This is a genomic window from Lentzea nigeriaca (assembly GCF_016907955.1).
GTDB lineage: Bacteria > Actinomycetota > Actinomycetes > Mycobacteriales > Pseudonocardiaceae > Lentzea > Lentzea nigeriaca.
Genome location: NZ_JAFBCX010000007.1, coordinates 1 through 112,861, shown reverse-complemented (window position 1 = coordinate 112,861; position 112,861 = coordinate 1). Strand labels below are relative to the sequence as shown.

121 protein-coding genes and 1 pseudogene (1 of these 122 cut by a window edge) are annotated in these 112,861 nt (G+C 68.4%); 84 read left to right on the top strand and 38 right to left on the bottom strand.

The window, feature by feature from the left end:
- On the bottom strand, positions 1-109 hold the 5' end (the start) of the coding sequence (locus JOD27_RS25020) for an SDR family oxidoreductase (RefSeq protein ID WP_204764718.1). Its footprint begins 626 nt before the window's first position; 109 of the gene's 735 nt are visible here — the first part of the coding sequence; the start codon lies at positions 107-109; its stop codon lies beyond the left edge, outside the window.
- A gap of 93 nt (positions 110-202) precedes the next feature.
- Between JOD27_RS25020 and JOD27_RS25015 the strand changes: the two genes are divergently transcribed.
- From JOD27_RS25015 to JOD27_RS24990, 6 genes are all read left to right on the top strand, one after another.
- Positions 203-1,342, top strand: a complete 1,140-nt coding sequence (locus JOD27_RS25015) for a L,D-transpeptidase (protein WP_204764717.1) — start codon at positions 203-205, stop codon at positions 1,340-1,342.
- A 58-nt stretch (positions 1,343-1,400) separates the two neighbouring features.
- Complete coding sequence (locus tag JOD27_RS25010) at positions 1,401-2,150, top strand: alpha/beta fold hydrolase (RefSeq protein ID WP_307830309.1); 750 nt, start codon at positions 1,401-1,403, stop codon at positions 2,148-2,150.
- On the top strand, positions 2,147-3,394 hold the full coding sequence (gene mshA, locus JOD27_RS25005) for a D-inositol-3-phosphate glycosyltransferase (protein ID WP_204764715.1): 1,248 nt from the start codon (positions 2,147-2,149) through the stop codon (positions 3,392-3,394). The genes JOD27_RS25010 and mshA overlap by 4 nt, the downstream gene beginning before the upstream one ends.
- Entirely contained in the window at positions 3,391-3,870 is a 480-nt protein-coding gene (locus tag JOD27_RS25000; protein WP_204764714.1) for a type III secretion system chaperone family protein, read from the top strand. Before mshA ends, JOD27_RS25000 begins: the two co-directional genes overlap by 4 nt.
- 38 nt (positions 3,871-3,908) lie before the next feature.
- Positions 3,909-4,775, top strand: coding sequence for a DUF4349 domain-containing protein (locus JOD27_RS24995; protein WP_204764713.1), 867 nt, complete (start codon positions 3,909-3,911; stop codon positions 4,773-4,775).
- Positions 4,776-5,174: 399 nt separating this feature from the next.
- Positions 5,175-6,740: an AMP-binding protein gene (locus JOD27_RS24990; RefSeq protein ID WP_204764712.1), complete on the top strand. Its 1,566-nt coding sequence runs from the start codon at positions 5,175-5,177 to the stop codon at positions 6,738-6,740.
- A 56-nt stretch (positions 6,741-6,796) separates the two neighbouring features.
- Here JOD27_RS24990 and JOD27_RS24985 read toward each other — a convergent pair whose 3' ends face one another.
- Positions 6,797-7,327 carry a dihydrofolate reductase family protein gene (locus tag JOD27_RS24985; RefSeq protein ID WP_204764711.1) on the bottom strand — a complete coding sequence of 177 codons (531 nt, stop codon included), beginning with the start codon at positions 7,325-7,327 and terminating at the stop codon, positions 6,797-6,799.
- 109 nt (positions 7,328-7,436) lie between these two features.
- Between JOD27_RS24985 and JOD27_RS24980 the strand changes: the two genes are divergently transcribed.
- The 13 genes from JOD27_RS24980 (at position 7,437) to JOD27_RS24920 (ending at position 18,627) form a co-directional block, all read left to right on the top strand.
- Positions 7,437-8,183, top strand: a complete 747-nt coding sequence (locus JOD27_RS24980) for a phosphoglyceromutase (RefSeq protein WP_204764710.1) — start codon at positions 7,437-7,439, stop codon at positions 8,181-8,183.
- Positions 8,184-8,371: 188 nt separating this feature from the next.
- The gene (locus JOD27_RS24975; protein WP_204764709.1) at positions 8,372-9,544 is read left to right on the top strand and encodes a sensor histidine kinase; all 1,173 of its coding nucleotides are present in this window, start codon (positions 8,372-8,374) and stop codon (positions 9,542-9,544) included.
- Positions 9,541-10,221 carry a response regulator gene (locus tag JOD27_RS24970; protein ID WP_053737067.1) on the top strand — a complete coding sequence of 227 codons (681 nt, stop codon included), beginning with the start codon at positions 9,541-9,543 and terminating at the stop codon, positions 10,219-10,221. Before JOD27_RS24975 ends, JOD27_RS24970 begins: the two co-directional genes overlap by 4 nt.
- A 27-nt stretch (positions 10,222-10,248) precedes the next feature.
- The gene (locus JOD27_RS24965; RefSeq protein WP_204764708.1) at positions 10,249-11,229 is read left to right on the top strand and encodes a Ppx/GppA family phosphatase; all 981 of its coding nucleotides are present in this window, start codon (positions 10,249-10,251) and stop codon (positions 11,227-11,229) included.
- Entirely contained in the window at positions 11,229-12,476 is a 1,248-nt protein-coding gene (locus JOD27_RS24960) for an Rv0497 family membrane protein (protein WP_204764707.1), read from the top strand. Before JOD27_RS24965 ends, JOD27_RS24960 begins: the two co-directional genes overlap by 1 nt.
- Complete coding sequence (locus JOD27_RS24955) at positions 12,473-13,285, top strand: sugar phosphate isomerase/epimerase family protein (protein ID WP_204764706.1); 813 nt, start codon at positions 12,473-12,475, stop codon at positions 13,283-13,285. Before JOD27_RS24960 ends, JOD27_RS24955 begins: the two co-directional genes overlap by 4 nt.
- 10 nt (positions 13,286-13,295) lie before the next feature.
- Positions 13,296-14,192, top strand: a complete 897-nt coding sequence (locus tag JOD27_RS24950; RefSeq protein WP_204764705.1) for a proline dehydrogenase family protein — start codon at positions 13,296-13,298, stop codon at positions 14,190-14,192.
- Positions 14,189-14,971 (top strand): thioesterase family protein, encoded by a 783-nt coding sequence (locus JOD27_RS24945; RefSeq protein WP_204764704.1) that lies wholly within the window; start codon positions 14,189-14,191, stop codon positions 14,969-14,971. Before JOD27_RS24950 ends, JOD27_RS24945 begins: the two co-directional genes overlap by 4 nt.
- Before the next feature lie 10 nt (positions 14,972-14,981).
- Positions 14,982-15,791, top strand: coding sequence for a pyrroline-5-carboxylate reductase (proC, locus tag JOD27_RS24940; protein WP_204764703.1), 810 nt, complete (start codon positions 14,982-14,984; stop codon positions 15,789-15,791).
- A 127-nt stretch (positions 15,792-15,918) separates the two neighbouring features.
- A complete protein-coding gene (locus tag JOD27_RS24935) occupies positions 15,919-16,131 on the top strand; it encodes a helix-turn-helix domain-containing protein (RefSeq protein ID WP_089948842.1) in 213 nt (70 codons plus the stop codon).
- Between the two features lie 130 nt (positions 16,132-16,261).
- The gene (locus JOD27_RS24930) at positions 16,262-16,363 is read left to right on the top strand and encodes a 30S ribosomal protein bS22 (RefSeq protein WP_015105422.1); all 102 of its coding nucleotides are present in this window, start codon (positions 16,262-16,264) and stop codon (positions 16,361-16,363) included.
- A gap of 251 nt (positions 16,364-16,614) precedes the next feature.
- Positions 16,615-17,652: an NAD-dependent epimerase/dehydratase family protein gene (locus tag JOD27_RS24925; protein WP_204764702.1), complete on the top strand. Its 1,038-nt coding sequence runs from the start codon at positions 16,615-16,617 to the stop codon at positions 17,650-17,652.
- 15 nt (positions 17,653-17,667) lie between these two features.
- A complete protein-coding gene (locus JOD27_RS24920) occupies positions 17,668-18,627 on the top strand; it encodes a lysophospholipid acyltransferase family protein (RefSeq protein WP_204764701.1) in 960 nt (319 codons plus the stop codon).
- Here JOD27_RS24920 and JOD27_RS24915 read toward each other — a convergent pair.
- Positions 18,596-19,861 (bottom strand): isocitrate lyase/PEP mutase family protein, encoded by a 1,266-nt coding sequence (locus tag JOD27_RS24915; protein ID WP_204764700.1) that lies wholly within the window; start codon positions 19,859-19,861, stop codon positions 18,596-18,598. The two genes, JOD27_RS24920 and JOD27_RS24915, sit on opposite strands and share 32 nt — an antisense overlap.
- Positions 19,862-19,917: 56 nt before the next feature.
- On the opposite strand from JOD27_RS24915, the gene JOD27_RS24910 reads away from it, so the two are divergent.
- The gene (locus JOD27_RS24910) at positions 19,918-20,580 is read left to right on the top strand and encodes an ArsR/SmtB family transcription factor (RefSeq protein WP_204764699.1); all 663 of its coding nucleotides are present in this window, start codon (positions 19,918-19,920) and stop codon (positions 20,578-20,580) included.
- Here JOD27_RS24910 and JOD27_RS24905 read toward each other — a convergent pair whose 3' ends face one another.
- Positions 20,581-20,817, bottom strand: a complete 237-nt coding sequence (locus JOD27_RS24905) for a glutaredoxin family protein (protein WP_204764698.1) — start codon at positions 20,815-20,817, stop codon at positions 20,581-20,583.
- Positions 20,818-20,820: 3 nt separating this feature from the next.
- On the bottom strand, positions 20,821-22,296 hold the full coding sequence (locus JOD27_RS24900; protein WP_204764697.1) for an AMP-binding protein: 1,476 nt from the start codon (positions 22,294-22,296) through the stop codon (positions 20,821-20,823).
- A 190-nt stretch (positions 22,297-22,486) separates the two neighbouring features.
- Between JOD27_RS24900 and JOD27_RS24895 the strand changes: the two genes are divergently transcribed.
- Genes JOD27_RS24895 through JOD27_RS24885 form a run of 3 tightly spaced genes read left to right on the top strand, consistent with a single transcriptional unit; the run spans position 22,487 to position 25,143 of the window.
- The gene (locus JOD27_RS24895; protein WP_372441729.1) at positions 22,487-23,080 is read left to right on the top strand and encodes a sigma-70 family RNA polymerase sigma factor; all 594 of its coding nucleotides are present in this window, start codon (positions 22,487-22,489) and stop codon (positions 23,078-23,080) included.
- Positions 23,081-23,134: 54 nt separating this feature from the next.
- The gene (locus JOD27_RS24890; protein WP_204764695.1) at positions 23,135-24,205 is read left to right on the top strand and encodes a DUF5667 domain-containing protein; all 1,071 of its coding nucleotides are present in this window, start codon (positions 23,135-23,137) and stop codon (positions 24,203-24,205) included.
- A 41-nt stretch (positions 24,206-24,246) separates the two neighbouring features.
- On the top strand, positions 24,247-25,143 hold the full coding sequence (locus JOD27_RS24885; RefSeq protein WP_204764694.1) for an HAD family hydrolase: 897 nt from the start codon (positions 24,247-24,249) through the stop codon (positions 25,141-25,143).
- A 227-nt stretch (positions 25,144-25,370) separates the two neighbouring features.
- On the opposite strand, the gene JOD27_RS24880 is transcribed toward JOD27_RS24885, so the two are convergent.
- Positions 25,371-25,733, bottom strand: coding sequence for a hypothetical protein (locus tag JOD27_RS24880; RefSeq protein WP_204764693.1), 363 nt, complete (start codon positions 25,731-25,733; stop codon positions 25,371-25,373).
- A 67-nt stretch (positions 25,734-25,800) separates the two neighbouring features.
- Here JOD27_RS24880 and JOD27_RS24875 point away from each other — a divergent pair, with 67 nt between their 5' ends.
- The 16 genes from JOD27_RS24875 to JOD27_RS24800 all read left to right on the top strand — a co-directional run bounded on the left by JOD27_RS24875 (position 25,801) and on the right by JOD27_RS24800 (position 39,005).
- A complete protein-coding gene (locus JOD27_RS24875) occupies positions 25,801-27,270 on the top strand; it encodes a molybdopterin-dependent oxidoreductase (RefSeq protein WP_204764692.1) in 1,470 nt (489 codons plus the stop codon).
- Positions 27,271-27,337: 67 nt separating this feature from the next.
- Positions 27,338-27,958, top strand: coding sequence for a fasciclin domain-containing protein (locus JOD27_RS24870; protein WP_372441728.1), 621 nt, complete (start codon positions 27,338-27,340; stop codon positions 27,956-27,958).
- Positions 27,959-28,030: 72 nt separating this feature from the next.
- Entirely contained in the window at positions 28,031-28,882 is an 852-nt protein-coding gene (locus JOD27_RS24865; protein WP_204764691.1) for a redox-sensing transcriptional repressor Rex, read from the top strand.
- 37 nt (positions 28,883-28,919) lie between these two features.
- On the top strand, positions 28,920-30,236 hold the full coding sequence (locus JOD27_RS24860) for a glutamyl-tRNA reductase (RefSeq protein ID WP_204764690.1): 1,317 nt from the start codon (positions 28,920-28,922) through the stop codon (positions 30,234-30,236).
- Positions 30,233-31,168, top strand: a complete 936-nt coding sequence (hemC, locus tag JOD27_RS24855) for a hydroxymethylbilane synthase (protein ID WP_204764689.1) — start codon at positions 30,233-30,235, stop codon at positions 31,166-31,168. The genes JOD27_RS24860 and hemC overlap by 4 nt, the downstream gene beginning before the upstream one ends.
- An 18-nt stretch (positions 31,169-31,186) precedes the next feature.
- Positions 31,187-32,719: a bifunctional uroporphyrinogen-III C-methyltransferase/uroporphyrinogen-III synthase gene (locus JOD27_RS24850; protein ID WP_204764688.1), complete on the top strand. Its 1,533-nt coding sequence runs from the start codon at positions 31,187-31,189 to the stop codon at positions 32,717-32,719.
- A gap of 72 nt (positions 32,720-32,791) precedes the next feature.
- Positions 32,792-33,766, top strand: coding sequence for a porphobilinogen synthase (gene hemB, locus JOD27_RS24845; protein WP_204764687.1), 975 nt, complete (start codon positions 32,792-32,794; stop codon positions 33,764-33,766).
- Entirely contained in the window at positions 33,751-34,263 is a 513-nt protein-coding gene (locus JOD27_RS24840; protein ID WP_204764686.1) for a hypothetical protein, read from the top strand. Before hemB ends, JOD27_RS24840 begins: the two co-directional genes overlap by 16 nt.
- Positions 34,264-34,272: 9 nt before the next feature.
- On the top strand, positions 34,273-34,716 hold the full coding sequence (locus JOD27_RS24835) for a hypothetical protein (RefSeq protein WP_204764685.1): 444 nt from the start codon (positions 34,273-34,275) through the stop codon (positions 34,714-34,716).
- Positions 34,713-35,111: a hypothetical protein gene (locus JOD27_RS24830; RefSeq protein WP_204764684.1), complete on the top strand. Its 399-nt coding sequence runs from the start codon at positions 34,713-34,715 to the stop codon at positions 35,109-35,111. Before JOD27_RS24835 ends, JOD27_RS24830 begins: the two co-directional genes overlap by 4 nt.
- Positions 35,108-35,722, top strand: coding sequence for a hypothetical protein (locus JOD27_RS24825; RefSeq protein WP_204764683.1), 615 nt, complete (start codon positions 35,108-35,110; stop codon positions 35,720-35,722). The genes JOD27_RS24830 and JOD27_RS24825 overlap by 4 nt, the downstream gene beginning before the upstream one ends.
- Positions 35,722-36,141: a transport-regulating membrane protein Mce1N gene (mce1N, locus tag JOD27_RS24820; protein ID WP_204764682.1), complete on the top strand. Its 420-nt coding sequence runs from the start codon at positions 35,722-35,724 to the stop codon at positions 36,139-36,141. The genes JOD27_RS24825 and mce1N overlap by 1 nt, the downstream gene beginning before the upstream one ends.
- Positions 36,142-36,146: 5 nt before the next feature.
- Entirely contained in the window at positions 36,147-36,506 is a 360-nt protein-coding gene (locus JOD27_RS24815; RefSeq protein WP_204764681.1) for a hypothetical protein, read from the top strand.
- A gap of 11 nt (positions 36,507-36,517) precedes the next feature.
- Positions 36,518-37,813 carry a glutamate-1-semialdehyde 2,1-aminomutase gene (gene hemL, locus JOD27_RS24810; RefSeq protein WP_204764680.1) on the top strand — a complete coding sequence of 432 codons (1,296 nt, stop codon included), beginning with the start codon at positions 36,518-36,520 and terminating at the stop codon, positions 37,811-37,813.
- Entirely contained in the window at positions 37,810-38,439 is a 630-nt protein-coding gene (locus tag JOD27_RS24805) for a histidine phosphatase family protein (RefSeq protein WP_204764679.1), read from the top strand. The genes hemL and JOD27_RS24805 overlap by 4 nt, the downstream gene beginning before the upstream one ends.
- Positions 38,436-39,005 (top strand): TlpA family protein disulfide reductase, encoded by a 570-nt coding sequence (locus JOD27_RS24800; RefSeq protein WP_204764678.1) that lies wholly within the window; start codon positions 38,436-38,438, stop codon positions 39,003-39,005. The genes JOD27_RS24805 and JOD27_RS24800 overlap by 4 nt, the downstream gene beginning before the upstream one ends.
- Before the next feature lie 123 nt (positions 39,006-39,128).
- Here the strand turns inward: JOD27_RS24800 and JOD27_RS24795 are convergent, their stop codons facing one another.
- Positions 39,129-40,121: a M64 family metallopeptidase gene (locus JOD27_RS24795; RefSeq protein ID WP_204764677.1), complete on the bottom strand. Its 993-nt coding sequence runs from the start codon at positions 40,119-40,121 to the stop codon at positions 39,129-39,131.
- A gap of 116 nt (positions 40,122-40,237) precedes the next feature.
- Here JOD27_RS24795 and JOD27_RS24790 point away from each other — a divergent pair, with 116 nt between their 5' ends.
- The 4 genes from JOD27_RS24790 to JOD27_RS24775 all read left to right on the top strand — a co-directional run bounded on the left by JOD27_RS24790 (position 40,238) and on the right by JOD27_RS24775 (position 44,876).
- On the top strand, positions 40,238-41,014 hold the full coding sequence (locus tag JOD27_RS24790) for a cytochrome c biogenesis CcdA family protein (RefSeq protein WP_204764676.1): 777 nt from the start codon (positions 40,238-40,240) through the stop codon (positions 41,012-41,014).
- A gap of 41 nt (positions 41,015-41,055) precedes the next feature.
- Positions 41,056-42,531: a cytochrome c biogenesis protein ResB gene (resB, locus tag JOD27_RS24785; RefSeq protein WP_204764969.1), complete on the top strand. Its 1,476-nt coding sequence runs from the start codon at positions 41,056-41,058 to the stop codon at positions 42,529-42,531.
- A complete protein-coding gene (gene ccsB / locus JOD27_RS24780) occupies positions 42,531-43,454 on the top strand; it encodes a c-type cytochrome biogenesis protein CcsB (RefSeq protein WP_204764675.1) in 924 nt (307 codons plus the stop codon). Before resB ends, ccsB begins: the two co-directional genes overlap by 1 nt.
- Before the next feature lie 102 nt (positions 43,455-43,556).
- Positions 43,557-44,876 (top strand): MinD/ParA family ATP-binding protein, encoded by a 1,320-nt coding sequence (locus tag JOD27_RS24775; protein WP_372441727.1) that lies wholly within the window; start codon positions 43,557-43,559, stop codon positions 44,874-44,876.
- A gap of 54 nt (positions 44,877-44,930) precedes the next feature.
- On the opposite strand, the gene JOD27_RS24770 is transcribed toward JOD27_RS24775, so the two are convergent.
- Both JOD27_RS24770 and JOD27_RS24765 read right to left on the bottom strand, forming a co-directional pair.
- A complete protein-coding gene (locus JOD27_RS24770; protein WP_086667950.1) occupies positions 44,931-45,098 on the bottom strand; it encodes a hypothetical protein in 168 nt (55 codons plus the stop codon).
- A 57-nt stretch (positions 45,099-45,155) separates the two neighbouring features.
- Positions 45,156-45,362 carry a BldC family transcriptional regulator gene (locus tag JOD27_RS24765; protein WP_030473853.1) on the bottom strand — a complete coding sequence of 69 codons (207 nt, stop codon included), beginning with the start codon at positions 45,360-45,362 and terminating at the stop codon, positions 45,156-45,158.
- Positions 45,363-45,559: 197 nt separating this feature from the next.
- Here JOD27_RS24765 and JOD27_RS24760 point away from each other — a divergent pair, with 197 nt between their 5' ends.
- The 9 genes from JOD27_RS24760 (at position 45,560) to JOD27_RS24720 (ending at position 52,929) form a co-directional block, all read left to right on the top strand.
- A complete protein-coding gene (locus tag JOD27_RS24760; RefSeq protein ID WP_204764674.1) occupies positions 45,560-46,024 on the top strand; it encodes an Lrp/AsnC family transcriptional regulator in 465 nt (154 codons plus the stop codon).
- 4 nt (positions 46,025-46,028) lie between these two features.
- Positions 46,029-46,298 carry a DUF4229 domain-containing protein gene (locus tag JOD27_RS24755; protein ID WP_307830308.1) on the top strand — a complete coding sequence of 90 codons (270 nt, stop codon included), beginning with the start codon at positions 46,029-46,031 and terminating at the stop codon, positions 46,296-46,298.
- 71 nt (positions 46,299-46,369) lie between these two features.
- Positions 46,370-47,413, top strand: a complete 1,044-nt coding sequence (gene cds1, locus JOD27_RS24750; protein WP_204764673.1) for an L-cysteine desulfhydrase Cds1 — start codon at positions 46,370-46,372, stop codon at positions 47,411-47,413.
- Between the two features lie 55 nt (positions 47,414-47,468).
- Positions 47,469-47,774, top strand: coding sequence for a hypothetical protein (locus tag JOD27_RS24745; RefSeq protein WP_204764672.1), 306 nt, complete (start codon positions 47,469-47,471; stop codon positions 47,772-47,774).
- On the top strand, positions 47,771-50,716 hold the full coding sequence (locus tag JOD27_RS24740; RefSeq protein WP_204764671.1) for a methyl-accepting chemotaxis protein: 2,946 nt from the start codon (positions 47,771-47,773) through the stop codon (positions 50,714-50,716). The genes JOD27_RS24745 and JOD27_RS24740 overlap by 4 nt, the downstream gene beginning before the upstream one ends.
- Positions 50,692-51,111, top strand: a complete 420-nt coding sequence (locus JOD27_RS24735) for a hypothetical protein (RefSeq protein ID WP_204764670.1) — start codon at positions 50,692-50,694, stop codon at positions 51,109-51,111. The genes JOD27_RS24740 and JOD27_RS24735 overlap by 25 nt, the downstream gene beginning before the upstream one ends.
- On the top strand, positions 51,108-52,079 hold the full coding sequence (locus tag JOD27_RS24730; protein ID WP_204764669.1) for a hypothetical protein: 972 nt from the start codon (positions 51,108-51,110) through the stop codon (positions 52,077-52,079). The genes JOD27_RS24735 and JOD27_RS24730 overlap by 4 nt, the downstream gene beginning before the upstream one ends.
- A complete protein-coding gene (locus JOD27_RS24725; protein ID WP_204764668.1) occupies positions 52,079-52,528 on the top strand; it encodes a hypothetical protein in 450 nt (149 codons plus the stop codon). Before JOD27_RS24730 ends, JOD27_RS24725 begins: the two co-directional genes overlap by 1 nt.
- Positions 52,528-52,929 (top strand): hypothetical protein, encoded by a 402-nt coding sequence (locus JOD27_RS24720; protein WP_204764667.1) that lies wholly within the window; start codon positions 52,528-52,530, stop codon positions 52,927-52,929. Before JOD27_RS24725 ends, JOD27_RS24720 begins: the two co-directional genes overlap by 1 nt.
- 6 nt (positions 52,930-52,935) lie before the next feature.
- Here the strand turns inward: JOD27_RS24720 and JOD27_RS24715 are convergent, their stop codons facing one another.
- The 4 genes from JOD27_RS24715 to JOD27_RS24700 all read right to left on the bottom strand — a co-directional run bounded on the left by JOD27_RS24715 (position 52,936) and on the right by JOD27_RS24700 (position 56,983).
- Positions 52,936-53,808, bottom strand: a complete 873-nt coding sequence (locus JOD27_RS24715; protein WP_204764666.1) for a 1,4-dihydroxy-2-naphthoate polyprenyltransferase — start codon at positions 53,806-53,808, stop codon at positions 52,936-52,938.
- Positions 53,809-53,854: 46 nt separating this feature from the next.
- The gene (locus JOD27_RS24710) at positions 53,855-54,943 is read right to left on the bottom strand and encodes a DUF8814 domain-containing protein (protein WP_204764665.1); all 1,089 of its coding nucleotides are present in this window, start codon (positions 54,941-54,943) and stop codon (positions 53,855-53,857) included.
- A 75-nt stretch (positions 54,944-55,018) separates the two neighbouring features.
- Positions 55,019-56,050 carry an o-succinylbenzoate--CoA ligase gene (menE, locus tag JOD27_RS24705; RefSeq protein WP_204764664.1) on the bottom strand — a complete coding sequence of 344 codons (1,032 nt, stop codon included), beginning with the start codon at positions 56,048-56,050 and terminating at the stop codon, positions 55,019-55,021.
- A gap of 9 nt (positions 56,051-56,059) precedes the next feature.
- Positions 56,060-56,983, bottom strand: coding sequence for a 1,4-dihydroxy-2-naphthoyl-CoA synthase (locus tag JOD27_RS24700; RefSeq protein WP_204764663.1), 924 nt, complete (start codon positions 56,981-56,983; stop codon positions 56,060-56,062).
- Here JOD27_RS24700 and menD point away from each other — a divergent pair.
- Both menD and JOD27_RS24690 read left to right on the top strand, forming a co-directional pair.
- Positions 56,982-58,553: a 2-succinyl-5-enolpyruvyl-6-hydroxy-3-cyclohexene-1-carboxylic-acid synthase gene (gene menD / locus JOD27_RS24695; RefSeq protein WP_204764662.1), complete on the top strand. Its 1,572-nt coding sequence runs from the start codon at positions 56,982-56,984 to the stop codon at positions 58,551-58,553. The two genes, JOD27_RS24700 and menD, sit on opposite strands and share 2 nt — an antisense overlap.
- Positions 58,554-58,608: 55 nt before the next feature.
- Positions 58,609-60,129, top strand: coding sequence for a M1 family metallopeptidase (locus tag JOD27_RS24690; RefSeq protein WP_204764661.1), 1,521 nt, complete (start codon positions 58,609-58,611; stop codon positions 60,127-60,129).
- A gap of 536 nt (positions 60,130-60,665) precedes the next feature.
- Here JOD27_RS24690 and JOD27_RS24685 read toward each other — a convergent pair.
- Both JOD27_RS24685 and JOD27_RS24680 read right to left on the bottom strand, forming a co-directional pair.
- The gene (locus JOD27_RS24685) at positions 60,666-60,989 is read right to left on the bottom strand and encodes a hypothetical protein (RefSeq protein WP_204764660.1); all 324 of its coding nucleotides are present in this window, start codon (positions 60,987-60,989) and stop codon (positions 60,666-60,668) included.
- A 54-nt stretch (positions 60,990-61,043) separates the two neighbouring features.
- Entirely contained in the window at positions 61,044-62,276 is a 1,233-nt protein-coding gene (locus JOD27_RS24680; RefSeq protein WP_204764659.1) for an isochorismate synthase, read from the bottom strand.
- Between the two features lie 78 nt (positions 62,277-62,354).
- On the opposite strand from JOD27_RS24680, the gene JOD27_RS24675 reads away from it, so the two are divergent.
- The 7 genes from JOD27_RS24675 to JOD27_RS24645 all read left to right on the top strand — a co-directional run bounded on the left by JOD27_RS24675 (position 62,355) and on the right by JOD27_RS24645 (position 67,164).
- Positions 62,355-62,786, top strand: a complete 432-nt coding sequence (locus JOD27_RS24675) for a DUF3592 domain-containing protein (protein ID WP_307830307.1) — start codon at positions 62,355-62,357, stop codon at positions 62,784-62,786.
- 9 nt (positions 62,787-62,795) lie between these two features.
- On the top strand, positions 62,796-63,734 hold the full coding sequence (gene paaA / locus JOD27_RS24670) for a 1,2-phenylacetyl-CoA epoxidase subunit PaaA (protein ID WP_204764658.1): 939 nt from the start codon (positions 62,796-62,798) through the stop codon (positions 63,732-63,734).
- Entirely contained in the window at positions 63,731-64,015 is a 285-nt protein-coding gene (gene paaB / locus JOD27_RS24665) for a 1,2-phenylacetyl-CoA epoxidase subunit PaaB (protein WP_204764657.1), read from the top strand. The genes paaA and paaB overlap by 4 nt, the downstream gene beginning before the upstream one ends.
- A gap of 64 nt (positions 64,016-64,079) precedes the next feature.
- Positions 64,080-64,982 (top strand): 1,2-phenylacetyl-CoA epoxidase subunit PaaC, encoded by a 903-nt coding sequence (gene paaC, locus JOD27_RS24660; RefSeq protein WP_204764656.1) that lies wholly within the window; start codon positions 64,080-64,082, stop codon positions 64,980-64,982.
- Positions 64,979-65,470, top strand: a complete 492-nt coding sequence (gene paaD, locus JOD27_RS24655; RefSeq protein WP_204764655.1) for a 1,2-phenylacetyl-CoA epoxidase subunit PaaD — start codon at positions 64,979-64,981, stop codon at positions 65,468-65,470. Before paaC ends, paaD begins: the two co-directional genes overlap by 4 nt.
- Position 65,471: 1 nt before the next feature.
- Complete coding sequence (gene paaE, locus JOD27_RS24650) at positions 65,472-66,512, top strand: 1,2-phenylacetyl-CoA epoxidase subunit PaaE (protein WP_204764654.1); 1,041 nt, start codon at positions 65,472-65,474, stop codon at positions 66,510-66,512.
- A 103-nt stretch (positions 66,513-66,615) separates the two neighbouring features.
- The gene (locus JOD27_RS24645) at positions 66,616-67,164 is read left to right on the top strand and encodes a hypothetical protein (protein WP_204764653.1); all 549 of its coding nucleotides are present in this window, start codon (positions 66,616-66,618) and stop codon (positions 67,162-67,164) included.
- Here JOD27_RS24645 and JOD27_RS24640 read toward each other — a convergent pair.
- The gene (locus JOD27_RS24640) at positions 67,149-67,982 is read right to left on the bottom strand and encodes an inositol monophosphatase family protein (protein WP_204764652.1); all 834 of its coding nucleotides are present in this window, start codon (positions 67,980-67,982) and stop codon (positions 67,149-67,151) included. The genes JOD27_RS24645 and JOD27_RS24640 overlap by 16 nt on opposite strands.
- Positions 67,983-68,127: 145 nt before the next feature.
- On the opposite strand from JOD27_RS24640, the gene JOD27_RS24635 reads away from it, so the two are divergent.
- From JOD27_RS24635 to JOD27_RS24625, 3 genes are read left to right on the top strand one after another with little or no spacing between them, the layout of a single operon-like run.
- Positions 68,128-69,201, top strand: coding sequence for a glycosyltransferase family 4 protein (locus JOD27_RS24635; protein ID WP_204764651.1), 1,074 nt, complete (start codon positions 68,128-68,130; stop codon positions 69,199-69,201).
- Positions 69,198-70,295 carry a glycosyltransferase gene (locus JOD27_RS24630; protein ID WP_204764650.1) on the top strand — a complete coding sequence of 366 codons (1,098 nt, stop codon included), beginning with the start codon at positions 69,198-69,200 and terminating at the stop codon, positions 70,293-70,295. The genes JOD27_RS24635 and JOD27_RS24630 overlap by 4 nt, the downstream gene beginning before the upstream one ends.
- A 35-nt stretch (positions 70,296-70,330) precedes the next feature.
- Positions 70,331-71,056 (top strand): demethylmenaquinone methyltransferase, encoded by a 726-nt coding sequence (locus tag JOD27_RS24625; RefSeq protein WP_204764649.1) that lies wholly within the window; start codon positions 70,331-70,333, stop codon positions 71,054-71,056.
- A gap of 74 nt (positions 71,057-71,130) precedes the next feature.
- Here the strand turns inward: JOD27_RS24625 and JOD27_RS24620 are convergent, their stop codons facing one another.
- On the bottom strand, positions 71,131-72,111 hold the full coding sequence (locus JOD27_RS24620) for a hypothetical protein (protein WP_204764648.1): 981 nt from the start codon (positions 72,109-72,111) through the stop codon (positions 71,131-71,133).
- A 196-nt stretch (positions 72,112-72,307) separates the two neighbouring features.
- Here JOD27_RS24620 and JOD27_RS24615 point away from each other — a divergent pair, with 196 nt between their 5' ends.
- The 16 genes from JOD27_RS24615 (at position 72,308) to JOD27_RS24540 (ending at position 90,444) form a co-directional block, all read left to right on the top strand.
- Positions 72,308-73,573 carry a geranylgeranyl reductase family protein gene (locus tag JOD27_RS24615; protein ID WP_204764647.1) on the top strand — a complete coding sequence of 422 codons (1,266 nt, stop codon included), beginning with the start codon at positions 72,308-72,310 and terminating at the stop codon, positions 73,571-73,573.
- 267 nt (positions 73,574-73,840) lie between these two features.
- The gene (locus JOD27_RS24610) at positions 73,841-74,206 is read left to right on the top strand and encodes an NADH-quinone oxidoreductase subunit A (RefSeq protein ID WP_204764646.1); all 366 of its coding nucleotides are present in this window, start codon (positions 73,841-73,843) and stop codon (positions 74,204-74,206) included.
- Between the two features lie 7 nt (positions 74,207-74,213).
- Complete coding sequence (locus JOD27_RS24605; RefSeq protein ID WP_053733219.1) at positions 74,214-74,765, top strand: NuoB/complex I 20 kDa subunit family protein; 552 nt, start codon at positions 74,214-74,216, stop codon at positions 74,763-74,765.
- Positions 74,762-75,505, top strand: a complete 744-nt coding sequence (locus JOD27_RS24600; protein WP_204764645.1) for an NADH-quinone oxidoreductase subunit C — start codon at positions 74,762-74,764, stop codon at positions 75,503-75,505. Before JOD27_RS24605 ends, JOD27_RS24600 begins: the two co-directional genes overlap by 4 nt.
- Entirely contained in the window at positions 75,502-76,884 is a 1,383-nt protein-coding gene (locus JOD27_RS24595; protein WP_204764644.1) for an NADH-quinone oxidoreductase subunit D, read from the top strand. The genes JOD27_RS24600 and JOD27_RS24595 overlap by 4 nt, the downstream gene beginning before the upstream one ends.
- Positions 76,881-77,600, top strand: coding sequence for an NADH-quinone oxidoreductase subunit NuoE (gene nuoE / locus JOD27_RS24590; RefSeq protein ID WP_204764643.1), 720 nt, complete (start codon positions 76,881-76,883; stop codon positions 77,598-77,600). Before JOD27_RS24595 ends, nuoE begins: the two co-directional genes overlap by 4 nt.
- A 7-nt stretch (positions 77,601-77,607) precedes the next feature.
- Positions 77,608-78,906, top strand: coding sequence for an NADH-quinone oxidoreductase subunit NuoF (gene nuoF, locus JOD27_RS24585; protein ID WP_204764642.1), 1,299 nt, complete (start codon positions 77,608-77,610; stop codon positions 78,904-78,906).
- Positions 78,903-81,350, top strand: coding sequence for an NADH-quinone oxidoreductase subunit G (locus JOD27_RS24580; protein ID WP_204764641.1), 2,448 nt, complete (start codon positions 78,903-78,905; stop codon positions 81,348-81,350). The genes nuoF and JOD27_RS24580 overlap by 4 nt, the downstream gene beginning before the upstream one ends.
- A 20-nt stretch (positions 81,351-81,370) precedes the next feature.
- A complete protein-coding gene (gene nuoH / locus JOD27_RS24575) occupies positions 81,371-82,672 on the top strand; it encodes an NADH-quinone oxidoreductase subunit NuoH (protein ID WP_204764965.1) in 1,302 nt (433 codons plus the stop codon).
- A gap of 2 nt (positions 82,673-82,674) precedes the next feature.
- Positions 82,675-83,190, top strand: coding sequence for an NADH-quinone oxidoreductase subunit NuoI (gene nuoI / locus JOD27_RS24570; protein ID WP_204764640.1), 516 nt, complete (start codon positions 82,675-82,677; stop codon positions 83,188-83,190).
- Positions 83,187-84,038, top strand: a complete 852-nt coding sequence (locus tag JOD27_RS24565) for an NADH-quinone oxidoreductase subunit J (RefSeq protein ID WP_372441726.1) — start codon at positions 83,187-83,189, stop codon at positions 84,036-84,038. The genes nuoI and JOD27_RS24565 overlap by 4 nt, the downstream gene beginning before the upstream one ends.
- Entirely contained in the window at positions 84,035-84,334 is a 300-nt protein-coding gene (gene nuoK / locus JOD27_RS24560) for an NADH-quinone oxidoreductase subunit NuoK (protein WP_030473209.1), read from the top strand. Before JOD27_RS24565 ends, nuoK begins: the two co-directional genes overlap by 4 nt.
- 10 nt (positions 84,335-84,344) lie before the next feature.
- Positions 84,345-86,282: an NADH-quinone oxidoreductase subunit L gene (gene nuoL, locus JOD27_RS24555; protein WP_307830306.1), complete on the top strand. Its 1,938-nt coding sequence runs from the start codon at positions 84,345-84,347 to the stop codon at positions 86,280-86,282.
- A complete protein-coding gene (locus JOD27_RS24550) occupies positions 86,279-87,847 on the top strand; it encodes an NADH-quinone oxidoreductase subunit M (RefSeq protein WP_204764639.1) in 1,569 nt (522 codons plus the stop codon). Before nuoL ends, JOD27_RS24550 begins: the two co-directional genes overlap by 4 nt.
- A 1-nt stretch (position 87,848) precedes the next feature.
- The gene (gene nuoN, locus JOD27_RS24545) at positions 87,849-89,423 is read left to right on the top strand and encodes an NADH-quinone oxidoreductase subunit NuoN (protein WP_204764638.1); all 1,575 of its coding nucleotides are present in this window, start codon (positions 87,849-87,851) and stop codon (positions 89,421-89,423) included.
- A 55-nt stretch (positions 89,424-89,478) separates the two neighbouring features.
- Positions 89,479-90,444, top strand: coding sequence for a polyprenyl synthetase family protein (locus JOD27_RS24540; protein WP_239568781.1), 966 nt, complete (start codon positions 89,479-89,481; stop codon positions 90,442-90,444).
- A 177-nt stretch (positions 90,445-90,621) separates the two neighbouring features.
- Here JOD27_RS24540 and rarD read toward each other — a convergent pair whose 3' ends face one another.
- Positions 90,622-91,545, bottom strand: a complete 924-nt coding sequence (rarD, locus tag JOD27_RS24535) for an EamA family transporter RarD (RefSeq protein ID WP_204764636.1) — start codon at positions 91,543-91,545, stop codon at positions 90,622-90,624.
- Positions 91,546-91,690: 145 nt separating this feature from the next.
- Between rarD and JOD27_RS24530 the strand changes: the two genes are divergently transcribed.
- Positions 91,691-93,805, top strand: a complete 2,115-nt coding sequence (locus tag JOD27_RS24530) for a sunset domain-containing protein (RefSeq protein WP_204764635.1) — start codon at positions 91,691-91,693, stop codon at positions 93,803-93,805.
- Positions 93,806-93,863: 58 nt separating this feature from the next.
- On the opposite strand, the gene JOD27_RS24525 is transcribed toward JOD27_RS24530, so the two are convergent.
- The 4 genes from JOD27_RS24525 to JOD27_RS24510 all read right to left on the bottom strand — a co-directional run bounded on the left by JOD27_RS24525 (position 93,864) and on the right by JOD27_RS24510 (position 98,150).
- On the bottom strand, positions 93,864-94,913 hold the full coding sequence (locus tag JOD27_RS24525) for a 2-oxoacid:ferredoxin oxidoreductase subunit beta (RefSeq protein ID WP_204764634.1): 1,050 nt from the start codon (positions 94,911-94,913) through the stop codon (positions 93,864-93,866).
- Positions 94,910-96,748: a 2-oxoacid:acceptor oxidoreductase subunit alpha gene (locus JOD27_RS24520; RefSeq protein ID WP_204764633.1), complete on the bottom strand. Its 1,839-nt coding sequence runs from the start codon at positions 96,746-96,748 to the stop codon at positions 94,910-94,912. The genes JOD27_RS24525 and JOD27_RS24520 overlap by 4 nt, the downstream gene beginning before the upstream one ends.
- 211 nt (positions 96,749-96,959) lie before the next feature.
- The gene (locus JOD27_RS24515) at positions 96,960-97,700 is read right to left on the bottom strand and encodes an enoyl-CoA hydratase (RefSeq protein ID WP_204764632.1); all 741 of its coding nucleotides are present in this window, start codon (positions 97,698-97,700) and stop codon (positions 96,960-96,962) included.
- A 9-nt stretch (positions 97,701-97,709) separates the two neighbouring features.
- Positions 97,710-98,150: an Lrp/AsnC family transcriptional regulator gene (locus tag JOD27_RS24510; RefSeq protein ID WP_089948968.1), complete on the bottom strand. Its 441-nt coding sequence runs from the start codon at positions 98,148-98,150 to the stop codon at positions 97,710-97,712.
- Between the two features lie 147 nt (positions 98,151-98,297).
- Between JOD27_RS24510 and ddaH the strand changes: the two genes are divergently transcribed.
- Complete coding sequence (gene ddaH, locus JOD27_RS24505; protein ID WP_204764962.1) at positions 98,298-99,110, top strand: dimethylargininase; 813 nt, start codon at positions 98,298-98,300, stop codon at positions 99,108-99,110.
- Positions 99,111-99,695: 585 nt separating this feature from the next.
- On the opposite strand, the gene JOD27_RS24500 is transcribed toward ddaH, so the two are convergent.
- From JOD27_RS24500 to JOD27_RS24445, 12 genes are all read right to left on the bottom strand, one after another.
- On the bottom strand, positions 99,696-101,123 hold the full coding sequence (locus JOD27_RS24500; RefSeq protein ID WP_204764631.1) for a tyrosine-type recombinase/integrase: 1,428 nt from the start codon (positions 101,121-101,123) through the stop codon (positions 99,696-99,698).
- A complete protein-coding gene (locus JOD27_RS24495; RefSeq protein WP_204764630.1) occupies positions 101,120-101,326 on the bottom strand; it encodes a helix-turn-helix transcriptional regulator in 207 nt (68 codons plus the stop codon). The genes JOD27_RS24500 and JOD27_RS24495 overlap by 4 nt, the downstream gene beginning before the upstream one ends.
- The gene (locus JOD27_RS24490; protein ID WP_204764629.1) at positions 101,307-102,656 is read right to left on the bottom strand and encodes a replication initiator; all 1,350 of its coding nucleotides are present in this window, start codon (positions 102,654-102,656) and stop codon (positions 101,307-101,309) included. The genes JOD27_RS24495 and JOD27_RS24490 overlap by 20 nt, the downstream gene beginning before the upstream one ends.
- Positions 102,657-102,740: 84 nt before the next feature.
- The gene (locus tag JOD27_RS24485) at positions 102,741-103,523 is read right to left on the bottom strand and encodes a hypothetical protein (RefSeq protein WP_204764628.1); all 783 of its coding nucleotides are present in this window, start codon (positions 103,521-103,523) and stop codon (positions 102,741-102,743) included.
- A gap of 8 nt (positions 103,524-103,531) precedes the next feature.
- Complete coding sequence (locus JOD27_RS24480) at positions 103,532-103,717, bottom strand: hypothetical protein (protein WP_204764627.1); 186 nt, start codon at positions 103,715-103,717, stop codon at positions 103,532-103,534.
- Positions 103,717-103,998 carry a WhiB family transcriptional regulator gene (locus JOD27_RS24475; RefSeq protein WP_204764626.1) on the bottom strand — a complete coding sequence of 94 codons (282 nt, stop codon included), beginning with the start codon at positions 103,996-103,998 and terminating at the stop codon, positions 103,717-103,719. Before JOD27_RS24475 ends, JOD27_RS24480 begins: the two co-directional genes overlap by 1 nt.
- 41 nt (positions 103,999-104,039) lie before the next feature.
- Entirely contained in the window at positions 104,040-104,501 is a 462-nt protein-coding gene (locus JOD27_RS24470) for a hypothetical protein (RefSeq protein WP_204764625.1), read from the bottom strand.
- Between the two features lie 47 nt (positions 104,502-104,548).
- Positions 104,549-105,907, bottom strand: coding sequence for an FtsK/SpoIIIE domain-containing protein (locus tag JOD27_RS24465; RefSeq protein ID WP_204764624.1), 1,359 nt, complete (start codon positions 105,905-105,907; stop codon positions 104,549-104,551).
- A gap of 86 nt (positions 105,908-105,993) precedes the next feature.
- Positions 105,994-106,179 (bottom strand): hypothetical protein, encoded by a 186-nt coding sequence (locus tag JOD27_RS24460; protein WP_204764623.1) that lies wholly within the window; start codon positions 106,177-106,179, stop codon positions 105,994-105,996.
- 3 nt (positions 106,180-106,182) lie between these two features.
- Positions 106,183-106,449: a hypothetical protein gene (locus JOD27_RS24455; RefSeq protein WP_204764622.1), complete on the bottom strand. Its 267-nt coding sequence runs from the start codon at positions 106,447-106,449 to the stop codon at positions 106,183-106,185.
- A 7-nt stretch (positions 106,450-106,456) separates the two neighbouring features.
- Positions 106,457-106,687, bottom strand: a complete 231-nt coding sequence (locus tag JOD27_RS24450; RefSeq protein ID WP_204764621.1) for a hypothetical protein — start codon at positions 106,685-106,687, stop codon at positions 106,457-106,459.
- A gap of 199 nt (positions 106,688-106,886) precedes the next feature.
- Entirely contained in the window at positions 106,887-107,276 is a 390-nt protein-coding gene (locus tag JOD27_RS24445) for a hypothetical protein (protein ID WP_204764620.1), read from the bottom strand.
- 135 nt (positions 107,277-107,411) lie between these two features.
- On the opposite strand from JOD27_RS24445, the gene JOD27_RS24440 reads away from it, so the two are divergent.
- Entirely contained in the window at positions 107,412-107,813 is a 402-nt protein-coding gene (locus tag JOD27_RS24440) for a GntR family transcriptional regulator (RefSeq protein WP_204764619.1), read from the top strand.
- A gap of 218 nt (positions 107,814-108,031) precedes the next feature.
- Here the strand turns inward: JOD27_RS24440 and JOD27_RS24435 are convergent, their stop codons facing one another.
- Positions 108,032-108,406 (bottom strand): hypothetical protein, encoded by a 375-nt coding sequence (locus JOD27_RS24435; protein ID WP_204764618.1) that lies wholly within the window; start codon positions 108,404-108,406, stop codon positions 108,032-108,034.
- Between the two features lie 287 nt (positions 108,407-108,693).
- Here JOD27_RS24435 and JOD27_RS24430 point away from each other — a divergent pair, with 287 nt between their 5' ends.
- Entirely contained in the window at positions 108,694-110,115 is a 1,422-nt protein-coding gene (locus JOD27_RS24430; protein ID WP_204764617.1) for a helix-turn-helix domain-containing protein, read from the top strand.
- Positions 110,116-110,126: 11 nt separating this feature from the next.
- Here the strand turns inward: JOD27_RS24430 and JOD27_RS24425 are convergent, their stop codons facing one another.
- The 3 genes and pseudogenes from JOD27_RS24425 to JOD27_RS24415 form a co-directional block, all read right to left on the bottom strand.
- The gene (locus tag JOD27_RS24425) at positions 110,127-111,125 is read right to left on the bottom strand and encodes a hypothetical protein (RefSeq protein ID WP_204764616.1); all 999 of its coding nucleotides are present in this window, start codon (positions 111,123-111,125) and stop codon (positions 110,127-110,129) included.
- Between the two features lie 484 nt (positions 111,126-111,609).
- On the bottom strand, positions 111,610-111,780 hold the full coding sequence (locus JOD27_RS24420; protein WP_204764615.1) for a YegP family protein: 171 nt from the start codon (positions 111,778-111,780) through the stop codon (positions 111,610-111,612).
- Positions 111,781-112,486: 706 nt separating this feature from the next.
- A pseudogene (locus JOD27_RS24415) lies at positions 112,487-112,861 on the bottom strand (IS4 family transposase); the annotation flags it as partial.

Genomic DNA, 112,861 nt, shown 5'->3' with positions numbered 1-112,861 from the left:
GGCGACGTGCGCCGAGCACCACGTGGAAACCCTCGGCGGCGAGCCGCCGGGCGGTGGCCTCACCGATGCCCGCGCTTGCTCCGGTCACTACTGCGACAGGTCGATTCACGATCTCGATCGTAGGCTGCCAGGAACGGTGTGACCGACGTCACTCGCACCGTCACATGGTCCTGCACGTCCACCATGGTGGGAGGTCGAAACCGTGAAGAGAACACTTGCTGCGCTGGTCGCTGGGCTGACGCTGCTGACCGGGTGCTCGAGTGTGGAGACGGGGTCGCCGAAGGCGGACAGCTCGCTGCCGTCCGCGAAGGTGACCCTGTCCCCGGTGGACGGCACCAAGGACGTGCAGGTCACAACGCCGGTCCAGGTCACCGTGGTGGACGGCAAGATCGAGTCCGTCGCGCTGAAGTCGCCCGAGGGCAAGGACGTCAAGGGCACCCTCACCGAGGACAAGTCCGGCTGGACCACGGCCGAGCCGCTGGGCTACGGCAAGACGTACAACTACACCGGCAAGGTCGTCGGCACCGACGGCAAGCCGGTCGAGCTCAAGGGCTCGTTCACGACCGTCGCGCCCGGTTCGCAGACCCGCGCGACGCTCTGGCCCGGTGACAACCAGACCGTGGGCGTCGCGGCGCCGATCATGGTCAAGTTCGAGGCGCCGGTCCAGGACAAGGCGACCGTAGAGAAGGCCCTCAAGGTCACCAACTCGGCGAACATCACCGGCACCTGGGCCTGGCTCAACGCCCAGGAAGTGCACTACCGGCCGGAGAAGTACTGGCCGGCGAACACCCACATCAAGGTCGAGGCCAAGCTCTACGGCGTCAACTACGGCGGCGGCGCGTTCGGCAAGGCCGACGTGAGCTCCGAGTTCGACATCGGCCGCAACCAGGTCGTGCAGATCAACAACCCGACGCACCAGCTCGTTGTCCTGCGCGACGGCCAGCAGGTCGCCTCGTACCCCGCGTCGTTCGGCAAGGACGCCGACCCCGAGCTGACCACGCCGAACGGCACGTTCGTGGTCATGTCGAAGCACGACACGTTCTCGTTCGACAACCCGCGCTACGGCTACACCAACGTCGTGAAGAAGTGGGCCGTCCGGTTCTCCAACCACGGCGAGTTCATCCACGAGAACAACGACAACGCGGGCAACATCGGCAAGAACAACACCTCGCACGGCTGCGCGAACCTGCTGGAAGCCGACGCCAAGGCGTACTACGACACGGCGATGATCGGCGACCCGGTCGAGGTGACCGGCTCCATCACCACGCTGCCGCCGCAGTTCGACTGGTACGACTGGCAGATCCCGTGGGACCAGTGGAAGAGCAAGTCCGCGGCGAAGTAGGACCAGCGGGAATGCGTCCCCCGACCAGGTCGTTTGCACGTGTGTGCAGTTGACACACGTGACGGCGGCCGGCGGGGGACGACTGGCCGTCCGTGAGGCAGGGCCGCCGGACGCGCCGCCGGTGGTGCTCGTCCACGGCTGGGCGCAGTCCGGGGCGGTCTGGGACCTTCCCGATTTCCGGACTTATGCCGTTGACCTGCGCGGACACGGCGAGTCCGACGACTTCGGCGACTACCGCGACTCCGCTCAGTGGGCCGCGGACCTCGACGCCGTGCTCGATCACACCGGGCCCGCGACCGTCGTCGGGTGGTCCTACGGCGGGCTCGTGATCGCCGACCACCTCCGCTTCCACGGCACCGCGAAGATCAACGCGCTGGTGTTCGTGAGCGCCATCACCGAGATCGGGCGCGACCGCCCTGGAGGCGCCGTCGGCCCGGTGATGCGTGCCGCGTTGCCCGCCGCCATCACCGACGACGCGGCGATGGCGCGGTTCTGCCGGGCCATGGCACCCGGCCTACCAGCTGAGACGGTCGGCGAACTCACAGCCGCGGCGACGTCGGTGAGCCATAAAGTGCGAGGTGAGCTGTTCCGCAGGGATGTGGGCAGCGCTGACGTGTTGACCGCGGTCGACGTGCCGACCCTGGTGGTGCACGGAACTCAAGACGAGGTGGTGGCCCCTGCCGCCGCCGAGTACTCCGCCGCCCTGATCCCCGGAGCCGAGTTGAGCCTGTATCCCGACACCGCGCACGCACCGTTCCTCGAACGGCCGGAGCAGTTCGCCGCCGACCTCGAGCGGGTGGCCCGATGAAGCGCGTCGCCGTGCTCTCGGTCCACACGTCGCCGCTGGAGCAGCCGGGGACGGGCGACGCGGGCGGGATGAACGTCTACATCGTGCAGACGGCCACGCGGATGGCGCAGCGCGGTGTCGAGGTGGAGATCTTCACCCGTGCCACGTCGTCGGAGCTGCCGCCGGTCGTCGAGCTGGCGCCGGGCGTCCACGTCCGGCACATCGCCGCCGGGCCGTTCGAGGGGCTGGGCAAGGAGGAGCTGCCCGGCCAGCTCTGCGCGTTCACGGCCGGTGTCCTGCGCGCCGAGGCACGGCACGAGCCCGGCTACTACGACGCGATCCACTCGCACTACTGGCTGTCCGGCCAGGTCGGCTGGCTCGCGCGGGAACGGTGGGGCGTACCGCTCGTGCACACGGCCCACACGCTGGCCAAGGTCAAGAACCTGGCGCTGGCCGAGGGCGACGCGCCGGAACCGCGGATGCGCGTGATCGGCGAGGAGCAGGTGGTCAACGAGTCGGACCGGCTCGTCGCCAACACCGACATCGAGGCCAGCGAGCTGATCAAGCTGTACGACGCGGACGCGGCCAAGGTCGCCGTGGTGCCACCCGGCGTGGACCTGGACAGGTTCACCCCTGGCGACCAGGCCGCGGCCCGGCACCTGTTCGGGATCCCGCAGGACGCGGTCGTGCTGGCGTTCGTCGGCAGGATCCAGCCGTTGAAGGCGCCGGACGTGTTGCTGCGCGCGGCCGCCGAGATGCTGGTCCGCGACCCCGGCCTGCGGTCGCGGCTGGTCGTGCTGATCGTCGGCGGACCGTCGGGCAGTGGTACCGAGCGGCCCAGGGCGCTGGAGGAGCTGGCAGGACAGCTGGGGATCACGGACGTGGTGCGGTTCCTGCCGCCGCAGCCGGGGCCCGCGCTGGCGGAGGTCTACCGGGCCGCGGACCTGGTGGCCGTGCCGAGCTACAACGAGTCGTTCGGGCTGGTGGCGCTGGAGGCCCAGGCGTGCGGGACGCCGGTGGTCGCGGCGGCGGTCGGCGGGCTGCCGGTCGCGGTCAACGACGGCATGTCCGGGGTGCTCGTCGACGGGCACGAGCCCGGCGCGTGGGCCGCTGCGATCGGATCGGTCGCATTGCCGCAGAGGGAGCACCTGGCGAGCAACGCCGTCGGGCATGCGCGACGCTTCTCGTGGGACCGCACGACTGAAGCCCTGCTGGCGGGGTACCAGGAGGCGGCAGATGCGTTCCGCCGGGAGGTTTTCATTTGAGCGTGGACAGCGTGATCAAGTCCTTTTTGGATGAACGCGAGCTGAAGTACGACCGCCGTGACGAGGGCAAGTTCTTCGTGACGCTGCCGGGGACCAAGAAGCTGCAGACCAACGTGTGGCTGGTCGAGACGACGCACGCGCTGCTGGTCGAGGCGTTCGTGTGCCGGCGTCCGGACCAGTCGTTCGAGGACGTCTACCGGTTCCTGCTGCGGCGCAACGCCCGGCTCTACGGCGTGCACTACACGATCGACGCCGAGGGTGACATCTACCTGGTCGGGCGGGTCGGCAAGCACGCTGTGACGGCGGACGAGCTCGACCGCGTGCTGGGGCAGGTGCTGGAGGCGGCCGACGGCGACTTCAACCCGCTGCTCGAGATCGGGTTCGCCGACGCGATCCGCCGGGAATGGGCGTGGCGGGTGTCGCGCGGCGAATCGCTCGCGAACCTGCAGGCCTTCCAACATCTCGTTTCGGACTAGGCGGCAACCCCAGGTCTGCCCGCCACCGTCAGACGGGCATGGGCAGACCAGTGCTGTGGGTGGGAGTCGCGTTGCTGGCCCTGGTTTCGGTGGGGTGCAGCAACAACGCGAGCAACTCGAGCGGATCGGCGGCGTACGACGCCGCCACGCCGCAGGTGGCGCAGCAGAAGGCGCCGCAGGACACGCCGGGCAAGGAGAACGCGCCGGCGCCGGCCGCCGTGCAGCCGGTGCAGCAGCAGGAACGGCAGTTGGTGCGCACGGCCACCGTTGACCTGGTCAGCAGCAACGTGTTCAAGGCCATCGGTGAGGTCAAGGACAGGGCTCAGCGCGCCGGCGGGTTCGCGGGCCAGGAGAACTCGACCGAGGAACGCGGGTCCGTGACGGTGCGCGTGCCGTCGGCCGAGCTGGATCGGATCGTGGGGGACCTCGGGGGCGTCGGGAAGGTGACTCGCAGCGAGGTGCGCAGCGAGGACGTCACCGACCAGCTGGTCGACGTCGAGGCGCGGATCGCGACGCAGAAGGCCAGCGTGGAACGGCTGCGGGTGCTGTTCGAGCGCGCCGGGACCACGGCGGAGATCGCGCAGGTCGAGAGTGAGCTGACCAAGCGGCAGAGCGAGCTCGAGTCGATGCAACGGCGCAGCGAGTCGCTGAAGGGCAAGGTCGCTCTCGCGACGCTGACGGTGCAGATCAGCACCGTTCCGATCGCGCCGCCCGCACCCGAGGAAACCGGATTCTTTTCCGCGTTCCTCTCCGGATGGCACGCGGTGGTCACGATCTTCAAGGCGATCACCGTCGGAGTAGGCGCGCTGCTGCCGTTCGTACTGGTCCTCGGGGTGCCCGCAGCGGCGGTGATCTACGTTCTGCGTCGCCGGAGGCGTGTCACTCGAACGAACGAAGCAGCGTGATCAAGTCCTACTGAGAGTGGTCCTTTGTGACACGCGGAACGGCTCGGGAGAGAGGGGGAGTCGCATCGAGCCGTCCCGCGTCAAAGGTCCCCGCTGCGTGGGTCCGTGGACGGGGGGAGCCTCCGGATCCCAAGCGGGACACGCGATCCGACGGGGGATGACGAACCGCGCGAAGTGCCTCTCGCTCGTCGAGTAAGCGTGGGAGCCGACTCGCGGAGGCGCTATCAACTTCCCAGATGCATCATTGCGTTCACAAGTGCTTGGATTGCTCCATTCGAGTGTATTTAGACGCGCTAAGTAACGTATCTGTAGCGATTGAGCGGTCCTTGACCTGTTCAGTGGGCTGGATCACGATGAGCCGCACAGGCTGGGTGTTCAGCGAGTGAATGAGGTTGCCGCATGGTCTTTCGCAGTCCGTTCCCCGACGTCGAGATCCCCGACGTGTCGCTGCACCAGCTCTTGTTCGGCGACATCGCCGACCGGGTGGACAGGGTTGCGCTGATCGACGGCATGTCCGGCGCCTCGCTCACGTACGGCCAGCTCGCCGGAGCCGTCGACCGCCTCGCCGCCGCACTCGCCGCGCGTGGCATCGGCAAGGGCGACGTGGTCGGCATCCTCAGTCCGAACACGCCTTACTACGCCGTCGTCTTCCACGGCATCCTGCGTGCGGGCGCCACCGCGACCACGATCAACGCCCTCTACACGCCCGACGAGGTCGCGCACCAGCTGCACGACGCGGGCGCGAAGATGCTGTTCACCGTCTCGGTCCTGCTGCCGAACGCCGCTCCGGGCGCCGCGAAGGCAGGCGTCACGGACGTCGTGGTGCTGGACAAGGCCGAGGGCTACCCGTCACTGGGCGAGCTGCTCGCCAACGACCACCCGGTGCCAGAGGTGGAGATCGACCCGGCCGAGGACGTCGCGGTGCTGCCGTACTCCTCCGGCACGACCGCGCTGCCCAAGGGCGTGATGCTGACGCACCGCAACCTGGTCGCGAACCTCGTGCAATGCGGCCCGATCCTGTCCGACGTCGGCCCGCACACCCGCATCCTCGCCGTGCTGCCGTTCTTCCACATCTACGGCATGCAGGTCCTCATGAACAACGGCCTCTACATCGGCGGCGTCGTCGTGACGATGCCGAAGTTCGAGCTGCCCGAGTTCCTGCGTGTGATCGCCGAGCACAAGACCGACCGCGTCTACATCGCGCCGCCGGTCGCCGTCGCCCTGGCGAAGCACCCGATCGTCGACCAGTACGACCTGTCGCCGATGAAGATGCTCTTCTCCGGCGCCGCGCCGCTGGACGAGGACCTCGCCGACGCGGTCAAGAAGCGCATCGGCTGCCGGGTCGCGCAGGGCTACGGCATGACCGAGATGTCGCCGGTCAGCCACGCGATCCCGGACAGCCGCGACGACATCTCGATCGGCACGGTCGGCGTGATCATCCCGAACCTGGAGTGCCGCCTGGTCGACCCCGCCACCGGTCAGGACGTGGGTGTGGGCGAACGCGGCGAGCTCTGGTGCAAGGGCCCGAACATCATGAAGGGCTACCTGAACAACCCGGACGCCACCGCGGCCACCATCGACGACGACGGCTGGCTGCACACCGGCGACGTCGCGATCATCGACGCCGACGGCATCGTCTCGATCGTCGACCGCGTCAAGGAACTGATCAAGTACAAGGGCTACCAGGTCCCGCCGGCCGAGCTCGAAGCCGTGCTGCTGACCCACGACGAGATCGCCGACGCGGCGGTCATCGGCGTGAAGGACGCGGACGGCGAGGAGGTCCCGAAGGCGTTCGTGGTGCGCCAGCCGGACTCCACGATCACCGAGGAAGCCGTGATGGCGTTCGTGGCCGAGCACGTGGCGCCGCACAAGAAGGTCCGCGTGGTCGAGTTCATCGAGGCGATCCCGAAGTCGGCGTCCGGCAAGATCCTGCGCAAGGACCTCCGGGCACGCGAGCAGGCCTGAGTCCGGCGGAACGCGCGAGTGCCCCGGCACACCCGAGCGGTGTGCCGGGGCACTCGTCATTTCCGCACCCGGAAGCGGAGCATCGTGACGGCACCCGACTGCGTGTTGCCGAGCGGTTCCAGGTCGACTCTGCCGAGGTCCGAGGTCGAGAAGCGCACGCCGTCGCCGAGCAGCACCGGCAGGACGTACACCAGAACCTCGTCGACCAGCCCTTGCCGCAGGCACTGCGTGGCCAGGTCGGCACCGAGGATCTCCAGGGCCTTCCCACCCGCGGCGGCGCGTGCCGTGGCGACGGCTTCGGCGAGCTCGCAGGTGAGGAAGGTGACGCCGGGCTCGGGCTCGTCCGGCGGCCGGTGCGTCAGGACGAACACCGGTCCGCCGTCGTACTCGGTGTCCGCCGCGGCCATCCGTTTGGCGACCTCGTGGGTGCCACGGCCGACGAGCATGGCGCCGGTGGCCTCCATGATCTCGGGAAACGGGTTGTCCCTCAGGTGCTCGAGGATGCAGTCCATCGCGTGGCCGGGGCCTGCGATGAAACCGTCCAGCGACATCGCCCTGTTCACCACGACCTTGCCCATATCGCTCATGCCCGTGCTGACCCGGCGCGAGCCGGGAACTCATCGGAGCCGCCCATGGCGTGAATCACGGTGACCTGGCCGGGTACGGCGGGAGGGTCGGCATGGCAGGCTAGCTGCCATGTCTGTCGGAACCTTGGTGCTGCTCCGCCACGGCGAGAGCACGTGGAACGCGGAGAACCTGTTCACCGGCTGGGTGGACGTTCCCTTGTCGGAGAAGGGCGAGCAGGAAGCCCGCCGCGGCGGAAAGCTGCTGCGCGAGGCCGGTCTCCTGCCGGAGATCCTGCACACCAGCCTCCTGCGCCGGGCGATCATGACCGCCAACCTGGCGCTCGACGCCGCCGACCGGCACTGGATCCCGGTCCGTCGCGACTGGCGTCTCAACGAGCGCCACTACGGCGCGCTGCAGGGCAAGAACAAGAAGCAGACGCTCGACACCTACGGCGAGGAGCAGTTCATGCTCTGGCGCCGGTCGTACGACACCCCGCCGCCGCCCATCGAGCCGGGCACCGAGTTCAGCCAGGACACCGACCCGCGCTACGCGGACCTCGGCCCGAACCTGCCGCTGACCGAGTGCCTGAAGGACGTCGTCGCCCGCATGCTCCCGTACTGGGACGAGGCGATCGTGCCGGACCTGCGCACCGGCAAGACCGTGCTCGTGGCCGCGCACGGCAACTCGCTGCGCGCGCTGGTGAAGCACCTCGACGGCATCTCCGACGAGGCCATCGCGGGCCTGAACATCCCGACGGGCATCCCGCTGCGCTACGACCTGGACGAGGACCTCAAGCCGCTCAAGCCGGGTGGCGAATACCTCGACCCCGAGGCCGCGAAGGACGCCATCGCGGCCGTCGCAAATCAGGGCCGCTGATTTCCCACGCGGGGAGCTTTCGTACGGCTGAAGCGTACGAAAGCTCCCCGCGTGCATTTGAAGCATCACGACTGGGTGAACGAGGGCTGACCAGCGACGGAACAACCGTCCACTGAGGTGTCGCGGGTATCACGGTTCACGCTGTCGTACTAGGCCAAGACACCTCTGAGCTGCTTACCATTCGCTTCGTGACCACAACGGGTTACCTCGCTGTGTCGATCGGCCTCGCGCTCATCGGCGTGATCGCCGCATTCTTCGTCGGCAGGTTCACCGCTCCGAGGCACCCTCGGAAGCCGGACGGACTCACGGTCGGTGATCTGATTCAGCGGATCGTCCAGGACTCCCACGACGGCATCGTCGTGCTCAACACCTTCGGCGACGTGGTGCTGCACAACCCGCGGGCCGAGGAGCTCGGCGTCGTGCGCAACAACCGCATCGACGACCGTGCGCGCAAGGCCGCGGAAGCCGTCCGCAGCAGCAACGAGGTCGTCTACGTCGACCTCTCGCCTCTCGAAACTCAGCGCGGCGGGCGTCAGCCGGAGGCCGTGCACGCCGAGGTCAGGCAGCTCATCGAGGACTTCATCGTCGTCGACGCGACCGACGAGTCCGAGGCCGTGCGGCTGGAGAAGACGCGGCGCGACTTCGTGGCCAACGTGAGCCACGAGCTCAAGACCCCGGTCGGGGCGCTGGCGCTGCTCGCGGAGGCCGTGCTGGACGCGAGCGACGACCAGGAGGAGGTCCGCCGGTTCAGCGCGAAGATCATGCAGGAGGCCACCCGCCTCGGCACGCTCGTCACCGAGCTGATCGCGCTGTCCCGCCTGCAGGGCGCGGAGAAGCTGCCGGAGCTGTCCGACACCGAGATCGACGTCGTGATCAACGAGGCGCTGTCGCGGTCCAAGCTCGCCGCCGAGTCGGTCAACATCTCGATCACCACCGACGAGCCGAGCGGCTTCGTCGTGCCGGGCGACCGGTCGTTGCTCGTCACGGCGCTGACGAACCTGCTGGACAACGCCGTCGCGTACTCGCCGCCCGGCAGTCCAGTGAGCGTGAGCCGGCGGCTCGTGGACGGGCACGTCGAGATCGCCGTGACCGACCGCGGCATCGGCATCGCGGAGGACCAGCAGCAACGCGTCTTCGAGCGGTTCTACCGCGTCGACAAGGCCCGATCGCGCGCGACCGGCGGCACCGGTCTCGGGCTCGCGATCGTCAAGCACGTCGCCGCCAACCACGGCGGCGAGGTGAAGCTGTGGAGCCTGCCAGGAACGGGTTCCACCTTCACGCTGCGGATTCCCGCCGCGGCGACCGAACCCAACCCGACCCTCGTCCCCACTGGCGCGGGTGACCACGGAGGAGAGCTGTGACCAGGGTGCTCATCGTGGAGGACGAGGAGTCCTTCGCCGATCCGCTCGCCTTCCTGCTGCGCAAGGAAGGGTTCACCGCGGCGCTCGCGGCCACCGGCCAGGAGGCGCTGGAGGAGTTCGACCGCAACGGTGCCGACATCGTGCTGCTCGACCTCATGCTGCCCGGCATGAGCGGCACCGACGTCTGCAAGCAGCTGCGGCAGCGCTCCGCCGTGCCGGTGATCATGGTGACCGCGCGGGACAGCGAGATCGACAAGGTCGTCGGCCTCGAGCTCGGCGCGGACGACTACGTCACCAAGCCGTACTCGGCGCGCGAGCTCATCGCCCGCATCCGCGCGGTGCTGCGCCGCGGCGGCGAGTCGGAGGACCTGCTCCCGCAGATCCTCGAGGCCGGTCCGGTGCGGATGGACGTGGAACGCCACGTCGTCACCGTCGGCGGCCAGGACATCAGCCTGCCGCTCAAGGAGTTCGACCTCCTCGAGTACCTGCTGCGCAACGTCGGCCGCGTCCTCACCAGGGGACAGCTGATCGACCGCGTGTGGGGCGCCGACTACGTGGGCGACACGAAAACGCTGGACGTGCACGTCAAACGACTGCGATCGAAGATCGAACCGGACCCGTCTGCACCGCGGCACCTGGTCACCGTGAGGGGTCTCGGTTACAAGTTCGAGTCCTGACGGACACGACCAGGTACCGTTTCCGGCGTGCGCCTGGGCGTTCTCGACGTGGGTTCCAACACCGTCCACCTCCTCGTGGTGGACGCGCATCGTGGTGCCCACCCGATTCCGATGACGTCCGAGAAGACGATCCTGCGCCTGGCCGAGCAGCTCGACTCCAAGGGGCTGCTCACCAAGGCGGGCGCTGACCAGCTCGTTCGCGCGGTGGCCGGCGCGAAGGCGTCGGCCAAGAAGTCCGGTTGTGAAGACCTGATGGCGTTCGCCACCTCGGCGGTGCGCGAGGCGGGCAACTCCGCCGAGGTGCTCGACCGGGTGCGCGGCGAGACCGGTGTCGATCTCCAGGTCCTGTCCGGCGAGGACGAGGCCCGCTACACCTTCCTCGCGGTCCGCCGCTGGTACGGCTGGTCCGCGGGCAGGCTGCTGTGCCTCGACATCGGCGGCGGCTCGCTGGAGCTTGCTGTCGGTCGCGACGAGAACCCCGACATGGCCTTCTCCGTGCCGCTGGGCGCGGGCCGGTTGACGAGAACCCGGTTCAGGAAGGACCCGCCCCGGCGCTCGGAGGTCCGCGAGACCACCGAGTGGCTGGCGGACCAGCTCGCGCCCGTGGCGCGGAAGCTGAAACGCGCGGGTGAACCCGATCGGGTGGTAGCGACCTCAAAAACCTTCCGAACGCTGGCGCGGCTCACCGGGGCCGCGCCATCGTCTGCCGGTCCCAGGGCGCGTCGCGTGCTCACCGACGCAGGCCTGCGGCAGCTGATCGCGTTCATTTCCCGGATGTCGGCCAGTGACCTCGCCGAGCTGGAAGGTGTGAGCACGTCGCGTGCGCACCAGCTCGTTGCGGGTGCCCTGGTCGCGGAGGCAACGATGCGAGCCCTGTCACTCACGCAGCTGGAGATTTGCCCGTGGGCCCTCCGGGAGGGTGTCATCCTCCGACGGCTGGATCACACTGATGGGACGGACCAGAGCGATACTGGACGGACTGGCCAGACCGGGGCACGGTGGAGTTGATGAGTCGAGAGAGCGGATCGGACCAGACGCAGCGCACGGTCGCTGAGCTGCTCGCCCAGTACGGCGGCAGCTCAGAGGGTGCGCCACGTCGGCGACGCCGCCGGGCGGCTGATGACGACGACGACGTCCAGCAGCCGGAGACCGCGCCCCAGACGATCATCGAGCGGGTCCTGTCCGACAGCGGCCGGCTGATGGCGATCCGCGACGACGACGCCCCGTCCGGTCGTCGCGCGGCTCCCGAACCGCCTGCCCCACCCGTCGCCAAGCCGCCCGCACCGCAGCCCTCTCCCGCCGAGCGCACGGCCTACCAGCCGAAACCGCCGGTGGCACCGCCACCTGCCGGGCCGCCGCAGGTGCGCAGACCGGGACCACCCGCGACACCGCCGCCGGCAGCCGCCGAGCAGACCCGCCAGGTGCCGCAGGTCCGTGATCAGCCGTCGCGCGCCGACCTGCCGAGGCCGGACGCCGTCAGCTCGCGCCTGGACTCCGGTGCCCCGCCGGCGCCGCCCACCCCGTCGCGCACGAACATCACCCGGCCGCCCAAGCCCGTGCCGCCGTCGGTGCAGATGCCGACGCCGGCCCAGAAGCCGGGCATGCCGCCGCGCGAGGCGATGACCGAGCAGCTCCCGCGCATCCCGGCCAAGGCGCCGGTGGACCAGATCGCCGCGCTCGAGACCGAGTCCGTGCTGATCGTGCCGCCCGCACCGCCGAAGCTGCCGGAACCGCTGCCGAACAACCAGCCGGACGCCTGGTTCGGCGACGACGAGATGGCGGCACAGACCGACCTGGCCATGCCGCCGATGGAGTCGACGGCTGCCCACCCCGGCCCGTACGTGGACGACGACGACTCGCAGGAGTACGCCGTCTACCGCCCGGAGGACGACTACCTCACGGACGGCGAGGGGAGCGACGAGGACGAGGGGCCCGCCGGCCTCGACGACTCCGACGAGGTGGAGGAGGAGCCGGAGGAGGAAGCTCAGCGCTCGCCTGCCAAGGAATGGCTGATCATGATCGGCCAGCTCGCCGTCGGCGTGCTCGGCGGCGCCGCGCTGTGGCTCGCCTTCAACTTCCTGTGGCGCACCCAGGCGGTGGCCGCACTCGTGGTGGCGCTGGCCGTTACCGTGGGTCTGGTGTTGCTGGTACGCAAGATCCGCCGGGCGGACGACCTCCAAACGACCCTGCTCGCCATCCTCGTGGGCCTCATCGTCACCGTCTCACCAGCGGCGATGCTGCTGGTGAAGAATTGACGGGCCGCATCCCGGTCGGGCTTTCCACGGCGTCCGTCTACCCGCAGCCCGCCGGAGCGGCGTTCGAGATCGCCTCCGAACTGGGCTACGACGGCGTCGAGCTGATGGTGTGGGCCGACCCGGTGTCGCAGGACATCCGGGCCGTCGACCGCCTGTCGACCCGATCGGGCATGCCCGTCCTCGCCGTGCACGCGCCGTGCCTGCTGATCTCGCAGCGGGTGTGGTCGCCGGATCCGGCGGAACGGCTGCGCAAGGCGGTACGAGCCGCCCAGGACCTGGACGCCCCGACCGTGGTGCTGCACCCGCCGTTCCGGTGGCAGCGCAAGTACGCGGACGGGTTCGCCGAGCTCGTCTCGTCGCTGGAGGACGAGAGCGGCATCGCGATCGCGGTCGAGAACATGTTCCCCGTGCGTCGCCCGTTGGGCCGTGGCCGCTCGGTGCAGATGACGGCGTTCAAGCCGTCCATCGACCCGACCGACGTGGGCCACCGCAACTACACGCTGGACCTGTCGCACTCGGCCGCCGCGCACATGGACGCGCTGGAGCTGGCCAAGCGGATGGGCGACGGACTGCGGCACATCCACCTCGCCGACGGGTCGGGGGCGCCGAAGGACGAGCACATGGTGCCGGGACGCGGCACCCAGCCGTGCGCGGAGCTGTGCGAGATGCTGGCGCGCGGCGGGTTCGACGGTCAGGTCGTGCTGGAGGTCAACACCCGGAGGGCCGGTTCGCCGACGGCTCGGCGGGAGATGCTGGCCGAAGCGCTGCTGTTCGCGCGGCTGCACTTGGACTGGCCGCAGTCGGGTTAGGGTTCGTGGTGTGAACCCGCTGCGAGCGTTGATCATGGCTGCGTCTCGCAACGAGACCGTCCGCCACCTCGTCGCCAACGCGCCCGTCAGCCGAGATGTGGTCAAGAGATTCGTCGCGGGCGAGACGACGGCCGACGCCGTCGAGGTCGTGCGGACCCTCGGCCTGCCGGTGACCCTCGACTACCTGGGCGAGGACACCACGGACAAGGCCCAGGCCGAGAAGATCGTGCAGGCATACCTGGAGCTGCTCGACGCGCTGCACGCGGCAGGGCTGGCGCAGAACGCCGAAGTGAGCGTCAAGTTGTCCGCAGTCGGCCAGGCGCTCGACGAGTCGCTCGCCCTGACGAATGCCAGCCGGATCTGCGCCGCGGCCGAGCAGTGCGGGACGACCGTGACGCTCGACATGGAGGACCACACCACCACCGACTCGACCCTGCGGATCCTGCACGAGCTGCGGCGCACCTGGCCGTGGGTGGGCGCGGTGCTGCAGACCTACCTGCACCGCACGCTCGACGACTGCAAGCAGCTCGCGGGGCCCGGCAGCAGGGTTCGGCTGGTCAAGGGGGCCTACGCGGAGCCGCCGGAGGTGGCGATCCAGGACCCCCACGAAGTGGATCTGAACTACGTGCGGTGCCTCAACGTTCTCCTCGCAGGAGAGGGGTACCCGATGTTCGCCACGCACGACCCGCGGTTGATCGAGATCATCGGCGAGCGTGCTCGCTGGTATGACAAAACCGACTTCGAGTACCAGATGCTCTACGGCGTCAGGCCGGAGGAGCAGCGGCGCCTCGGCGCTCGCGTTTATGTCCCCTACGGCGAGCAGTGGTACGGATATCTCATGCGGCGACTCGCGGAACGGCCAGCCAACGTGACTTTCTTCCTGCGGTCGCTGGCCAGCCGCTCATGACCTTCACCAAGTCCAGTGCGGTGCGTTCGCTCGGTGACGGAACGTTCACCGCGTCCCTGCCGGCCGAGTGGACCGTCGGCCCCAAGCCCCACGGCGGGTTCCTGCTCGCGGTGATGACGCGCGCGGCGGCCCAGGCCGCCGACGGTGATCCGCTCGCGGTGTCCGCGCAGTTCCTCAGGGCTCCCGAGGTCGGGCCGGTGCTGATCAGGACGGACATCCGCAAGGCAGGCCGCACGGCCACGGTCGTCGCGGTGTCGCTGGAGCAGCGCGGGCAGGTGTGCGTCGAGGCGTCGGTGACGACCGGGCGGATCCCCGAGCACCGCGCCGACTACGCGAACCTGCCGTCGATCGGTGCCGCGCCGCCGCCCGGTTCGGTGGAGCTGGCGACGTTCCCGACCGGTGGTGCCTACAAGGTCGGTGGCCTCTGCGACCTGCGGGTGGACCGGGAGAGCGCGGCGTTCCTCGACCGGCGCACGGACGGGCCGTTGGAGTTCAAGCTGTGGGCGCGGCCGATCGACGAGCAGCCCGACCTGTACTTCGCGTTGCTCGCGGGCGACCTGTCGATGCCGGTGACGTTCAACCTCGGCCGCTTCGGGTGGTCGCCGACGGTGCAGCTGACGGCGTTGCTGCGGGCCAGGCCGGCGCCTGGGTGGCTGCGCATCCACGTCACCTGCCAGGCGGTGCACGGGCAGTGGTTCGACGAGGACGCGACGGTGATCGACGCGGCCGGGCGGCTGGTGTGTCAGGCACGGCAGCTGGCGTTGACGCCTGCTGTGTGAGACTTGACCGATGACGAAGATCGCGGTGCTCGGCGCGGGCAAGATCGGTGAGGCGCTGCTGTCCGGGCTTCTGCAGGGCGGCCGTTCCGCCGCCGATCTGATGTTCACCGAGAAGCACGAGGCCCGCGCGGCCTCGCTGACGTCGCAGTACGGCATCGAGGGCACCACGATCGCCGGTGCTGCGGCGAAGGCGGACGTGCTGGTCGTGGCGGTCAAGCCGCAGGACATCGAGCCGTTGCTGGCCGAACTCAGGCCCGTGCTGCGGGCCGGCACGCTGATCGTGTCGCTGTGTGCGGGCCTGCCGACCTCCCTGTACGAGCGCAGGCTGCCCGAGGGCACGCCGGTCGTGCGGGTCATGCCGAACACGCCGATGGTCGTCGGTGAGGCCATGAGCGCGGTCTCCGGCGGTTCCAACGCCACGCCCGAGCACCTCAAGGTCGTCGAGGAACTTCTCTCGACCGTGGGCAAGGTCGCGATCGTGCCGGAGTCGCAGCAGGACGCGGTGACCGCGCTGTCCGGTTCCGGGCCCGCCTACTTCTTCTTCCTGGTCGAGGCGATGATCGACGCGGGCATCCTGCTCGGAATCCCCCGTGACCTGGCGTCGACGTTGATCATCCAGTCGGCGGTGGGCGCGGCGACGATGCTGGCCGAGGGCTCATCGCACCCGGTCATCCTGCGCGAGGCGGTCACGTCACCGGCGGGTACGACGATCATGGCGATCCGGGAGCTGGAGAAGCATGGCGTCCGTGCGGCCCTGCTGGCTGCCATCGAGTCGGCGCGTGATCGTTCCGTCGAACTGGGCAAGCAACACGAGGACTGACCAGGACTGACCAGTTGGTCGTCGCAGGAGTCACACCAGTCCCGCTACTCTCAGGACAGCACGTGCGTGTCGAACCGTCGGTGGGGAAGACCGACGGCACGACACGTGTCGAAGGATGCGGTGATACATGCCTGCGAAGGAGAACGAACGATCAGGTCTCGCTCAGGTCCAGTTCCTGACCGTGGCCGAAGTGGCCTCGATGATGCGGGTCTCGAAGATGACCGTGTACCGCCTGGTGCACTCCGGTGAGCTGCCCGCAGTGCGGGTCGGCAAGTCGTTCCGGGTGCCCGAGAAAGCGGTGCACGCCTACCTCGAGAACGCGTACTTCGACGCCGGCTGAAGGCTGCTGAAGACTGGCGAACCCCTCCGGGTAGACTGGTAGGCCGATCGTGCTTACCGGCGCGCCGTGCTTGACACGGCCAAGGCTGGGGCGCGCCAGTCAAAGCAACGTCTAGAGCTAAGGAACCCGCATGGGCTCGGTCATCAAGAAGCGCCGCAAGCGCATGTCGAAGAAGAAGCACCGCAAGCTGCTGCGCAAGACCCGTGTCCAGCGCAGGAAGCGCGGCAAGTAAGCCCGTGTGCGCTCTCACCGCCGCTGGTTCCCCCAAGGGGACCAGCGGCGGTTGCGTTTCCGGTGGTTGCGTCGGCACGGAATATCACCCTGTGAGATCAGCCGACGGAAACGCGGGAACGGTCGCCGCCGATCGGGTGATTAGCCGGTAAAGCCTGCGTGACCTGCGTCAAGACACGGTTCCGGCCCCCTCCGGTTTCCGATTGGGCTTGTAGCATCGACCAATCGCAACGCCCTTCAGCTTGGAGTCGCATGACGCCCAAGGTCATCCTCGTCACCGGAGTCAGCCGCTTCCTCGGCGGTCACCTCGCCGCGCGGTTCGCCGCCAACCCGGACGTCGAGCGCGTGCTCGGGGTGGACACCGAGCCGCCGCCGCGTGACCTCCTGCGGCGGATGGGCAGGGCGGAGTTCGTCCGGGCCGACATCCGCAACCCGCTGATCGCGAAGGTCATCTCCACCGCGAACGTGGACACGGTCGTCCACGCCTCCGTCACCGCCAACCCGGCCGGCCCCACCGGTCGCACGGCGATGAAGGAGATGAACGTCATCGGCACCATGCAGCTGCTGGCCGCCTGCCAGAAGTCGCCGAAGGTGCGCAAGCTCGTCGTGAAGTCCACCAGCGCCGTGTACGGGTCCAGCTCGCGCGACCCGGCGGTGTTCACCGAGGACATGGGCCCGAAGGACCTGCCGTCGTCCGGTTACGCCAAGGACGCCGTCGAGGTCGAGGGGTACGTGCGCGGGTTCGGCCGCCGCAGACCGGACGTGAACGTCACCACGCTGCGCTTCACGAACTTCATCGGCCCGCGCATCGACACGGTGCTGACGCGTTACTTCGCGCTCCCGGTCGTGCCCACCGTCCTGGGCTACGACGCCCGCGTGCAGCTGCTGCACTCCGAGGACGCCCTCGCTGTCCTCGAACGCGCGACGCTGCACGACCTGCCAGGTGTGTTCAACGTGGGAGGCGACGGCGTGCTGCTGCTGTCGCAGGCCATCCGGCGGGCGGGCAGGCTGAACCTGCCGGTGCCCAGCATGGCCGTGCCCACGGTCGGTGGCTTCTTCAGGAGCGCCCGGCTCGTCGACTTCTCGCCGGACCAGATGAGGTTCCTCAACTGGGGGCGTGTGGTCGACACCACCCTGCTGAAGAAGGAGTTCGGGTTCACGCCGCGGTGGACCACCCAGCAGGCGTTCGACGACTACGTGAACGGCCGAGGTCTGAAGCCGCTCATCGACCCGGAGACGATTGAGGCCGCGGAACGGGGAATCCTCGCCGTGGCCGCTCGTTTCCGCTGATCTTTGTCTGAGGAGATGAACGCAGTGGCAGGAGCACGCGTTATCCCGCTGCACGACCCGGAGCGCGACGCCGCGCGCAGATCGCGCCACGTCGAGGTCGTTCCCGAGCCGGCGCAGCAGCAGTCCGAGACACCGGACTGGGAGCGCAGGCTGGCCGACCTGCTGTCGTTCGCGCGCAGGCGGATCGCGGGCGACTACCAGATCGACGAGTTCGGGTTCGACCGCGACCTCACCGAGAACGTGCTGATGCCGCCGCTGAAGCCGTTGTACGAGAAGTGGTTCCGGGTCGAGACGATCGGGCTGTCGAACATCCCGATGGCCGGCGGCGCGCTGATCGTGGCGAACCACTCCGGCACGTTGCCGCTCGACGCGCTGATGACGTCGTACGGCATCGCGTCCGAGCACCCGGCCCAGCGCCACATGCGCATGCTCGGCGCCGACCTGGTCTTCCGCACGCCGCTGCTGGGCGCGCTGGCCCGCAAGTCCGGCCAGACGCTCGCGTGCAACCCGGACGCCGAGCGGCTGCTGTCGTCGGGCGAGCTCGTCGGCGTGTGGCCGGAGGGCTTCAAGGGCATCGGCAAGCCGTTCAAGGACCGCTACAAGCTGCAGCGCTTCGGCCGCGGCGGTTTCGTGTCGGCGGCGTTGAAGACCGGCGTGCCGATCATCCCGTGCTCGATCGTCGGGGCGGAGGAGATCTACCCGATGATCGGCGACATCAAGGCGCTGGCGCGGCTGTTCGGCTTCCCGTACTTCCCGGTGACGCCGTTCTTCCCGCTGTTCGGGCCGCTGGGCGCGATCCCGCTGCCGTCGAAGTGGTACATCGAGTTCGGCGAGCCGATCCGCACCGACGTGTTCGGCGAGAACGCGGCCGACGACCCGATGCTGGTCTTCAACCTCACCGACCAGGTCCGCGAGACGATCCAGCAGACGCTGTACCGGCTGCTCACCCAGCGGCGGAACGTGTTCCTCGGCTGATCAGCTCCTGCACGGCGGCGTAGCCGAGCGCCTGCGGCGTTTTGCCGTCGCGCACTGCTTCGGCGGTCGCGACGGTGTGCTGCAGCGCGGCCCGGAACAGCAGTGACCCGGTGCTGATCCGGCGGACGCCGAGGTTGCCGAGCTCCTGCGGGGTGCGCTGCTGGGCGAGCACGTTCAACGGCGCGAGGCTCGCGAGCTTCTCGATGTCACGCGGCTCGGTCAGGCCGGGGACGAAGATCCCGTCGGCGCCCGCGTCCACGTACCTCTTCGCGCGCTCCCCGGTCTCCTCGATCGCGATGCCGTGCCAGTGGGTGTCGATGCGGGCGTTCAGGAAGACGCCGGGCGCACGTTCCCTGACCCTGCTGATGATCAGCGCCTGTTCCTCCGGCGTCGCCAGGCCGTGCGGGCGGCCGTCCTCCAGGTTCACGCCCGCCGCGTCCAGCCCCGCGACCAGTTCGGCGGGGTCCTGGCCGAATCCCGATTCCAGGTCGACCGTGACCGGGCAGGGCAGGTCTCGCAGGAGGGCGGCGAGCGCGGTCGCCTGCTCGCCGGCCAGCCCCATGCCGTCGGGGATGCCGTGTGCGGCGGCGACACCGAGGCTCGTCGTGCCGATCGCTTTGAAACCCGCCGCGTGCAGCGCGGCCGCCGACGTGTAGTCCCAGGCGTTCGGCAGCACCAGCGGTTCGTCCTGGTGGTGCATGGCTCGGAACGCCATGTTCTTGGCGATCTTCGTGGCGAGCGTCCGGCCGGGGCACGCGTGCGAGCCGTGTCCGAACGGGTGTCCTTCGAGGCTGACCTCGATCACGCCGCCTTCAGCGGCCCTGCGCGTGATCGGAACGGGCGGGGTGGGGTCTCCGGTGCGGAAACGCGCCGCGAGGGCGTGGGTGGCCGCCCAGGCCTGCACGAGCAGCCCGATCCTGGCCGCTGTTTCCTCGCCGCGGTCGCGGGCGAGACGTTCCACGGCGGCATCCGCTTCGGCCGTGATCGGCTCGTGCGGCTGGTAGCAGGGCGCGATCACGGCGATGTCGTCGAGCGAACCGGACAGGTTCAGGGCGTTGGCGAGTTCGTCGAGCGTCGTGGCGTGGACGTTCTCGATGAGCTTGGTCGTGAGCGCGCGCCTGCGTTGGTGCTCGGCGCCGTTGCTGAAACGGACGACATTGGCTCGTAGCCACGCCACGCCGTGATCTCCGGCGGGCACCTGCGGGACGGGAAGGCTCAGCAGCTCTTCGGTCATGGCACGACGCTATGGCGGCGACGTTTCGGCGCGGGCCGAAGTGTCGTGGTCGCAGAATGGCTGACATGGAGGCACTGGCCCAGGTAGCCGCGTTGCTGGCGGACAGGACGCGAGCGGCGATCTGCGGGGCCCTGCTCGACGGCAGGGCGTGGACCGCCACCGAACTGGCCGCACATGCCCGCGTGGCCCCTTCGACGGCCAGTGAGCACCTCACCCGCCTGATCGACGGCGGTCTGCTCGTGGAGCACCGTCAGGGCCGTCACCGCTACGTCGCGCTGGCCGGCCCGCACGTCGCCGAGCTGCTGGAGGCCATGACGTCGTTCGCGGGACCGGGGCCGAAGCCGCGCGGCCTGCGGGCTGCGTCCGCCTCGGAGGCGATGGCGCGGGGGCGCACCTGCTACGACCACCTGGCTGGGAAGCTGGGCATCGCGCTGAAGTCCGGCCTGCTGGACCTCGGCGTGGTCACCGCCGATCTGACGATCACCCCGTCCGGCCTGGTCTGGCTGAAGGAACTGGGGTTCGAGCCGTCGAAACGCCAGGTCAGCAGGGCCTGCCTGGACTGGACGGAACGCGTCCCACACCTCGCTGGGGCCGCGGGTGCGCACCTGTGCGAGGTGTTCTTCGAGCGCGGCTGGATCAAGCGCATCGGCACCACCCGCGCGGTGGTGCTCACGCCCGCTGGGGAACAGGGCTGGCGTGAGCTGGGCCTGACCACCTGACTACTCGGCGAGGGCCGCGCGCAGGCGGTCCTCCTCCACCTTCCAGTAGCCGTGCTCGGCCCCGTCGACCAGGAACACCGGCACCCGGTCCCCGTACTCGGCCCGCAGCTCGGGATCGGCGTCCACGTCCTCGACGGACCAGGTCGCGCCCATCTCGCCGCAGATCCGCTCGATCTCTGCCGCGGCGACGTGGCACGAGTGGCACGTCTCGCGGCTCATCACGGTCACGTGGTGCATCGGTCAGGCTCCCAACGGCTTGCGCAGGATGCGGCGGGCCAGCTTGCCGGTCGGCGAGTGCGGCAGGGCCGGGGCGAACTCCACCGCCGTGGGCACCTTGAACTTCGCCAGCCTGCCGGAGCAGTGCGCGACGACGTCCTCCGGCGAAACCGAGGCGCCGTCGCGCAGCACCACGACCACCTTCACGGACTCGCCGGTCTTCTCGTCCGGCACGCCGACGGCGGCGGCTTCCAGGACGTCCGGCATCTCGCCGATGACCTGCTCGACCTCGTGCGGGTAGACGTTGAAGCCGTTCACGATGATCAGGTCGCCCGCGCGGTCGACCAGGTGCAGGTCGCCGTCGGCGTCGATGAAGCCGACGTCGCCGGTGCGGAACCAGCCGGAGGCGTCCGGGCCGTGGGCCCCGTCTGGCCAGTAGCCGCTGAAGAGGTTCTCGCCGCGAGCGGAGACCAGGCCAGTGCCGGGTTCGTCCTCGTCGATGTCGAGCACCGAGCCGTCGGTGTCGACCAGGCGGATCTCCACGCCCGGCAGCGCCTTGCCCACCGAGCCCGGCTTCGGCACGCCGCCGACCAGCGTGGACGTCAGGACCGGGCCGGTCTCTGTCAGGCCGTAGCCCTCGTAGACCGGGATGCCGATGGCGGTGCGCATCTCGTCGATGACGCCAGCCGGGAGCGGGGCGGCGCCGGAGGTGAAGAGTCGCACCGTGGCCAGCTTCTCGCGCAGCACCTCGACCGGGTTCGCCAGCAGCGCCCGGTACATGGGCGGCACGCCGACCATCGTCGTGACGCGGTGCTCCTCGATGACGTCCAGCGCGGAGGCCGCGTCGAAGCGCTCCAGCAGGACCGCCGTGGCGCCGGCGCCCGCCACCTGCAGCAGGCCGGGACCGAGGCCGTAGACGTGGAACAACGGCAGCGCGAGCAGCACCCTGTCGCCCGCGGTCACGGGTGCCGGGCGCAGCGAGGCGCACTGGGAGACGTTCGCGAGCAGCGCGCGGTGGGAGAGCATCACGCCGCGTGGCACGCCGGACGTGCCGGAGGTGTAGCCCAGCACCGCGATGTCCTCGCCGCCGCGTACGGCTTCGAAGGGCTCGCCAACAGCCGAAACGTCCGGAACGTCGAGAACCTGGGCGTCGGAGCCCTCGCCGTCGCCCACGAGGAACGTGGCGCCGGAGTCGGCCAGGATGCGCTGGAGCTCGCGCGTCGGGTTGCCGGGGCCGGTGGGCACCACGATGCCGCCCGCGCGCAGGATTCCGAACACGGTGACCACGAACTCGGGCGAAGTGGGCAGCCGTACCGCCACTCGGTCGCCAGGTTCGAGACCGGAATCGGCCAAACGGCGGGCGAAAGCGTCGACAGCGCCGTCGATGGTTTCCCAGGTGAGGCTCACACCGCTCGCGACGTCGACCAGGGCGACGTGGCTCGGCCCCCGCTGTGCCGAAGCACGGACCAGATCTGCGACATTGCGAGCGGAAGTCAACATGGCCTCCTCATGAACAATTGAACGCTCCGAGCAGTCTTCCACGCGTGGCGCGCGTCACGAAGCCGTGGTTGGTGCGTCTCCACTTCGCAACCCCACCTATTACCTACTACGGAGTAACAACACGTATGCTCCCGCCACGGCGACTCTGTGGAGGTGCCGCCAGCCGATGACTGCAAGGGCACGACCGACCATGAGGACCACCCGGACCATGACGGGAGGTCAGCACGACGACGCAGGCGACGAGCCGTGGGAGCTCGTCAAGGCCGCCCAAGAGGGTGACACCGAGGCGTTCGGCGTGCTCTACGACAAGTATGTCGACATGGTGTTCCGCTATGTCCTCTTCCGGGTGGGCGGAGACCGCGCGTTCGCCGAGGACGTGACCAGTGAGACGTTCCTGCGCGCGCTGCGCAGCATCGGTTCGGTCAGCTACCAGGGCCGCGACGTGGGCGCGTGGTTCGTCACGATCGCCCGCAACATCGTGTTCGACCACGTGAAGTCGAGTCGCTACCGGCTCGAGGTCACCACGGCCGAGCTGCAGGACAACCGCGAGGAGACCAGCGGCCCCGAGCAGGAGGTGATGACCGAGGCGACCAACGCGGAGCTGCTCCGGTGCGTTTCCCAGTTGGGTGACGACCAGCGCGAGTGCATCGTGCTGAGGTTCATCGAAGGCAAGTCGGTGTCCGAGGTCGCGCAGCTCATGGACCGCAACGAGGGCGCCGTGAAGGCATTGCAACACCGGGCCGTCCGACGGCTCGCGCAGATCCTCCCGTCGTGGTTGCGGTGATCACGACCGCAGGCGCGTAACCCAAAGCAGATCAACTTCGTTACTCGGGCTGAGATGGACGGTAAGGGAAGCACACCGCGGTGGCGGCACACGGAGCACGAGCGATTCGCCCGTGCGGTGGAAGGCGGTCCGCAGCCGGTCGGCCGGGACTCCGATCTCGCTGACGACCTGGCGATCGTCGCCCTGCTCAGGGGCATGGACGTCGGCCCCGACGCCGAGACGCGTGCGCGCATGAAACAGCGCATCCTCACCGCGCCGCCGCCCGAGAAGCCGCTGGTCGGCTCGTCGGTAAGACGCGTGGGAGCGCGCGCACGCTTAGCAGTCGCAGCGGCCGCCGTGCTCTGCCTGCTGATGTCGCTCGGCGGCATGAGTGTGCTGCTCAGCCGTGACGCGCTCCCGGGAGACCCGCTCTACGGCGTCAAGCGCACCACCGAGAGCGCCTCGATCGGCCTGACCTTCGGTGACGAGTCGCGCGCTCTGAAGCACCTGGAGTTCGCCGCGTCCCGAGTCACCGAGATGGAGACGCTGGCCGACCGCTCGGCCGATCAGTCCGCGCAGCTCACGGCCCTGGCCGACCTCAACTCCGACGCGGTGGAGGGCGCCCGCCAGTTCACGACCTACGCGACCTCGTCCGACGAGAAGGCGCTGCCCGCTCTGCGCGAGTGGGCGCTGGCCCAGTACGTGAAGCTCGGCACGCTGCGCCCACGCCTGCCGGGGGACGCCGGCGCCCACGCCGACACCACGATGTGGCTGCTCGCGAGCATCGCCCAGCGCGCGCACGACCTGGCCGCGCGCGCCGGCTGCGCCGCGGTGGTCAGCGGTTCGTCCGACAAGCTGGGCCCGCTGCCGTCCAAGGACGAGTGCGCCTCGGTGGTGACGGACCCGAACTCGTCGTCCGGCCGCAACCCGTCCTCGGTGGGGCCGACGCCCTCCAGCAAGCCGTCTTCGTCCGCGCCGTCCACGCAGCCGACCCAGTCGGTGCAGCAGGGAAGCGGAGTTCCGCCGGTGTCGCAACCGGGCACGTCCACGCCGCAGGCAACGGACAAGCCGGGAATCACGATCCCGCTGCCCCTGCCGCTGCCCAGCATCTCGCTGCCACTGCTGCCCGGAATCAGCTTCGGCTGAGTCGACGGCTTCGCGTCAGACCTGATCGCTAGGCTTGCGACATGGCAGGCAAGCGTGAGATGGAGAGCGACCGGCTGGCCGTGCTGGCCGGCGAGGCATCGGCCGAGGCGGCGGTGCAGGCTGCCGCGGCGGCGCCAGAGCTCGAAGCCTCCCTCGCCGTGCCCACAGACCTCACCGCGGCCGCGTTCTTCGACGTCGACAACACGATGATGATGGGCGCGTCGATCTTCCACTTCGCCCGCGGCCTGGCCGCGCGCAAGTACTTCTCCTCGTCCGACCTCGCGGGCTTCGTCTGGCAGCAGCTGAAGTTCCGCGTGGGCGGCCGCGAGGACCCTGCGTCGGTCAAGGCCTCCCGCGAGCAGGCCCTGTCCTTCGTGGCGGGCCGCAGCGTCGCCGAGCTCGTCTCCCTGGGCGAGGAGATCTACGACGAGCTGATGGCCGACCGCATCTGGAAGGGCACCCAGGCCCTGGCCCAGATGCACCTCGACGCAGGTCAGCGCGTGTGGCTGGTGACGGCCACCCCGGTCGAACTGGCCCAGATCATCGCGCGCCGCCTGGGCCTCACCGGCGCGCTGGGCACGGTCTCTGAGTCGCAGGACGGCGTCTACACCGGCCGGCTCGTGGGCGACCTGCTGCACGGCAAGGCCAAGGCGCAGGCGGTGCGGGCGCTGGCCGCCAAGGAGGGCCTCGACCTGCGGCGTTGCACGGCGTACTCGGACTCGTCCAACGACGTCCCGATGCTCTCGGTCGTGGGCACCGCGGTGGCCGTGAACCCGGATTCGCAGCTGCGGGAGATCTCGCGGCGCAAAGGCTGGGAGATCCGCGACTTCAGGACCGGGCGGAAGGCCGCCAAGATCGGCGTGCCGTCGGTGCTGGGCGCGGGTGCGCTGGCGGGGGCGGTGGCGGCGACGCTCGCGTACCGCCGACGGGTGAAGTAGGGCCCCTGCGACACGGCGGATGGCTGCCTGTACCGGGCGTGCCGTCGGCGCTCGCCGCGAGGACGGTGGTGGCCGAGATCGGCGTGCGGTCGGCGCGCGTTCACCGGCGAATCGCCGCGAGGCCGAGCAGCGCGGATGTCAGGCGCCGCCCGGTTCGCGTCGCAGCGCGTCCAGCTCGGCAGCTGTCGGCTGTGGTGCGTTTCGGGTTGGACGTGGCCGTGCGCAGGTCAGGCGCCGTCCAGCTTGCGTCGCAACGCGTCCATCTCGTCCGACGTCGGCCGCGGCACGCCCTCGGGTGCGATGTAGCCGGGGTAGTCAGGCGGCGGTTCCGGCACCGGGTGCGTGTGCCAGTACGGGTAGTCGCACCGGGCCATGATCCGTTCCATCGCCCAGTCCCAGGCGAGGTCGTGGAACACGAGGCCCCGGTACGGCGCGTCCGGCGGCTCGTACTCGTAGAACTCGACCGCCGCCTGCCGGGCGTCGTCGGCGGACAGGCCGCCGTAGTGCTGCATGGCCCAGGCGAAGTCCGTGCGCTCGCTCTCCAGGTACGCCAGGTACTCGCTCTCGTCCCAGGGAGTCCAGTCGCTCACCCCCAACTGATTACCAGGGGCTTACAGCTCGGGTGAACCAAGGCCTCATCGGTGTCGAATTAGAAGCATGAAGCCCGTCAAGGCAGCGCTCGTCGGACTGCTCGCGATCATCGCCGCGCTGGCGGCCGGGCACCTGGTGGCCGCCTTCGTGGGGCTGTCGGCCTCGCCGTACCTGGCCGTGGGCAACGCCGCGATCGACCTCACCCCGTCCTGGCTGAAGGAGTTCGCGGTCTCCACGTTCGGCACCGCCGACAAGCTCGTCCTGCTCACCGGCATGGCGGTCGTTCTCGCGGGCGTCGGTGTCGCGGCCGGGCTGGCCAGCAGGAAGAGTCCCACGCCGGGCACCGTGGTCGCGGTCGTGCTCGGCCTGGTGGGCGTCGTGGCCGTGCTGAACAGGCCGGACGTCGGCCAGCTCAGCGTCCTCGCGCCGCTCGCCAGCCTCGGTGCGGGCGTCTTCGTGTTCCGCTACCTGCGCCAGGAGGCCGAGGAGAGCCAGACCAGACGCGACTTCCTCGTCACGGCGGGGCTCGCGGCCGTGGCGGGTGTCGCCGGCCAGGTCTTCGGCAGCCGCACGGACGTCGAAGGATCGCGCCAGGCCATCGGCGAGCTGAAGCCCAAGACCCCGGCGCCGGAGGTGCCGATCAACGCCGACTTCGTCAAGGACGGCACTCCGAGCTTCATCACCAGCGCCGACGACTTCTACCGGATCGACACCGCGCTGAGCGTCCCGCGGATCCGCGCGGAGGAGTGGGCGCTGCGGATCCACGGCATGGTCGAACGGCCGGCGGTCCTCACGTTCGACGAGATCCGCAGGCGCGACCTGATCGAGGAGACCGTCACGCTGACCTGCGTCTCCAACGAGGTGGGCGGCCCGTACATCTCCACCGGGAGGTTCATCGGCATCAAGATCGGTGACGTGCTCCGGGAAGCAGGCGTGCAGGCGGGCGCCGACCAGCTGTTCAGCACCAGCGACGACGGTTTCACCGCGGGCAGCCCGCTCGACTACGTCCTCGAACGCGGCCTCATCGCGATCGGCATGAACGGCGAACCGCTGCCCGCCGAGCACGGATTTCCCGCGCGGCTCGTGGTGCCGGGACTGTACGGCTACGTTTCGGCGACCAAATGGGTGACGGACCTGAACGTCACCACGTTCGCGAAAGAGCAGGGTTACTGGATTCCACGCGGGTGGGCCGCCAGGGCGCCGATCAAAACGATGTCACGAATCGACCGGCCCAGGGGACTGAGCAAAATCAAGGGCAGGACGGTCGTCGCGGGCACGGCCTGGGCGCAGCCGAAGGGCGTCGCCAAGGTGGAGGTCCGTGCGGACGGCGGGCCGTGGCAGCAGGCCGAGCTGGGTGTGGACGTCAGTGACAGCACGTGGCGGATGTGGCGGATCGAGCTGGACTTGAAGCCCGGCAGTCACACGGTCGAGTGCCGGGCGACCGACAAAAGCGGTTACACGCAGGACCAGGCGCGGCTGGACCCCATTCCGGACGGCGCGACCGGGTGGCATTCGATTTCTTTCACCGTCGAGTAGAACCAAAAACGGATCCGCTCCGAATGTTCGACCAGACAGGTTCAGAACATTCAGGGAGTGATCGAAAGTGCGCAAGACCCTCGCAGGTGTATTTGCGATCGCAATCGCGGGTCTCACCGCCTGCAGCGGCATGGACCAGGCCGGCACGAGCACGAACACCCCGACGAGTGCGCCCACCACCACGAGCGAGTCCATGGGCAACGGCATGACCAGGACGGGCGACGTCTTCGGGCCGGGCTGTGCCGGTGTTCCGCAGGACGGCAAGGGTTCGCTCCAGGGCATGGCGGAGGACCCGGTGGCCACGGCCGCGAGCAACAACCCGCTGCTGACCAAGCTGGTCGCGGCGGTCAAGGCGGCGAACCTCGTGGACACGCTCAACTCGCAGCAGGCGATCACCGTGTTCGCGCCGGCCGACCCCGCCTTCGCCGAGCTCGGCGACGCCAAGTTCCAGGAGCTCGCGGGCAACCCCGCCGCCCTCACGCCGATCCTGCAGTACCACGTCCTGCCGACGCGCTACGACGCGAAGGGCCTACAAGCCGCGAAGACCCTCAAGACCCTCGCAGGTCAGGACGTCACCATCGCGGGATCCGGTGACAGCCTGACGGTGAACGGCGCGCCGGTCCTGTGCGGCAACATCCCGACGAAGAACGCCACCGTGTTCGTGATCGGCAAGGTGCTCACCCCGTAGTGATCAACATCCGCTCCAGCGCTGGTCACACCCTGTGACCAGCGCTGTGGCGCGTACGAGCCGACTTTGTGCATGCGTTCACAAGCGGTACGGTGTGTGCATCACCAACGCCGCGGGGTCTCTGCGGTGAAGCACACCCGGAGGTCGGAGAGCGTGGCATCACAGCGGGGCGAAGGTGAGACGACCGCCACCCCTCTGGAGCCTGCCGACAGGGAGCGCGCCCGCGCGATCCCCGAGGCGGCGGTGGCCAGGCTCGCCGTGTACCTCCGCGTGCTGTCCGGCATGGCCGACCAGGGCGTCACGGCCGTCTCCAGCGAGGAGCTCAGCCAGGCCGCCGGCGTCAACGCGGCCAAGCTCCGCAAGGACCTGAGCTACATCGGGTCGTACGGCACGAGGGGCGTCGGGTACGACGTCGAGGTGCTCGTGAGCCACATAGAGCGCATCCTCGGGCTCACCCGCAACCACTCCGTCGCGGTCGTCGGCATCGGTAACCTTGGTCACGCTCTGGCCAACTACGGCGGCTTCCCCGGCCGCGGTTTCCCGGTCACCGCTCTCTTCGACGTCGACGCCGATCTCATCGGAGTGCCTGTTGGGGGCATTCCCGTCAGTCACATCGACGACATCACCGCCGTCTGCCTGGAGCGCGAGGTCTCGATCGGAGTGATCGCGACGCCGCCGCCGGCCGCTCAGTCGGTTTGCGACCGTTTGGTATCTGCGGGCGTCCAGTGCATTCTGAACTTTGCACCAGTTGTCCTTCAGGTTCCAGACAACGTCGAGGTGCGCAAGGTTGACTTGGCGGTTGAGATGCAGATCCTGTCGTTCCACGTCGCTCGACGTGCGGACGAGGCTGCCAGCGTCTCGGCAGGGATCGTCTCGGCAGGCAACAACGGACTCGGTGTGGACGGGATGGTGATTCGCCCGTGAGCGTGAGCCAGACGGCTCCGGCAGACGTGGTGAGTACATGAGCGTGCTCGTAGTCGGTCTGTCGCACCGCACCGCCCCCGTTCCGGTCCTGGAACGCGTCACCGTGGCCGAGCCTGACCTGCCCAAGGTCCTCGGCCAGCTGCTCGCCGCCCCCAGCGTCTCCGAGGCGATGGTCCTGTCGACCTGCAACCGGGTCGAGGTCTACGCCGTCGTCGAGTCGTTCCACGGCGGCATGTCCGAGGTCGTCGACGTGCTCGCGCAGCACGCCCAGGTCGACCCGCAGTCGCTCTACGAGCACTTTTACGTGCATTACGCCGCCGCTGCCGTCGAGCACCTGTTCTCCGTCGCGGCGGGCCTCGACTCGATGGTCGTCGGCGAGTCCCAGATCCTCGGCCAGCTGCGCGGTGCGTACGCGGCGGCGGACGAGGCGGGCACCGTCGGCAAGACCGTCCACGAGCTCACCCAGAACGCGTTGCGCGTCGGCAAGCGCGTGCACGCCGAGACGGGCATCGACCACGCGGGCGCGTCGGTCGTGTCCGAGGCGCTCGGCGACGCGGAGACCGCGCTGGGCACCCTCGTCGGCAGGCGGGCGCTGCTCGTCGGCGCCGGCGCCATGGGCGGCCTGGCCGCCGCGCACCTGCGCAGGGCGGGCATCGGCGAGGTCGTCATCGCCAACCGGACGCAGGCCAACGGTGTGCGGTTGGCCACGTCGCTGAAGGCCGAGGGCGTCCCCTCGACGGCCGTCGACCTCACCGCGCTGCCCGGCGAACTCGATCTCGCGGACATCGTCTTCGCGTGCACCGGATCGGTCGACACGGTCGTGCGCGCCGACATGATCAGCGCGCGCACCCGGCCGCTCGTGGTGTGCGACCTGGGCCTGCCCAAGGACGTCGACCCGGCCGCCGCCGAGCTGCCGAACGTTCGTGTGGTGGACCTGGAAACGCTGCAGCGGCGTCTCTCGGACGCTCCGGCGGGCCAGGACGCGCGGATGGCGGCCCAACTGGTCGCCGACGAGGTCAAGGCCTACCTCGCGAGCCAGCGCTCCGCCGAGGTCACCCCGACCGTCACGGCGCTGCGCAAGCGGGCGGCCGAGGTGGTCGACGCCGAGCTGCTCCGTCTCGATTCGCGACTTCCCGAACTGGACGCCGCGACACGCGGTGAATTGGCCAAGACGGTGCGCCGCGTTGTAGACAAGCTCCTGCACACGCCGACCGTCAGGGTGAAGGAGCTCGCCTCCTCGCCGGGTGGTACCGGCTATGCGGAGGCTCTCCGCGAACTGTTCGGGCTCGACCCCCAGACGCCTGGGGCCGTGAGCCAGACCAAGAAGTCTTCAGTGGATGGTGAAACGCGGTGACCCGCACCCTACGGATCGGTACCCGTGGCAGCGCACTGGCGCTCGCGCAGACGGGGACCGTCGCCGAGGCGTTGAAGGCTGCCGGAGCGCAGGTCGAGATCGTCGTCATCAAGACGCCGGGCGACCTCTCCGACGCGCCCATCGCCCAGATCGGCATCGGCGTCTTCACGTCCGCCCTGCGCGACGCGCTGGCGAACGGTGAGATCGACGTCGCCGTCCACTCCTACAAGGACCTGCCGACCGCGCCGGACCCGCGTCTGGTGCTCGCGGCGGTGCCGCAGCGCGAGGACCCGCGCGACGCTCTCGTGGCGCGCGACGGCCTCACGCTCGGCGAGCTGCTGCCGGGGTCCACTGTGGGCACCGGGTCGCCGCGCCGTGCCGCCCAGCTGGAGGCGCTCGGGCTCGGCCTGAACATCGTTCCGTTGCGCGGCAACGTGGACACCCGCATCGGCAAGGTCCGCAGCGGAGAGCTCGACGCCGTCGTGTTGGCTCGCGCCGGCATCGCGCGCCTCGGCCGCGCTGACGAGATCACCGAGACGCTGGAGCCCATCCAGATGCTTCCCGCGCCCGCGCAGGGCGCGTTGGCAGTCGAGTGCCGGATCGACGACGTCGATGCCGAGCACCTGATCCAGTCCACTTTGGACGATTCGGCCAGCCGGGCCGCTGTGACCGCGGAGCGCGCCATGCTGGCCGCGCTCGAGGCGGGCTGCAGCGCGCCGGTCGGCGCGCTGGCCGATGTGGTGGAAGACCTCGACGACGAGGGCAAGGTCGTGTACCGACTTTCCCTGCGCGGGGTCGCCGCGACGCCGGAGAACGATCTCCTCCGTGCGTCCGCCACCGGTGACTTGACCGAAGCTGAGGGACTCGGCCGTGCGCTGGCCGCCGAGTTGCTCGACCTCGGGGCCGCCGTGCTCAGCGGCCCAGAGGCGTAATCGATGGGGAGTGCCCTGATGACCCGCGCACGCAAGACCCCCGGACGCATCGCCTTCGTGGGCTCCGGCCCAGGCGACACCGGGCTGCTCACGGTCCGGGCCCACGACCTGCTCACGCGTGCGGAGCTCGTGGTCACCGACCCGGACGTCCCGTCGGACGTCCTCGCGACCGTGGCCGAGGGAGTCGAGGTCCGCCCCGCCGTCGGTGAGTCCGCCGACGTGGCCAAGGACCTGGTGAACGAGGCCCGCAACGGCGCCACCGTCGTCCGTCTCGTCGCGGGTGACCCGCTGACGCTCGACTCGGTCGTGAAGGAAGCGCAGGCCGTCGCGAAGTCGACGATCCCGTTCGACGTCGTCCCCGGCGTGCCTTCCGGCACCGCGGTTCCGGCGTACGCGGGTGTCGCGCTCGGTGGCGTGCACACCGAGGTCGACGTGCGCGCTGTTTCGGACTGGGCGGGTCTCGCCGCCTCGCCGGGCACGCTCGTGCTGCACGCGACCGGCTCGCACCTGGCCGAGGCCGCGTCGAACCTCGTCGAGAACGGTCTCGCGTCGCAGACGCCGGTCGCCGTGACCGCCGAGGGCACGGGCTTCCAGCAGCGCACCATCGACACCACGCTGGCGTCCCTCGCCGCGGACGCCGGTGAGCTGAACGGCCCATTGGTCGTCACGGTCGGTGCCGCTGCCGCCGCGCGGTCGAAGCTCTCCTGGTGGGAGTCGCGCGCGCTGTACGGCTGGCGCGTGCTGGTCCCGCGGACCAAGGAGCAGGCCGGCGCGATGAGCGAGCGACTGCACTCGCACGGCGCCATCGCCGTCGAGGTGCCGACCATCTCGGTCGAGCCGCCGCGCAGCCCCGCGCAGATGGAGCGCTCGGTCAAGGGCCTGGTCGACGGCCGCTACCAGTGGGTCGTCTTCACCTCGACCAACGCCGTCCGCGCGGTGTGGGAGAAGTTCCGCGAGTTCGGCCTGGACGCCCGAGCGTTCTCCGGCGTGAAGATCGCCTGCGTCGGCGAGGCCACGGCCGCGAAGGTGCGCTCGTTCGGCATCATCCCCGAGCTCGTGCCGTCCGGTGAGCAGTCGTCCGAGGGTCTCCTCAACGACTTCCCGCCCTACGACGACATCCTGGACCCGGTCGACCGCGTGCTGCTGCCGCGGGCCGACATCGCCACCGAGACGCTGGCCGCTGGCCTGCGCGAGCGTGGCTGGGAGATCGACGACGTGACGGCGTACCGCACCGTGCGTGCGGCCCCGCCGCCCGCCGAGACCCGCGAGATGATCAAGTCCGGTGGCTTCGACGCGGTGTGCTTCACCTCGTCGTCGACCGTGCGGAACCTGGTCGGCATCGCGGGCAAGCCGCACGCCCGCACGCTCGTCGCGTGCATCGGCCCGCAGACCGCCGAGACGGCGCGGGAGTTCGGCCTCCGGGTCGACGTGCAGCCCGAGGAGGCGAACGTGCCCGCGCTGGTCGACGCGCTGGCCGCTCACGCCGCCCGGTTGCGCGCCGAGGGAGCGCTGCCTCCTCCGCGCAAGACCAAGCGTCTGCGCCGCAGCTAGTTCATGAAGCCGTTGGGGCCACTCGAGAATTCTTGGGTGGCCCCTTCGACTCTCTCCACAGGGAGTCCCGCCGTGTTTCCACTTCACCGGCCGAGGCGTCTGCGCACGACGCCCGCCATGCGCCGCCTGGTCTCCGAGACCGAGGTGCGCCCGAGGCAGCTCATCCTGCCGATGTTCGTCAAGGAAGGCCTGAGCGCGCCCGCCGAGATCGGCAGCATGCCCGGCGTCCTGCAGCACACCCGTGACTCGTTGCGGAAGGCCGCGGTCGAGGCCGTGCAGGCAGGCGTCGGCGGCATCATGCTGTTCGGCGTCCCTGCCGAGCGCGACGCCGTCGGTTCCGCCGGCACCGACCCGAACGGCATCCTCAACGTCGCGCTGGCCGACCTCCGCGCCGAGCTCGGCGACAGCACCGTGCTGATGTCGGACTGCTGCCTCGACGAGTTCACCGACCACGGTCACTGCGGCGTGCTCGCCGCCGACGGCACCGTGGACAACGACGCGACTTTGGAGCTCTACGGCGAGATGGCCGTCGCGCAGGCGCGCGCCGGTGCTCACGTCGTCGGCCCCAGCGGCATGATGGACGGCCAGATCGGCTTCATCCGCAACGCGCTGGACGAGGCGGGCCTGCAGGACACCGGCATCCTCGCCTACTCGGTCAAGTACGCCTCGGCGTTCTACGGCCCGTTCCGCGACGCCGTGGAGTCGCAGCTCGCCGGCGACCGCAAGACGTACCAGCAGGACCCCGGGAACGGCCGTGAGGCGATCCGCGAGGTGCAGCTGGACCTCGCCGAGGGCGCGGACATGGTCATGGTCAAGCCGGCGCTGCTGTACCTCGACGTGCTGCGGTCCGTCGCCGAGGTCTCGGACGTTCCCGTTGCGGCGTACCAGATCTCCGGCGAGTACTCGATGATCGAGGCCGCCGCCGCGAACGGCTGGATCGACCGCGAGCGCTCGATCCTCGAGTCGCTCACGGCCATCCGGCGCGCGGGCGCGGACATGGTGCTGACCTACTGGGCCGTGGAAGCCGCCCGGTGGCTCGACAGGTAACCAGCACCCCGGTCCCGAAGCTGGTCGACGTCGCGCGCTGGTTGTGGATCGCCAGCGCGTGCGTCGGCGTCGTGCGGTTCGTCGCGCAGCTCTTCGACCGCGAGATGCTCATCGCCGAAGCGCGTCGGCAGAACCCGTCGCTCGGCCAGGACCAGGTCGACGGGACCGTCGACAGCGGGATCATGTTCGGCCTGCTGATCGCCGTGACGATCCTCGTGGCGTACACGCGGCTGGCGAACACGATGGCGCGCGGGCGCAACTGGGCTCGGATCGTGCTGACGGTCCTTGGCGCCGCGTCCGTCGCGTTCGGACTCTTCCGGCTGGTGGCGTGGGCCGGCGGGATCACGGCCGACCTCGGGGTGGCGATGTCACCGGTCGACCTCGCCGTCACGTTCGTCACGACGGTGCTCGACGCGACCGCGATCGTGCTGATGTACCGGGTGTCGGCGCACTTCAGGACGCGCGTCACGGTGGACAGCGCTTCCCGGCGGTCCTAAGTTCCGACCGTGACGTCTCCGAAGGAATCGGGCACTCCCGGCACGATCACCGCGGGCTACTGGCTCGTGGTGACAGGTACGGCCCTCAGCGTGGTGGCCGCGTTGTACGCGCTGCTGACCAAACAGCAGCTGATCGACGCCGCCGTCCAGGGGAACAAGGACCCCAAGGCCACGCCGGACATGATCGCCAACACGGTCAACGTCGTGCTGACCGTCTCGCTGGTGGTGACGGTCGTGCTCACGGCTCTCGCGGTGTGGTTCGCGGGGAAGGTCCGAGGCGGACTGAAGAAGAGCCGCACCGGCCTGACGATCACGCTGCTGATCGGTCTCTTCTTCCAGATGATCTCGAGCACCACCGGCGTGGTGATGGCGCTGATCGCGATCACCGGTCTCGTGCTCCTCTACTTCCGGCAGTCGTCCGACTACCTGACCGAGCGCGAGCAGACGTCGTGAACGACGCTCCCCGGCCGGTGCGGATCGCGGTCGGCCTGTGGCTGGCCACAGCCGTGTTCATGCTGTTCACCGCCGCCGGGTTGTGGTTCCAGCGCGGTGAGATCGAGCGGATCAGCGGCAAGCCGCCGGGTGAGGTGACGAACTTCCTGGTGGCGCTGACCGTCGTGACGGTGATCTTCGCGGCGGTCTACGCCTTGCTCACGTGGCAGTTCCTCAAGCGGAAGAGCTGGCCGCGCGTGCTGCTGTCGGTCGTCTCGATCGTGCACATGATCTGGTTGCTCCTGGTGGGCGTCAGTCCCGCCAACCTGGTCACTCTGCTGCTCATCTGTGTCGCAATCGTCTTCACGTGGCAGGCGCGTACGGCACAGTGGCTGGCGGAGGTGCGTGAGCAGTGACCGATCCCCAGAACCCCAGTCCCTGGGCGAATCCCGAGACCGCGCAGTGGCAGAACCCGGCTGGCTCGTACCCGGTGACGCCGCAGCCGCAGCCGCAGGGCCAGTACCACGTGAGCCACGTCGGCCAGGCGAGCTTCTCGATGACGCCGCTCGCGCCCGTGCTGCCGCAGGAGCTCGCGCCGCCGCGTCCCGCGACGATCACCGCGGCGATGTGGATCTGGATCGCGGGTGCGGTGCTCTCCGTCGCCGTGTTCCCGGTGCTGTTCCTCACCAACACCGACTTCTTCCTCGCAGGCGACCCCTCGGTGAACCGCGAGATGGGCAGCGCCGGTGTGCGGGCCATGGCGTTGCTCTTCGGCTTCGCGATGCTCGTGGCGGCGGCGCCGTACGTTGCGTTCGCGGTCGTGCTGCGCAACGGTCAGAACTGGGCGCGCATCCTGCTCACGATCCTCGGTGTGCTCGGGTTCATGTCGATGGTCGCGATCATGTTCATCGCGCTGGCGGCACGGGTGTGGCAGCCGGGCACGGCGATCAGCATCGTCGTGATCGGGCTGACCGTCGCCGCCGTGGTGCTGCAGTTCCTCCCCGCGTCGAACAGGTACGTGCGGTAGTGCTGTACCGCGAGTCCGGCAGCAGCTGGTGGCCGCTCCTGTGGGGACCCGCGTTCGCGGTGGCCGGCTACCTGGTCGAGCTCATCACCGGACCCGCGTCCGCAGGGCTGTGGACGATCGTGGGGCTCGGGCTGACCCTCGGCGCGGTGCTGTGGGTGTACGGCAGGGTCAGGACCGGCAGCGTCGTGCTCACGGCCGAGGAGGCCCAGTTCGGGCGGGAGAAGGTGCCGGTCTCGATGATCGAGGCCTGCCGGGACGTCGGCGCGCCGACCGGTGCGCGGGTGCTCGGTGGTGGCTGGTCGGTGCCGAAGGGGACGACGGCGGTGCCGTTGCGGCTGCTCGACGGCACGGTGGTGCTCGGGTGGGCGCGTGATCCGGAAGCCTTGCTCGCGGCGTTGCGCCGGGTCGTGAGAGGGTGAGCGACGTGACAGAGGCCGTGACGGATCAGGAGTCGGAGACCGCGGTGGAGGAGCCTGACCCGGCACCGCCCGCCGGTCCGAGCCTGCACCAGCCCAAGCGGTGGATCATCGCCGCGGGCGAGGCCGTCGCGATCGCTCTGCTGACGTGGCTCGCCGTGTGGGCCTGGAACCGCGGTGTGGTCAAGCTCGCCTACCCGATTCTCGAGGGCCACGAGCCGTTCGTCTCCACGCGCTACCACGGCAACTGGCTCGGCACGGCCGTCGGCGCTCTCACGCTGGCCGTGATCCTCGCTCTCGACGTCGTGCGCCAGGTCGTGCTGGCCGTGCGCACCCGGCCCCAGAAAGCCGCCGAAGCCGACGTGTGAGACTGGGAGACGTGACTGCGAGTCGATCCCAGGCCCTGTTCGAGCGCGCGTCGACGCTGACCCCCGGCGGGGTCAACTCTCCGGTGCGGGCGTTCCACTCCGTCGGCGGCACCCCGCGCTTCATGGTTCGCGGCGAGGGGCCGCACCTGTGGGACGCGGACGGCAACCGGTACGTCGATCTGGTGGCCTCATGGGGCCCGATGATCCTCGGGCACGCCCACCCGTCCGTGGTGTCCGCGGTGCAGAAGGCCGCGTCGTCGGGGCTGTCGTTCGGCACGCCGACCGAAGGTGAGATCGAGCTCGCGGCCGAGATCATCGACCGCGTCGAGCCGGTCCGCCAGGTGCGCCTGGTCAACTCGGGCACCGAGGCCACGATGAGTGCCATCCGGCTGGCCCGCGGCTTCACCGAGCGGCGCAAGGTCATCAAGTTCGCCGGCTGCTACCACGGCCACGTCGACGCTCTGCTGGCCCAGGCGGGCTCCGGCGTCGCGACGCTCGGCCTGCCCACCTCGCCCGGCGTCACGGGCGCGCAGGCCGCTGACACCATCGTGCTGCCGTACAACGACATCGAGGCCGTGCGGGCGGCGTTCGAGGAGAACCCCGGCGAGATCGCCTGCATCATCACCGAGGCCGCGGCGGGCAACATGGGCGCGGTCGCCCCGTTGCCCTCGTTCAACGCCGCGCTGCGCGAGATCTGCGACGCCGACGGCGCGTTGCTGATCATGGACGAGGTCATGACCGGCTTCCGCGTCTCCCGCGCAGGCTGGTTCGGCCTGGAGCGCGTCCGCGGCGACCTCTACACGTTCGGCAAGGTCATGTCCGGCGGCCTGCCCGCGGCGGCGTTCGGCGGCCGCGCGGACGTGATGGCCCGCCTGGCGCCCTCCGGACCCGTCTACCAGGCCGGCACGCTGTCAGGTAACCCCGTCGCCGTGGCGGCCGGTCTCGCCACCCTGCGCGCAGCCGACGACGAGGTGTACGCCGCGCTGAACCGCAACGCGACGCGGCTGGGCGCGCTGTTCACGGCGGCCCTGACCGACGCCGGCGTCGAGCACCGCGTGCAGTTCGCCGGGAACCTGGTGAGCGTCTTCTTCGGTTCTTCCGAGGTGAAGGACTACGCGGGCGCCCAGGCGTCCGAGACGTGGCGCTTCCCGCCGTTCTTCCACGCCCTGCTGGAACGAGGCGTCTACGCGCCGCCGTCGGCGTACGAGGCCTGGTTCGTCAACGCCGCCATGGGTGAAGAGGAGTTCGCCGTGATCGCCGACGCGCTGCCTGCCGCGGCTCGCGCTGCCAAGGAGGCTCGCCAGTGACCCGCACCGTCGTTCATCTGCTCCGCCACGGTGAGGTGCACAACCCCACCGGGATCCTCTACGGGCGGATTCCCGGGTTTCGGTTGTCCGAGCGAGGGTTGAAGCAGGCGTTGACCGTGGCTGAGCACCTTGCCGACCACGACATCGCACATGTTGTCGCCTCGCCGTTGGAGCGGGCTCAGCAGACTGCCGCACCCATCGCTGACTCGCATCGGCTGGAGTTGGCCACGGATGAGCGGTTGATCGAGGCCGACAACCAGTTCGAGGGGTTGAAGGTCGCGGTTGGGGATGGGGCGTTGCGGTCGCCGCAGCACTGGCCGAAGTTGATCAACCCGTTCAAGCCGTCCTGGGGTGAGCCCTACATCGAGATCGCTCATCGGATGCTCGCCGCTGTGCAGAAGGCTCGGGCTGCCGCTGAGGGGCATGAAGCCGTTTGCGTGTCGCATCAGTTGCCTATTTGGACCGTGCGGCGGTTCCTGGAGGGGAAGCGGATGTGGCATGACCCTCGGCGGCGGGAATGTTCGCTTGCTTCGCTGACGTCCCTGATCTTCGAAGGGGAGCAGCTCGTGCGGATCGCCTACTCGGAGCCTGTGGGGGCTACGAACCCTCGGGTGACCGGGGCATGAAGCGGGCGGCTGCCGCGGTGCTCGGCCTGGTGCTGCTCGGGTCTGGGTGCAGCGTCGGGAAGGACGCCGCTCAGATCGGGGGTGGGGAGTTCTACCTCGTGGCGCCTGGTGGGCAGGTCAAGATTCGGTATGCGGCAGCTGATCGGAAGCCGTTGACCGGGCTCGAAGGGGAGTCCCTCATGGAGGAAGGGAAGACCGTTCGGCTGGCCGACTACACCGGGAAGCCTGTCGTCATCAACATTTGGGGGGCCTGGTGTGGGCCCTGCCGGACTGAGGCGCCTGAGATGCAGAAGCTGTTCGAGGCTGGGACTCAGGTTGTCGGGGTCGACGTCAAGGAGACTGCGAAGAGTCACCCGCAGGACTTCATGAAGGATCGGGCGCTGACGTATCCGTCCATTTACGACGCTTCCAGTCGTAGCTTTGTCAACGTTTTCAAGGGGCTTCCGGCCAACACCGTGCCGTCTACGTTTGTGGTGGACAAGGAGCACAAGGTGGCTGCGGTGTTTTTGGTGCCGGTGTTGGCTTCTGATGTTCAGCCTGTGTTGGATGAGCTTGCTCGGGAGTGAGGGCTGCGCGCCGGTTGGGTGGGCGTCTTCAGGTGCGTGGGTGGTTGCGGTTCCGGGTGGGGCGGGACCCACCCCACCATGTGTTGGAGGCCCGGCGTTTGTCCGCGCAGGGGCCTGGCGTGCCTAGTTAGCTGGTGTCGGCGGGGAGGCTGGGTCGGTCAGCGACGGGATTTTGGCCTTGAAGGCCTTGATCATGGCGTCGCGGCCGATCAGGTTGAACTCCTTGCCCAGGGTTCGCATGATCGAGTTGGCGGTGGGGCGGTACAGGCCGTTCTTGTAGTAGCGGGCGCCCTCTATCGGGGCGATCACGCCGCCGTCGGGGGAAGGCTGGTTGAGGTACTCGCCCCACTTCGCGCCGGTCGGGTCCTTGGTCACGTTGACTTCTCGTGGTTCTGAGCCCGTGTAGGTGAGGTACGGGTAGTCGTACTCGTCGGCCAGGTCGCCGATGGAGTGGCCCAGTTCGTGGATCGCGATTTGGCCAGCCTGGGCGTTGGAGCCTGCGGCTGTGGCTACGGAGCCGCCTGCGCCGCCGTATTTCGTGGTGTTGCCCAGGGCGATGACCTGGTCGGCCTGTGGGGCGAGGGCCGCGTATTCCTTTGCCTTGGTTTCGTCCACGCAGAGGAGGCGTTCGGTGTTGGCGTCTCGGCCCTGGCACCAGAAGCCCATGTCCAGGGCGGTGTCCTTGAGGATGCCCTTGGTCGGGTCGTGGTCCACTCCGGACTCCGGGGAGATGACGTCGACCTGCCAGACGTTGAAGTACTTCTTGTAGGACGCGAAGGGCTCCACGGCCGAGAGTTCGTCCCACTTGCTCTTCACGTTGGCGGTGTAGGTGGCCATGTCGTCGGACGTGTAGCCGTCGCCTACGAAGACCAGGTCGAAGGCGTCGGACGGGTCGCGGTCGCCGTAGATCCTGGTTACCTCGGCCGCGGCCAGGGTGCGGAAGCCTGTCGTGGTTTTGGTCGCGGGCTTCGGGGTGAGGGTTTGGGTGATGGTGCCGTCTTCGTTGAAGACTTCACGCCATTCCATCGCTGGGGCGGCGTCCCCGGCCGGTACCTGCGCGAACAGAGCAAGCGCGGTCACGGTGAGCGCAGGGAGGATCAGCCGGGCACGTTGCATGCGCTGACGCTAGGCAACCGTGATGTCACCCACAAGGCAGCGATCGTCGGTACTTACGGGGCGTGAAACGGACACCGGTCGTCACGTGATCCGGGCAACTACCTACTCTGAGGTGTGTGAACCCCACCGATCTGGCGATCTCCGGGCCCTTGTTGCTGGCTACCGGGGTTGCTCTGCTCGCTGGTTTCATCTCGTTCGCTTCGCCGTGTGTGGTGCCGCTGGTTCCCGGCTATCTGGCTTATCTCGCCGGGCTGGTGGGGGCCGAGGCGCCTCGGGTTGAGGCGAACGAACCCGCCAGGCAAGGGCGGTGGCGGGTGGCTGGGGCCTCGTTGCTGTTCGTGCTCGGGTTCACCGTGGTGTTCGCGTTGGCCTCGATGGCGATTCTTGGGGCGTCGGACGCGTTGTTCTTGAACGCCGATCTGTTTCAGCGGATCGGTGGTGTGGTCACGATCCTGATGGGGCTCGTGTTCATCGGGCTCGTGCCCGCGCTGCAGAAGGACCTGCGGTTCCACGCCAAGCCCAGGGCCGGGTTGTTCGGGGCGCCGTTGCTCGGGGCCGTGTTCGCGCTCGGGTGGACGCCCTGTCTCGGGCCCACGCTCGCCGGGGTGCTCGCGGTGGCGCGGAGCACGGAGATCGGGTCGTCGACCGTGCGCGGGGCTGTGCTGGTGCTGGCCTACTGCCTGGGGCTCGGGTTGCCGTTCGTGGTGCTCGCGCTCGGGGCGCGGTGGGCGTTGGGCGTCACGAAGTGGCTGCGGGCGCACGCGCGGCAGGTGCAGGTCTTCGGTGGCGTGTTGTTGATCCTGGTCGGGGTTGCGCTGGTCACCGGGCTCTGGGGTGAGTTCGTCGGGTGGCTGCGCTACTCGTTCGTCGACGTCGTGAGGCTGCCGCTCTAGTGATCGCCTTCCTCCGCAACACGTGGCGCGGGCTCACCTCGATGAGGACCGCGCTGACCCTGCTGTTCCTGCTCGCGCTCGCGGCGATGCCGGGGGCGTTGCTGCCGCAGCTGTCGTTGAACGCGGCCAAGGTCGACGAGTACGTCGCCCAGCACGGGTGGTGGGGCGATCTGCTGCTCAAGCTCGGGTTCTTCGAGGTGTACGCCACGCCCTGGTTCGCCGCGATCTACCTGCTGCTGTTCACGTCCCTCGTCGGGTGCCTGCTGCCCCGCACGTGGGAGTACTTCAAGCAGATGCGCGCGAAGCCGGTGCTGACGCCGCGCAACCTCTCGCGCATGCCGCACCACGCGCAGGCCGTGCTCGACGTGACGCCGGAAGAGGCCGTCGGGCGGGCGAAGAAGGCCATGCGCGGGTGGCGGATGGATGCCGGTGAGGGCACGGTCAGCGCCGAGCGCGGGTACCTGCGGGAGACCGGCAACCTGATCTTCCACTTCGCGTTGCTCGGGCTGCTGGTGTCGTTCGCGCTGGGCAAGATGTTCAGCTACGAGGGCCAGGTCATCGTCCAGGCCAATGGCGGGCAGTTCTGCAACGGCGGCGTCTTCAACTACGACTCGTTCCGGCCCGGCCTGCGGGTCGACGGGACCGACCTCACGCCGTTCTGCGTCGAGATCGGCAAGTTCTCCGCCGAGTACCTCGAGAACGGCCAGCCCGTCGGATACCAGGCGGACATCCGCTACCAGTCGGGTGACGACCTCGCCGCGAACACGTGGCGGCCGTACACCCTGCAGGTCAACCACCCGCTGCGCACCGGCGGTGATCGCCTTTACCTGCTCGGGCACGGGTACACGCCGACGTTCACGGTGACGTTCCCCAACGGCGAGAAGCGCACGCAGGGTATTCAGTGGCTGCCCAGCGACCAGCGCACGCTGGCGTCGGAGGGCGCGACGAAGTTCGACCCGCCCGGCGTGACGGACTCCGAGCAGCGGCGCAAGAACCAGATCGCGGTAACCGGGTTGCTCGCGCCGACGCCGTTCCTGCACGGCAACATCCTGAACTCGAAGTTCCCCGCGCTGAACAACCCGATGGTCGCGGTCGACGTGTACCGCGGTGACCTCGGCGTCGACGACGGCCGCGGCCAGTCGATCTTCTCGATCGACATGAAGATGGTCGAGCAGGGCCGGCTGCAGAAGGTCGCGCGCAAGAACCTCGCGCTGGGTGAGGAGATCGCTCTCGACGACGGCACCAAGGTGCGGTTCGACTCCGTGAGCGACTGGGTGTCGTTGCAGGTCTCGCACGACCCGACGCAGGGGTACGTGCTGGCGTTCGCCATCCTGATCATCCTGGGCCTCGGGGTCTCGCTGACCGTGAAGCGCCGCAGGGTGTGGGTGCGTGCGACCCCTCAGGAAGACGGGCGTACGTTGGTCGAGGTCGGTGGGCTTGCCCGCACTGACCAGGCGGGATACGGCGAGGAGTTCACGCGGCTCGCCCGCGCGGTTCTGAACGAGGAGAAGTCCTGATGCCGGTTGACGAGACACTCGCGACCTACAGCGACTGGCTGTACCGCAGCGCTCTGGGCGTCTACCTCTTCGCGATCCTGCTCTACGCGGTCGAGCAGGCGTTCGCTCGTGCCCCGCGCAAGGCGGAGGCGCTGGTCGGAGCCGGTGCGCCGATCCCGGGCCTCGTCGAGGACCAGCCGAAGCGCGATGTGAGCAAGCCGGAGCGCATCGGCCGCATGGGCGCCGCACTGACGGTGCTCGGTGCGCTGCTGCACCTGGCCTCGCTGGTGATGCGCGGTCTTTCCGCAGGTCGCGCGCCCTGGGGCAACATGTACGAGTACATGTCGCTGCTGTGCCTCGCCGCGGTCGTGACGTGGATCGTGCTGATGGCGAAGTTCCCGATCCGCCGCCTCGGCGCGTTCGTGCTGACGCCGATCCTGGTCCTGCTGTTCCTCGGCGGCACCGTCCTCTACGCCTCGTCAGCGCCCGTCCAGCCGGCCCTGCGGTCGTACTGGCTGGTCATTCACGTCTCGGTGATCTCGATCTCGTCGGGCGTGCTGCTGATCCCCGGCGTGACGTCGATCCTCTACCTGCTCAAGGACAGCAAGTCCGACCGCTTCCCGAAGTTGCCGTCCGCCGACGTGCTCGACCGGATGTCGTACCGCACCACGGTGCTGGCGTTCCCGCTGTTCACCGCGGGCATCATCTGCGGCGCGATCTGGGCGGAGGCCGCGTGGGGCCGGTTCTGGGGCTGGGACCCCAAGGAGACGGTGGCGTTCGTCTCGTGGGTGGTCTACGCGGCGTATCTGCACGCGCGCGCGACGGCCGGTTGGCGCGGTCGTGGGGCCGCTTGGATCAACGTGGTGGGCTTCGCGCTGAACGTGTTCAACCTGTTCTTCATCAACTTGGTCACCACAGGGTTGCATTCCTACGCGGGTCTCTAACGAGTTAGCCCCCAGGTCGATGGAACCGGTGTCGGTTGCGTACCGTCGCAACCTGGGGGTCGGGGAGGTCTCGATCCTCCTTGCTCAGGGAGGGCCACAGCGGTGAACTGGCAACCACCGGGTGAGGAACAGGGCTCCGGCCCGCAGTACGTCGACTCGCAGACGGCCTACCTCGACCCGCAGCAGTCCGGTCCGCAGCACGTCAGCGGCGGTCAATCAGGTCCGTACAGCGTGGGCGGCCCCCAGGGGGACCCGTATCAGGTGCCTGGCAACGCCTCCGGCCCGTACCAGGTGCCCGGCAACGCCTCCGGCCCCTACCCGGTGCCCGGCTCGCAGTCCGGCGCGTACCCGGTGGACGGCTCCGGTCCGTACCAGGTGGGTGGCGGCCAATCGGGTGCTCATGCGGTCGGCGGCGGGCAGTCCGGACCCCAGAACACGGCCCAGTACGGCCAGTTCGCCGGGGCGCAGTACCCGAACAACTTCCCGCAGCAGCCGTACCGCTCCCAGGCCCAGGAAGTCTCGTCGCAGCAGCTGATCAAGAAGGAGAAGCGCCCGCCGGCGTCCGGCTGGCGCAAGTCGCTGCACGCGGTGACCGGTGGCGTCGTCAACCTCGGTGAGAGCCCTGCCGACGTCCGCCGCCGTGAGCTGATCGCGCGGATCAACCAGCCGCTGCGCGGGTGCTACAAGATCGCGATGCTGTCGCTCAAGGGCGGCGTCGGCAAGACCACGACGACGACCACGCTGGGCTCGACGTTCTCGTCGCTGCGCGGCGACAGGGTGATCGCGGTCGACGCGAACCCCGACCGCGGCACGCTGGCGTTGAAGATCCCGCGGGAGACCACGGCGACCGTGCGGCACCTGCTGCGCGACGCCCCGCGGATCACCCGCTACAGCGACGTGCGCGCGTACACCTCGCAGTCGCCCGCGCGGCTCGAGGTGCTGGCGTCCGAGCAGGACCCGGCCGTGTCGGAGGCGTTCAGCGAGGACGACTACCGCCGCACGGTGCAGTTGCTGGAGCACTTCTACAACATCGTGCTCACGGACTGCGGCACCGGACTGATGCACTCGGCGATGAAGGGCGTGCTGGACCAGGCAGACCAGCTGGTGCTGGTGTCGTCCGGATCGGTCGACGGCGCGCAGACCTCGGCGGCGACGCTCGACTGGCTGGAGGCGCACGGCTACCGCGACCTGGTCGCGAAGTCCGTCTGCGTGATCAACTCGGTGCGCCCGAAGTCGGGCAAGGTCGACCTCGACAAGCTCGCCGCGCACTTCCAGCAGCGGTGCCGCGCCGTGGTCCGCCTGCCGTTCGACGAGCACCTCGAAGAAGGCGCGGAGATCGCGCTGGACCGGCTCGCACCGGAGACCCGGCTCGCGTTGCTGGAACTCGGCGCGGTGGTCGCGGACGACTTCCCCAACGCGTGACCGGGTGGTCTTGACGCGGCGAAAGGGGCCCTGAGGACAGGGCCCCTTTTCCGTTCACTCGTCGCGTTTGCGCTGCTCGTCGAGCTTGCGCAGGAACTCCGGGTCGTCGTCAGGTGCGATCACCTTGCGGCCCGGGGTGTACTCCGAATGCTGCGGAGCGAAGGCTCGCCACACCAGCACAGCCACGGTGAGCGCACCGATCACCGCCAGCAGGTAGATCATCTGGTCGCCACCTCCCTTTGCCACGAGATTACCCGCGGCCCAGGGATAACTACGGTTTCAGTGGCGGACGGGTTCAGTCGCCTCGGTGGTGAGCTCCGACAGCAGAGCCTTCACCTCGGTCTCACGGAACCTGCGATGTCCTCCAGGGGTGCGAATCGAACCGATGCGACCGGCGGTGGCCCATCGGGTCACGGTCTTCGGGTCGACCCGGAACAGATTGGCGACTTCCCCAGGCGTCAAGAGCCGCTCGGTGGCTGCAGTCACTCGTCCTCCTCAGATCAGACGTTCCGGTCTGATCGTGGCACTTGACCCATCAGGTACTCGAACGCTTGTTTTTTGGTAAAGAGGTAGTAAGGGACGCAGGGGGCGAACCGGACATGTTTTGCCGCACGCGGGGCCCTCGCGTCCTCTCCTGGAGTACGAAAGCTCCCCGCGTACTGTCAGGGCATAGGGTGTCGCGGGTGGATGCTCTTGATCGCCAGATCATCGCCGCACTGCGCGCCAACGGCCGGGCCACGTACGCCGAACTCGGCAGGCAGGTCGGCCTGTCCGCCTCCGCCGTGCACGAACGGGTCGGCAAGCTCGAGTCCAGCGGTGTGATCGTCGGGTACCACGCGGTCGTCGACCCGAGTGCGGTCGGCCTGGGCGTCACCGCGTTGATCGGCATCCACCCCACCGACATCGCGGACGACAACGAGGTCGCGGACGCGTTGAGCGAGCTCATCGAGGTCGAGTCCTGCTACCGGGTGGCGGGCGACGAGTCGTTCATCGTGAAGGTCCGCGTCGCCACGGTGGACGACCTGGAGCGCTCGCTCGGGCGGCTGCGGCGCATCCCCGGTGTGGCCCGCACGCGCACGACCGTGGTGCTGTCCACGCGCTTCGAGGGGCGGCCGAACACCGGCGACGAGGACGGCGACGTAACCTGAACGGGTGCTCGCTCGAGATGTGACGCTTTACGTTCTCGCCCGCCTCGGCCTCGTCGTGGTGGTGATGGGCGCGCTCATGCTGTTCAAGGTTCCGCTGCTCCCCGCGCTGGCCGTCGGGGTGGTCGTGGCGCTGCCCGCATCGCTGTTCATCTTCAAGGGACTGCGCCAGCGCGTGGCGGTCGGTCTGAACGAGCGTCAGGCGGCGCGGCAGGCTGAGCGGGACAAGCTGCGCGCCGAGCTGCGTGGTGACGAAGGTCCTCTCACTCAGGCGTAGGACGTCTGCGCGGTTATCGTGCCGCTGTGAGTACCTCCGTTGACCGTTGTTGCAGCAGGACCAGGCACTGGGTGTGCGAAGCCGTCGGGATCATCGAGGCGGACGCGAACCGCAGCGCGGACACCCATCTGCTGCGTTATCCGCTGCCGCTCGACTGGGGCATCGACCTCTACCTGAAGGACGAGTCGACGCACCCCACGGGCTCGTTGAAGCACCGGCTGGCGCGGTCGCTGTTCCTCTACGCGATCTGCAACGGCTGGATCACCGGCGGCACGCCCGTGATCGAGGCGTCCTCCGGGTCGACGGCGGTCTCCGAGGCGTACTTCGCCCGGTTGCTGGGCCTGCCGTTCATCGCCGTGATGCCCCGCTCGACCTCGGCCGAGAAGGTCGCGTTGATCGAGCGGCAGGGCGGGAAGTGCCACTTCGTCGACGAGCCGTCGGCGATCTACGACGAGTCGCGGCGGCTGGCGTCCGAGCTGGGCGGCCACTTCATGGACCAGTTCACCCACGCCGAGCGCGCGACGGACTGGCGCGGCAACAACAACATCGCCGAGTCGATCTTCGACCAGATGAAGCTGGAGCCGTCGCCGGAGCCCGACTGGGTGGTCGTGGGAGCGGGCACGGGCGGCACGTCCGCCACGATCGGCCGGTACATCCACTACCAGAAGCTGGGCACGCGCCTCGCCGTGGTGGACCCCGAGTTCTCGGTGTTCTTCGACGCGTGGCGCGACAGCACGCCGGAGCTGGTGGGCACGCGCGGTTCGCGGATCGAGGGCATCGGGCGGCCGCGGGTGGAGCCGTCGTTCGTCGGCCAGGTGATCGACCGCATGATCAAGGTGCCGGACGCGGCGTCCGTGGCGACCATCCGGTACGTGGAGGACCTGCTCGGGCGGCGGGTCGGCGGTTCGACCGGAACAAATCTCTGGGGAGCGTTCCAGATCGTCGCGGAGATGCGGCAGTCTCGCACGCGCGGAAGCGTGGTGACCTTGCTCTGTGACGGCGGCGAGCGTTACGCGAACACCTACTACGACGACTCATGGGTATCCGCACAAGGCATGGACCTCGACCCGTGCCTGGAACGCCTGAACAACTTCCACCGCACGGGGAACTGGTGACGAGAGTCGTGCGTCACAGCGTGACCTGAGCACTCGAGTCCGCAGGGGGGACCAAGTGTCGTCGCTGTCCACCAACGCCGCCGAGCTGCGCGCGTACGCCGAATATCTGCGCACCGAAGCGCAGGAGTTCGACACGATCCGCAAGTACGTCCACGCGACGGCGTGCGACAAGGCGGGCTTCACGGGCCTGCTGACGTTGCTGCAGCCGGGCGTGGACCTCGTGCGCGCGCTGTTCGACGAGACGCTCGACTTCGGCAAGTCCAAGCTCGAGGGCTCGGCTTCCGCGGTGGACGCGACGGCTCAGGTCTACGAGGCCGTCGACAGGGCCCAGATGACGATCTTCGAGGGGATCCTGAAGTGACGACCGCGTACCACGACCCGCGCCCGGTCGCGGCGTCGCTGAAGCAGCCCGAGATCGACAGAGCCTCGCTGAACGACGTCCTGGCCGACCAGGGCTGGGGCGTCCAGGCGGTCAACTGGGTCTTCGAGGCCGTGACCGGCGAGTCGCTCGTCGCCACGATCATCACGCCGATCACCGGTGACTGGACCAAGATCCGTGCCGACGGCGACGCGTGGCGCATGGTCGGCAACGCGATGAACGACGTCTCGTACAACCTCACCGACGCCGTCGGCAAGGTGCGCGAGCACTGGGACGGCGACGCGGCCAAAGCCCACGAGCGCTACATCGCGCTGGGCTGGAAAGCTGCCCTGTTCGCCGAGATGGGCGTCGCCCAGCTCATCGCCAAGGGCTTCGACACCGTCGCCTCCGGTGCGGAAGCCCTCGGCAAGCAGGCCGCGCGGCTGCTCGACTACCTGGTCAACAAGCTGCTCGAGGCCGCGGCCACCGTCTGGATCCCCCTCGCCGGCTGGATCAAGGCCGCCGAGATGGTCTGGAACGCGTACCAGATCTACCGCCGCGTCATGGACATCATCGACACGGTCCAGAAGCTCATCTCCGACGTGAAGGCCCTGTTCGACGCCGTGGGCCGCGTCTTCTCGGCCATCGGCAAGCTGAAGGACGCCGACACGCTCGCCGAGGCCATGAACGCCACCCAGGAGGTGGCGGAGGCGGGCCGCGACGTCCGCAACGCGGTCAACGACATTCACGACGACATGACGTCCATCAAGGACTCGGCCACCGAGATCGCGGACCGCGGCCACGACATCGGCTCCCACGTCCGCGAGGTCTACACCCCGCCAGGCGGCGCCGACGGCACCAAACCGGCCGCCGTCACCGCCGTTGCCCCCGGCGGCGCCCCGGTCTCCGCGGCTCCGACCGTGCACGGCGGCCCCGACGCGCCCGCGACCCACGCCGCGACGGCCGGCGGCTCCACGGTGTCCGCACCGCCGACGCTCGGTTCGGGTTCGGGTGGCTCTGGCGGCGTGCCCACGGGTGGTGTCCCGAGTGGTGGCCACGGCGGCGTGCCGACCGGTGGCGTGCCGACCGGCGGCCACGGCGCACCGGGGGCCTCCACCCCACCCCGCCTCGACACCACGCACGCGGCAGGCGCGGCCCCGACGGCCGCCCCACCATCGCACCAGCCGACCCCGGTCGGCGGAGCGATGCCGATGGGCGCACCCCCGATGGCAGGGGGCGGCGGTGGCGACTCCAGCCGCAGCTCCGGTTCGCGGCCGGGCTCGTCCGCGGGCTCGGCCTGGCCCACCAACGGCTCCGGCACGCCCTCCGGCCAGGCCAAGCCACCGAGCAGCGGCCTCCCGTCGCCTCCCGGCCACACCGGCCTCCCGACGCCTCCCGGCCAGCAGGGCTCCCGCCCAGGCGGTCTGCCCACGCCGCCGTCCGGCACGGGCTCGCACCCGACGCCGGGCACGGGCGGCACCCACTCAACGTCGGGTACGGGCGGCTCGCACCCCACCCCCGGCTCAGGCAGCTCGGGCACCCACCCGACGCCGGGTGGTTCTGGCGGCCTGCCCACTCCTCCCGGTCATCCGAGCGCCAGCTCGGGCACGGCGACGGCACCTGCGCCGTCGGGCACCGGCGGCGGCCTCCCGACCCCGCCCGGACACCCGACGCCGAGTTCTGGCGGTGGCCTCCCGTCGCCTCCTGGACACGAGAGCCCGAGCAACGGTGGCGGCCTGCCGTCGCCTCCTGGACATCCGAGTCCGAGCACGGGCACGGATCACCCGACGCCCAACGGTTCAGGCGGCTCGACGCCACACGACCCGACTCAGCACGACTCCGGCCCCAAGCCGCACGACGGCGACGGCAAGCCCCACGACGCGGACCACAAGGCGCACGACGACAAGACCCACGACACCGACACCAGCGACGCTGACGGCACCAAGCCGCACGACGACCACCCGGACACGACCCCGTCCGACCACCCCACCGAGCACGACACGGACCCGAAGCACGACACCAACGCGTCCGGCGGCCACGGCAACAACGAAGACGGCAATGGCGGCAACGGCGGCGGTGGTGACGACGCGCCTCGTTCGCCGAAGGGCCACGACCTCACGCCTGCCTTCGACCACGCGGCCATGGCGGCGTCCGGCGACGGCTACAAGCACCAGCTCGAGCAGATCCTGCCGACGGAGGCCGAGCGCGAGCGGTACGTCGAGCTGAGCAAGAAGCTGTCCACCGAGCTGAGCCCGAGCGAGGCCCAGCACGTGGCCGAGGTCCGCAACCAGATCAAGGTGGGCTCCGGCGACCTCGTCACCAAGGTGCTGCACCAGAACGCCGTCGACGGCTACCTCAAGACCCACGAGGACCCCATGTCGGAGGCGGCACGCCGGCAGGGGACGGTGGCGGGAAGCATCGCCAGGGCCGAGGACGTGCACGACATCAACAAGCCGATGGGCCTGCGGGAAGGCCTGGCGCTGGACGACAAGGGCGAGGGCTGGACTCCGATCAAGGACAAGGCCGACTCCGCGATGCAGTTGCGGTACCACATGACCGACGACCAGGCCCGGACCGCGACCATCCCCTACGGTGGTCCGGAGAAGTCCGATCGCGACTTCAGCCAGCCGCCGACTCCCGGCCAGGAGCACCGCGAGTACCAAAGCCCGCAGGAGAAGGCCCACTACGACGCGGCCGCCAAGCAGATGGCCGACGCCGGTGGTGCCGCCGAGCCGAAGCGCGGACGGGATCCGTTCACCGGTACCGGGTCCACCGGTGGTGGTGTGCCGGAGTGGGTCGCCAAGCCCGCCGATCTGCCGGACCGCGCGGAGATCTGGGAGGTCCGGGACGGCAAGGAACGCCTGCACGCCGTCTACGAGAAGGGGCTCGGCTGGTACCAGCTCAAGGAGGATGAGGCGTCGTGGTCCAGTACACCCGTGAAGTAGTCGAGTACCAGGGCGAGATCTACTTCGCGGGCACGGTCGACCAGGGCAGGATCTGGATCGTCAAGATCCCCGGTGAGACCTACGCGACCGACGAGGGCTTCGAGCACCGCGAGGAGCTGCGCCTCAAGCAGGTGCCGATCGCGGAGCTCGACGCCTGGTACCGCGACGAGATGACGGCGAAGTGGCGTGGCCAGCCGTTCATCGTGCATCCGAACCGCGACGGCACGATGGGCGCCGACTATGTCGGGCCGTCGCAGGTCTGGGCTGAGGACAACGGGCTGGAAGGCGATCCGTACAACGGCTTCCACAAGATCCTCGACCCGGACGAGCTCGAGGACGTGCAGGTCGACCGCACCGACTACCTGGCGCGGTGGAAGGAGAAGAACCCGGGATGAGCACCCCACAGGCCGTGCAGAAGGCGGCCGGCATCGGGCCGGAGACGATCCTGCAGAAGATCGTGCACCCCGCGGTCGCGCAGCTCCACCTGGGCAACGTCGTGGTTCCCGGCCGGTTCGAACCGCACCGCACCGCCGGGTTCGTGACGCGCGGTCAGGACTTTCCGCAGGGCACCGCCGACCAGTTCGCCGAGGCGTTCGGTGTGGACAAGGTCGAGGGCTGGCCGAAGGGGTCGCAGTACGTGCTGCGGTTCCTGGCCCACACCACGGCGCTCTTCGACACCAGCTTCGGCGGCCCCACGCTCGAGGGCGCGCAGAAGATGGGCACGACCCGCGTCTACCCCGTGCCGTTCACCGGCACCGGGTACACGCCCAGCGCCCAGCCGATCCCCGAGTACGTCATGGAGCTCACCGAGCTGCCCGCGGGCACCGAGCTGTGGCGGTTCGAGCCCAACGGTGAGGGCAAGGCCGTGGGCAAGTACATCAACCGTCAGATCGGCTGGTACCCGATCGGTGACGTCGGCTTCGGGCCCGGAAGGTACTGGCAGGCACCGGTCGCGCTGCGGCCGACCGTCCGACGTGGACTGGTCGCGTCCTACCGCGGCCAGGGCTTCGACGTCGACTTCGGCCCGCGGCCCGGTGTCCTGACGCTGCACCCGCTCGCCGGTCAGCCGGTGCCGGAGGACTTCACCGAAGGCGTGCTGGAGGTTCCCGACGCCGCGGTGGAGGAGCTCGCGTACCTGCGCAAGCTCGCCACGTACCGCGGCGCGGAGTTCGAGATCATCGGTATTCAGGGCGACCAGGCGGTCCTGCACTTCCTCGGCGAGAACTACGAGGTGGCGCGGCAGCTCGGACTGACAGAGGTGGACTTCCGGCAGTGGCGTGCGGTCGTCGCGCGCACCGAGCTGAGCGACGTCCGCGACGAGGTCCGGACGATCCGGCGAGGTCTTTTCGGGAGCGAGAACTGATGACCATCCCCAACGACAGCTGGAAGTCGCCGGAGCTGCGTGCGGCGGAGGCGCAGGTCGACGCCCGCTTCAAGGAGGCGCAGGACCTCGCGAACCGGCTCAAGGACACGCCGTTGCCGCCGATCCCGCCCGTCGACTTCAAGGCGATCGCGCAGCAGGTCGAGCGGGCCGCGCAGGAGCGGGACGCGCCGGAGCAGCTGAAAGCGTTGAAGCGCAAGGTCGACGCCGGCGAGTTCACGTGGGAGGACGTCGTCTCCGGCAAGGCTGCCGAGGATCCCGACGTGCAGGCCATGCAGCAGGAGAACGTCAAGAAGATGAAGCAGGCGTTCCAGATGCTGCAGGAGGGCATGACGGTCGACGAGATCATGAACGCGCAGGGTCCGCGCAGAGGCCGGGGTGACGACGGCGACGAGAACGACCCCGACATCTTCGCGGAGGACAAGTGGTGATGACGGCCTGGCGGACACCGGACATCCTCGCGGCAGAGGACTTCCTGACGAACGCGGTCGCCGAGGCGGACCGCGCGATGCGGTCCGCCCAGCAGAGCGTCCGGGGCAAGGAACCGTCCACTGAGGACATTCGCAGGGTGATGCAGTTCGCCAGGTCGAGCGACGCGTCACCGGCGATGCGCCAGCTGGCCGACCGCATCGCGCGCGGTGCGGGGCTCAGCTGGCGTCAGGTCCTCACCGGCGAGGCGGGCCACGATCCCCTTGTGCGGCAGGCACTCGAAGCCGACCGCGCGACGCTCGACGAGCTGATCAAGGGGGAGACGGCACCTCCGCCGCCTCCGCGCAGGCCCGCCCGGCGCGACGAGGACGAGCCGACCCAGTTCACCGAGGACGCCTGGTGAAGCCCGTCAGTCGAGGAACAGCCCCGCACTGACGAGCAGCGCCCAGGCCAGCATCGCGAAGCCGGTGAACTGCAGCACCGGGATCAGGTCGCGGCCACCACGCCCGGCCGCGACCCGGCGCACGGCGGGCAGCAGCACCGGCGCCGCGAGGAACCCGAGCAACGCGTAGGGCACCCGCACGGTCATCCCGAGCGCGATCAGGAACGGCACAGCCGTCAGCGCGAGGTACAGCCTGCGGGTGTCCTTGTCTCCCAGCACGACGGCCAGGGTTCGCTTGCCCGACACCGCGTCCGTCGGGATGTCCCGCAGGTTGTTCGCCACCAGCACGGCGGCGGAGATCGACCCCATCGCGATGGACGCGCCGATGCCGATCCCGGTGATCTCACCGGTCTGCACGTACAGCGTGCCCAGCACCGCGGCCGGTCCGAAGAACAGGAACACCGCGATCTCGCCGAGCCCCGCGTAGCCGTACGGGCGCTTGCCGCCGGTGTAGAACCACGCCCCGGCAATGCACACGGCGCCGAACGCGATCATCCACCAGTGCCCGGACAGCGCAACCAGCGCGATGCCGGCCAACGCGCCGACGCCGAGCGAGACGAACGCCGCCAGCCGCACCTTCGTCGGCTCGGCGGCACCGGAACCGGTGAGGCGGAACGGTCCCACGCGGTTGTCGTCGGTGCCGCGGATGCCGTCGGAGTAGTCGTTGGCGTAGTTCACGCCGATCTGCAGCGCCACCGAGACCACGAGCGCCAGCACCGTGTAGAGCGCGTTGAACTCGTCGATGTGGTGTGCCGCCGCCGCTCCCACGATCACGGGCGCGATCGAGTTCGGCAGGGTGCGCGGGCGGGTCCCCTGGATCCACTGGACGACTGAGGCCATGCCTCCATCCTCCGCTATGGCTACCGAGGACCCGCCAACGGGTGTATCAGCAGCTAGTCGCGCCGGAGACGCCCGCCACGTAGGCCTTGGCGATGTGCTTGCCGGACGCGATGCGGTACCAGATGTTCGACGTGCCCTGCGTGCCCGTCACCGACTCACCCGTCAGCTGGCAGGTGACCCTGACCTGGGCGTGGTTCGCGGCCAGACCCACCTGCGCCGTGTCGGAGTCCGCGCCGCTGCGGACGTTCACCGTGCCGTTCGCCGCGGACGTGCGGACCGTCCCGACAGGACCGGAGCCGGTCCACAGGTACGTCACGGTGACCCAGGAGTTCGTCTCCAGCTTCAGCCCGTCCCAGAACGTGCCGTCGGCCAGGTCGATGCCAGCGGGGTTCGCGACCTCACGCCCGAACTGGTCTTTGCCGCCGTGGTAGTTGTCCTGGTAGGCGGCTTGTGCCTCCGGCTTGCCCTGCGGCAGGTCCTTCCACATCTCCCGCGTGGTGGACGGGTTCCAGTAGTCGTCCTTGGTGTTCCACGGGCCGACGTCCCACACCGGCGCCCACTCGCAGCGGCCGTTCGACGCGCAGATCTGCACGCTGTAGGTGCCGGAGTTGTTGGGCGCCAAGCCACGCCGCGACGGCAGCGCGACGAAGTGGTCGCGCGAACGGATCGTGTGACCGTTCGCCGTCGAGCCGCCGACGAGGCCCTCACGCGTCGCGTAGACGCGGTACGAACGTCCAGCAGCAGCAACGGAAACGTCTTCCGAAGCGGCCGGCGTACTGGAAGCCTTCAGCTTCACGCGCGAGGCCTTGCCACTGCTGAGAACAACCCGCGTCTGGACGGTGGAGGTGGTCACGGGCAACGTGGCCGGCGCTTCCAGCCACTCGGTCCACTGACCGTCCGGGCGCAGGCCGCGCACGTCCACGACCCCATCGCCGGTCACCGCCGCCGTGACCGTGTTGGCGGGCTGAGCGAGTCTGTGCGGTTCCAGCTCGATCAGGCCCATCCGCGGGGAACCGCCCCACGAGACGAACTTGTAGTTGAGGTCGGCGGACCACTCGTCGCCGGCTGCCTGGGCAGGGGACACCAGTCCGACCACCACCGTGGCGCCGACGACCAGCGGTAACAGGTAGCGCATGAGAAACCCCCATCGCTAGCGCGCACGGCTGGGTCCGCGCGCTTCGCGGGGAGAGTCGTCCTCAGCGGTAAAGGTTCACCTAAAAGAGTCGGCGACGGCCGTTCGGTCGACCTTTCCCGGTCCGCGCAGGGGCAGTTCCGACACGAAGCGCACCAGCTTCGGCACGGCGGCCCGGCCCACGGCCTCCAGGACCGCGGTCTTCAGCTCGTCGAGCGACGGCTCGTCGCCCCGCGCGACGACGACCGCGGCCACGACCTGGCCCCACTCGTCGTCCGGCACGCCGACGACACACGCCTCCAGCACGCCCTCAACGGTCGACAGAGCCCGTTCCACCAGCACCGGCGGCACCTTCTCGCCGCCCGTGACGATCACGTCGTCAGCGCGTCCGAGGACCTCCAGCCGCCCGTCGCGCAGCCGCCCGAGATCGCCGGTGCGGAACCACTCGCCGAACGGTTCCGGGCTGCCCCGATATCCGAGCGCCAGCACCGGTCCGCTGATCTCGATCACGTCGTCGGTGCGCACCCGGACGTCGCGCAGCGGTTCGCCGTCGTACACACACCCACCGGCCGTTTCGCTCATGCCGTACGTGGTGACGACCTGAACCCCGAGCGCGCGCGCCTGCTGGAGGAGTTTCGGCGGGGTGGCGGCCCCGCCGATCAGCACCCCGTCGAACTGCCGCAACGTCCACAGTCCCGGCCCTTCGCCCACGAGGAGCCGGGAGAGCTGCGTCGGCACCAGCGCCGTGTAGTGGCGTCCCGGCTGGGCCAGCACCGGCCGTGCGTCCTGTGCGAACCCCATCGCGCGGAAGCCCTTCGACATGTCGAGCACACCGGGCGTCGTGCCGGCGACGATCGACCGCACCAGCACCTGGATGCCGGCGATGTGGCCCGTGGGCAGCGCCAGCAGCCACGTGCCGGGCCCGCCGAGCCGCTCGTGGGTGGCCTGGGCCGACGTCGTCAGCGCCTCGGCGTCGAGCAGCACGGTCTTGGGCTCACCCGTCGACCCGGAGGTGGGCACGCCGAGCACTGCCCGCTTCTCCCAGCCGTCGAGCGGGCCGTCGACCAGGGGGTCGCCGCCGGTGAGCGCTGCGCGCAGTTCGTCGAGCATTTCAGCTGCTCAGAAGTAGTACGGGTAGCTCGACCAGTCGGGGTCGCGCTTCTCCAGGAAGGCGTCCCGGCCCTCGACGGCCTCGTCGGTCATGTACGCGAGCCGGGTCGTCTCACCGGCGAACAGCTGCTGTCCCACCAAACCGTCATCGATCAGATTGAACGCGTACTTGAGCATCCGCTGGGCGGTCGGCGACTTCCCGTTGATCTCGCGGGCCCACTGCAGCGCCGTGTTCTCGAGTTCGGCGTGCGGCACGACGGCGTTGACCGCGCCCATCTTGTGCATGTCCTCGGCGGAGTACGTGCGGCCGAGGAAGAAGATCTCGCGCGCGAACTTCTGACCGACCTGCCGGGCGAGGTACGCCGAGCCGTAGCCGCCGTCGAACGAGCCGACGTCCGCGTCGGTCTGCTTGAACTTCGCGTGCTCCTCGCTCGCGAGCGTGAGATCGCACACCACGTGCAGGCTGTGGCCACCGCCTGCGGCCCAGCCGTTCACGACCGCGATGACGACCTTCGGCATGAACCTGATCAGGCGCTGGCACTCCAGGATGTGCAGCCGGCCCGCGCGAGCCGGGTCCACCGTGTCGGCGGTCTCGCCGGACGCGTACTGGTAGCCGCTGCGTCCGCGAATCCGCTGGTCACCGCCACTGCAGAAGGCCCAGACGCCGTCCTTGGGGCTGGGGCCGTTGCCGGTCAGCAGCACGCAGCCGACGTCGGACGACATCCGCGCGTGGTCGAGCGCGCGGTACAGCTCGTCGACGGTGTGCGGCCGGAACGCGTTGCGCACCTCCGGGCGGTTGAACGCGATGCGGACCGTGCCGTGGTCGATCGCGCGGTGATACGTGATGTCGGTGAAGTCGAAGCCCTCGACGGACTTCCACAGCGACGGGTCGAAGAGCTCCTGATCTGCCACGGTCTGAGACTCTAGGCGCATGAATCCGTCCACGGCGCAGGCGAGGGTGATCGTCGACGAACTGGTCAGCAACGGTGTGCGCCACGCCGTGCTGTGCCCCGGTTCGCGCAACGCCCCGCTGTCGTTCGCACTGCATCAGGCCGAGCAGAAAGGCCTGCTCACGCTGCATGTGCGGATCGACGAGCGCTCGGCGGCGTTCCTCGCGCTCGGACTGGCGAAGACGGGCACACCGGCCGTCGTCACCTGCACGAGCGGCACGGCCGTGGCGAACCTGCACCCCGCCGTGATCGAGGCGCAGCTGACCGGTGTGCCGTTGATCGCGCTGACCGCGGACCGGCCGGTCGACCTCTACCGCGCCGGCGCGAGCCAGACGATCAACCAGCACGACGTCCTCGGCATCCCCACCCTGCACATGCCGGAGGGCGCCGACGAGCCGACCACGCGCTCGTTGATCTGCCGCGCGATCGCCACCTACGGCCCGACGCACGTCAACGTGCCGTTTCGGCCGCCACTCACCCCGGACGACTCCTCGTGGCCGTCCGCCGATCGCGCGCCGTGGACCGCGACGGACCGCACGTTCACCGTGGAGACCAGGCCGTCGGACCTGCCGCCGCGCACGCTGGTGCTGCTCGGCGACGACCGTCCTGAGCGGCTGCGCAGGGCGTCGGAGCTCGGCTGGCCGGTGATCGCCGAACCGACCGCGCCCGGAGGGCTGCGGCACGGCTCGTTGCTGCTCAACGCCGGTCTGCCGGAGCACCTCCAGCCGGACGCGGTGCTCGTCGTCGGCCGGGTGACCCTGTCGCGCGGCCAGCTGACGCTGTTGAGGAACGCGCCGATCGTGCACGCCGTCGGTGACCAGGCGCTGTGGGCGGACGTGCAGTTCACCGCCACCCGCGCGTCGACCTGGCTCCCGGAGCCCGCCTCGGTCGACGGCGAGTGGACACAGGCGTGGCAGAGCGCGGTGAAGAACGTCAGCGCGGCCGTCGACGACCTGCTGGACGCCGAGCCGTGGCCGACCGGCCTGCACGTCGCGCGTGACCTCACCCAGGCGATGCCAGCGGGATCGTTGCTGTTCGTGGGCTCGTCGAACCCGATCCGCGACGTCGACTTCGTGGGTGAGCGCCGCCCGGACATCACCGTGCACGCCAACCGCGGTGCGGCGGGTATCGACGGCAGCGTGTCCACCGCCGTCGGTCTCGCCGTGAACCATCAGGGTCCTTCATACGCGCTGATGGGCGACCTGACGTTCCTGCACGACATCAACGGCCTGCTGGCCGACCACCGGCCGGACCTCACGATCGTCGTGCTCAACGACGACGGCGGCGGGATCTTTTCGTTGCTGGAACAAGGCGCACCGGAGTACGGCGGAAGTTTCGAAAGGATATTCGGCACTCCGCACGGGACTGATCTGACCGCTTTGTGCGCGGGCTACCGAATTCCACACTCCACAGTGGACGGTCAGGAGGAGTTCCGTAGCGCACTTGCGCAGCCGAAAGGCCTCCGAGTGGTGGAAGTGCAGGCAAAACGAGCCGAACTGCGCGCGCTGCACCAACGTCTCAAGTCGACGGTGTCAATCATTTTCAGCAGGTAGGAAACCTACGTAAGTCGGTGGTTCCCACCTCGGCGGGGTGGATAGCGTCCCGCGCATGTCGATCAGATCCAAGGCGACGGCCGCGGTCGCGTCCGCGGCCGCCATGACCCTTTTCGCGGGCACGGCGCTCGCGGCGTCTCCCGGAGCACCCGGCGCCGGTGACCCGTACTTCCCGAAGTACGGCAACGGCGGATACGACGTCTCCCACTACGACATCAGGCTCAACTACAACCCGACCGGCGACCAGCTGTCCGGCACCACGACGATCCTCGCCAAGGCCACCGAGGACCTCACCCAGTTCAACCTGGACTTCCTGCTCAAGGTGAAGTCGGTCAGGGTGAACAACGTGCCGTCTTCCTTCGTGTCGGACGACGGTGAACTGATCCTCACGCCGCGCGGTGGCGTGCGCAAGGGCCAGGACCTGACCATCGTCGTCACCTACGCCGACACCCCGTCGACCGTGAAGGACCGCAACGGTTTCACGGCGTGGACCAAGACTCCCGACGGCGCCCTGGCCATCGGTGAGCCGGAGATCGCCTCCTGGTGGTTCCCGTCCAACGACCACCCGACCGACAAGGCCACCTTCGACGTCAACGTCGCCGTCCCGAACGGCGTCGAGGTGATCTCGAACGGCACCTTCGTCGGCCAGACCCGCCAGATCAACGGCTGGACCCGCTGGAACTGGCGCAGCACCAAGCCGCAGGCGACGTACCTGACGTTCCTGACGATCGGCCAGTTCGAGATCCGTCAGTCGACGACCCCGTCGGGCCAGCCGTACGTCACCGCGTACTCCGAGCGCCTCGGTGAGAACGCCGACGCCGCGAAGGCCAGCATCGAGCGCACGCCCGAGGTCATCGAGTTCCTGTCCGAGAACGTCGGCCCCTACCCGTTCGAGGCGCAGGGCGGCGTCGCCACGCCGGGCCTCGGCTACGCGCTGGAGAACCAGACGCGCCCGAACTACGACACGGCGTTCTTCCGCCGCGGCGCCAACACCTACGTGATCGCCCACGAACTGGGCCACCAGTGGTTCGGCGACTCGGTGTCGGTCCACCACTGGCGTGACATCTGGCTGAACGAGGGCTTCGCCTCCTACATGGAGTTCCTGTGGTCCGAGCACATCGGTGAGGGCACGGCCCAGGAGAACGCCGACTTCACCTACGACCAGTACCCGGCAGACAGCCCGTTCTGGAACGTCCTGCCCGGCGACCCCGGTTCCAGCGCGGTGTTCGACGGCGCCGTCTACGACCGCGGCGCACTCGCGGCCCACGCCCTGCGCGTGGCCGTCGGCGACGCGAAGTTCTTCGAGATCCTGAAGACGTGGACCGCGGAGAAGAAGTACTCCGACGCCACCATCGAGGAGTTCATCGCGCTGGCGGAGCGGGTCTCGGGGCAGCAGCTCGACCAGCTGTTCCAGACGTGGCTCTTCACCAAGGGCAAGCCGGCTCAGGCGCCCGGCCGCACCGCGGACGTGGCGGCCAAGTCGCTGTCCGTCGACTCGGCGCAGGCCAAGGCGGCTGAGCCGAAGTCCCGCGCCAAGATCCAGCTGACGCACGAGCTGCTGGACGCGCACAAGTAGACCCCGGACGGACGGTCCCCGGACTGTCAGACCGGCTGAGTACGTTGGGTTCTGCCGATTCAGTGACCTACTCGTGACCAGGGCGGACACATCGCACGTGTCCGCCCTGTTGGCCTTGAGGCGTCTGCAAGTACCACCAACTTCTGATCGAATCGCCGGTAACTACACCCAACCTGTTCGGTGCTTGCCGAACAGGTTGGGTGTAGTTACCGGCCTGTTGATGTTGGGTTGGTAGTACTTGCAGACGCCACAGCGGGCAGCGGCGCGTGATGCCGAGTCGTGCGTGGTGAGGCTCGGAACCCGCTGAGTACGTTATGACGCAGGGGTTCCCAGCTCAGGGGGACCCCTGCGTCAGCGTGTGGGCGCCCGCACGGTTGGGGCAGTGTTGCTCAAGGTCTGGACCCGCTGGAGTGTGGCGGCGAGGCGTTGACCGGGGTGGTGGTGGCGGGCGGTCTTGTCCGATCGGATTGCGAGTCCGCACCTGCTTGAGCTTGGTGAAGCGGCGCTCGACGTCGCGGCCCCGGTGCGGCTGCTCGTCAGACAGGATCGGTGAACGAGATCGGCTTGCCGGTGGCCTGGGCGTAGGTGATCTCCCTGCTCGTGGACTCGCCGATGTACCCGCCGGGGTTGACGACCAGAACCCGGTCAGCCAGGTCGATCTTGCGGAGGTGGAGGGCGTGCAGCGCGGCCTTCTGCTCGTCGGTGATCAACTCGCCTGCTCCGTGATTCTCGGCGCGCAGGAAGACACCTGGTGCGACGACGATGACACCCGCGAAGGTCAGATCACGGTTCGCCGCACGCATCTCTTCCTCGAACCGGGTAGAACCGCAGATGCAGACGATCTCAGGCCGGTCGGGCACGGTTCAGTCCTTCGAGTCGACGGGAAATGTGCACGTTCTCGGCAACGCGCGGTGCTAGAGGCCTTCCAACGCCTCCCGCATCGGCCGCATCTTGGCGTGCGCTTCCTGCACCTCGATGTCCGGGTCGGAATCCGCAACGAGCCCGCACCCGGCGAACAACCGCGCCGTCGGCCCGCTGATCTGCGCACACCGCAACGCGATCCCGAGCTCACCGTCGCCGTTCCCGTCGATCCACCCGACGGGCCCCGCGTACCGCCCGCGGTCCATGCCTTCGAGCTGGCCGATCAACGTAGTGGCGTCCAGCCGTGGCGTCCCACCGACCGCAGCCGTGGGATGCACCGCCGAGCCGAGGTGCAGCAACGACACCGACGACTCGAGGGTGCCGATCACGTCGCTGGACAGGTGCGACACGTTGGGCAGCCGCAGCACCGAAGGTCCCTCGACTGACATCGTTGTGCAGAAGGGCCGCAATGTCTCCGCGAGCGAGGTGATCGCGTAGTCGTGCTCTTCGAGGTTCTTCTCCGACGACATCAACGCGGACGCGAGCTCCTCGTCCGAAACGCCGTCGTGCGGCCAGGTCGTCCCGGCCAGCACCCGCGAGTCGACGACCGCCCCGGTCCGGCGCAGCAGCAGTTCCGGCGTGGCTCCCACCAGGCCGTCCACCGCGTACGCCCAGCACTCCGGATACCGCCGCGCCAGGCCCTGCAGCACGAACCGCTGGTCGAGGCGCTTGTCCGTCACGGCCACCAGGTCGTGTGCGAGGACGACCTTGTCCAGCTCGCCGCCCCGCATGCGCGCCACGGCCTCGCGGACGGCCTCCCGGTACTGCGTGACCGGCAGCTGGCCGTTCGCGTACCGGACGGTCGACGGGCGGGACAGGGGAGCGATCTCGGGATCGGTGTCGCCGGCGCCGATCGTGGTGATCCACTGGTGGCCGTTGCGACGGCCGACCACGACCTCGGGGACGATCAGCACCGAGTCGCCCGGTGAGTCGGCGAACGCCATCGAGATGAACGCCACGGGGCCGCTGCCCGGCACGCCCAGTTCGTCGTCGACGTCCAGGTGCGCGCAGAACTCCCGCCACCACTTGTCGGCCTGCGCGAACCGGTCTGGACCGCTGACCTCCAGCCGTGCGGCCTCGCCCCAGCCGACCAGGCCGGAACCATCGCGCACCCAGGCGAGCGCGTGCTCCGGGTCCGGCAGCAGTCCGAGCAGGTCACCGGCGGTGTCCCGCCTCGACCGGACGCGGATTCGCTGCCGTGCTCGCGATGTCGGTGCTGAGGTCACGCTTTGACTGTATGGACCTCAACCTGAAAGCGCGGCATCCGCCCGGCTCTAGACTTCTCAGTTGTGGTGGAGGACGCAGTGACCAAGCCGCCGCTCGGCGTACGCGTCCGCCGTGCGGTCTGTCGTGTTCTGCTCGTCGTCGGCGGGGTGGTCACGCTCGTGTGCGTGCTGCTGCCCATCGCCTGCTGGCGGGACGATGTGGCCATCGAGCGGCACATGGGGCAGGCGGTCGCGCAGGTCGACTCCGTCGCTTTCAACAGGACGGTTGTGCGCTACGCCACACCGGACGGTCGTGTGTTCATCCCGTCGCAGGGTGTGCTGTACCCGTCGGGTCTCAACGTCGGCGACAACGTGCGGGTCGAGTACGACCAGACGAACCCGGAACTGGCGCGTGTGGCAGGCCGCACCGCCGTCCTCAGCCTGTTGCCCGTCGGGTCCTTCCTCGTGGCCGTCTGGATCGTCATCGCGGTGGTTGTGACAGTTCTACGCAGATTCGGCACACAGGTGTAACATCGGTGCATGGCGGATGACCTGGAGCTGCGCTTCGAGCGCACCGTGCAGGCCGACGCGCGCATCGAGCCGCGCGACTGGATGCCCGACGGCTACCGCAAGACCCTGATCAGGCAGATCGCCCAGCACGCCCACTCCGAGATCATCGGCATGCAGCCGGAGGGCAACTGGATCTCGCGCGCGCCCTCGCTGCGGCGCAAGGCGATCCTGCTGGCGAAGGTGCAGGACGAGGCAGGCCACGGCCTGTACCTGTACTCGGCGACCGAGACGCTCGGCGCCGACCGCGAGGACCTGACGCTCAAGCTCATCGAGGGGCGCCAGAAGTACTCCTCGATCTTCAACTACCCGACGCTGACGTTCGCCGACGTCGGTGTGATCGGCTGGCTGGTCGACGGCGCTGCGATCTGCAACCAGGTGCCGTTGTGCCGCACGTCCTACGGGCCGTACGCACGCGCCATGATCCGCATCTGCAAGGAAGAGTCGTTCCACCAGCGTCAGGGCTACGAGCTGCTCATGACGATGATGCGCGGCACCCAGCAGCAAAAGGACATGGTGCAGGACGCGGTGAACCGGTGGTGGTGGCCGGCGCTGATGATGTTCGGCCCACCGGACTCCGAGTCCACGAACACCGAGCAGTCGATGGCGTGGCGGATCAAGCGCGACACCAACGACGAGCTGCGGCAGAAGTTCGTGAACATGAGCGTGCCGCAGGCCGAGGCGCTCGGCGTGACGTTCCCCGACCCCGAGCTCAAGTGGAACGAAGAACGCGGGCAGTACGACTTCGGCTCGCCGGACTGGGACGAGTTCTGGCAGGTCGTGAAGGGCGGCGGCGTCTGCAACGAGCAGCGCATCGCCCATCGCCGCAAGGCCCACGAGGACGGCGCGTGGGTTCGTGAGGCTGCCTCGGTACATGCGGAGAAGCAGGCTCTGAAGGAAGGTGCCGCGTGAGCACGTCTTGGCCGCTGTGGGAAGTGTTCGTGCGGGGCAAGCGCGGCCTGAACCACGTGCACGTCGGTTCGCTGCACGCGCCGGACGCGGAAATGGCGCTGCGCAACGCCCGTGACGTCTACACGCGCCGCAACGAGGGCGTGTCGATCTGGGTGGTGCCCGCGGCCGCGATCACGGCCTCGTCGCCGGACGAGAAGGACCCGTTCTTCTCGCCGGCGGGCGACAAGGTCTACCGGCACCCGACGTTCTACTCGATTCCCGAGGACGTGCCGCACCTATGAAACCCAGGTGCGGGTGTCCCGCAAAACACAGTGACAACGCCTCACCCCGGGATTGGGCAGCGTGATGAGTTTCGACAACGCCTACGAATCTCTGCTCGGGCACGAGGACTCGCACTGGGCCTTCGGGACGGGTTTCTCCGAGGCTCTCTCCGGCGTGAACCGTGAGTTCCCGGCGGGTGTGGACACTGCTGATCTCGCCGCGTACTGCCTGATGCTCGGCGACGACGCGTTGATCTTCTCGCAGCGGCTCTCGGAGTGGTGCTCGCGCGCTCCGGAGCTGGAGGAGGACATCGCGCTCGCCAACATCGCGCTGGACCTGCTGGGTCAGGCCCGCATGCTGCTCACGCGCGCAGGCGAGGTGCTCGGGAAGTCGGAAGACGACCTTGCCTACCTGCGCGACGAACGCGAGTTCCGCAACGTGCACCTGGCCGAGATCGACTGCGGCCCCGGTCCCGGCGGCGACTTCGGCACGACCATCGCGCGCCTGCTGGTGTTCTCGTCGTGGCGGCTCGCTCTGTTCTCGCGCCTGGCCCCCTCTCCTCTTCGGGCGGGCTCGGCGGATCCCGTGCTGGCCGCCGTGGCCGAAAAGGGCCTGAAGGAGCTGGCGTACCACCGCGACCACGCCGCCCAGTGGACGGTCCGGCTCGGCGACGGCACCGACGAGTCGCACCGCCGCATGCAGGCCGGTCTGGAGCGCGTCTGGCCGTTCGTGGACGAGCTCTTCGCGACACACGCCGTGGAAGCGCGCCTCACGGGCGTCGCGGTCGACCCGGCGTCGCTGAAGTCCGAAGTGGACGGTGTACTGGAGGCGGTGTTCTCCGCCGCGGGGCTTTCGCGGCCCGCTGACACCCGCGCCGCACGCGTCGCGGGCATGGCCGGTCGTGACGGCGTGCACACCGAGGCCATGGGCTATCTGCTCGCCGAGATGCAGCACCTGCACCGCTCGCTGCCGGGAGCGGTCTGGTGACGACGGCACTGGAGATCGCGTCGGCCGTGCGGGACCCGGAGCTCCCGGTCCTCACGCTGGCGGACCTCGGCGTGCTCCGCGACGTGTCCGAAGAGGACGGTCGCGTCGTCGTCACGATCACCCCGACCTACTCGGGTTGCCCCGCGATCGACGAGATGGGCGCCGATCTGCGCCGTTCGTTGATCTCCGCGGGCTACTCCGAGGTCGAGGTGCGCCTGTCGCTCTCCCCGGCCTGGACGACCGACTGGATCAGCTCGGAGGGCCGCTCGAAGCTGGCGGCGGCGGGCATCGCCCCTCCGTCCAGGATCGGCCCGTCCGTCGCGGGCCCGGTGCCGCTGAACCTGGTGCCGCCGTCCCGTCAGGTCGCCTGCCCGCAGTGCGGCTCACCCAACACCTCGGAGATCTCGCGGTTCTCCTCGACCGCGTGCAAGGCGCTGCGCCGCTGCAACGCCTGCTCCGAACCGTTCGAGCACGTCAAGGAGATCTGAGTTGTCGCGCCGAGCCGCCTTCCACAAGCTGACGGTCGCCCGCGTCGACCGCCTCTGCGACGACGCCGTGGCCGTCACCTTCGACGTGCCACCGGACCTCTCCGAGGACTTCGCCTTCGCCGCGGGCCAGTACCTGACCCTGCGCCAGGGCGACGAACGCCGCTCGTACTCGATCTGCGCCCCCACCGGCGCCGCACCGCGAATCGGCGTGCGCCGCGTGGACGGCGGCCAGTTCTCCACCTGGCTGGTAGACCGCGTGGTCCCCGGCGACGTGGTGGAAGTCCTGCCCCCGCTGGGCAAGTTCACCCCGACCGGCACCGCCACCCACCACGGCTTCGTGGTGGCAGGCTCCGGCATCACCCCGGCCCTGTCGATCGCCGCGACGGTCCTCGCCACCGGCGCCCGCGTGACCCTCCTGTACGGCAACCGCCGCACCGACACCGTCATGTTCGCCGACGAACTGGCCGACCTGAAGGACCGCTACCCGGCCACGTTCCAGCTGATCCACGTCCTGTCCCGCGAACCGCGCGACGTGGAGCTCTTCACCGGCCGCCTCGACGCCGCGAAGCTTTCCGCCCTGTTCGACACCGTCGTCCCGTTCGACGGCATCGACGAATGGTGGCTCTGCGGGCCCTACGAGATGGTCCAGGACGCCACCGCCGTGCTGCGCGACCGCGGCGTACCCGCGGACCACGTGCACCACGAACTCTTCTACGTCGACGAGCCCCCACCCCCACCGCGCCGCACCGAGGTCGTGGTGGACTCCGCCGCCTCCGTGACGGTCGTGCTGGACGGCAAGTCGACGACCCTGCCGTTGCCCGCGGACGAGCCGATCCTGGACGCGGCCCAGCGGGTGCGCGCCGACCTGCCCTTCGCGTGCAAGGGCGGGGTGTGCGGCACGTGCCGGGCGCTGGTCACGGAGGGCTCGGTCGAGATGCGGCGCAACTACGCGCTCGACGAGGCCGAGGTGGCGGCCGGGTTCGTGCTGACCTGCCAGGCGCTGCCGACGAGCGAGTGCGTGACGGTCGACTTCGACGCCTGACCGCTAACACTCCGTGAAAGTGGCACGATCATCAGTCATGGGTGTCGTCCTGCGTTCAGTGCTCTGGGGATCCGCGGTCGGTTTCGTGCTCATGGGTGCCCTCATGACAATCGGCGCGACCGCCGCCGCGAAGAGCACCGATCCGGCCGCCATGACCATTGCGGTGATCATCATCTCCGGTCTGATCCTGGGCGGACTCCCAGGTTCCCTGGTCGGCCTGGTCATCGGCCTGATCCGGCGTTCGATCAACCGGCCCCGTCAAGCGATGCCGTTCTTCCCGATGGCTCCCCAGCAGCCCTACGACATGTGGTCCGAGCAGGTCGAACGCTGCGCGGAGTCGGCGCGCCGGGTCTCCGCGGCCGTGCAGACCGTGCCGGCGTCGGCGGCGAAGGACTGGCTGCTGCGGATCAGCGAGCAGCTGACCAAGGAGCTCGACGACGTCCGCGGCATCGCGCAGCTGGGCAGGGCGCTGGGCGCGGTCGACCAGCAGCACCCCGTCTACCAGCGGCTCCTCAAGGCCGCGCACGACTTCAAGCAGTTCGAGAACGAGGTCGGCAGGGTCGCGCTGCAGATGTTCGACCACCCGGAGCTGGACGACGCGCGCACCCACCTCGAGATGCTCGAGAAGCAGCTGCCTCAGCTGTCCACCTGAAGCGCCGACTGCCACCAGCCCAGCACCTCGTCGGCGGCATCGGGTGCGGCCACGAGCAGTCCGTCGACAGGCAGCTGAGCGCCCTCGCCGCGCCTGTCCAGGACCACCGCACCGGACTCGACAGCCAGCGACACCGCCCCGGCCACGTCCCACTCGTGGTAGCCGTGCAGCACGGCGGCGGCGACGTGGCCCAGCGCCACCTGGGCCACGGCCAGGCACTTCGAGCCGAGGACGCGGACGCCCGTGCCGGCGATCGCGGCCGTTGAGATGAACTCGCCCATGCCTGGCCACGGGCCGGTGCGCGTCATCTCGGTGCACACCACCAGGGAGTCGCCCTGGCGTTCGGCGAGGCGGATCGGTGTGCCGTTCGCGCGCATGCCGCGGCCTCGGGCGGCGGCGTAGATCTGGGAGCGGTACGGGTCGGCCACGACGCCGACGACGGGGCCCCAGCGGTCCACCAGGGCGAGGCTGTAGGCGCACCAGGGCATTCCCGCCGTGTAGTTCGCGGTGCCGTCCACGGGGTCCACGACCCAGCGGAACTCGGAGTCGCCTGGTACGTCCACGTCGGAGTTCTCGCAGAAGACCGGGATCGACGGGAACTCCGCGGTCAGGACTCGGCGGGTATGGCGTTCCAGGGTGCGGTCGGTGTCGGTCACCCAGTCGAAGGGCGACTCGTCGGAGTCGGGACGCACGCCGCGGCCGGCGGTGGCCATGATGACGTCCGAGGCGTCGTTCGCCAGGCGACCGGCCACTTCCAGCGCTATCGACACCAGTCCGGGGTCGGCCGGGTGCGCGGGACGGGACGACAAGACGGTCATGCTGGCCTAGTTTCACCGCGTCTGGTGACCGGTAGCCGACGCGGAGATGACGAAACGACGATCACCTGGCCACGACGTGAGGTGTTCTGACCGCGTCAAATTGCGTGTCACGTGGACTTCATGCTGGCACCCCAGGGTGTCATCTGTGCGCGTAGCGATCGTGACCGAGAGCTTCCTGCCTCAGGTGAACGGGGTGACCAACTCCGTTCTCCGCGTGCTGGAGCACCTGCGGCGTGGCGGCCACCAGGCTCTGGTGGTCGCGCCCGGTGCCGGCGCCGACGAACACCACGGCACGCCCGTCGTCAGAGTTTCCGCTGTCGACGTGCCCATGGTGACCAGCCTGCCCATCGGTGTCCCGAGCCCGCGGGTGCTGCACGAGCTGGCCGGCTTCCGGCCGGACGTCGTGCACCTCGCGTCGCCGTTCGTGCTGGGCGCGTACGGGCTCAGAGCCGCGCGCAAGATCGACGTGCCGACCGTCGCGGTCTACCAGACCGACGTCGCCGGGTTCGCAGGCAACTACGGCCTCGGCCTGACCAAGCGGGCGGCGTGGCGGTGGACGAAACGCCTGCACACGCTGGCCGATCGCACGCTGGCGCCGTCCAGTTCGGCGGTCGAGGCGCTGGAGTGGCACGGGGTGCCGCGCGTGCACCGGTGGGGCCGTGGCGTCGACATCGACCTCTTCCGCCCGCGCACCAGGCACAACGACGAGCTGACCGTGGGCTACGTCGGGCGGCTCGCGCCGGAGAAGCAGGTGCACCGGCTCAAGGAGATCCACGACCTGCCCGGCGTGAAGCTCCGGATCGTCGGCGACGGGCCCGACCGCGAGCAGCTCGAACGAGATCTGCCCAACGCGCAGTTCCTGGGTTTCCGCACCGGCGAGGCGCTCGCCGAGGCCTATGCGTCGCTCGACGTCTTCGTCCACACCGGACCGCACGAGACGTTCTGCCAGGCCGTGCAGGAGGCGCTCGCGACCGGACTGCCCGTGCTCGCGCCGAACGTGGGCGGTCCGCGTGATCTGGTCGCGCACGGGAGGACCGGGTATCTCTTCGAGGACGACATCGCGCAGTACGTGGACCTGCTGCGCGACCCGTTGCGGCGCAAGAGGTTCGGGCTCGCCGCCCGCAAGTCGGTGCTCACCCGTACCTGGCCGGCGATCTGCGACGAGCTGATGGGCCACTACGCCGCGGTGATCGGACTCGCCCACCAGGCGGCGGCTTGAGGATCGTCCAGCTGGCCAACTTCTACGGACCGAAGTCGGGCGGCCTGCGCACGGCGTTGCACCACCTCGGCACCGGCTACGTGCAGGCCGGCCACGAGGTGGTGCTCGTCGTGCCCGGCGACCACCGCGCGGACAAGGTGCTGCCCGGTGGCGTCCGGCGCATCACGCTGCCCGCGTTGAAGATCCCGTACACCGGTGGCTACCGCGTCGTGGACCCGTGGCGCGTCAAGGCGTTGATGGAACACCTCAGGCCGGACCGGCTGGAGGTCTCGGACCGGCTGACGTTGCGCGGCATGGGGTCGTGGGCAGGCGAACGGGACATCCCGAACGTCGTGATCTCCCACGAACGTCTCGACCGACTGTTGCAGTTCGTGCTGCCGGAAAGCCCGGCAGTCCGGGCCGCAGACTGGGCCAACCGCCGCATGGCCGCCTCCTACGACACGGTGGTGTGCACGACGGCCTTCGCGCGCGAGGAGTTCGACCGCATCGGCGCCCGCAACGTCACCCAGGTGCCGCTCGGCGTCGACCTCGCCACGTTCACCCCGCACCGCCACTCCGCCGACCTGCGCCGGGATCTCCTGCAGGGCAAGGAGAACCTGCTCATCCACTGTGGACGCTTGTCGCCGGAGAAGCACGTCGAACGCTCCGTCGACACGCTCGCGGAACTGCACGAGCAGGGTCACTCGGCCCGGCTGGTGATCGCCGGTGACGGCCCGCGCCGCGCGTTCCTGGAGAAGCGCGCGAACGGCCTGCCGGTGACGTTCCTCGGCTTCGTGAAGTCACGGCTGGACGTCGCCTCGCTGCTCGCCTCCGCCGACCTCTCCCTCGCCCCCGGCCCGCACGAGACGTTCGGACTGGCCGCGCTGGAGGCCCTCGCCAGCGGCACGCCGGTCGTCGTCAGCCAGAGCAGCGCGTTGAAAGAGATCGTCCGACCGTCGTGCGGCGCGGCCGTCGACGATCACGCCACCGCGTTCGCGACGGCCGCCCGGCGCCTGCTGGAAAGCGGTTCGCGGGAGGCAGCGCGGGCACGTGCGGAGGAGTACCCGTGGCAGGCTGCGGTGGACGGCATGCTGACAGCTCTGAAGGTGCCCTGAAGATGATCTCAGCGGTCCTGACCTAGTCTCTTGCTATGTCGCGAGCCGGCTTGGACAAGAACCCCCGCGAGGTCGCCGAGATGTTCGACGGCGTGGCCAAGGGCTACGACCGCACGAACTCGGTCATGACGCTGGGCTTCGACCGCCGCTGGCGGGAGTGGAGCAGGCGCGTGCTCGACGCCCGTTCCGGAGAGAAGGTCCTCGACCTCGCCGCGGGCACGGCCGTGTCCACGGTCGAGTACGCCGCGTCCGGTGCCTGGTGCGTCGCCGCCGACTTCTCCGTCGGCATGCTCGCCTCCGGCGCCCACCGCCGCGTCCCGAAGGTGGCCGCGGACGCCCTGCGCCTACCCTTCAAGGACGACTCCTTCGACGCCGTCACGGTGTCCTTCGGCATCCGCAACTTCAACGACACGGTCCTCGCCCTGAAGGAGATGGCCCGCGTCACGAAGCCCGGCGGCCGCATGGTGATCTGCGAGGTCTCCACCCCGGTGTGGAGGCCGTTCCGCTTCGTCTACATGCGCTACCTGCTCAAGCTCCTGCCGTTGATCGCGAAGTTCGTGTCGTCGAACCCGGTGGCCTACTCCTACCTGGCCGAGTCCATGGCCACCTGGCCCGATCAGCGCGCGCTCGGCGAGCTGATCGCCAAGGCGGGCTGGGAGGACGTGGCCTGGTTCAACCTGACCGGCGGCATGGTGGCCCTGCACCGCGCGACCAAGCCGAAGCCGGAGGCTCCCTCCGAGCCCGAACGGCCCACCGCCTAACCGCCCCGCGCTTGCTTTGCCGCACGCAGGGACCCAACGTCCTCTTCTGGAGTACGAAAGCTCCCCGCGTACTCTCAGATCGGCCGCCAAAGCGTCGCTGCTACGGCTGGTCTTGGGCGTTGAGCCGCCGCACTGTAGGCGCCACGCAGCTCGTCGATGACTCCGGCCGGATCATGCTTGAGTCGTGACGGGATCGTGTGCACCGTCATCACGCCGTTGGCCAGAAGGGTGGAGTGCTGTGCCATTGTCCGTGCGTAGTCATCGGGCATGAGGTGAAACTCGACGGAGTCGATCTGCCAAGCGAGTCCGACGTCGTCCCACCAGCCGTCCACGACAGCAAGCTGCTCGCCGACCGAAGATCTGATCATCACGTTCCACTGCGGGTTCGGCAACGACGACCGGTGGATCAGCGAACGCGACCACGCTTCGGCGGCAGAGCGGACACCGTCGCTGACCTCGTCCAATACGCGTCTGGGCAGATGGGTGCCAGCCAACCGGAGGTCTTTGAGCTCCTCTGTGAGCGCCTCGGGCGAACAGAGCTGCCTCTGGACAGCGTCCGCGATCAACGCTCGCACCACGTCGAGGCTTCGCTCCTTGCGGGCTGCGTCGATGAGTGCCCGCGCGAGAGTCACCACAGGGAATCCGTCGATCAGTGTTCCGCTCCATGCTCTGTTCGATCGTTCGACGAGCATCGAGCCCTGGCTCGCGATGCGACGGCCGTGAGGTACCAGAACGTGGATGCGATGGTCGGCCGGCAGGCGGCGCACTCCGTACCTGCGCGCGGCTTCCAGGCCGGTGAGGTAGGTCAGAGGGCCTGACCGGAGGAGTGCACCTCTAACGAGTTGCCGCCTGCTCGGTGTGCCTCCGGTGAGCAGGTAGACCCCCAGGAAAAGTCGGGTCCAGCCGCCTCCAGGGCGGCATTTCTCAGCCAGCGTGTTTCCGCTGAACCCGAGTTCCAGCAGGTGGCGGCGAGCAGCCACCCCATCCTCGAAGACCTCAGCCAGCAGTCCGTAGTCGATCGATCGCTTGTTTCGCACTCGATCAATCATCGGCATGAGGCGGCCACGTTCAACCGAGCCTTGATCCACATGTGGACAACTCGCGATCTTCGAGAGTACGCGGGGAGCTTTCGTACTCTCCTGCAGGACGTTGGGTCCCCGCGTGCCGTCTGGCAGCAGGGCGGAGGGCGGTGGGTCTCAGGGGGTGGCGGTTAGAGTCGGCGGGAGTGACGGCACACGTTAGGGAGTCTGGATGAGCAGGCGCGGGATCAACGAGGACGCCGACGTCATCGTGGTGGGGGCGGGACCGGCGGGCTCGACCGCGGCGACCTACCTGGCCAGGGCAGGCCTCGACGTGCTGTTGCTGGAGAAGAGCTCCTTCCCCAGGGAGAAGGTCTGCGGCGACGGTCTGACCCCGCGCGGCGTCAAGCAGCTGATCGACCTCGGCATCGACACCCGCGAGGAGAACGGGTGGCTCCACAACAAGGGGCTGCGGGTCGTCGGCGGAGGCGTCACGCTGGAGCTCGACTGGCCGGAGCTGGCCACGTTCCCCAACTACGGCGTCGTCCGCCCGCGCATGGACTTCGACGAGATGCTCGCGAACACGGCGAAGGCGGCCGGCGCGCGCATGCACGAGAACACCACGGTCACCAAGGCCATCGTCGAGAACGGCCGGGTCGTCGGCGTCGAGGCCAAGCAGGGACCGGAGAAGAACCCGGTCACGTACCGGGCACCGATCACGATCGCCTGTGACGGCGTCAGCGCCAGGCTCGCTCTGTCCGTCGGCCTGCAGAAGGACGACGACAAGCCGATGGGCGTCGCGGTCCGCCGTTACTACGCGAGCCCGCGCACCAAGGACGACTACCTCGAGTCGCACCTCGAGCTGTGGGCCCCGGACGGCCAGCTGCTGCCCGGTTACGGCTGGATCTTCGGCATGGGCGACGGCAGCGTGAACGTCGGCCTGGGCATCCTCAGCACGTCGAAGGCTTACGGCACAACGGACTACCGCGCGCTCCTGCGCAGCTGGCTCGACGGCACGCCGGAGGAGTGGGGCTTCCGCGAGGAGAACGCGACGAGCCGCATCGGTGGCGCCGCGCTGCCGATGGGTCTCAACCGCAAGCCGCACTACCGGGCGGGCCTCGTGCTCGTCGGCGACGCCGGCGGCATGGTCAACCCGTTCAACGGCGAGGGCATCGGCTACGCGATGGAGTCGGCCAGGATCGCGTCCGAAAGCGTCGTCCAAGCGCTTGCGCGGACAGGCGTCAACCGTGAACGCGCGCTGCACGGTTACCCCGTCCGGATCGAACAGGCGCTCGGCAGTTACTACCGGCTCGGGAACGTCTTCTCGAAGCTCATCGGGAACCCGGCGGTCATGCGGACCGCAACGAAGTACGGAATGCCGCGAAAGCGTCTGATGAAACTCGTGCTCAAGCTACTCGCGGGCCTCTATGACCCCAAGGACGGCGACGCAATGGACCGTCTGATCGTGGCTGCCACGAAGCTCGCGCCAACGGCGTAAATTACTCCAAATAGGTGACGGCACCGGCTCAATACGAGCCGGTGCCGTTTCGTTTGTGTCCGGCGAGTTAAAGCCCCAGGTCAGACCCTGTGATGTAGGTCATTTACAGGCGGTTTACACTGGCGATCGACCTTGTGAATCAGTTCACAACAGTGTGATCAAGCTTGTGAACTGTTTCACAAGCGGCTTGTTAGGCCCGCCTAACAAGCCAGCTGGAGAAGAACACCCTTAGGGTGCGCCTCGACCGCGAGGAAAGGACGACGGAGCGTGCTTGACCCTTACCTCCCCCTCGTATTGATGTTCGCGCTCGCCGGGGCCTTCGCACTGTTCTCGGTGACCGCAGCGCCCTACATCGGACCCCGCCGCTACAACAAGGCGAAGCTCGACGCGTACGAGTGCGGCATCGAGCCGAGCCCGCAGCCGATCGTGGGTGGCGGGCGCATGCCGGTCGCCTACTACCTGACGGCGATGCTCTTCATCTTGTTCGACATCGAAATGGTCTTCCTCTACCCGTTCGCCGTCGCTGCCGACAAGCTCGGCCTGTTCGGGCTGGTGGAGATCGTCCTGTTCGTCGCCACGGTCGGCTTCGCGTACGTCTACGTGTGGCGTCGCGGCGGCCTCGACTGGAACTGAGGAAGTCATGGGTCTCGAGGAGAAGCTCCCGAACGGCATCCTGCTGGCCAGCGTCGAGAAGCTGGTCAACTGGACCCGCAAGTCCTCGCTGTGGCCTGCCACCTTCGGCCTGGCCTGCTGCGCCATCGAGATGATGACGACGGGTGGTCCGCGCTACGACCTCGCCCGGTTCGGCATGGAGGTCTTCCGCGCCTCACCGCGCCAGGCCGACCTGATGATCGTCGCGGGCCGCGTCACCAACAAGATGGCGCCGGTGCTGCGGCAGATCTACGACCAGATGCCCGAACCGCGCTGGGTGCTGGCGATGGGCGTGTGCGCCAGCAGTGGCGGCATGTTCAACAACTACGCGGTGGTGCAGGGCGTCGACCACGTCGTGCCCGTCGACATGTACCTGCCGGGCTGCCCGCCGCGGCCGGAGATGCTGATGGACGCGATCCTCAAGATCCACGCCAAGATCATGGACGAGCCGCTGAACGCCGTGCGCGCCAAGGCACTCGCCGACTCGGGTTACCGCACCGATCTCATCCCGTCCTCCGAGCGTTTTGCGAGGAAGAAGTGACCGAGCCAGGGGGAGAGCACTCCAGCGCCGACCGCGCTGTCGAGGGCCTCGAGAAGACCAACGGCGCAGAGGCGAAAGCGCCGATCTTCGCGGGCAAGGAGCGCAAGGGCCTCTTCGGTGTCTCCGGTTCCGGTGACACGTCGGGCTTCGGCGGTCTGCGCCTGCCCGCGCACGTGGCCGCGCCCGCCGAGCGCCCGTTCGGTGGCTGGTTCGACGAGGTCGCCGACGAGCTGTTCGCCGCGATCAGCGACAAGGGCCTGCCCGCCGACACCGTGCAGCAGGTGACGGTCGACCGCGGCGAGATCACCTTCTACCTCAAGCCGGAGACGTTGCTGGAGGTCGCGCGCATCTGCCGCGACACCCCGTCGCTGCGCTTCGAGCTCTGCAGCTCGGTGTCCGGTGTGGACTACGGCGCCGACGTGCCGCAGCGCCTGCACTCGGTCACCCACCTGACGTCGATGACGTACCGCCGCCGCATCCGGCTGGAGGTCGCTGTCGACGTCGAGCACCCGCACGTGCCGAGCCTCGTCGAGGTCTACCCGACGGCGGACTGGCAGGAGCGCGAGACCTGGGACATGTTCGGGATCATCTACGACGGTCACCCCGGACTGACCCGCATCCTCATGCCGGACGACTGGGACGGACACCCCCAGCGCAAGGACTACCCGCTGGGCGGTATCCCGGTGGAGTACAAGGGCGCGGAGATTCCTCCGCCGGACCAGAGGCGGTCGTACTCATGACCGAGCGACTTTCCGACGTCACCACCGGGACCGACACCAGCGCGACCGGGCAGGACAGCACGGATGACACCCGCACCGAGGTCGCGGAGTCGCGCCGCACCACCGAGGGCACCGTCTACACGGTGACCGGCGGCGACTGGGACGAGGTGCTCGCGGACGCCGTCCACGACGAGCGCATCGTCATGAACCTCGGCCCGCAGCACCCGTCGACGCACGGCGTGCTCCGGCTGGTCCTCGAGCTCGAGGGCGAGACCGTCACGCACGCCCGCAGCGTCATCGGCTACCTGCACACGGGTATCGAGAAGAACTGCGAGTACCGGACCTGGGTCCAGGGCGTCACGTTCATCACGCGCACCGACTACCTGGCGCCGCTGCACCACGAGACCGCGTACTGCATGGGCATCGAGAAGCTGCTCGGCATCACGGTTCCCGAGCGCGCGCAGGCGGTCCGCGTGCTGCTGATGGAGCTCAACCGGATCAGCTCCCACCTCGTCGCACTCGCCACCGGCGGCATGGAGCTCGGTGCCCTCACCGGCATGACCTCCGGCTTCCGCGAGCGCGAGGAGGTCCTGCACCTGCTGGAGCACCTCACCGGTCTGCGCATGAACCACGCGTTCATCCGGCCCGGCGGTCTCGCGCAGGACCTGCCGAGCGACGCGGTCGAGAAGATCAACTCGTTCGTCAAGGTCATGGAAAAGCGGCTGCCGGACTACGACAAGCTGCTCACCGGCCAGCCGATCTGGCGCAACCGCCTCGCGGGCGTGGGCTACCTGCCCGTCGACGCGTGCCTCGCGCTCGGCATCACCGGCCCGATCCTGCGCTCCGCCGGCCTGGCGTGGGACCTGCGCAAGATCGAGCCGTACAGCGGCTACGAGAACTACGAGTTCGACGTGCCGACCTCGAACACGGCGGACTGCTTCGCGCGGTACCTGCTGCGGTTGGAGGAGATGCACCAGTCGCTGCGGATCATCAAGCAGGTCGTGAAGAGCCTGCCCACCGGTCCGGTGATGGTGGAGGACGCCAAGATCGCGTGGCCCGCGCAGCTCACGATCGGCAGCGACGGCATGGGCAACTCGCTCGAGCACGTCCGCAAGATCATGGGCCAGTCCATGGAGTCCCTGATCCACCACTTCAAGCTGGTGACCGAGGGCTTCAAGGTTCCCGCGGGCCAGGTGTACGTGCCGGTCGAGTCGCCGCGCGGCGAGCTGGGCTACCACCTCGTCTCCGACGGCGGCACCCGCCCGATGCGCGTGCACCTGCGCGAACCCAGCTTCGTGAACCTCCAGTCGATGCCCGCGATGTGCGAGGGCGGCATGGTCGCCGACGTGATCGCCGCCGTCGCCTCGATCGACCCGGTGATGGGTGGTTGCGACCGATGACGCATGCCAAGGAAGAAACCGTGTTCGACCAGTCCACTGTGGACAGGGCGCAGGCGATCATCGCCCGCTACCCGCAGTCCCGCAGTGCGCTGCTGCCGATGCTGCACCTGGTGCAGTCGGTCGAAGGCTATGTCTCGCAGGAGGGCATCCGGTTCTGCGCCGGTCAGCTCGACCTGACCGAGGCCGAGGTCAGCGCGGTCGCGACGTTCTACACGATGTACAAGCGCCGCCCGTGCGGTGAGCACCTGGTCAGTGTGTGCACGAACACGCTGTGCGCGGCGCTCGGCGGCGACGACATCTACGCCACCCTCAAGAGCCACCTCGGGGTCGGCCACGAGGAGACCGCGGGCGAGCCGGGCACGCCGGGCTCGATCACGCTGGAGCACGCCGAGTGCCTCGCCGCGTGCGACCTCGGCCCGGTTCTCCAGGTGAACTACGAGTTCTACGACAACCAGACGCCGGACAAGGCGCTGGAGCTCGTGAAGGCACTGCAGAACGGGGAGCGTCCTGCCCCGACCCGCGGTGCCCCGCTCACCGACTTCAAGCAGGCCGAGCTCCAGCTCGCCGGGTTCTTCGAGGGGCGCGACGCCGACCTCGACGGCCCGTCGGCGGCGCCGGAGACGTTGCGCGGAGCCAAGATCGCGCAGGAACGCGGCTGGGACGCCCCTGCGGTGCCGTCCAACGTCGAGTTCCCTCCGATCCCGGAAAAGAAGTAGGGACGACATGGTTGACCCGCTGACTCCCGTTCTCACCAAGCGCTGGACCGAGCCCAGGTCCTGGACCATCGAGACCTACGAGCGCACCGGTGGCTACACCGCCCTGCCCAAGGCGCTGAAGGCCCACCCGGACCAGCTCATCCAGCAGTGCAAGGACTCCGGGCTGCGCGGCCGCGGCGGCGCCGGCTTCCCCACCGGCATGAAGTGGGGCTTCATCCCGCAGGGCGACGGCAAGCCGCACTACCTCGTCATCAACGCCGACGAGGGCGAGCCGGGCACCTGCAAGGACATCCCGCTGATGATGGCGGACCCGCACTCGCTGATCGAGGGCGTGATCATCACGTCGTACGCGATCCGCGCGAACTTCGCGGCGATCTACGTCCGCGGCGAGGTCCTGCACTGCATCCGCCGCCTCAACGCGGCGGTGCGCGAGGCGTACGCCAAGGGCTACCTCGGCAAGGACATCCTCGGCAGCGGGTTCGACCTCGACGTCGTGGTGCACGCCGGCGCCGGCGCGTACATCTGTGGCGAGGAAACGGCACTGCTCGACTCGCTGGAGGGCCGTCGTGGCCAGCCGCGGCTCAAGCCTCCGTTCCCCGCGACCTCGGGTCTGTACGCGTCGCCCACCGTGGTGAACAACGTCGAGACGATCGCGTCGGTTCCCTTCATCGTCAACGGCGGTTCGGACTGGTTCCGCGAGATGGGCCGCGACCGCTCGCCCGGTCCGAAGATCTTCTCGTTGTCGGGCCACGTCACGAACCCCGGCCAGTACGAGGCGCCGATGGGCACCACGCTCCGGCAGCTGCTGGACATGGCCGGTGGCATGAAGGACGGCATCCCGCTGAAGTTCTGGACGCCGGGTGGCTCGTCCACCCCGCTGTTCACCGCGGACCACCTCGACGTGCCGCTGGACTTCGAGGGAGCGGCCGAGGCGGGCTCGATGCTCGGCACGACCGCGATCCAGATCTTCAACGAGACCGTGTCCGTGCCGTGGGCCGTCATGAAGTGGACGGAGTTCTACAAGCACGAGTCGTGCGGCAAGTGCACGCCGTGCCGTGAAGGCACGTACTGGCTGGTGCAGATCCTGCAGCGGATGGTGCGGGGCGAGGGCACGGCGAGCGACATCGACACGTTGCTCGACGTCTGCGACAACATCCTCGGCCGCTCGTTCTGCGCACTCGGTGACGGTGCCGTCAGCCCGATCACCAGTGGCATCAAGTACTTCAAGGACGAGTTCCTCGCCCTGTGTCACGAGAACTCTCCCAAAAATGGGGCTAGCACCGTCCTGGCTGGAGCGAACGCATGACCATCGCCCCTGACAAGAACTCCACCGAGGTTGCCGTGCCCGAGGGTCACGTCAAGCTCGTCATCGACGGCGTCGAGGTCATCGCGCCCAAGGGTGAGCTGCTGATCCGCACGGCCGAGCGCCTCGGCACGGTCATCCCGCGCTTCTGCGACCACCCGCTGCTGGAGCCCGCGGGCGCCTGCCGCCAGTGCCTCGTCGAGGTCGAGATGGGCGGCCGGCCGATGCCGAAGCCGCAGGCCTCCTGCACGATGACGGTCGCGGACGGCATGGTCGTGAAGACCCAGCTGACCTCGCCGGTCGCGGACAAGGCCCAGCAGGGTGTGATGGAGCTGCTGCTCATCAACCACCCGCTGGACTGCCCGATCTGCGACAAGGGCGGCGAGTGCCCGCTGCAGAACCAGGCGATCGCGCACGGCCGCGCGGACTCCCGGTTCCACGAGCACAAGCGGACGTTCCCGAAGCCGATCAACATCTCCACGCAGGTGCTGCTCGACCGCGAACGCTGCGTGCTCTGCCAGCGCTGCACCAGGTTCTCCGCGCAGATCGCCGGCGACCCGTTCATCGAGCTGCTGGAGCGCGGTGCGCAGCAGCAGATCGGTGTGGCGCCGGAGAAGCCGTTCCAGTCGTACTTCTCCGGCAACACCATCCAGATCTGCCCGGTCGGTGCTCTGACGAGCGCCGCCTACCGGTTCCGCGCCCGGCCGTTCGACCTCGTGTCGACGCCGAGCGTGTGCGAGCACTGCTCCTCCGGTTGTGCCGAGCGCACCGACTGGCGGCGCGGCAAGGTGCAGCGCAAGCTCGCCGGCGACGACCCGCAGGTCAACGAGGAGTGGATCTGCGACAAGGGCCGGTTCGCCTTCCGCTACGCCACGGCCGACGACCGCATCACGCGGCCGCTCGTGCGCGACGAGGAGACCGGTGAGCTGCGCGAGTCCTCGTGGACCGAGGCGCTGCAGGTCGCGGCGGCCGGTCTGACGGCGGCCCGCGACGCGAACGGCGTCGGTGTGCTCACCGGTGGCCGGCTGACCGTCGAGGACGCCTACGCGTACTCGAAGTTCGCCCGGATCGCGTTGCACACCAACGACATCGACTTCCGCGCCCGGCCGCACAGCGCCGAGGAGCTCGAGTTCCTGTCGTCGACGACGGTCTTCACCAACCCGGACAACGGCGTCACCTTCCAGGGCATCGAGAAGGCACCTGCGGCTCTGCTGGTCGCGTTCGAGCCGGAGGAAGAGGCGCCGATCGTCTTCCTGCGTCTGCGCAAGGCCGCTCGCAAGGGCACCACGAAGGTCTTCCACCTCGGCCAGTTCACGACCCCGGCCGTGGAGAAGACGTTCGGCACGCTGCTCGCCTGTGTGCCCGGTGCCGAGGCGTCAGCGCTCAACGCGTTGCCGGAGCACGCTTCCGACGTCGTCGAGCTGCTGGGCAAGCCCGGTGCGGTGATCCTGGTCGGCGAGCGCGCCGCCGAGATCCCCGGCGCGTTCACCGCGGTCGCGAGGCTCGCGGAGCGCACCGGCGCCCAGGTCGCGTGGATTCCCCGTCGTGCCGGTGAGCGCGGTGCGCTCGCGGTCGGTGCCGTGCCGAACCTGCTGCCCGGTGGCCGCCACGTCACGAACGCCGCCGCGCGCACCGAGGTCGAGCGGACCTGGGGTGTCGAGGAGGGCTCGCTGCCCGCGACGCCGGGCCGTGACACCAACGGGATTCTCGAAGCCGTCGCCAACGGCGAGCTGTCCGGTCTGGTGGTCGGCGGCGTCGACCCGTTCGACCTGCCGGACCCCGCGCTGGCCGAGAAGGCGTTGTCCGAGGCCAAGTTCATCGTGAGCCTCGAACTGCGGCCGAGCGCCGTGACCGCGCAGGCGAACGTCGTGCTCCCGATCGCTCCCGCGGTCGAGAAGTCCGGCAGCTACCTCAACTGGGAGGGCCGCCGCCGCGAGTTCGGCACGACGCTCGAAGGCACCGGCGCGCTGCCGGACTGCCGTGTGCTCGACACCCTCGCGGTGGAGATGGACGCGGACCTGTTCACGCAGACGCCGGCCGCCGCGGCCGCCGACCTGGCCCGCCTGGGCGAGGGCGCCCCGAGCGGCTCGTCGCTCAACGTCGCCCCGCCGCTCACCGGTCCCGCCGGTGCCGGCAAGGCCGTGCTCGCCACCTGGCACCGGCTGATCGGCAACGGCTCGCTGCAGGTCGACGAGCCGCACCTCGCCGGTACGGCTCGCCCGGTCGTCGCGAAGGTCGCGGAGGCCACCGCGCAGCAGTTCGGGCTCGAGACCGGCGGCTACGTGACGGTCTCCACCGACCGCGGCGCGATCACGCTCCCGGTCGAGACCGACGACCTGCCCGAGGGCGTCATCTGGCTGCCCACCAACTCGGGTGACGTGACCGTCCGGGCCACGCTCGGCGCGGGCCACGGCTCGATCGTCTCCGTGAGCGGAGGGAATTCATGACGAAGAACTTCGCAGCGGAGATCGGCGACACCGCCAAGCTCCTCGCGGACGACCCGATCTGGCTGGTCCTGATCAAGGTCGTCGGGATCTTCGCGTTCCTGGTGGTCATGACCCTGTTCATGATCAACTGGGAGCGCAAGGTCGTCGCGCGCATGCAGCACCGCCCCGGCCCCAACCGCGTCGGCCCCAACGGCTGGCTGCAGTCGCTGGCGGACGGTCTGAAGCTCGCGTTCAAGGAGGACATCCGCCCGGTCCTCGCGGACAAGTGGGTCTTCTTCCTCGCGCCGGTGATCTCCTGCATCCCCGCGTTCCTCGCGTTCTCGGTGATCCCGCTCGCCGGCAAGGTCAGCATGTTCGGCCAGGAGACCTCGCTGCAGCTCGTCGACCTGCCGGTCGGCGTGCTGGTGGTGCTGGCCTGCTCCTCGCTCGGTGTCTACGGCATCGTGCTGTCCGGCTGGGCCTCCGGCTCGCCGTACCCGCTGCTGGGTGCTCTGCGAAGCGCCGCGCAGGTGATCTCCTACGAGATCGCGATGGGTCTGTCGATCGTCGCGGTGATCATGTTCACCGGCTCGATGTCGACGGGTGACATCGTGAACGCGCAGGCGAACATGCTCGGTGGCGTCGTCCCCGGCTGGTTCGGCCTGCTGCTGTTCCCGAGCTTCGTGATCTACGTGGTGTCGATGGTCGGCGAGACCAACCGCGCGCCGTTCGACCTCCCCGAGGCCGAGTCGGAGCTGGTCGGTGGTTTCCACACCGAGTACAGCTCGCTGAAGTTCGCGCTGTTCTTCCTCGCGGAGTACGTCAACATGGTCACCGTCTCGGCGCTCGCGACCACGCTCTTCCTCGGCGGCTACCGCGCCCCGTGGAGCGGCGAGTTCATGAACACCGGCTGGTGGGGCCTGCTCTGGTTCATCGCCAAGACGCTGCTGTTCCTGTTCCTCTTCATCTGGCTGCGCGGCACGCTTCCCCGCCTGCGCTACGACCAGTTCATGAAGCTGGGCTGGAAGGTGCTGGTCCCGACCAGCCTCGTCTGGATCATGGCCGTCGCGGTCATCCGCACCGGTGCGTTGAAGGACATGTCCAACGCGCAGAAGCTGATCGCGCTCGGCGTGGTCGTCGGCCTCGTGCTGTTGCTCTCGTTCCTGCTGCCGGACAAGAAGGTCACCGACACCAAGGGCGTGCCGCTCGCCGGCTCCGGCTTCCCGCTGCCGCCGCTCGACCTCGCCGTCCCCAAGTCAGCGCCCAAGCGCAAGGTCAAGGTCGCCAACATCCCCGCTGCGAACACAGCCAAGGCAGTCACCACCGGTAAGGAGGCTGAGTAGGGATGTTCGAGTCCCTGAAAGGCTTCGGCGTCACCTTCGGCACCATGTTCAAGAAGGTGGTGACGGAGGAGTACCCCGAGGTCAAGAAGGTGACCGCGCCGCGGTTCCACGGCCGTCACCAGCTGAACAGGCACCCGGACGGGCTGGAGAAGTGCGTCGGCTGCGAGCTGTGCGCGTGGGCCTGCCCGGCGGACGCGATCTTCGTCGAGGGTGGCGACAACACCGAGGACGCGCGCTACTCGCCCGGTGAGCGCTACGGCAAGGACTACCAGATCAACTACCTGCGGTGCATCGGCTGCGGCCTGTGCATCGAGGCGTGCCCGACCCGCTCGCTCACGATGACGAACGAGTACGAGCTCGCCGACGACAACCGGCAGGACCTGATCTTCACGAAGGAGGACCTGCTCGCTCCGCTGCTGCCCGGCATGGAGCAGCCGCCGCACCCGATGCGGCTCGGCGACAACGAGCAGGACTACTACGTGAACGGGCCGCAGCTCGCGAAGGAGGCCGGACAGTGAGCCTTCTCGTGCAGTTCCTGGCTCAGCAGCCGGAGCCCGTGCAGCAGGTGGTCGACAAGGTCACCACCGGCGAGGCCATCGCGTTCTGGGTGCTCGGCCCGCTCGCGCTGGCCGGCGCGCTCGGCATGCTCTTCGCGCGCAACGCCGTGCACTCCGCGCTGTGGCTCGTGGTGACGATGCTCAGCCTGGGTGTGCTGTACATGATCCAGCAGGCGCCGTTCCTCGGCTTCGTGCAGATCATCGTCTACACCGGCGCGATCATGATGCTCTTCCTGTTCGTGCTGATGATGGTCGGCCGTGACAGTTCGGACTCCGTGGTCGAAGTGATCCGCGGACAACGGCTCGCGGCCGCGTTGCTCGGCATCGGGTTCGCCGTCCTGATGGTCGGTTCCGTGGCTCGCGCGCTCACCTCGGTGCAGCCGAAGGGTCTGGTGGAGGCGAACACCACGAACGGCGGCAACGTCGGCAACATCGGCACGAAGCTCTTCACGGACTACCTGTTCCCGTTCGAGCTCACCTCGGCGCTGCTCATCGTCGCCGCGCTCGGCGCGATGATCCTGGCCTTCGTCGGCAGGGACGGGAAGCCCGCGCGCAAGACGCAGAAGGAACTCGTCGAAGAGCGCTTCCAGGACGGCACGCGGGTCGGGTCCATCCCCGGTCCCGGCGTCTTCGCCACCGCGAACTCGGTGGCCACTCCCGCACTGCTGCCCGACGGCAGCGTGTCGGAGGAGTCGCTGTTCGAGCTCATCGAGGCGACCGACTCCTCCGTGCTGTCGGACGACGTCGCCGAGGTCGCGGGGACCGGTCACCAGCCGGACCCGCACGCGCTCAAGGGAAGTGAGTCGTGACTCCCACGTACTACCTGCTGCTGTCGGCGCTGCTGTTCAGCATCGGCGCCGTCGGTGTCCTGGTGCGGCGCAACGCCATCGTGGTCTTCATGTGCGTCGAGCTCATGCTCAACGCGGTCAACCTGAGCCTCGTGACGTTCGCGCGGATCAACGGCTCGCTCGACGGTCAGGTGATGGCGTTCTTCGTGATGGTCGTCGCCGCGGCGGAGGTCGTGGTCGGCCTCGCGATCATCATGTCCATCTTCCGGACGCGTCGCTCGGCCTCGGTCGACGACTCGAACCTGCTGAAGTACTGAGGGGTCACCGGTGACGGAACCTGTTGCCGCCAGCGGGATCGCTTCTCTCGCCTGGCTGTTGTTGGCGCTGCCCGCGTTCGGCGCGGCGGTGCTGCTGGTCGGTGGCAAGCGCACCGACAAGTGGGGTCATCTGCTCGGCTGCGCCACCATCCTCGGCGCGTTCGGCTACGGACTCGCGCTGTTCTTCTCGACGCTCGGCATCTCGAACCCGGAAGAGCGCGTGCAGAACCTGCACCTGTTCAACTGGGTCGACATCAACGCGCTGACCGTCGAGTTCGGACTGCGGCTGGACCCGCTGTCGCTCACGTTCGTCCTGCTGATCACCGGTGTGGGCTCGCTGATCCACATCTACTCGATCGGTTACATGGCGCACGAGGAAGGCAGGCGGAAGTTCTTCGCCTATCTCAACCTCTTCGTGTCGGCGATGCTCCTGCTGGTGCTGGGCAACGGTTTCGTGACCCTGTACTTCGGCTGGGAGGGCGTCGGTCTCGCCTCGTACCTGCTGATCGGCTGGTACCAGTACAAGCCGGAAGCGGCGTCGGCGGCCAAGAAGGCCTTCCTGATGAACCGCGTCGGTGACCTCGGTCTGGCCATCGCGATCTTCATGATGTTCAACCGGCTCGGGACGACCCAGTACACCGAGGTCTTCAGCCGGGTGAAGGAGTTCTCCAGCGCCGAGATCCTCGCGATCACGCTGCTGCTGCTCCTGGGCGCCTGCGGCAAGTCCGGTCAGTTCCCGCTGCAGGCCTGGTTGCCGGACGCCATGGCCGGTCCGACCCCGGTGTCCGCCCTGATCCACGCGGCAACGATGGTCACCGCGGGTGTGTACCTGATCGCCCGCTCGAACCCGATCTACGACCTGAGTGCCGACGGCCGCCTGGTCGTGATGATCATCGGCGGCGTCACGCTGCTGATCGGATGCATCATCGGTTGCGCCTACGACGACTTCAAGAAAGTCCTGGCGTACTCGACCGTCTCGCAGATCGGGTACATGATCCTCGCGGTGGGCCTCGGTCCGGTCGGTTACGCGCTCGGCATCATGCACCTGCTGACGCACGGCTTCTTCAAGGCGGGGCTCTTCCTCGGTGCCGGTTCGGTCATGCACGGCATGAACGACGAGGGCAACATCCGGCGGATGGGCGGTCTCGCGAAGTACCTGCCGATCACGTTCGTCACCTGGACGCTCGGCTACCTCGCGCTGATCGGCATCCCGCCGTTCTCCGGCTACTTCTCGAAGGACGCCATCATCGCGGCGGCGTTCACCGCGGAGGGCTGGCGCGGGTACGTCTTCGGCGGTGTCGCACTGCTCGGTGCCGCGCTGACCGCGTTCTACATGACGCGCCTGCTGATCCTCGTCTTCCTGGGCAAGCCCCGCTGGAAGGAACTGAAGTCCGAGGACGGCCGCGACTACCACCCGCACGAGTCGCCGCTCACGATGACCGTCCCGATGATCATCCTCGCGGTCGGGTCCGTCGGTGCCGGTTGGTGGTTCTCCGCCGGTGGACGTCTCGCCGGCTGGCTCGAGCCCTCGCTGGGCGAGCTCAGGGAAGAGCACGGCATCCTGTCGCACGGCATGATCGGGATCCTGACCGTCGTGCTGTCGCTGGTCGGTGCGGGCCTCGCGTTCCTGCTCTTCGGCCGCAGTGCGCAGCCGGTCGAGCGGCCGGCGCGGGTGTCGTTCCCGGTGCGCGCCGCCCGTGCGGACCTCTACGGCAACGCACTGAACGAGGCCCTGTTCGCGCGGCCGGGCACCTGGCTCACCCGCGCGCTCGTGTTCCTCGACCTGAAGGGCGTCGACGGTCTGGTCAACGGCACCGCGGCGCTGCTCGGCGGTAGCTCCGGCCGGTTGCGCAGGCTGCAGACCGGGTTCGTCCGCTCCTACGCACTGTCCATGCTGCTGGGCTCGATCTTCGTGCTCGGGGCGCTCCTGGTGGTGAGGTTCTCGTGACCTGGGTTCTGATCGCGCTGCTGGTCGTGCCGCTCGTCGGCGCGCTGGTGGTGTCGTTCCTGCGCAAGGACGACACGAAGGCCAAGCTCGTCGCACTGGCGTTCTCGGTCGTCGAGCTGGTGCTCGGCGTTCTGCTGTGGACCGCCTACAAGCCCGGTGGCGACCGCATCCAGCTCGCCTTCGGCGTGGACTGGATCCCGGCGTTCGGCGTGCGGCTGTCGTTCGGCATCGACGGCATCGCGCTGGTGATGATCGCGGTGATCGCGCTGCTGATCCCGCTGGTGATCGGGGCCGGCTGGACGGAGAAGCTGCCGGCCGGTCGTTCCCAGGGCGGGTACCTCGCGCTGATCCTGGTGCAGGAGGCCGTGACGGTCGCGGTGTTCGCCGCCACCGACGTCTTCCTGTTCTACGTGCTGTTCGAGGTCATGCTGATCCCGATGTACTTCCTGATCGGCGGCTACGGCGGCGCGCGCAGGCAGTACGCGGCGGTCAAGTTCTTCCTCTACTCGTTCCTCGGCGGCCTGATCATGCTGGCCTCCGCGATCGGCGCCTACGCGATGGCGTCGGACGAGCTGGGCAAGGGCACGTTCGACTGGGCGACGCTCGTGACCGTGGTCCGCGACGCCGACCCGACGACGCAGACCTGGCTGTTCCTCGGCTTCTTCCTGGCGTTCGCGATCAAGGCGCCGCTCGTGCCGTTCCACACCTGGCTGCCCGACGCGGCCGCCGAGGCGCCCATCGGCGTCACGGTGATCGTCGTCGGCATCCTGGACAAGGTCGGCACGTTCGGCATGCTGCGCTACCTGCTGCCGATGTTCCCGACGGCGTCGAAGAACCTGGCGCCGCTCGTGCTCGTGCTGGCGGTGGTCGGTGTCCTCTATGGATCGTTGCTCGCCACGGGCCAGCGGGACATGAAGCGGTTCCTCGCCTACGTCTCGATCGCCCACTTCGGCTTCATCGCGCTCGGCATCTTCTCGTTCACGTCCCAGGCGGGCGTGGGCTCGGTGTCGTACATGCTCAACCACTCGATCTCGACCGGCATGCTGATCCTGGTGATCGGCATGGTGATCGCGCGCGGTGGTTCGTCGCAGATCTCCGACTACGGCGGCATGTCGAAGGTGGCGCCGCTGCTCGCCGGCATGCTGCTGATCTCCGGTCTGACCACGCTGTCGCTGCCGGGCACGAACTCATTCGTCTCCGAGTTCCTCGTGCTGATCGGCTCGTTCCCGACGCAGCCGGTCTACACGATCCTCGCGACGGTCGGCATGGTGCTCGCGGCGCTCTACGTGCTGTGGCTCTACCAGCGGATGATGACCGGCCCGCTGCGCGGCGACGCCCTCCTGGCCGCTGCCTCTGGTCCGGGTGCCGTTGGTGACCCGGAGCGCAAGACCACGATCGGCGACCTGAACAAGCGCGAGATCGCGGTCCTCGCACCGCTCGTTGTCATCGTGCTGGCACTCGGGTTCTTCCCGCAGCCGGTGCTCGACGTGATCACCCCGTCCGTCGGGGCGACGCTGACCGAGGTCGGCGTGACCGACCCGGTCTCCGTGCAGGAAGGCAAGTGACGTGAACCTTCTCGTCGCTCAGGCGCAGCAGATCGAGGCGCCGGAGATCGATTACGGCGCCATCGCGCCGGTGCTCATCGTGCTCGGCGCGGCGTGCATCAGCGTGCTGCTGGAAGCGTTGCTGCCCAAGCACCAGCGGTGGGCCGTGCAGCTCGTGCTGTCGCTGCTGACGCTGGTCGGGGCCACCGGTGCGTTGATCCTCTACGCGACCTCCGAGCGTCGTCCCGCGCAGGGCGTCGCGACGCTGGCGGGCGCGATCGCGGTCGACTCGCCGTCGCTCTTCCTGTGGGCCACGCTGCTGGTGCTCGCGTTCGGCTCGGTGTTGCTGATCGCCGACCGCTCGGTGGAGCCCGGTGGCGTGTTCGTGGCCCAGGCCGCGATCCGGCCAGGCACCGTCCAGGACCGCGCGCAGGCGACGAAGACCGGCATGCAGACCGAGGTCTTCCCGCTCACGCTGTTCGCGCTCGGCGGCATGATGACGTTCGTCGCGTCGAACGACCTGCTGACCATGTTCATCGCGCTGGAAGTCCTGTCGCTGCCGCTGTACCTGCTGTGCGGGCTGGCTCGCCGCCGTCGCCTGCTCTCACAGGAAGCGGCCGTGAAATACTTCCTGCTGGGTGCGTTCGCCTCCGCGTTCTTCCTGTACGGCGTGGCCCTGCTGTACGGCTACGCGGGTTCGGTGAAGCTCTCGTCCATCGCGGCCGCGGCGGCCGGCACGGACCGCTCGGACACGCTGCTGTTCGCGGGCTTCGGCCTGCTGGTGGTGGGTCTGCTGTTCAAGGCGGCGGTCGGTCCGTTCCACGCCTGGACCCCGGACGTGTACCAGGGCGCGCCGACGCCGGTGACGGCGTTCATGGCCGCGTGCACCAAGGTCGCCGCGTTCGGCGGCATCCTGCGCGTGCTCACGGTGGCGTTCGAGAACACGCAGTGGGAATGGCGCGGCGTGCTCTACGGCGTCGCCGTCGTGTCGATGGTGATCGGCGCGGTGCTGGGTCTCACCCAGACCGACGTGAAGCGCATGATCGCGTACTCCTCGGTGGCGCACGCGGGCTTCCTGCTGATCGGCTCGATCGCGCTGGTGCCGAACGGCACGGGCGTGAGCGCGACCATGTTCTACCTGCTCGCGTACGGCTTCACCACGATCGCCGCGTTCGGCATCGTGTCGCTGGTCCGCAACTCGGACGGCGAGGCGACGCACCTGTCGCAGTGGGCGGGCCTCGCGAAGCGGTCGCCGATCGTGGCGGGCGTCTTCACGTTCCTGCTGCTCGCGCTGGCAGGCATTCCGCTGACGTCCGGCTTCATCGGCAAGTTCGTCGTGTTCAGCGCGGCGATCGAGGCCGGCCTGACCCCGCTCGTGGTGATCGCACTGGTGGCCTCGGCCGTCGCGGCGTTCTTCTACCTGCGGGTGATCGTGCTGATGTACTTCAGCGACCCGGCTCCGGACGGCCCGACCGTCAGCGTGCCCGGTGCGTTCACCACGATCGCGATCACGCTTGGTGCGGTCGTGACCCTGGTGCTCGGTTTGTGGCCCACGTTCGTGCTCGATTGGGCGGGTACCGGCACCTTCCTCAGCTAGGTGTACGTAGTCTGCTGGTGTGACCAGTAGCGAGCATGAGGGACCGGGGTTCGCGTTGGTGGACCCCGTGCTCACCGAGGTAGTCCAGGACGGTCTGGCCGAGGTGGAGCGCATCCTGCACGACGTCGTGCAGAGCGAGTTCCACCCGGTGACGGAAACCTCGCTTCACCTTGTGGAAGCGGGCGGAAAGCGGATCCGCCCGCTCTTCACACTGCTCGCATCGCAGTTCGGCGCCGACTGGGACCGGGACAAGGTCATCAAGGCGGCTGCTGTGGTCGAGCTCACCCACCTCGCCACGCTCTACCACGACGACGTCATGGACGAGGCGACCATGCGGCGCGGCGCGGTGTCCGCGAACGCCAAGTGGGACAACAGCATCGCGATCCTGACGGGCGACTTCCTGTTCGCCCACGCTTCTCGTTTGACGGCCGACCTGGGGACGGACGCGGCGCGGATCATCGCGGAGACCTTCTCGATCCTCGTGACCGGCCAGATGCGCGAGACGGTCGGCCCGCAGCCGGGCGAGGACCCGATCTCCCACTACCTGAAGGTGATCGAGGAGAAGACCGGCGTGCTGATCGCCACCGCGGCGCGGTTCGGCGGCATGTTCTCCGACGCCACCGACGAGCAGATCGACGCGTTGCGCGCGTACGCCGAGGTGATCGGGGCGGCGTTCCAGATCTCCGACGACGTGATCGACATCGCCTCGCCGTCGGTCGAGTCCGGCAAGACACCGGGCACCGACCTGCGTGAGGGCGTGCGGACGCTGCCGATGCTCTACGCGCTCGCCGACCCGTCCGAGACGCGGCTCGCCGAGCTGCTGGCGGGGCCGATCACCGACGACGCGCTGGTGGACGAGGCGCTGACGTTGCTGCGTGCCTCGTCGGGCATGGACAAGGCACGCGAGACCCTCGACGACTACGCGGACCGGGCCCGCACGGAGCTGGGCAAGCTGCCGCCGTGCGCCGCGCGAGACGCGTTGGAGGAGCTGGCGACCTACGTGGTGGCCCGCTCCCGGTAGGGAGGGCGGCGACCACCAGCCTCGACCGGATTTGCCGGACCTCAGTGGGGAACTTGAGCGGCGACGTGTTGCGGGCAGGCTCGCGATGAACGGCGCATTGTTTGCCTGAGGTGGACAAATGCGCCGTCCATGGCGGTCGGGTCCGCCGCTCTCACCGGGCGTACCCGACCTCCCGCACTACTCGGTCGGCGTGAGCAGCTGCTTGCGCCGGTTCCGCACCGCGTCGACCGTGAAGATCGCGAGGGCGAACCAGACCAGGGCGAACCCGATCCACCTGCTGGCGGGCATCGGTTCGTGCATGACGAACACGCCCCACGCGAACTGCAGGATCGGCGCGAGGTACTGCAGCATGCCCATGGTGGTCAGCGGAATCAGCCGCGCGCCCGCGCCGAACAGCAGCAGCGGGATCACCGTGATGATGCCGGTGCTGAGGATCAGCAGCGTGTGGCCGGTGCCCGCGGTCGTGAAGGTGTTCGCGCTGCCGAGCGTGAGCAGGTAGATCAACGCGATCGGCGCGATGACGGCGCTCTCCGCGGTGAGGCTGGAGATCGCGTCGAGCGGCACCTTCTTCTTGAGCAGCCCGTAGACGCCGAACGAGCCGGCCAGGATCAGCGAGATCACCGGCATGCGGCCGTAGTCGATGGTGAGCACGATCACAGCGACGATGACGACGCCGATCGCGACGGTCTGCGGCAGCCGCAGCCGTTCCTTCAGGAAGATCATTCCCAGGGCCACGCTGACCAACGGCGTGATGAAGTAGCCGAGCGCCGACTCGACCACGTGCTGGGTGTTGACGGCGTAGATGTACGTGCCCCAGTTGATCGTGATCAGCACCGCCGCGGCGGTAACGATGAACCAGCCTTTTCCTGATAACTCAAGGAAAGGACGCCACCGCCGGAGGATCACTACGGTGATGGCGAGCATGACGAACGACCAGACGATCCGGTGGGCGAGCACCTCGACCGGCTGGGCGGGCACGAGGAGTGGCCAGTAGGCGGGGAACAGCCCCCAGAGGACGTAGGCCAGTACGCCGTACGTGACCCCTCGCCCCTGGGTGTGAACTTCTGGCGAACTGATGGAAGAAGTCGTCAGAGGGGGCACAAAATCCCACTCTACGCTGGCGTTTCCACTGGTTATTTGCGCTGAACGGCGTAGTGACGGAGCATCATCAAAGGCACTGTAGTTTGGCCATGCTCACCCTTCCGAGTGAGTGGGGTCGGAGTGTGGTCGTAGAAGGGGCTTACCCGTGAATGTCTTCGGGCAGGTCTGGCTGTGGAGTCTGCTCGCGTTCGTCGCGGGAGTGCTGCTCACCTGGCTGGTGATGGTCCGACCCGCACGCAAGCAGGTCGCCGACCTCGAAGATCAACTTCTCGACGCCCGCCGGTCGGCAGCCCCGATCGCGGCGCCCGCTCCCGTCGACGACTTTGAGGTCGACGAGTGGGAGGACGCTCCGCCGCGGTCGTTGAGCGACGAGGTGCTGGCACCACCGGCCCCCTACGTGGAGCCTCCTGCCTACTTCGGTGAGCCCGTGCAGGCTCCCGTCGCCGAGGTCGCCCCGGTCGAGGAAGAGCCGGTCGAGCAGGAGCCCGTCGCCGCGGTCCGCCAGTACATGGAGGCGGACGAGGCGCAGCGCCGGTTCGAGGAGCAGCTGGCCGAGCAGAAGTCGCTCACCGACACCGAGGACGACCGCCCGCGTTCGCTGTTCGAGCGCCTCACCCCGGCCACCGCTCCGGCGGAGACCCCGGCCGAGATGACGACGGTCCTGCCGCGCTCCGGTCTCGGGGCCGCCGACTTCGACGACGAGCCGGAGCTCCCCGCCGAGCAGTCGTCCTTCGTGCCCACCGCGGAGCCGACCGCCGAGGTCGCGCCGCCCGCCCACGAGCCGACCGCGCCGCCGGAGGTCGCCGAGCACGTCGACGACTTCATCTACCAGCCGCGCGAGGTGTGGGCGGAGCAGGAGCAGGAGGCGTTCCTCGACGAGGCCGCCGAGCAGGAGGACGACGAGCCCTCCAGCACCCGCTCCGAGCAGACCACGTTCATCGCGAGCTCCTGGCCCGCCACCGACCTCACCGCGGAGTACCCCGGCCTGCGCGACGAGATCTCCGGGCAGCTGGACAGCTTCGTCGAGCCGGAGGCGCCCGCCGAGCAGACCATGGTCGAGCCGCTCGACCTGGACGCGCCGCACGTCCGCAACGGCGTCTTCGAGTCGACGCTGGCCGAGGAGCCCGGCTTCACCGAGCCGAAGCCCGAGCAGCCGCCGGCACACGCCCGGCGCGAGCCGGCGGAGCCCGAGGACGTCGAGCCCGAGGACGTCGAGCCCGAGCAGTCGCACGGCGCCGAGCCGCAGCCGTCGCACCCCGAGTCGTCGTTCCGCGCGGAGCCGCAGCCGACTCAGTCCGAGCCGCACCCGTCGTTCGACGCTGAGCCGCAACCGTCGTCGCAGCCCGAGCCACAGCCGACGTTCCACGCTGAGCCGCAGCCGACGTCGCAGCCCGAGCCGCAGCCGACGTTCCACACCGAACCCGAGCGCGAGTCCCAGCCGGCGCCGGTCGGCTACGTGCAGCCCTTCAGCACCCCCGGTGCCCCGCCGCCCGCGCCGTTCTCCGCGTTCGGCGCACCCGCCGAGACCCCGACGGAGACCACCGGGCGCCAGCCCCGCGCGGTCGCCGCGGCCTTCGACCACGCCGTGGAGGCACCGAACGTCCCCGCGGCGCCCGAACCCGTCGTCGACCACCCGCGCTCGCTCTTCGAGCCGCTGCTCGACGCCGACGAGCCGCTGCCCCCTCTCGGCCAGACCCGCCAGCTCCCGGAGCCGACCGACGACCAGCCGTTCGTGCCGAAGTTCGTGCCGAGCGACGAGCCCCTGCTCGCCGCGCCACCGGAGCCGGAGCCAGAGCCGGTCCAGACCGACCTGCCCCAGCGCCTGACCGAGGCGGGCCTGCCGATCCGCGAGGCGAGGCGCACCACCCAGCAGCGTCAGCAGAGCTTCGCGGCGTTCGCGGCGTTCGAGTCGCCGAAGCAGGAAGCCCCGCCCGCACCCGCACCGGCCGCTCTCCCGTCCCGCCCGCGCCCCGTCGGCTTCTCGCCGTCCACGGGCGGTCGTCCCAACGGTGCCGCGGCGCCCAGCTCGGCACGGTTCCAGCAGCCGGAGGGCTTCAACCCGCGCTCCCCGTTCGGCCCCGGCTCGGTGCTGCCGAAGTCGGACGGCCTGGCACCGGCCGCGGACTTCGCGGTGAAGGCGACCCTGACCGGCCGCCGCTACTACACCGAGGGTTCCGCGAACTTCGGCGAGACCCGCGCCGACGTGTGGTTCCGCACCGAGGCCGACGCCGAGAAGGCAGGTTTCCGCCCGGCACCCTGACCGATGCGCGAAACGGCCCGCCAGCAGCGCGCTGGCGGGCCGTTCCGGTGTTCCGGGGTCAGCCGACCACGGTCCACGTGTCCTTGCCGTGCAACAGCTTGCTGAGGTCCGCGGCCTTCGCGGCCTTGGCCTCGCTGACCTGGGCCCGTGCGCTGTCGTCGTACGTCGGCCGGTCCGCCCGCCGGAACACACCGGTGACGGTGTGCGTGAGGTCCTGCGTCGACAGCCGCGAGAGCGCGAACGACAGGTTCAGGTCCGACGCGTCGTGGATCACGATGTCCGAAGCGTCCACGTCCGCCGACTTGGCGACCGCGAGCCCGAAGCCCTCGCGGATCACGCAGTACTCGCCCTCACGACCGAAGCGGATCGGCTCGCCGTCGACGACGTTGATGATCCGCCGCTGGGCCTCGTCCGCGTCCTTGAGCACGTCGAACGCGCCGTCGTTGAAGATCGGGCAGTTCTGGTAGATCTCGACGAGCGCCGAGCCGCGGTGCTCGGCGGCCTGGCGCAGCACCGAGGTGAGCCCCGCCCTGTCCGAGTCGATCGCGCGGCCGACGAACGAGGCCTCCGCGCCCAGCGCCAGCGACACCGGGTTGAACGGGTGGTCCAGCGACCCGGCCGGGGTCGACTTGGTGACCTTGCCTTCCTCGGAGGTCGGCGAGTACTGGCCCTTGGTGAGGCCGTAGATCCGGTTGTTGAACAGCAGGATCTTGAGGTTCACGTTGCGCCGCAACGTGTGGATCAGGTGGTTGCCGCCGATGGACAGCGCGTCACCGTCACCGGTCACCACCCACACGCTCAGGTCCGGCCGCGACACGGCGAGACCCGTGGCGATGGCCGGCGCACGGCCGTGGATGGAGTGCATGCCGTAGGTGTTCATGTAGTACGGGAAACGGGACGAACACCCGATGCCCGAGACGAACACGATGTTCTCGCGCTTGAGACCCAGCGACGGCAGGAACGACTGCACGGCGTTGAGCACCACGTAGTCACCGCAGCCGGGGCACCAGCGGACCTCCTGGTCCGACTTGTAGTCCTTGGCCGTCTGCTTCTCGTCGGTGGTGGGAACGCCTGAGAGCCCAGGGATCCCAAGGTCGATCGCAGTCACGCCGACACCCCCTTGATCACGTCAGCGAGCACGTTCTGCAGCTCCTCCGCCTTGAACGGCAGACCCTGCACCTTGGTGTACGACACGGCGTCCACCAGATACTTCGCCCTCAACAGCAACGCCAGCTGGCCCAGGTTCATTTCCGGCACGATCACCTTGTCGTACTTGCGGAGCACCTCGCCCAGGTTCTTCGGGAACGGGTTGAGGTGCCGCAGGTGCGCGTGCGCGACCGGCAGGCCCAGCTTGCGGACCCGGCGCGCCGCCGCGCCGATCGGGCCGTAGGACGAACCCCAGCCGACGACGAGGACCTTGGCCTCGCCGCTCGGGTCGTCGACCACGACGTCCGGGACCTCGATGCCGTCGATCTTCGCCTGGCGCAGGCGGACCATCCGGTCGTGGTTCTCCGGGTCGTACGAGATGTTGCCGGTGACGTCCTGCTTCTCCAGGCCACCGATGCGGTGCTGCAGGCCGGGAGTGCCGGGTACAGCCCACGGGCGGGCCAGGGTCTCCGGGTCACGCGCGTACGGCTGGAACGTCTCCGGGTCCGTCGCGAACTCGACGGTGAGGTCCGGCAGCGAGTCGACGTCCGGGATCAGCCACGGCTCGGAACCGTTCGCGACCGCGCCGTCGGAGAGGAACAGCACCGGCGTGCGGTACTTGAGCGCGATGCGGGCGGCGTCGAGCACGGCGTCGAAGCAGTCGGACGGAGACTGCGGCGCGACGATCGGCACCGGCGACTCGCCGTTGCGGCCGAACATCGCCTGCAGCAGGTCGGCCTGCTCGGTCTTGGTCGGCAGACCGGTGGACGGGCCACCGCGCTGCACGTCGATCACGAGCAGCGGCAGCTCGGTCATCACCGCGAGGCCGATCGTCTCGGACTTCAGCGCGATGCCGGGGCCCGACGTCGACGTCACGCCGAGCGCACCGCCGTAGGACGCGCCGAGCGCGATGCCGATGCCCGCGATCTCGTCCTCGGCCTGCACCGTGGTGATGTCGAAGTTCTTGTGCTTGCTGAGCTCGTGCAGGATGTCCGACGCGGGCGTGATCGGGTACGTGCCGAGCACGACGGGCAGCTTCGACCGCTGCGCCGCCGCGACGATGCCGTACGCCGTCGCCGTGTTGCCGGTGATCTGGCGGTAGGTACCGACGTTGAGCTTCGCGGGCGCCACCTCGTAGGTGACGGCGAAGGCCTCGGTCGTCTCGCCGTAGTTCCAGCCGGCGCGGAACGCCAGCACGTTGGCCTCGGCGATGTCCGGCTTCTTGGCGAACTTCTCGCGCAGGAACCGTTCGGTGCCCTCGGTGGGCCGGTGGTACATCCACGAGAGAAGTCCCAGCGCGAACATGTTCTTCGCGCGCTCGGCGTCCTTCTTGCCGAGCCCGGTCTCCTCCAGCGCGCCGATGGTCAGCGTCGCCATGGCGACCTTGTGCACCTGGAACTTCGCCAGCGACTCGTCCTCGAGCGGGTTCGAGTCGTAGCCGACCTTCGTCAGGTTCCGCTTGGTGAACTCGTCGGTGTTGACGATGAGGATGCCGCCGTCAGGCAGGTCGACGACGTTCGCCTTGAGCGCGGCCGGGTTCATCGCCACGAGCACGTCCGGCCGGTCGCCCGGCGTCAGGATGTCGTAGTCGGCGAAGTGGAGCTGGAACGACGAAACGCCGGGGAGGGTGCCCTGGGGCGCGCGGATCTCGGCGGGGAAGTTGGGCTGCGTGGCGAGATCGTTGCCGAACGCCGCCGCTTCCGACGTGAACCGGTCTCCGGTGAGCTGCATGCCGTCACCGGAGTCGCCGGCGAAGCGGATCACGACGCGATCCAGCTTGCGGGTCTCAGTGCTCATTCCTACGCCGATACCTCTCTCCAAGGGTGGCTGTGCCCCACATCGAGGGTAGTCGCCAGGACCGCCTGCCAGACGGGCCGCGTACCACTAGGCGAGACAAACTGTCCCATCCGCCGCACCGGGTCCTTAACTAGACGGTAAGCACAGCACTACCAGCGGATACCCGAATGCGGCACATGTCACCCTCAATACCTGTTACCCAAGGTAACACCTAGCGTCCACTGATCCGAGCCTTCATCGCGGCCAGCCTGGCAGCGAACTCTGGAGTGTCGATCGAAGCGACCTGTGGCAGCAGCTCGGTCTCGACCGCTTCCGCGTGGTCGTGCATTGCATCGGTCGCCCGCATGGTCGCCTTGATGGTCCGCACGAGTGCTGCTGGTGCCTCCGCAGCCGCCTTGGCCAGCTCTTTTGCTACTCCCAGTGGGTCTTCGGCCTTGGCGTAGGCAAGCCCTTTCTCGACCGCCTGGTCCGCGTCCAAGATCTGCCCGAAGAGCGTCATGGCGGTCGCGGTCTGCCGGTTGGTGATCTTCTGCAACATCCACGTCATGCCGCCGCCGGGGTGGATACCGAGCTGCAGGAACCGAGCGTCGAACCGCGCTTTCGGCCCGGCGACCCTCAGGTCGGCCGCGAGCGCGAGGTTCAACCCGGCACCGACCGCGGCCCCGTTGACCGCGGCGATGGTGGGGATCGTGGCGTTGGCCACTGCCAGGAACCCCTTGTAGATACTGCGGAGGCCTTCGTCCTTGGAGTTGCCGAGCTGCGTGAGGTCGGCGCCGGCGCAGAACGCGGGCGGCGCACCGGTGACGATCAGCGCGTTGGCCGTTGCCTCTGCTTCCGCGACCTTGTCCGCGAGCTCCTGCGACAGATCGATCGTCAGGGCGTTGCGCCGCTCGGGATCGTTGATCGTGATCACGGCGACGGAATCGTTGTGCTCCAGCAGAACCTCGGCCATAGGCCGACTCTAGGGTGCCGGCGGCCGGTCCAGGAGCCGGGACAGCACCACCGTCGACACGGTCCGATCGATGATCTCGACAGCCCTGAGCCGTTCGAGCGCGGTCTCCAGGTGGTGGATGTCAGCTGCCCTGAGGTGCACGATCGCGTCCGCCGCACCGGACACCGTGTAAGCGGCACTGACCTCGGCCATCGGCTCCAGCCGGTGCTGGATGTCGTGCGGCGCGACGTTCCCCTTGCAGTGCACCTCGACGAACGCCTCGGTGCCCCATCCGAGCGCCTCGGGATCCACCACCGCCGTGAACCCCCTGAGCACCCCGTTGTCCAGCAGTTTGTCCACTCGCCGCTTCACCGCGGGCGCACTCAGCCCCACCTCCTTGCCGATCTCCGCGTAGCTGGATCGAGCGTTGGCCATGAGGCACGAAATGATTCGCTGGTCGATGCTGTCCACACGCAACATTCTGCCCTGGTTCACGCAATATCGCGGCGTTGTTCGACGGTCCAGCAGACCTTTACATTTCGATCCATGACCGTATCCATCTCCGGGCCCGGCGAGCCGATCACGCTCGACATCGCGCAGCCCCTCGCGCCGACGCGCATGCCGACCACCCGTCGGTACCTCATGTGCCCGCCGACGTACTTCACGGTGGAGTACGCCATCAACCCGTGGATGGATCCGACCCAGCCCACCAGCACAACGCTGGCCGTGGAACAGTGGACGGCCCTCAAGGAGACCTACGAGCGCCTCGGCCACGAGGTCAACGTCATCGACCCGGCCCCAGGCCTCCCGGACATGGTCTTCTCGGCCAACAGCGGCACCGTCATCGACGGCCGAGTCCTGGGCTCCCGCTTCCGAGCAGAACAGCGCGCCGCCGAAGCCGACCACTTCCGCCGCTGGTTCCTGGCCTCGGGCTACAAGTCCGTGGTCATGCCCACCGCCGTGAACGAGGCCGAGGGCGACTTCACCTGGACCGGCTCCCTCCTCCTCGCCGGCACCGGCTTCCGCACCGACCCCCACGCCCACTCCGAGGCGCAGGAGGTCCTGGGCGTCCCGGTCGTCTCCCTGCAGCTGGTGGACCCGCGCTTCTACCACCTCGACGTGGCCCTGTTCATGCTCGACGACCAGTCCCCGTCCCCCCTGGTCGCCTACTACCCGGAGGCCTTCTCGCCAGGCTCCCAGCAGGTGTTGCGTCGCCTGTTCCCGGACGCCGTGATCGCCAACGACGACGACGCGGTCTGCCTCGGCCTGAACGCGGTGTCCGACGGCAAGCACGTCGTCATGCCGCTCGAGGCCACTCACCTCGCCGAGCAGGTGGCGCGCCGCGGCTTCGAGCCGGTGCTGGTGGACATCTCGGAACTGCGCAAGTCGGGTGGTGGCCCGAAGTGCTGCACGATGGAACTGCGCGGCTGACCTCGCCCACGCAGTGCCGTTCCGTTGTTCCTGCGTGAAGGCCCGAAATGCCGGTTGACCTGCTCTGATGCTGCCAACGACGTCAGCGCCGCAGGTCACTGTCTGTCGCTAACTGCGTCGGTCTGCCACGGCTCACGGAACATGCACGGAACAAGAAACGCCCCCAGCAAGATCATTGCTGGGGGCGTTCTTACGCCAGGCTACCTGCCCAAACGTCATTTCTGGTGTGCCTTGCGAGTCCGTGGCCCTAGATGTGTTCGATCTCTGTCCCTGGATGTTGAGGTCCACCAGACGATCTTGGGCCGGGTTGGGCTGAGGAACATATCGGCGTTAGTAAATTATCGCTGTTAGGCCAAATGGACGAACTTGAGAGTTTTTTTTGAAGGTGGGGCGGCCAGCGAGCGATGAAGAAGGTCTTCCAGTCGACCGCTGATGAGGTTCTGGGCAGTGATCACGACCGACACGCAGAAGTTGCTCATGTCGCTCGCACCGCCCTTCAACCGAGAGGATGCGGCAGTGTAGGACTCTTGGTGGCTTCGCTGAGCGTCAACCAGAACGAATGCCACCGAACTGCCGGCTCGTCCGTCAACTAGCGCCGGGTCCATCGTCCGGTTTTGTATCGACGACTGAGTAGCCGAGCAGCTCCGTGATCTTCTGGTTGGACGTGTCCCGCTGACCGTCCATCACCTTGGCGTAGACCTTCAGAAGAACGTCCACCGTGTGGCCCGCACGCTCGGCCACCTCGGTCGGTGGCACGCCGGCCGCAAGCCACGTCGACACAGCGGCGTGGCGGAGGTCATACGGATCTCCCGCGAGCGGTGAGGCGTATTGCTGAGGTGACAGCCCGATCTTGCGCGTCTTCTTCCACGCGTCCGTGTAGACCGTCGCGTTGATCGGTGCTCCGCTGACCTTCCCGCGGAACAGTCGGCCGTCCGGCGTGGTGCGGAACGTCGCGAGGTGCCACCTCAGGATGGCCACGAGCTGGGGAGGAATCGGCACGACCCGCACGGCACCCTCAGCCCGTCGCTTCAGCGTTCGCTCTTCCCACATCTCGCCCGAGTCGGTGTAGCGGCTGTTCGCCCTTGAAGCAGACTTCTCCAAGATCAGCTCGCCCCACCCGGTCTCGGGGAGCTTGCAGTCCACCTCACGGAGCCGGTTGACCTCGCACGGCCGCAGAGCCGCGTAGTACATCGTGGCGAAGAACCCGTACAGGTAGTCGTACTGGCCGGTGATCGTCCCCGCGTACGTCACGGCCGCCAGGATCTGCCGCCCCTGTTTCGGGTTGAGCACCGACCGGGGATCAACCTCGACGTTGCCCCGCTGAATCGCGGCCTTCTGGCCGGTGACCGGGTTGGCCACGAGTTCCTCCTTGTCCACCGCGAACTTGAGCAGGTGGTGCAGCACGCCGCGCCGAGTTCGCGTGGTCCACGTGGACGCTTTCTTGCCGCCCAGATTCCGGCCGAGTGATCGCAGCAGGTTCGAAATCTCGATCTTGTCCGCCAGCTGCCGGACCGGCCGCGAATGAGCCGTGATCCAGTCAGCCGCCGCCGATTCCTCATCGGTCAGTGCCCGTTCCCGCCGGTTGGTAGGCAGCAGGCAGGTCGTCAGAACGCGCCGCAACAGGCGTTCGTCCGGTGCGTTCTTGTTTGCGGTGACGAACGCGGCGATTGGCACGGCCAGCGTGTCCACGAGCCGCTTTCGAGTGTTCGCCGCCGCGTCTTCCCACTCGTGATCGATGAACTCTTGGGCCATCTTCAGGAGCGATCTCGCGACCTTGGCCTTGGCCTCTGACTCAGGAAGCCCCGAGTCAATGTCGAAGGCCTCACCGTTGTTCATGGCCTTGATGAGCTGGTTCCGGCGGTTGTTGGCCAGCGTCTTGGTCCGGTACCACTCGGACTGTTCCTTGCCCGCAGTGATCCAACGGACGCCGTAGGGCTTGGGACGTCTCTTGCCGTTCTTGTCCGGCTTGAGGACCTTCAGCTCCCAGACGTTGACCTTGTAAGTGAGGTTCACGCGACCTCACTCCTCAGGTCGAGGAGCCACGCGGCGAAGTCAGCGCCGGAGATGCGCAACGACCCGTTTCGCAGCTTGTGTACGACAGGAGCAGCGCCGGGAATCTGCCGCCACTTGTAGAACGTGTCCTTCGAGATGCGCATCCGCGCGCAGAACTCGTCTGCCGTCATGAAGTCGTCCGGGTCAGGCAGCTTGGCGGCCATGAGATCCCCCTTCCTGTTCGTACTTGCGTAGGCGTTGCGCGCGGACTCGTTCGGCGATGCCGGCCGCGAGCTCGCGTTCTGCGTCGTTGTCGTAGCCGGACCCGGCGTACTGCCAGTCGTTGACGACGACCACGGACGCGGGATCAAGGTCGAGGCGCTCGAACATTTCGAGCGTGCGGAACGTCCGGCGCTCTTCGCGGATGGCGCGGAACGTGGTCGAGTAGTGCTTGGACTTCGTAAGGAAGTGGCCGCGGAAACCGAGCATGTGCGCCCACTTCCGAAGGTTCAGTTCCTCGAAGTTGGCCAGGCCGCCGAGGTCCCACGCGGCCTGCACCATCCGCCGGTGGTGCTCGGAGATGTGCAAGACGTCGATGTCCAGCTGTGAGCGGATCGGCCGGTCTGCCGTCTCACGGGCGCCGGTGCCCTTGGTCGCGTACTTGGCGACGTAGCCCGCCAACCGGGCCTCGCTGATCTCCCCGGACTCGTCCTCCACCTGGGAGCCACGGATTCCTTTGGTGTCGACCTGTTCGCCCCACAGCAGTCGCAGCGCCGAGCCGTCCGGCCGCGTGGTGTCGATTCCGACCGAGCGAGCCGCCGCCTTGATGCAGTCGCCGAGGAGTTCGGCCGTGGCCCACGCCGGGGTGGGGTCGTGAGGACCGTCCGGTCCGTCTACACGAACGACGGCGTGGAAGTGGACCAGGCCCCGCCGCTGGTATTCGGCGACCTTGGCGTAGGAGAGCCGGGCGTGGTGCTTGAACTCGGCGATCTTCAGGCCGGCCGCGCCAGCGAGCTTGCGACGGAGGGCGACGGTGAACCGGTGCCACAGCTTGCCCGCGTGTGCCTGCCAGAGCACCGCGCCCGTGTAGTCGTAGGTGCTGGGGTCGACGGCACCGCCGATGCGGGGATCATCGCCGTGGTGCCATTCGCCGCAGCCAGTGCAGGGCCGGACCTTGCCCGTAGTGGTGGTTGGGCGGTTGTGGACCGGGCCGAACGACGGCGCGGTGAGCGTGGCGAACACTCGGGGCTTCTCGGAGACGTCCGCGGGAACGCCCTTGCTGCCACCAGCCAGGCCCGCGTGCATCAGGTGGTAGGCGTCGGCCGCGTACCGGTCGGAGCAGGCCGGGCAGACTGACTCTCGGCGGTTGCCGCACGGGACCATGACGTCCCCGCCGATGTGCTCGATCACGCCGCCGTTGAGGTCTTGGAGTTGGAAGGCGCCGGACAACCGGATGGGCGCGGCGCAACCACCGATCGCGGTCACCCGGTCTCGCCACGCCCGGAAGTCGACCGCCTTGACGCGTGCGGTGATGCGGTCTTCCAGAGTGAGCACGGGTGACGCTCCTTTCGTTGTGGAGAAACGAAAAGGCGGGGCACGACCGGTGTTCTGGTCATGCCCCGCGTTGATCGAGTTGGGTCAGGCCGCAAGCTGTGCGGCGATGCGCTCTGCGTAGTCCGCTGGCACGTTGAGCGCGTCTTGGATGTCTTGCGCCGTCAGCGCGCGGCCTTGAGCGCGGACCTCGTTCGCCTTGGCGTCCAAGGCGCCCTGGAGGTGCCCAGGAAGCCGCACAGCGGACCGAACAGGTGCCGGGGCGGCAACAGGGTTGGTGGGAGCGGGAGCGACGACCTGAGCGGCCAGATCACGCGCGGCGTTGCACCGCTGCTGAATGACCGGCATGACTTCGGCCAGCAGGAACACCACGAGCGGGATCACGAGGTGCAAGAACACCATCCCGGCGTTGATCTGCCCGTCCGGAGGCCGCAGCGACGACCACACGTTGGTGACGAGCGTGGCCCCGAGCAGCACCCGCTTGAGCCACTTGACCGGCCGGTCATCGACCGCCAGGCCGTGAGACAACATCTGTGCTTCCCACCGCAGAAGCGTGATCAGGATTCCGGCGAAGGCCGGTTCCACGAGCCAGGAGCCCCACCACATCGGATCAGACGGCCCGAGATGCCCGGCGAGGAACGCTTGCACTCCGGTCGCGGTGAAGCCGAGGCCGCAGGTCATGAAGCACCACATGGAGCGCGTGACCGAGACCCGGAACCGGTCCGCCCGCACAGCCGCCAGCAACGGGTTCGCGGCGAGCTGGTGGATGTCCTGCGCCTCATCGAGCTGCGCCCGGAGCCGCCGGACGGTTCGGGTCTCGCGCGGTTCCTCGGTCTCGTTTTCGTTGCTGTGCTTGGACTTGTTGGGCACGGGGTCGCCTACTCCCCGTGTGCGGTCTTGAGCAGGAGCCACCCGAGCCAGCACAGTTCGGCGACGAGAACCAGGCACCCGACGACGCCGAACAGCACGTACATGCACACCAGCGAGGCAGCCGCCGCGAACACGATCTGAGCGACGCGGGCGAAGCTACGCAGGCGGACAGGAACAGCGAGTACGAGCTTCATCAGGCCACGTCCTTCACGTTCTTGGCGGGGTAGTGGATGCGGCGGCGTTCGGCACCGGAAAGGCCACCGACGACACCGAAGGCGTTGTCTCGGAACCGCGCAGGCCCGTTTGCCTCCCAGCTCAGTTGGTTCTCGCGGCACTCAGCGAGGACAGGGCAGGAGGCGCACATTGCTTTCGCCGCAGCGGTTCGGCCGGCGGTGTGGAACAGGTCCGGATCGGCGTCAGCGCAGGCGGCCCGGTTCCGCCAGGTTGGCGGTTCGCCGCCGAACAGGACCTTCATCAGCACGCGGTAGCCGAAGTGCTCCGCGTCGTCGGTGGTCTTCAGGCCGCCACCGCCAGCCGAGCACTGGTGAGGCGTGCGCTCTGCACGACCTGAGCGACCTCATCGAAAGTGACCTGTTCAGGGCTGTGTGCGGTCAGTCGGAAGGTGTCGCCGAGCACGGCCGCCGCGCGTGACTTGACCTTGCCGCCCAGCTCGATCACCGAGGCCGAGGCAGCCAGCCCGACCGTGATCCCGGAACGGGTCCGCCCGGTTGCGGCGACGGCCAGGGTTCCCGCGGCTTGCAGCGTCCAGGTCAGTTCGACCCCGTGGAGCGAGGCCGCCCAGACCAGCAGACAGGCGAGCCGATCAGGTGCGGTGCCGGAGGTGAACTCGGCGTGCACCGAGCCGGACGGCGTTGAGATGACCAAGCGGTCCGGCCGAGGCAGACCAAGCGTGCGGATGTGGCCGCGAATCGAGCGGAGCAGGCCGTCAAGACGTCGAGGTGCGCTGTTTTCGGGCATGACAAGACCTCCACGATTAGTGGCGAAAAGTGTTGGGGTGAAAGAAGTCAGGCGATCGAGCGGATGGAGCCGGTCTGTCCGTTGCGGACGAACTCCACGAGTTCGCGGATGTTCTCGTCCGTCGTGTACGCCGCGCGGACCCGGCGAGGAACGCGTGAGCGTTCGTCGGTGCGGTAGCCGATGCCGGCCGTTTCGGGAATCGCGGGGATCTGGTCGGCGATCGCACCCCGTTCCCGAGCACCGTCACCCAGCACCATGTCCGGGTGCGTCGGTGACGTGGTGCGCAGGCACACGCGGTTGGGGAACAGGTCCCGGATCGACAGCGTGTCCTTGTCCGGCTCTTGGATGTAGGCGTCCGCGACGTGCAGCGTTGCGCGGCCCATCGAGGTGCCCCGAGCCAGCAAGCCCGTGATCTGCCGGGCGTACTCGGGCCGGTAGGCGACCAGGGAGCCGATCTCGTCCACGAACAGCAGGTTGAGCGGGTAATCACGCGACGGCTGGACCGAGCGGAGCCCTGCCCGCTGCATCCGCTTCTGGGTGCGCTCCATGTCGTCGACCCACATTTCGATCAGCTCCAGGCAGTCGCCCGCGTCATCGGCGTAGCGGTTCTCCGTGATCGGCTTGATGGCCGCGAACTCCAGGTACTTCGGGTCGCAGACCCACAGCCGGACGATGCCGTCCCTGATCAGCGGGGCCATCGAGCGCAGCTTGGCGAACGCCAACGAGTTCTTGCCCGACCCAGTCCCGCCCGCCGTCAGGGTGTGCGTGCCCTGGACAGGTTCGGTCCAGTCGCCGCCGTACTCGTCCTCACCCAGCAGCACCGCCCGCAGGTCGACATCTTCCGAACGCTCGGGCATGTCCGGCGCAGGAATGATCTGCGTGAACGGCTCGTCACGCTGGACGATCAGCGCCACGTAACCTGGCTTGACCAGCTCGATAGCGACCCGTTCGGCCTCCATCGAGTGCGCCAGCTCTTCGGTCTGCCGCGCGAAGTGCATCGGTGACTGGCCCTTGGCCAGCTTCACCAACACGGTGTCGATCGACGGCGAGTACGACCGGACACGCACCACACGCGGGTAGATCGTGTACTGCTTGCGGCGGTGCTCCGTGGTCAACTTGTGCACGTCCATCAGGTCCCGCCAGTGACGGCCCGCGTAGCTACCGAACCACCGTCGCGACCAGGCCCGCAGCACCGGAGCCGCCAGAGTGTCGAACGAGTCCGGGTGACCCCGGTACCAAATCCCTGTGGCCGCTGTCAGCCCGCCGAGCGCGTAGCCCGTCGTGGTGAGGCCGAGCGTGGCGGCACTGGTCGCGAGCGCCGAAGGGGCGAAGAACCATTCGGGGTTGCGGGCCAGCCACACGGCCGCCCTGAACTCCCCGCCGGACTTGCGCTTGCTGTTGCTCATTGCCGTGTGTCCTTTGCTCGTGGATGCACGACGGCCGACCCTCGAACGTGTCGAAGATCAGCCGCCGCGCGTGGTCAGTACGGGATCTACTTGTGGGGCAGTTGGCTCCGGGCGTAGGAGGTCTCCGTGGTCAGCACGCTGACCGAGCGGACGAACCGCCGCCGCAGGTCCGTGAAGCCCTCCCGGCGGACCGGGATTCCGTCCATGGCCCGCTTGAGCTGTTTCATGGCCTGGTCAATGTCGGAAATCGCGTTGTCGATCTGATGTGACATCAGTCAGGCTCCCCACTCCTGCGCCTTCAACTCAGCTTCGTATTTCTTGGACTTGTCCCGCAGGCCGCTGAGTTCGTTCCGTGCCCGCGACAACATGCCCTTCAGCTCATCCGGGGTGGACACTCGCCAGCCGCCCGCCTTTCCGGGCTTCTCGCTCATCCTGTTAATGAGCTTTTCCAGCGGCACGAGCAGCTCTTCCACAACGTCCATCGCGCCGACGAACGCGCCGTACCGCTCCTGCGCCCGCTCGTTCAGCAACTCCTTGATCACTCTCGAATCACTCCTTCCAACCTCGCGAAGCCCTCGCGTCGTCCACCCAGTCCGGCAGCGCGTCCAGCCCCATCGACAGCGGTGCGAACCTCAGCTTCAGCGTTTCCAGCGCTCGATCCCTGCCCTGTTTGGTACGCATCATTTCCGGCCACTGCTGAAGCAGGTATTCCAGTCCGTAGCTCGTGTAGCCGTAGGTGAACACGAGGGCATCCTTAACCCGGTCCGTTCGCGATTCCATGCGTTTCTCCTCTGATTCAAGAACCACGGCGAACCTCGGGAGAACAATCGGCTGAGCGCCCGAGGTCACCGTGACTCTTGGCGCAGATGCGCCAGATTTAGGCATGGTTCGACTCACTGTGGAATTCTCAAAGAACAAAGTTGAGTGCCCTGGCCCGACTCGAAACGGGCGACCGGCCTACCGGGCAGGGCTTGCGGGACTAAGCCGCGGGAACCGACACGATCTGTGCCGCAGGGGTCAGGCCGTCCGCCTTGAACCACAGGCCGGAGGCGGTGATTTTCCCGTCGTCCCCGCGCATCTCGTAGGTGTTGATCACGGGGTTGATCAGCTCGATGTAGTCGCCCTCCTCGAACCCCTCACCAGGGTCGCGGGGGAGGTTGACACGGATCTCTTCGCCTTTGGCCTTGCGGCGACCTTCCGTCGGCCGGGGCTTCGCGAACACGACCACCACGAACTGCTCTTCGTTCGTATTCCGGTCGATCACGGGGACCAGCTGCCCGCCGTCCAGCTCCTTCATCTTCACGCAGGGCGCTTCGGTGATCATGAGCTTGTAGTGGGTCAGGATCACCGGGATGTCGTTCAGGGCCATGTCTTGTCCTTCGTGTCAGTCAGTGCGACCAGCGCCGCCCTGTTATAACTACCAACATAGCTAGTAAAGCTAGTATATGCACTGCTCCAATCGGGTGACTTTCAGCTTTGCTAGCTTTGTCGCTACAGTTGCCGTATGGCACTTGACCCCTCGGACCCACGGCCGGCGTATCAGCAGATCGCTGATGACCTGCGCCGATTCGTTGCGTCCGATGCCGTGCAGGTGGGGGACAAGCTGCCGTCACTCGCCGAGCTTCAGACGAAGTACGGCCGTGCGGTGATGACGCTTCAGAAAGCCCTGGACGTCCTGCGTACCGAGGGACTCGTGATGTCCCGCCAGGGCGAAGGCACCATCGTCGTGAAAAAGCCCGAAGCCCACACGGAGGAGCCGGAAGTTGGCTCCCCGCATGAGCTTCGGGAGATCCTGGGGAAGATCAGCGGTGCGCTGGACGACCTCAGCCGGCGTGTTTCTGCCGTCGAGGCCGAGGTTTTTGGCTCCACTTCAGACGATCCTCAATCCGAGTCAGACGCTCGTTGAGGTCGTTGACCTGAGCCACCAGCTTGGAAGACAAGGCGTGCAGTTCCCGCCAGTCCTCAGCCGTCCAATCGGTTCCAGACACCTTGCCTCCCCCATCTCCTACAGGTCGTTCTTGCTGCGTGTCGGCCGTTCTGCCCTCCGTGCGACAAACCGTTGCAGAGCAACGATTCCCGCGTAGGTCACTGCGAATGACAGGAGTGCTTCGGCCGCTCGACTGATCACGTCTGCCCGCCAGCCTCGATCACGCCGGGACCGCTTTCGCTGAACCACGGTTCGTCGTCCAACAGGACGTGGCGGTTCTGCGTGCGCCTTTCCACCTCGTCCGGCGTGGTACCGCACTGAGCAGCCAGTTTCTCGAAGTCGAGCGGCCCAACCTGAGTGAGCCCGTCGAGGCGATCAGCGAACAGCCGCGCGGCGTCGCCGAGTTGACGCGCGAAGGCAATCGCGAGCTGCGGTCCGTCGTGGCGCCCCGGCGACTGCACCGTGATCTGCGCGCCCCCGGAGCTGATGATCAGTGCCGGGTGACCCTGGACGTGCTCGACGAACTCCGCGCGTGCGTCCTCTTCGGGCTGCACCAGCACGTAGAAGCCCATTGGGTTTCACCTCCATGTTCTGGTCCTGGTGAAAACCACATTCGCCCGCGCGGAGCATCGATCCAATATCAACTACCGATAGCCGTATCGCTGGCATCGATAAGTCCAGGTTAGGGGCGTATACGACCCGCTACACTCGGTTGAGATTCTGGGGCTGACCAGCAGGGGAGGGGCGACGCTTGAGCACCGGGAAGCGACGCTGCCGCACTTGCGACACCTTCCTTGCGAGCGACCGCAAGGGGTCGCTGTGCGGCCGTTGCGAGGCGAGCCAAGCAACTCACGCACCAGTGCAGCGCCCCGAGTTCTGGGAACAGCCCGAACTCCAAGAGGCTCTGCTTTCCCGCAGCATCGGCCAGGTCTTCAGGGCGTACCGCCAGGCACACAGCCCTGCCTTGTCGCAGGCGACCTTGGCCGGGTGGCTCGACGTCGGTCAAGGCCAGGTCAGCGTGATCGAGCGCGGACGCCGCCCCGTGACGGACCTCGAAAAGCTTGAGCGCTGGTGCAACGCGTTGCGGGTCCCGCAGGAGCTTCGCTGGTTCCGTCCGAACGCACCTTCTCGCGATGCGGAAACTCAAGCACCGCAAGAGAAATCACTTTCCGACCTTGGTCTTGCCTACGCAGCCTCCCTGCCGACTACGGTGGAAGTCGTAGCCGAGCTTGGGAGGCACGACATGGAGCGCCGCACCTTCCTGTCCAGCGCGTTGTTCTCCGTCGCCGCATCCGTCGCACCTAGCCGAGACTGGTTGCTCGCCACGCTCGACGAGGCGACCACCGCAACCGGCAAGATCAGCACCCAGCAGGTCGAGGCGATCCGCCGCACTTTCGGCGTGTTCCAGGAGCTGGACGTCATGCGCGGTGGAGGCCACGCCCGTGAACAGCTCGCGGCCTACCTGACCTCGCATGTTGTGCCGCTGCTCAAGTCGAACGACCCGAACACGCCCAACGGCCAGGCCCTCTACGAGGCAGCCGCGGAACAGCTCTACTTGCTCGGGTGGATGGCGTTCGACAACGGCGAGCACTCCTTGGCCCAGCGCTACCTCATCCAGTCACTCCGGTTGGCCCAGGCCGCCGAGAGCCCCGAGCTTGGCGCACACGTTCTGGCCGGCCTTTCCGATCAGGCCACGCTCACCGGCAACCCCGATCAGGCCGTGCAGCTTGCCAAGGCCGGACGGGCTGGGCTTCTCGCCAAGGGGCACTCGGACGCGTGCTTGGCCGACCTGTACGCGCTCCAGGCTCGCGCGGAAGCAGCGATGGGCGACGGGGCCGCAGCTGCTCGGAGTGTGCACCTGTCCGAGACAGCGTTCGAACGGGTACGAGCTGAGGACGAGCCCGAGTGGGCGCGGTTCATCGATCCCGCATACTTGAACGGCGAGTACGCGCACACCTTCCGGGATCTTGAGCGACCTGATGAGGCAACGCGCTTCGCTGGACTGTCGATCGCCGAGGCGGAGCGGCAGAACCGGGCGCGTCGCGGGTCGATGGCACAAGCTGCACTTGCGCGCGCAGCCATCGACTCCCACGACTTGGAGGCCGCCGCGTCCGCAGGCATGGCGGCCGCCAAACTAGCTGCCACCGTGAAGTCGTCACGATCCGTTGAGGCCGTAGCTGATCTCCGAGCGCGACTCCGAACTCACAGTGAATCGCCCGCTATTCGTGACTTCCTTGACGTCTCTGGCGCCCTTCTCCCAGCCATGGGACCAACAATGTAGCTCTGATAGTTCTAAGACCGTCCGATCGACGGGAATGGAGAGACGATGGTCAATGTCTCCGCATCCGCCTGACTGTCAAACGGTACTGCTGTGACAAGCTCCTTTTTAGGTACGAGAAGCTCGGGCTGAGCAAAGGGTCGGACGGCATCGAGGACATCCTGCACAGGGTATGCGCGCCGTTCGACGTAAATCCGTGCTACCTCGCGATCTTGCGGCGCTGGGAGCTGAACTTCCTTAGGCATCTCGAAATCGGTCTGGCACAGCACCTGCACAATTCGCCAGCCCTCATAGAAGACCTGCATGAAGCTTGCATCATGCGGCATCGGACAGACGACAAGGTTGCGCTGCTCATCCAACCTAATGGCGTCAGACCTGCCTGACTGTGTCGGAACGATCGCAATACGAAGACCGCGAGCGGCTTCCAATTGAGCCGGATTGATCTTAACGGTAGTTCCAACCCAGTGGTCTGGCTCGGTAGATCCCAAGAAGAGATCTGCCTTCCAGAGGCCATTAATGCTCTGAGGGAGGTTCAGTCGCGTGCTCTTGCGCCTGAACGCCGCTGCAAGCGTGTTCAGCTGCTTCTTCAGCTTGACTGGCTGCCCTTGCTTGCCCGAAAGAACTCGCGAGTTGTCCGTGATCAAGTCTAGCTGCGTCGAGATGAGCTGTTGCGCCCCCTTCTTTTCGATCGCAAACAAGATAGAGGCGGGGTCGCCTCTGAAAATTCTGCACTGATTCAAGGCGGTGGCAACGCGGTCTTGAACAATTGGATTCTGTGTCAGAATCGCATCGTGAACTGCGTATTCAAAGGCGATTCCGCAGTCGCCGTCACCTTCTTTTCGGAGGCGCCCGAGCAGGCGTAGTGGAACCTCCGCTCGATTCAGGTTGGTATCTTCAAGAACTTCGTTCCTGATCGACTGCATGACGCCTGCGATGATCGGCCGGGTGACCGCCACGAGGGCTGCAACCTTATCGGCAACAGGGTTCTGCTGGTGCTCTTCTCTGAGATCCATAGCATCCTTGCTCTCAGGCAACCCGACATCAGCTATCACACTTGCAGGCGGCCAAGCCTAGCTGCCTACGTCCGCGTCAGCGCGTTCCAGCGCGAACATTCAAACCGTGTCGTTGCTCGGTGCTTCCGGGTGGAAGCGGCGGTGTTCAGAGTTTCTTTTCTTCATCAAGGCGGCCCCCTGCGGGGGCCGCAGGTCGTTCGTGCCTGCATCCGTCGCGGAGCCCAGCCCCGGAAGATGTTGTTCGGCGCCTCCAAGCGGGCCTGACGGCCCGCGTCGGCGCCGGCGAGGCAACCGGGGCTGTCCGCGACGGACGAGGCCACGACCTGCGTCCCCCACAGGGAACCGCAGACGTTGAAGGCGGTGTGCATCGCCGCACAAAGCTCTGCGAGTCAGGTAAGGCTGAACTATCCTCAACGAAAGAGCCCCCGCAGTCCGAGGTGTCTTCACCACTTCGGAATGAGGGGGCTCTATCTATGTCGGGGCATCAGCCCTCGACGATCCTGCCGCCACCGGCCTCACGGCGGATGACATCTGCTGCGTTCACAGCGGACTGCTTGCTCAGGTAGCCCTCACTGTGCGCGAGCGTCTGATAGTTGCTCGCTACAACAGTAAAGTACCATTGCCCATCAACGCGCTGCTTGATGTGGAAGGTCATGGGATCACCTCCCCGTGAGCCCTTCAGCTCGTCCGCGACCCCTCGACCGCTGAATGATCGAACTGGTGATCGACTCACTGTGGTGCATGTGAGTGAGAAGAGCCTCCCCTGGGTGCGGTCGAGATGCAACTCGACACGGCGAGTCGTCAGCCCTAGATGTGCGACACGAAAGTGTCGCAAGACGCTACATGAGCCGTTCTCGGCTGGTTATCCACAGGTTATCCACAGAAGTTACACCGTTGTGGTTCAGTTAGTCCCAGGCTGTCCACATCTCGGCTCAGCGACATGTGACGCAACACACACTTGATCCGTGGTGCTGTAGGCCTCGAAGCCGCCGCTCTGGCCATGCTCCGGGCGCTTGCAAGCTGTAGATGTAGACCATTCAGTGACTACGTCGTGTTGATCAGCTTTCGGGCGGCATGCCGCTCAGGGCTGCTGAGACTTGGGACGAGCGCCGGGGTGGTCGTCATGATCAGGCTGGGCGCGGCGCTCGGCTGCCGCGCCCATGGACAGCTCGCCGCCTTGACGGCGTCGACCAGCCCACAGGCTTGCCCACGGAACATGCACGGAACCGAGGGCGCCCGCGGAACGGCCGGCGGGAACTCAGTCGCAGCTCACGGCCATGATCGGCGAATTTTCTAAGCTCCGCACGATGGAACTGCGCGGCTAGACCCAACGCCGTGTAGTTAGGCGTTCGCGGTGACCGTCAAGGTTCTGGTGGGGCGAGGACGTCGATGCTGATAGTGGCGTTGTAGGTGGTGCGGTCGACGGTGCCTTTGGCGTTGTATTTGGAGATCGCGCGTTTGACCACGCGTGGTCGGGTGCGTAGTCGGCGGTCGGGCATGAGGTTGGCCAGTACGTGAATGCCGATGGTGCCGACCAGGGTGATCACGGTGTCGGCGATGACGCTCGCGGCCAGCACGAGTTGGTCGCGGGCGGTCTGCAGGGCGACGGTGAAGCTGGCGCGGTCTGCGGGGACCGCTGCCCGGCTGTCGGTGGCGTCGGCCATGGTGGTGCGTAGTAGCTGGTAGGTGACCAGCAGGGCGTAGATCTCCTGGGTGACGCCCTGCGGAGTGCGGGC

Coding starts and splice junctions, on each gene's coding strand:
- JOD27_RS24945 (WP_204764704.1), top strand. CDS start 14,189: ATGACCTTCACCAAGTCCAGTGCGGTGCGTTCGCTCGGTGACGGAACG.
- JOD27_RS24860 (WP_204764690.1), top strand. CDS start 28,920: ATGAGCGTGCTCGTAGTCGGTCTGTCGCACCGCACCGCCCCCGTTCCG.
- JOD27_RS24900 (WP_204764697.1), bottom strand. CDS start 22,296: ATGTTGACTTCCGCTCGCAATGTCGCAGATCTGGTCCGTGCTTCGGCA.
- JOD27_RS24615 (WP_204764647.1), top strand. CDS start 72,308: ATGAGCAGGCGCGGGATCAACGAGGACGCCGACGTCATCGTGGTGGGG.
- JOD27_RS24720 (WP_204764667.1), top strand. CDS start 52,528: ATGACGGCCTGGCGGACACCGGACATCCTCGCGGCAGAGGACTTCCTG.
- JOD27_RS24980 (WP_204764710.1), top strand. CDS start 7,437: ATGTCTGTCGGAACCTTGGTGCTGCTCCGCCACGGCGAGAGCACGTGG.
- JOD27_RS24620 (WP_204764648.1), bottom strand. CDS start 72,111: ATGCCGATGATTGATCGAGTGCGAAACAAGCGATCGATCGACTACGGA.
- JOD27_RS24885 (WP_204764694.1), top strand. CDS start 24,247: ATGGCAGGCAAGCGTGAGATGGAGAGCGACCGGCTGGCCGTGCTGGCC.
- JOD27_RS24435 (WP_204764618.1), bottom strand. CDS start 108,406: ATGGGCTTCTACGTGCTGGTGCAGCCCGAAGAGGACGCACGCGCGGAG.
- resB (WP_204764969.1), top strand. CDS start 41,056: ATGAGGACCGCGCTGACCCTGCTGTTCCTGCTCGCGCTCGCGGCGATG.
- JOD27_RS24690 (WP_204764661.1), top strand. CDS start 58,609: ATGTCGATCAGATCCAAGGCGACGGCCGCGGTCGCGTCCGCGGCCGCC.
- JOD27_RS24915 (WP_204764700.1), bottom strand. CDS start 19,861: ATGACCGAAGAGCTGCTGAGCCTTCCCGTCCCGCAGGTGCCCGCCGGA.
- paaA (WP_204764658.1), top strand. CDS start 62,796: ATGGCGGATGACCTGGAGCTGCGCTTCGAGCGCACCGTGCAGGCCGAC.
- JOD27_RS24800 (WP_204764678.1), top strand. CDS start 38,436: ATGAAGCGGGCGGCTGCCGCGGTGCTCGGCCTGGTGCTGCTCGGGTCT.
- JOD27_RS24425 (WP_204764616.1), bottom strand. CDS start 111,125: ATGGATCTCAGAGAAGAGCACCAGCAGAACCCTGTTGCCGATAAGGTT.
- JOD27_RS24715 (WP_204764666.1), bottom strand. CDS start 53,808: ATGGCCTCAGTCGTCCAGTGGATCCAGGGGACCCGCCCGCGCACCCTG.
- nuoI (WP_204764640.1), top strand. CDS start 82,675: ATGTTCGAGTCCCTGAAAGGCTTCGGCGTCACCTTCGGCACCATGTTC.
- JOD27_RS24605 (WP_053733219.1), top strand. CDS start 74,214: ATGGGTCTCGAGGAGAAGCTCCCGAACGGCATCCTGCTGGCCAGCGTC.
- proC (WP_204764703.1), top strand. CDS start 14,982: ATGACGAAGATCGCGGTGCTCGGCGCGGGCAAGATCGGTGAGGCGCTG.
- JOD27_RS24960 (WP_204764707.1), top strand. CDS start 11,229: ATGAGTCGAGAGAGCGGATCGGACCAGACGCAGCGCACGGTCGCTGAG.
- menD (WP_204764662.1), top strand. CDS start 56,982: ATGAATCCGTCCACGGCGCAGGCGAGGGTGATCGTCGACGAACTGGTC.
- JOD27_RS24890 (WP_204764695.1), top strand. CDS start 23,135: ATGGACGGTAAGGGAAGCACACCGCGGTGGCGGCACACGGAGCACGAG.
- JOD27_RS24460 (WP_204764623.1), bottom strand. CDS start 106,179: ATGTCACATCAGATCGACAACGCGATTTCCGACATTGACCAGGCCATG.
- JOD27_RS24905 (WP_204764698.1), bottom strand. CDS start 20,817: ATGCACCACGTGACCGTGATGAGCCGCGAGACGTGCCACTCGTGCCAC.
- JOD27_RS24995 (WP_204764713.1), top strand. CDS start 3,909: ATGGGCAGACCAGTGCTGTGGGTGGGAGTCGCGTTGCTGGCCCTGGTT.
- mshA (WP_204764715.1), top strand. CDS start 2,147: ATGAAGCGCGTCGCCGTGCTCTCGGTCCACACGTCGCCGCTGGAGCAG.
- nuoF (WP_204764642.1), top strand. CDS start 77,608: ATGGTTGACCCGCTGACTCCCGTTCTCACCAAGCGCTGGACCGAGCCC.
- JOD27_RS24930 (WP_015105422.1), top strand. CDS start 16,262: ATGGGCTCGGTCATCAAGAAGCGCCGCAAGCGCATGTCGAAGAAGAAG.
- JOD27_RS24520 (WP_204764633.1), bottom strand. CDS start 96,748: ATGAGCACTGAGACCCGCAAGCTGGATCGCGTCGTGATCCGCTTCGCC.
- JOD27_RS24875 (WP_204764692.1), top strand. CDS start 25,801: ATGAAGCCCGTCAAGGCAGCGCTCGTCGGACTGCTCGCGATCATCGCC.
- JOD27_RS24920 (WP_204764701.1), top strand. CDS start 17,668: ATGAACGCAGTGGCAGGAGCACGCGTTATCCCGCTGCACGACCCGGAG.
- JOD27_RS24640 (WP_204764652.1), bottom strand. CDS start 67,982: ATGACCGTCTTGTCGTCCCGTCCCGCGCACCCGGCCGACCCCGGACTG.
- JOD27_RS24895 (WP_372441729.1), top strand. CDS start 22,487: ATGAGGACCACCCGGACCATGACGGGAGGTCAGCACGACGACGCAGGC.
- JOD27_RS24865 (WP_204764691.1), top strand. CDS start 28,031: ATGCGTTCACAAGCGGTACGGTGTGTGCATCACCAACGCCGCGGGGTC.
- JOD27_RS24495 (WP_204764630.1), bottom strand. CDS start 101,326: ATGGCCGCCAAGCTGCCTGACCCGGACGACTTCATGACGGCAGACGAG.
- JOD27_RS24515 (WP_204764632.1), bottom strand. CDS start 97,700: ATGGCCGAGGTTCTGCTGGAGCACAACGATTCCGTCGCCGTGATCACG.
- JOD27_RS24700 (WP_204764663.1), bottom strand. CDS start 56,983: ATGCGCCTAGAGTCTCAGACCGTGGCAGATCAGGAGCTCTTCGACCCG.
- JOD27_RS24480 (WP_204764627.1), bottom strand. CDS start 103,717: ATGAAGCTCGTACTCGCTGTTCCTGTCCGCCTGCGTAGCTTCGCCCGC.
- JOD27_RS24645 (WP_204764653.1), top strand. CDS start 66,616: ATGACAATCGGCGCGACCGCCGCCGCGAAGAGCACCGATCCGGCCGCC.
- JOD27_RS24465 (WP_204764624.1), bottom strand. CDS start 105,907: ATGAGCAACAGCAAGCGCAAGTCCGGCGGGGAGTTCAGGGCGGCCGTG.
- nuoE (WP_204764643.1), top strand. CDS start 76,881: ATGACGCATGCCAAGGAAGAAACCGTGTTCGACCAGTCCACTGTGGAC.
- JOD27_RS24985 (WP_204764711.1), bottom strand. CDS start 7,327: ATGAGCGATATGGGCAAGGTCGTGGTGAACAGGGCGATGTCGCTGGAC.
- JOD27_RS24625 (WP_204764649.1), top strand. CDS start 70,331: ATGTCGCGAGCCGGCTTGGACAAGAACCCCCGCGAGGTCGCCGAGATG.
- JOD27_RS24725 (WP_204764668.1), top strand. CDS start 52,079: ATGACCATCCCCAACGACAGCTGGAAGTCGCCGGAGCTGCGTGCGGCG.
- JOD27_RS24770 (WP_086667950.1), bottom strand. CDS start 45,098: ATGATCTACCTGCTGGCGGTGATCGGTGCGCTCACCGTGGCTGTGCTG.
- JOD27_RS24910 (WP_204764699.1), top strand. CDS start 19,918: ATGGCTGACATGGAGGCACTGGCCCAGGTAGCCGCGTTGCTGGCGGAC.
- paaC (WP_204764656.1), top strand. CDS start 64,080: ATGAGTTTCGACAACGCCTACGAATCTCTGCTCGGGCACGAGGACTCG.
- ccsB (WP_204764675.1), top strand. CDS start 42,531: ATGCCGGTTGACGAGACACTCGCGACCTACAGCGACTGGCTGTACCGC.
- JOD27_RS24420 (WP_204764615.1), bottom strand. CDS start 111,780: ATGACCTTCCACATCAAGCAGCGCGTTGATGGGCAATGGTACTTTACT.
- JOD27_RS24730 (WP_204764669.1), top strand. CDS start 51,108: ATGAGCACCCCACAGGCCGTGCAGAAGGCGGCCGGCATCGGGCCGGAG.
- JOD27_RS24990 (WP_204764712.1), top strand. CDS start 5,175: ATGGTCTTTCGCAGTCCGTTCCCCGACGTCGAGATCCCCGACGTGTCG.
- JOD27_RS24445 (WP_204764620.1), bottom strand. CDS start 107,276: ATGGCCCTGAACGACATCCCGGTGATCCTGACCCACTACAAGCTCATG.
- JOD27_RS24440 (WP_204764619.1), top strand. CDS start 107,412: ATGGCACTTGACCCCTCGGACCCACGGCCGGCGTATCAGCAGATCGCT.
- JOD27_RS24925 (WP_204764702.1), top strand. CDS start 16,615: ATGACGCCCAAGGTCATCCTCGTCACCGGAGTCAGCCGCTTCCTCGGC.
- JOD27_RS24470 (WP_204764625.1), bottom strand. CDS start 104,501: ATGCCCGAAAACAGCGCACCTCGACGTCTTGACGGCCTGCTCCGCTCG.
- JOD27_RS24795 (WP_204764677.1), bottom strand. CDS start 40,121: ATGCAACGTGCCCGGCTGATCCTCCCTGCGCTCACCGTGACCGCGCTT.
- JOD27_RS24850 (WP_204764688.1), top strand. CDS start 31,187: ATGACCCGCGCACGCAAGACCCCCGGACGCATCGCCTTCGTGGGCTCC.
- JOD27_RS24450 (WP_204764621.1), bottom strand. CDS start 106,687: ATGGAATCGCGAACGGACCGGGTTAAGGATGCCCTCGTGTTCACCTAC.
- menE (WP_204764664.1), bottom strand. CDS start 56,050: ATGCTCGACGAACTGCGCGCAGCGCTCACCGGCGGCGACCCCCTGGTC.
- JOD27_RS24710 (WP_204764665.1), bottom strand. CDS start 54,943: ATGCGCTACCTGTTACCGCTGGTCGTCGGCGCCACGGTGGTGGTCGGA.
- JOD27_RS24580 (WP_204764641.1), top strand. CDS start 78,903: ATGACCATCGCCCCTGACAAGAACTCCACCGAGGTTGCCGTGCCCGAG.
- JOD27_RS24935 (WP_089948842.1), top strand. CDS start 15,919: ATGCCTGCGAAGGAGAACGAACGATCAGGTCTCGCTCAGGTCCAGTTC.
- JOD27_RS24475 (WP_204764626.1), bottom strand. CDS start 103,998: ATGAAGGTCCTGTTCGGCGGCGAACCGCCAACCTGGCGGAACCGGGCC.
- JOD27_RS24595 (WP_204764644.1), top strand. CDS start 75,502: ATGACCGAGCGACTTTCCGACGTCACCACCGGGACCGACACCAGCGCG.
- ddaH (WP_204764962.1), top strand. CDS start 98,298: ATGCCGACCACCCGTCGGTACCTCATGTGCCCGCCGACGTACTTCACG.